Origin of the sequence: Bacillus sp. S10(2024), from assembly GCF_050473865.1 — a bacterium.
In the GTDB taxonomy this organism is placed as follows: domain Bacteria; phylum Bacillota; class Bacilli; order Bacillales; family Bacillaceae_G; genus Bacillus_A.
Genome location: NZ_JBFLUR010000002.1, coordinates 4,006,374 through 4,121,716 on the forward strand (window position 1 = coordinate 4,006,374; position 115,343 = coordinate 4,121,716).

Sequence of the window (115,343 nt, forward strand, 5' to 3'; positions counted from 1 at the left end):
CGTTGTTGTACCAGAGTCTGCAAATCAAAGTATAGGGATGGCAATTTTAGCAACATTATTTGCATATGATGGCTGGATTTTGCTCGCATCTATCGGCGGTGAAATGAAAAATCCAACAAAGCTATTACCAAAAGCATTAACAGTTGGGATTCTTGTTGTAACAGCGGCATATGTGTTAATTAATATGGCATTATTGAAAGTTTTACCAGCACCGCAAATTGTTACACTCAGTGAGAATGCGACAGCGACAGCAGCTGATATGTTATTAGGTCAATATGGCGGGAAATTGATTAGTATAGGTGTTATTGTTTCAATATTTGGATGTTTAAATGGGAAAATTTTAACATTCCCGCGTATCCCAGTATCAATGGCAGAGCGTGGTCAACTTCCGTTTTCAAACTTCATTTCAAAAATTAACGATAAGTTTCAAACGCCAGCAAACGCAATCTTTGTTGAGATTCTACTCGGTATTATTTTAATGCTGATTAGTGATCCAAATGAACTATCTGAGATTTCCGTATTTATTATTTATATTTTCTATGTTATGACATTTATCGGAGTGTTCATTTTAAGAAAGCGTAATGCAGGACAAAAACGTGAATATAGTGTACCTTTATATCCAATCGTACCAGCATTAGCAATTTTAGGATCACTATTTGTAATCGGAAGTGCAATTATTAATGATCCAATTAGTTGTTTCTTGTCAATTGGTATTGTGTTAACAGGATTACCAGTGTATTGGTATTTAAATAAAAAGTAAGTGGATAAATAGGGTTTTGAAAATAGGCATCTTTTGAAGGTGTCTATTTTTTTGTGCAAGGATATGGGAAGAGAGTGTGAAATGTGTGTATATAAGTAAAAATGGGGGAACGAGAGCATCTAGCCGTGTATGGAAGCGGGCAGTGCCTATTTCTACCACGTGTGATGTTTGAAACAAAGGGAGGTCGAAATTAGGATGGTGCCATCTATCATTGGTTTTCTATTTACGATACTCCCTACATTTATGCTTGTTTTTGTATTTCGCTGGATTCGGTTTATTTATATAAACTCAGAAGAACAAATAAAACAAAATAAGCATTTCATTATTATCGGATATTAAGAAGCAAAATGAAGAACGGACATGAGTAGGGATACATGTCCGTTTTTTAATAGCGCAGTTTCATTAAGAGGTTTCGGATTTCTTCGTCATTCATAAATAAATCATGATGTTTCTCGGTAATTTTTGCAAGGGCAACGTCATGATAGAAAAATTCTGTGAAAAATTTAACGAATGGCTGGGACATTGTTTTCATTGCTTGCCATGAGTTTTGCTCAGTGCCCGCAAATAAAATTTCACGATCATCAATAATGATGAGTAAAAAGCGTTCAAGTGCATGGTGCTCTTCTGTTGGGATGAGAAGATGGATGTTTTCTAATGATGTATCAAGGTTTCCTACAACAAGTGCTTCTATCTCAACACCGTGTTTTTTCTTTTCTTCTAGAATCGGCATATACTCTAGAAATGTATCATTCCACGCAGACATACGAATGGATTTCTTCGCGCTTTGCACAAGTTGTTTACTTTGCGCGTGAATAGAAGATTGTACTTTTAAGCTCCATACACGGTCATCTGTAAATCTTTTTTTCGATACGTTGTTTTGTAATTCTTCAACATTTGCTTGGAATTCTGCCGTTAATTTTTCAATGGCAAGCTGTAGCGGCAGAGCCGTATATAGCTTTTTCTTTTCCGAAACAGAATCCATCACCATGCCTTTGTCGACAAGGCGTACTAATATTTCATATATCTTTGCTTTCGGAACACCAGAATACTTGACGATGCTCGTTGCATCAAGCGGTTCTTCGCTTGAAACGAGAACTTCGTATGCTTGACTTTCATATTGTGAAAAACCGAATCTCTGTAACATAATTCCTCCCGAACGAAAAATTCTTGTGTCTTAAGAATAAAGAACTCTTCTTTGGAATACAAGTACTGTTATTGTAATGGGGCATAGAAATGGTTGTATGAAAATTTAAAATAAGAAGATTAACGTTTTACAAATATCATATATTCCTAATATAATAATATATAAGTTTGTGGAATTAATGAAGAAGGGGCTAGGGGGAGTAAGAGTTATGAGAAGTTTACGTTGGAAAGTAACAGTTGTATTTTCAGTACTTATTTCCATGATGTTTGCTATTTTTGGGACAACTGTATATCAGTTAGAAAAAGCGAAAGAGTCTCGTATACTTGATCAATATTCTCATAATACGATGGGTTTGTTAACAGAACAAATGAATGAGTTTATTAATGGTATTGGGGAGGATATGAAATACTATTCTAGTAGTGGAGCGATTGTTAAAATGCTACAAGACGGGGTTACACTAGAAGAAGAATCGGTGATAACGAAGGATTTTTTAGAGTTTAAAAATAATCACCCAGATATTTTAGACCTTTATATTGGCACGAAAGATAAGCAGACATTAAGTGCGAATCTTGCGGATGGTGGAAAAATACCAGAAGGATATGACCCAACAACAAGAGCATGGTATAAGACCGCTTTAAGTAATACGAAAAGCGTACATTGGGGACAGCCGCAATATGAAATTACAACAGGAAAATTAAGTGTTGGTGTTTCGAAAGCACTTTTATCTCCAGATGGTTCAGAAGTACTTGGTGTTGTAGCAATGGATGTGTCATTAAGCACAATTCAAAAGCTACTTCATAACATCCAGTACAACTATGGCGGAGAAATGTTTGTTGTAAATGATAAAAACATGGGAATAGTGTATCCAGATAAAGTTGGAAAAGATGTGTCAAAAGAACCACTGATTCAAAGTTTAAAACAAGATAGAAATGATTTTGTTGTAACTAAGTTAAAAGGGAAAGATGTCATTGCATACAGCCAGCTAATGAGATCTATGCCATGGAAAATTGGAATTGTCTATCCGAAAGAAGAAGTGGATAGTTTATTAGCAACAGTAAGAAATATGGTTATAGGGTTAGGGTGTGTAGGTGTACTTGCTGCAATTGTTGTATCCTATTTCTTTGCAAGAAGGTTAATAAGACCACTTCAATCATTAACGAATCAAGTGCAAGAAGTAGCGGAAGGAGACTTAACGCTACAAATGAAAGTGCAAACGAACGATGAGGTGGGTGTACTCACAAAGCACTTTAACGATATGGTTGGACAAATGAATGAAATGGTTAGCCGTATTAAACATAACGTATCATCAGTGCAACAGTCAGCTGATAGCTTGCATTATTTAACAAATGAGACTGTTGCTTCAAGTAAGGAAGTTTCTAGTGCGATGGATGATGTGACGGGCGGTGCGTCAACATTAGCGAATAGTGTGGAGGAAATTTCAGGGCAGCTAGAAAATATGGAACAGTCTGTAGGACAAGTAAATGGCTCAGTAACTTCTATAAAAGAGGTAACAAGTCAGGCGGAACAAGCGTCGCAAAGCGGTTTACAGACGATGCAACGTTTAGTGGATACAAGAAAGGAATCCTCTTCGATTGTGTCGGAAACAGAAACAGCAGCTGAGAAACTTGACCATAGTGTACAGTCTATTCAAAATGTCGTTGAGCTCATTAAAGGAATTTCTGATCAAACAAATTTATTAGCATTAAATGCTTCTATTGAAGCAGCGCGTGCAGGGGAACAAGGAAAAGGTTTTGCTGTTGTTGCGGAAGAAGTACGAAAATTAGCAGAACAGTCCAAAGAAGCGACTGGCGACATTGCTTCTATTATTGCAGAGGTGCAACAAGAAGTAGCTCGCGTCGTAGAAGTGATTAGGAATTTAAAAGATATCGCTAACGTGCAAGATCATGTAACGAGAGATGCGGAACAATCATTCCGAATTGTTATTTCTGTTGTAAATACAATCATTACTTCTGTTGAAAGAATTTCCACAGAAGTACAGAAGATTGGACATGAACAGAAAGATATTACACAAGTTATGCAAACTATCGCCGAAACGAGTCAGGAGAGTGCAGCTGTATCAGAAGAAGTGAATGCAGCAACAGAAACGCAAGTAGCTCATCTAGAAAAAGTATCTGGAACGATGAAGCAATTAACAGTGGAAATGAACGGTTTAGAAAAGGTAGTAGAACAATTTAAAATAGACAAATAGAGATTCAAGCTGTCGGGATTTTCCCGGCAGCTATTTTCTATGTCGAATCGCCGATATATTTTTAAAGAGGAAAAAAATCTTGTACAATAGTAAAGAATCTATAGAAGAGGTGAACAAATATGGCAATTGTTGATGTTACCATTATTCCAGTTGGAACAGGTAATACAAGTGTAAGTGAATATGTAGCAGAAATACAAAAAGTACTTGAGAAAAATGCAGATCGCGTCAAGTATCAATTAACGCCAATGAATACAATTATTGAAGGAGAACTTCCGGTATTATTTGAAGTCATTCAACAAATGCATGAAGTTCCGTTTTCTAAAGGTGCAGGCCGCGTAGCAACAAATATTCGCGTTGATGATCGCCGTGATAAAGTCAGCTCAATGGAGAAGAAGTTACAATCTGTACAATCGAAGTTATAAAGTGTGAGGGAAGCAGTTATATTAGGCTGCTTCTTTTTTGACGAAGGATAAGATATTTGTTTATCATCAACTATAAAGAAACATGAAGGAGGGATGAGAGGGATGAGCGAAAAATTTCAAGAACAGTTTGATGGTTTGTTAGAGAAGTATACAGAGCTCTTATTAGGAGAGAGCAATGAAGAATATAAGCAAAAGGTTGAGAAGTGGGCGTTATATTCGTATGTCGCTAAAACGATGCCAGCTCTAGTAAAGCATTGGAATGAAACGTATCCGGATGCGAAAGAAGAGATGATACAGTTAATTGGAGAAATTAAAAGGTTGAATGACGAGCATAGACAAAAGAAGTGAAAAAGAAAAACGATATAAATACAAATTAAAAAATCGACATAAAAACTCTCTTTCTTTTTAGACGGGCGAGAGCATCGAAGCGGTCAGGGCCTGCAAGGTTTAAACCAAAAGGAGAAAGCAAGTAGCGGTCATACGGTATTCTGCATAGCCGCTGGAGTTAGATGAAGATGACGAAAAATTAGAATGGATTTATATAAAAAATCTTTCTTTTTAGATGAAGTACCTGGCCGTGCGGAGAAGTGGTCAGGGCTTTTTTTGTCACATGTGGGGAGAAATCGATAATGCCCATGAATTATTTTTATATAATGTTCATGTGTCATATGATATAGAAGTGATACTTTCGTCTTGGATATAGGATAAGAGACTCAAAACATTTGTCGAATTTACTGCTGAGAGATGTAACTGGCTTTTCATCTCTTAACATTTCGGGATGTCGAAAAATTTTTTATATGATTTTTCCTTTTAGAATTCGGATGTGCAAACATTCTCGTATTATTATGTTAATTATCTAAATAATTATTTGTATCAAATAATTTTAAACAGTGATATAATTTAGAAGAGGGGTAAAAAACAGACAAAGTACAGTCATAGGGGTGAAAGACATGGAACAATTAATGCGTAATTCTTTTTTGTTTTTATCAAAAAATAAAGCGCTAACAAAACTAGCGAAAAAGTACGGCTTACGTTTTGGAGCAGGGCGCTTTGTTGCGGGAGAAACAATTGACTTAGCGGTAGCTGCCATTAAAGATTTAAACAAACAAAACCTTTGTGTTACGATCGACTATTTGGGGGAATTTGTTGATAACGAAGCAGAGGCAAATGAGATGGCGGATGAATCGATTGAAGCAATTCGTGCAATTGGCCGTGAAAAGCTAAATTCTCAGCTTTCATTAAAAATGACATCTATGGGTCTAGACATTTCAGAAAATTTAGTTATGAATAATATGCGCCGTATTTTAGACGCAGCGAAAGAAAACGGTGTGTTTGTAACAATTGATATGGAAGACTATTCACGTTGTGGAAAAACAATTGATATCTTCAAGAAGTTAAAAGAAGAATATGACAATGTTGGTACAGTAATTCAAGCATATTTATATCGTACAGAGAAAGATATAGATGATTTGAATGCTTATACACCAAATTTACGTCTTGTAAAAGGGGCATATAAAGAGCCCGAGGAAGTTGCATTTCCAGAAAAGAAAGATGTAGATGAAAATTATAAAAAAATTATTAAAACGCACTTATTAAATGGCAATTATACAGCAGTCGCTTCACATGATGATGCAATTATTGAATATACAAAAAAACTTGCTGAAGAATACAACATTCCGCGTGATCAGTTTGAATTCCAAATGTTATACGGCATTCGCACAGAGCGTCAACTTGAGCTTGTGAAAGAAGGATATAAAATGCGTGTATATGTACCATATGGAAACGACTGGTACGGCTATTTCATGCGCCGCTTAGCAGAACGTCCAGCTAACGTAGCATTCGTATTAAAAGGAATGGTTAAAAAATAACCAAGGAAGTGTAAACTTCCTTGGTTATTTTAATTGCTCAAAAGCATATTCTGCCATCTTTTTGGCATCGGGATAAACTGTTTTGCGGCCAGTAGAGAGGACAACGGTGATCACTCTTTTCCCGTCTTTTTCATCTATTGTAACGACCGTATATTCTGCTAATGCTGAAAGACCACTCTTACTTCCAATCGCATGTGGATCAGCGTACAATTCCTCACGTCCATAGTTTGCGATCTTTTTCGTTTGCATAGATGTGTGCACTGTTGTATGAATGGTATTCATATCTTGCAACACTATTGGATATTTTAATGCTTCTTTTGTAATAAGTGCCAAATCATATGGTGAAATTTTATTACTAAGCGCATCAGCTCCGCTTGCATTTTTAAACGTTGTATGTGTTGCTCCCAGTTGTTTTGCTCGTTCATTCATCATTTTTGCAAACTTTTCTTTGGAACCGGCGATATGCTCTGCAATCGATTCGGCAATTGGATCGGCACTAATGACAAGCATGAGCTTTAATGCTTCATCACGCTTTAATTTTTCTCCGGCATGCAGTGTAATTTTTTTGCTTTGGCTTTCTGTTTTTATCGCATGTTCTGTCACAGTAATTTCTTCATCTTCTTTTACATTTTCCAGTAAAAGGAGAGTGGTCATCATTTTCGTTACACTCGCTGGATAGGAACGATCATGTTCACGTTTTCCGTATAAAATGTCTCCTGTTTTTGCATCAATCGTCACGCCGTACTTTCCAGATATATCAGGCTGATTGGCCTTAACTATTTGCCTATGCGCATATAAAGAAAAAATCATTGCAATAAATAATGTAGCTGAAATAACAAGTAGTGTAATGGTTCGTTTCATTATGTACCCTCTTTTATGTATGAAATAGACAGCGATATAGCTCATTTTTCATTATGCCATGTTCGCTGCCTATAGTTGTACTATTATTTTTCACCCATATTGTGTTTCTTATATTGCTGATTATTTCCTTGGCGGCCTTTTTCGATGCCGCGATCAACTGGGCCAGCATTTCCTGTTACGCTTGTTGAACTAATACCTGCTTTTGATGGATTTTTTTTAATTTTAGCCATAAGTTATGCCTCCGTTTGATCAAGTGTTTTAAGAAAGGAAGTTCACTACATATCATGTCCAAAATATGAAAAAAGAAATAAGTTCAGAAAATTTTATTTTTAAATATATTGCGAAAATTTAAACGTTAGCATATATTTATTAGTAGAGGCTCACTCATAGATTGCGACGTTTGTCGAAAAATTGAATGAGCATTCATTCAAGAATAAGGGGGAGAATTGGATGTTCCAAATTAAAAAGGCTGCAGTTCTTGGTTCTGGTGTAATGGGTTCTGGGATTGCTGCACATTTAGCTAACATCGGTATACCGACATTATTGCTTGATATTGTACCACCATCGCTGACGAAGGAAGAAGAAGCGAAGGGACTTACATTAGAACATAAAAGTGTACGAAATCGTTTCAGCAACGGAGCGTTGCAAAAGTTGTTAAAGCAAAAACCAGCTCCTCTTACAGTAAAAGGAAACTTAGCATTAATTGAGGCGGGCAATATGGAAGATGACATGGAACGCCTTGCTGATGTTGATTGGATTATTGAGGTTGTTGTTGAAAATTTAGATGTTAAAAAGAAAGTATTTGAAAAGGTAGAAGCTGTTCGTAAACCAGGTTCTATTGTGAGCTCAAATACATCGGGTATTTCCGTTGAAAAGATGATCGAAGGGCGTTCAGATGACTTCAAAAAACATTTCCTAGGAACGCACTTTTTTAACCCACCACGTTATTTAAAACTTCTTGAGATTATACCAACAAAAGATACAGATTCACATGTGTTAGAATTCATGAAACTATTTGGCGAAGATGTACTAGGCAAAGGTGTTGTGGTTGCAAAAGACACACCAAACTTTATTGGAAACCGCATTGGTACGTACGGACTGCTTGTAACGCTGCAAGAAATGGTAAAACGCGGTTATAGCGTTGGAGAGGTAGATTCTGTAACAGGTCCGTTAATTGGTCGTCCAAAAAGCGCAACGTTCCGTACATTAGATGTTGTCGGATTAGATACATTTGTTCACGTTGCAAATAACGTATATGAAAATGTAAAAGAAGAAGAGCGCGAAGTCTTTAAAGTACCAGCATTCATGCATGACATGTTAGAAAGAAAATGGCTTGGAAGTAAAACAGGTCAAGGCTTCTTCTTAAAACAAGGAAAAGAGATTTTAGAGTTAAATCCTGAAACGATGGAATACGAAGCACGTAAAAAATTAAAGGCAGCTTCTGTTGAGATAAGTAAACAAGAAAAAGGATTAGCGAATAAATTGAAAGCGCTTGTATATGCAAAAGACCGCGCTGGTGAATTGTTATGGAACATTATTACACCGACTCTTCTATATGCAGCAAAGCTTACGAAAGAAATTGCTGATGATATTGTTGCAATTGATAATGCGATGAAGTGGGGCTTCGGCTGGGAGCAAGGTCCGTTTGAAATTTGGGATGCAATTGGTGTTGTGAAGTCCGTTCAGAAGATGGAAGAGAACGGTCAAGTTGTTCCAAATTGGGTAAAAGAAATGATTGAGAACGGTGTTACATCATTCTATAAACAAGATAATGGCGAGAGTTATTACTATGATAACGGTGAGTACAAACAAATCGTTCGTAATAAAAAAGCAATTTCTCTAAAACAATTGAAAGAGAAAAATGGCGTACTAAAGAAAAATAGCGGTGCAAGCTTAATTGACTTAGGAGATGGCGTTCTTTGCTTAGAGTTCCATTCTAAGAGCAATGCGATTGGTATGGATATTACGCAAATGATTAACTACGCTGTTGATGAAGTAGAGAAGAATTATAAAGGGCTTGTTATCGGAAACCAATCGAAAAACTTCTGCGTAGGTGCAAACCTTGCGATGATCTTAATGGAAGCACAAGACGACAACTACTTTGAAATTGAGTGGGTTGTGAAAAGTTTCCAAGATGCAATGATGAAAATTAAGTACTGCTCAAAACCAGTTGTGGCAGCGCCTTACGGTATGACACTTGGCGGCGGTACAGAAGTTTGCTTACCAGCAGCTAGCATTCAAGCTTCTAGTGAAACGTATATGGGACTAGTAGAAGTTGGTGTTGGTTTAATCCCTGGCGGAGGCGGTAACAAAGAGCTATACATTAAGCATCTAAACAAAATGGCAAATGGTGTTGAGTTTGATCTGCAAAAAGTCGCAAACAAAGTGTTTGAATCAGTAGCGATGGCGAAAGTTTCAACATCTGCGCAAGAAGCAGTCTCTCATAACTTCTTAGGCGATAAAGATGGCATTAGCGTCAATGGTGATCACTTACTATACGATGCAAAACAAAAAGCACTTACTTTATATGAAGCAGGCTATAAAGCACCAATTCGTAAAAAGATTCCAGTTGTTGGGGAAACAGGGTATGCAACGCTTGCGCTTGGAGCAGAAGCAATGCATTTATCTGGCTACATTTCCGAGTATGATCTGCACATTGCGAAAAAACTCGCATATGTCATTGCTGGCGGAAAAGTCCCATATGGAACAGAAGTGGATGAGCAATATTTATTAGATATTGAACGCGAGGCGTTTATTAGTTTAGTGAGCGAAATGAAATCACAAGCAAGAATGCAGCACATGCTTGTAAAAGGAAAACCATTACGTAACTAAGGAGGAAGATTGTTCATGAGAGAAGCTGTTATTGTTGCAGGGGCAAGAACGCCTATCGGGAAAGCGAAGAGAGGATCATTAAATACAGTGCGTCCTGATGACTTAGGAGCATTAGTTGTAAAAGAAACGTTAAAACGTGCAAATAACTATGACGGTCCAATTGACGATTTAATTTTTGGCTGTGCGATGCCAGAAGCAGAGCAAGGTTTAAATATGGCACGTAATATCGGCGGGTTAGCAGGGCTTTCTTATGACGTTCCGGCTATTACCATTAACCGTTACTGTTCTTCAGGTCTGCAAAGTATCGCTTACGGTGCAGAGCGCATTATGCTTGGTCATTCAGAGGCAGTATTATCAGGCGGCGCTGAATCAATGAGTTTAGTGCCGATGATGGGGCACGTTGTTCGTCCGAATAGCCGCCTTGTTGAAGCGGCTCCGGAATATTATATGGGCATGGGACATACTGCAGAACAAGTTGCTGTAAAGTATGGTATTTCCCGTGAGGAGCAAGACGCATTTGCAGTAAGAAGCCATCAGCGTGCGGCAAAAGCATTAGCAGAAGGGAAATTTGCAGATGAAACAGTGTCTGTTGATGTAACGCTTCGCACTGTTGGAGTAAATAACAAGCTGCAAGAAGAGACTATTTTGTTCTCACAAGATGAAGGCGTAAGAGCAGATACGACGTTAGATGTACTTGGGAAACTGCGTCCAGCATTTAATGTGCGCGGAACTGTAACTGCTGGTAACTCCTCACAAATGAGTGACGGCGCAGCGGCAGTATTACTAATGGATCGTGAAAAAGCAGTAAGCGACGGATTACAGCCGCTGGCGAAATTCCGCTCCTTCGCAGTAGCTGGTGTACCGCCAGAAGTAATGGGAATTGGTCCAATTGCAGCAATTCCGAAAGCATTAAAATTAGCGGGCTTAGAGTTATCTGATATTGGCTTATTTGAACTAAATGAAGCATTTGCATCGCAATCCATTCAAGTTATTCGCGAACTTGGACTAGATGAAGAAAAAGTAAACGTAAACGGCGGAGCGATTGCCCTTGGACATCCACTTGGCTGTACAGGATCAAAATTAACATTATCTCTTATTCATGAGATGAAACGCCGCAACGAACAATTCGGTATCGTAACAATGTGTATCGGCGGCGGAATGGGTGCTGCTGGAGTGTTTGAATTACTGTAATAAAAGTGGAAGCGGCTCGCTCAGAACAGGAGGGGGGATGGAGCTTCTGACAAAGAGGAGCTTTTTGCCTCGGCGGAAGACGCGAAGCCACCGACTGTTTTAGCCGCTGGAACTAGATAATATAAAAACGGACTTAGATAAATAAAGAGGGTATGCAAAAAAAGAAGGCTAGCTTCTCTTATAACAAGAGAAGCAGCCTATGAAAATATGAAGGAGGAATTTTTCATGGAAAAAACAGTAGGAAGTGCAGTAAAAGGCGGTAGCTTTTTAATTGATGATATTACAATCGAGCAAGTATTTACGCCGGAAGATTATAGCGATGAGCATAAATTAATTGCGAAAACGACAGAAGATTTTATTGTAAATGAAGTATTACCAGAGCTTGAATATTTAGAGAAACATGAGTTTGATCGCTCTGTTCGCTTATTAAAAGAAGCTGGCGAGCTTGGTTTATTAGGTGCTGATGTACCGGAAGAGTACGGCGGTATTGGTCTTGATAAAATTAGTTCTGCATTAATCTCAGAGAAGTTTTCTCTTGCAGGCGGCTTTGCAATTACACACGGTGCTCACGTTGGGATTGGATCGTTACCAATCGTATTATTCGGTAACGAAGAGCAAAAGAAAAAATATTTACCTGCGTTAGCAACAGGTGAAAAGTTAGCTGCATACGCATTAACAGAGCCAGGTTCTGGATCTGATGCATTAGGCGCAAAAACAACGGCTCGCTTAAATGCGGAAGGTACACACTACGTATTAAACGGTGAGAAACAATGGATTACAAACTCTGCTTTCGCTGATGTATTCGTTGTATATGCGAAAGTAGATGGCGAACATTTCTCAGCGTTTATCGTAGAGAGAGAATACCCAGGTGTATCTACAGGCCCGGAAGAAAAGAAAATGGGTATTAAATGTTCTTCTACTCGTACATTAATTTTAGAAGATGCATTAGTACCGAAAGAAAATGTACTTGGTGAAATTGGTAAAGGTCATGTTATTGCCTTTAACATTTTAAATATTGGTCGCTATAAATTAGGTGTTGGTACAGTTGGTTCTTCAAAACGTGCGTTAGAAATTTCAGCGCAATATGCAAATCAGCGTCAACAATTTAAACAACCAATTGCTCGCTTCCCATTAATTCAAGAGAAACTTGCAAATATGGCAGCGAAAATTTATGCAGCTGAAAGCTCTGTATATCGTACAGTTGGTTTATTTGAAAGCCGTATGAGCACATTATCGGAAGAAGAAGTAAAAGACGGAAAAGCTGTTGCAGCTTCTATTGCTGAATATGCAATTGAGTGCTCTTTAAACAAAGTATTCGGTTCTGAAGTATTAGATTACGTAGTGGATGAAGGTGTCCAAATCCATGGTGGTTACGGATTTATGGCAGAGTACGAGATTGAAAGAATGTACCGCGACTCTCGTATTAACCGTATTTTCGAAGGTACGAACGAAATTAACCGCTTAATCGTACCAGGTACGTTCTTGCGTAAAGCAATGAAAGGTGAATTACCACTTTTACAAGAAGCACAAAAATTACAAGAACAGTTAATGATGATGATGCCAGAAGAAGTAGGCGATGAGCCATTAGCGCTTCAAAAACATTTAGTGAAAAATGCGAAGAAAATTGGCTTAATGGTTGCTGGTTTAGCTGCTCAAAAATACGGTAAAGGCTTAGACAAAGAACAAGAAGTTCTTGTGAACATTGCGGATATCGTAAATAACTTATACGCAATGGAATCAGCTGTTCTTCGTACAGAAAAAGCAATCAAAGTAACTGGCCTTGAGAAGAACAAACAAAAAGTTCTTTACACAGAAGTATTCTGCCAAGAAGCATTCAACCAAATCGAAGCAGATGCAAAAGAAACAATTATCGCTGTTGAAAATGGCGATATGCTGCGCATGATGTTATCTGCACTTCGTAAGCTAACACGTCACACACCAATTAACGTTATTCCGAAGAAACGTGAAATTGCAGCGAAAGTGTTAGAGGATGAGCGTTATACAGTTTAATAAATAAGAAGGAGCTGCCTTTGAGGCAGCTCTTTCTTTCGCGTTTGACAATATATTGACGCACTCGATAGTTGTATAAAGAGAAATTAAAGAATAAAAAATATAAATGCTATGTATCCAACTGAAATAAAACCTACTAATGTCTGACCAATAACATTAATCTTTATATGAATATCATTTTTCCAATCTTTAGCCATCATATAACTAAGTGAAAAAGCAGAAACAAATGGACAAAAGAAACCTATTATTCCACATACACTATTCCAATCATTAAACACATCAACAAAAAACGTTATCAACAATGTAATATTAGTTGCTAGTAATAGGTAATATTTCAAAAACAACAGCCCTCTCATAAATCAATTACTAATTTAGTTTTTACCATAAACCTGCCCTTTAATTAAATTAAGCAACATCATAATCTCTATAATTATTTTAACATAAATTACCTTATTTTTCAGATTTTCACCCCCTTAAAACCTCAAATAACAACAAAAATTACACCTGAAATTTTTGTGTGACAATAGCCAATATCAGCATGTTAAAACTCAATAAAATCTTATATAAAAATAAAAAACGAGAATAAAACCTGTACGACTTTTCTCCTTGATTTACAATGCTATTCTAATGTTTCTTCACGTTATCGGAACTACTTAATATAAAACGGCTACTTCTTTTTTTGCCCAAAAATGGAATTTCTAGTGACGAAAACTAATGGCATTAGTATAATGAAACTAATACCATTAGTTTTCGGAAGGGGAGCTGGAAATATGAGAATGGTGCACGAAAAAACAGTATATCAATTGTCATTTTTACCAAGAGTGTTTCCTATAAATTGTTATTTTGTAGAGGAAGAAGATGGTTTAACTTTAATTGATGCGGCTTTGCCATATAGCGCAAAAGGCATCTTACAAACGGCTGAGAAAATAGGAAAGCCGATTACTAATATTGTATTAACACATGCGCATGATGATCACATCGGTGCACTAGACGCATTAAAAGAAGTACTTCCTGATGTTCCAGTTTATATTTCTAAGCGGGACGCAAGGCTGTTAGAAGGAGATACGACATTACAAAGAGATGAACCGAATACGCCGATAAAGGGCGGTGTACCTAAAAAGGTGAAGACGAGACCAGATTTTTTATTAGAGGATGGAGACCGAATTGGATCGCTTCTTGCGATTATGACACCTGGACATACACCAGGCTCCATGTCGTTTCTTGATACACGAAATAACGCTCTTATTGTAGGAGATGCATTTCAAACAAGAGGGGGCACAGCTGTTTCGGGACAAATGAAATTTTGGTTTCCGTTTCCTGCAATGGCAACGTGGAGTAAAGAAGTAGCATTACAGAGTGCAGAAAGGCTAAGAGAATATGAGCCTTCCTTACTCGCGGCAGGGCATGGAAAAATGATAAATAATCCAGGCGCTGCAATAGACTGTGCCATTGAGGAAGCAAAGCGAAATATAGAAAGTATGAAAGAGGGTTAATTTATGTCACCGAGAATCGGACTTACATTACAGAAAATTGTAGTCACAGCGGCAGAAATCGCAGATACAAATGGCATACAAGAAGTAACATTAGCGTCATTATCGCAAAGGCTGGGAATACGTTCTCCTTCTCTATACAATCATGTGGAAGGGTTACAAGATGTCCGAAAGCATCTTGGTATTTACGGAATAAAGCAGCTACACGGGGCACTGAAAGAGGCGGTTGAGGATAAAAGTATGGACGAAGCAATTCATGCATTAGGAGAAGCGTACGTATCATTTGTCCGAAAACATCCTGGATTGTATGAAGCAACTTTTTTACGGGATGAAGAAGTGCAACAAGCAGGAGACGGAATTGTAGAGCTTTGTCTTCGGGTTTTACAGCAATACGGCTTAGAAGGAGAGAATGTACTTCATGCGACGCGCGGACTAAGAAGTATTTGTCACGGATTTGCGTCAATTGAACAACAAGGCGGATTTGGGTTGCCGCTGGAGTTAGATGTGAGTTTACATTTATTATTGGAAACATTTATTAAAGGACTGTATGTGATGAAAGGATAAAACCTTAGAAGCGATTCTAAGGTTTTTTCGTGCATACAATTTCAAAAGAAATAAATACTAAATCGTGAATGAACAAAGAAAGGAAGGTCGTCACAATGCAAAATTTAACTGAACTTGAAGTAGAAAATTTGCGTCATCTGATTGGCGGGCATGCAACAGTTATTAACAAATTACAAGAGTATGCACAGACATGTACGGACCCGCAGCTGAAGCAAATGTTACAAAAAGATGTGCAAGATGCACAAAATACGAAACAGCGATTAATGTCGTTTCTAGGATAGGAGTGCAGAGAATATGAATGAAAAAGATATGGTGAACGATTACTTAGCCGGGTTAAATGCAAGTTTAACGGGTTATGCAAATTACATTGCGCAAGCGAATAATGAACAATTACATCAAACGTTAATTCAAATTCGTAATCAAGATGAAGTAAGGCAACGTAATTTATATGAATATGCGATGCAAAAAGGCTATTATCAACCAGCAGCTGCAGCAAATCCAATGGTTGTACAGCAGTTAAAAAGTCAATTGAATGCACAATAAAGTGAAACTTTAATCAGTGGGGGTTACCTTCATCGCCCGCTAATTATCAGCTCTCATCAATTGGGCTTTTACGGGCAGTAATACTGCCCGCAAATAGCGGGATAAAAACAGAAATATTTCAAAGCGGATAACGTAATCGAGACGTTACCCGCTTTTTTGTGAAAATAAAACATTCGGAACTTTGTCGGAATTATGTGCAAAGGGACATAAAATGTCTATATTATTTGTGATACTTTTCACAAGTTGTACATGGTTTCTATGGTAAAAGCTTCTATAATAAAACGTGTGAGTTATATAAAACAAAGAAGGCTATATTAGGAAGCAGGGGAGATCATCATGAATAGAAGTACAAGAAAAGTTGCAATTATAGGTACTGGGTTAGTTGGATCTAGCTGTGCGTATTCTATTGTGAATCAAGGAATCTGTGAAGAATTAGTGTTAATTGATATTAATCATGAACGAGCAGTTGGCGAAGCGATGGATTTGTCACACTGCATGAATTTTACAAATACAAGAACAAAAGTATATGCAGGAACTTATGAAGACTGTAAGGATATGGATATTGTTATTGTTACAGCAGGACCTACTCCAAAATCAGGACAAAGTCGTCTGGATACTTTAAGAGCAGGTGCGAAAATTATGGAAAGTGTCGTGTCAGAGGTTATGAACAGCGGATTTCAAGGTATTTTCTTAATTGCCTCTAATCCAGTTGATATTATGACTTACCAAGTTTGGAAGCTATCCGGTCTTCCGAGAAACCGTGTGATTGGTACTGGAACATCTTTAGATTCTTCTCGCTTACGAACAATTTTGTCTGAAATATTTGAGGTGGATCCGCGTAGCATTCACGGTTACTCATTAGGACAACATGGCGATTCACAAATGGTTGCTTGGTCTCACGTAACAGTTGGCGGAAAACCAATTCTCCAAATTTTAGAAGAGCAAAAAGAACGATTTGCAGATATTGATTTAGATTCGATTGTTGAACAAACTGCAAAAGCGGGTTTAGAAATTTCTAAACGAAAAGGAACAACTTATTACGGCACCGGGAACTCCTTAGCTTATATTGCACGTTCTATTTTTAATGATGATTATCGTGTTATGGCTGTATCAACAATTCTAGATGGTGAATATGGTGAGTATGAAATTTGTACAGGTGTCCCAGCTATCATAACAAGAGATGGTGTAAAAGAGATTGTTGAGCTGAGCTTAACAGAAGCTGAAGAAAGTCAATTTGCACAATCAAATGATATTTTACGTGACTATATGAAAATAATTGGTTGCTAGATTAGATGAAGGTAAAACAGATGAAGGAATATATCATGCCTCGTATATTTAAAGGGTCTGCAGGAATTGCACAAGGTATTTTCGTATCTCTTGGAATTGGCCTACTGATTGAGAATATAGGAAGAATTGTCGATATTCCAACGTTAATTACAATCGGAATTGTTGCGAAATCACTTATGGCGCCGGCAATTGGAGCAGGGATTGCTTTTATGCTCGGAGCAAATGGACTTGTCATTTTCTCAGCGATGGTTGCAGGAACGATTGGAGCTGGAGCGATTTCGATTACTACAGCCGGTTTAATGATTAAAACTGGCGAACCAATCGGTGCGTTATTAACAGCGACGCTAGCGATTTATATCGGTAAACGGTTAAGCGGAAAAACAGCTTTAGATATGATGCTCGTTCCGTTTGCGTCAATATTAGGTTCAGGTTTAGTCGGTATTTGGTTATCTCAAAATATTACGCCGGTCTTAAATACAGTTGGGGAATTTATTAAAGATAGCTCAGCTGGTAACCCGTTTATCGCGTCTATTGTACTTGCAGTTGTTTGGGGGTTGTTATTAATGTCTCCAGCGTCATCAGCAGCTCTAGCAATTGCACTTAGCTTAGATGGTGTGGCAGGCGGTGCTGCACTTGCAGGATGCGTCGCTCAATTTATTGGATTCGCTGTTATTTCTGCGAAAGAAAATAATTTAGGCGGTATTTTAGCGCAAGCTCTTTGTACACCGAAAGTGCAACTTCCGAATATCACTAGAAATCCAATGATTCTTGTACCAACTGTTGTTGCGAGTGCGATTGTAGGTCCTGTATCAGCGCTTGTCTTCCAAATCACAGCAGGGAAAGAAATTGCAGGTCTTGGACTTAGTTCTTTAATCGCACCAATTAATTTGATTTCAAGCAAAGGATTGAGCGTTGTTCCAGCGATGATGATTACTTATATCGTAATTCCAGTAGCTGTTTCTTATATACTGTATATGATTTTGAAAAAAACAGGTCGCATTAAACCTGGCGACATGACTGTACCACAATCTTAAAGACTAGTAAGAGTGTTTTAAAATATGCCAATTTGAAAATCTCCTCTTACATAGAGAAAAGCAGACTGAAGAAGCCACAGTCTGCTTTTGTTGTTATAGATTATACGCCGGCTTGCACAGTAATCTTTTGCTCACGTGATTCAAATACATAGTGCATGGCTGCATAGAGGAAGCTTCCTAGTACGACACCTGCTACCACATCTACAAAGGCGTGCTGTTTTGTAAATAAGGTAGACAAAATAATGAGCACACCAACAAATATTAGCAGGCAGTACATCCATTTACTTTGTTCCTTTCGCTTAAAGGCTGTAATCATAATGACAAATGTTGTGAGTACGTGAATACTAGGAAAACAATTCACTGGTTGATCGAGACTATAAATATAGCGTACTAAATTAGCAAATACATCATTGCCGATTACTTCAGGGCGTGTTACTGTTGTTTGCCACATATAATAGACGCTAAAGGAAGTGAGTTTCCCGAATAGGACACTACTTAATGTAACATAATAGAGTTTTCGATCTGCAAAGCAGTAATAAATAAGAGCGCCATATAAATAAGGGAACCAAAGTAAATATGGAACGATAAATTCTTTTGTGAATGGAATCCATTCATCTATTTTTGTTGTTACATTTACAGCGCCTACTGTGGAGTGATTGAGCACGTCATAAAGGGCACTTACAGGTATAAGTAGGAGTAGGTAAGATAATGGGATAAAGGCTGAAAACTTATTATTTTTCATAGTAATTCTCCTATTTGTAATGTAATAACTTAGAACTTGAAAAATTATAATATAAAACATATAAATGAACCATCGATTTTTCTAACATTTTTTACAAATAACCTTACAGTTTTGTCACTATATCATATTATGAGGTCTTGATGCAGGTGTGCTTAAGAGAAGTTACCATTAATTAAACGTTTGTTTAAGTAGTATGTTCGTTTTTTATGCCTTAATCAAACGTTTGTTTAAGTAGTATGTTCGATTTTATGGCACTAATCAAACGTTTGTTTAAAACGCTAGCTAGAGAATTGGCACAGTCAAAACGTTCTATAATCTTTTTTTTATTAACCACCTTATTTATTCAAAGAAAAGACAAATAACGATACATATTACATATCGCTATTTCTCTTTTTTTATTATAAACTATTTAACGTAATATAAAGATAAACAAGGAGGTCGTGACTTAATGTCATTTCTAAAAAATAGTAAAATTGGTACAAAATTAAACATGTTAATGATTACAGCCACTATTGCATGTATTCTTTTATCGATCATAGGAGTTATGGGATTAAAGAAAACAGGTGAATCTTCTGCAAGTATGTATAAAGAAAGGTTACTTCCGATTTACTGGATAGAATCTGTAGAATCTAATTTTCATTATACACTTAAGAACCTGACAGAACTTATGATTACAACAGACGAACAAAGAAATGAACAATTAGTAAGTAACATGGAGCAAGCACGAAACAAAAATAATGAGTTATTAAAAAAGTATGAGTCTGGAATAAGCTCGCAAGAAGAAAAACAATTATATGAAAATTTTCAGAACAATCTTCATGAATTAAGAACGCATATAGATAAATCAAAAGGTTTAGCAATTCAAAATAAAAATGAAGAGGCGTATGCTTACTATTTAAAAGAAGTCGATCCTAGCATGCAAAAAACAGCTAAATCTATTCAAGAGCTCATCAGCTATAATAGTAATCAAGCAGAAAAATTACAGGAAAATAATATCAATAGTGCGCGGGATGCAGTGCTTATGTTTATTGTTATTTCAGTTATAGCTGCTATTAGTATTATATTCATTGGATATATTATTAAAAGATCCGTTAGGAATCCAATTGCTTTACTGCGGCATGATATGGAACAAGTGGCAAATGGTAATTTAATGATACGTACTTCCTATGAATCAAATGATGAATTAGGAAATATCGTTACTTCTTTTAATCATATGTTAGATAACTTGCAACAACTAATGGAGAAAATCAAAATAACGACAGAAGAAATTATTTCCTCTACAGATAGCATGTTACAGAATACAAAACAGGCATCTCAAATCTCTACCGAAGCTGTTCAAACAATTCACGAAGTGAACAAACAAATAGTAGGACAAGTTACGAGTATTCAAGAGAGTTCGATAGCAATGAATGACGTAGCAGATGGCGTTCAAATAGTAGCTGAATCCGCATCAACTGTTGCTGAAGTTGCTGTTGTCACAACAGATCGTGTGAATAGTGGAAGTGAAGTTATCAAGCAATCTATTACGCAAATGAATAATGTTCATAAAGTTGTTGAGGAAACATCTACGGTGATAGAACGTCTTGTTATGCGTACGCAAGACATCGATAAAGCTTTAAATGCGATTACGAATATTGCGGAGCAAACAAACCTTCTTGCTTTAAATGCTGCAATTGAGGCAGCCCGTGCAGGAGAAAATGGTAAAGGTTTTGCAGTTGTTGCAGCTGAAGTGAGAGATTTAGCTGAACAGTCAAAGCAATCGGCAAGTGAAATTAATGATTTAATTAAGTCTATCCAACAAGATACAAAAGATACTGTTCAAATCATGAAAAAAGGGCAAGAAGAAGCAACACAAGGAAGAAATGCTGCTAATGAAGCAGACCAAGCATTTTCAATTATTATGAAAGACATTCATAAAATATCACATCAAATTCAAGAAGTCTCAGCGACAACAGAAGAAATGTCCGCTGGAACAGAAGAAATTAACGCTTCATTATTGGTAGTATCAGAAACTTCTACAAAAGTAGCGAAAGATACGAATCAGACTGTAAAAGCAATTCAAACACAAGCATCGTCAATTACAGAAATAACAAATCAATCTATGCAAATAAAAGGAAAAATCGAAGAATTAGAAGGATTGATTTCACAATTTAAAATTGAAGGATAAACATTATCTATAAATATAAGAGAAGGCTAATTAAAAAGCCCCCAATTTCAAAATGTGTTAGCGTTTAAGTAGTGGGGATTTGACAGTCGTCTCTTTTTCTTCTTTTTTGCAGCATTATTACTTCAATAAAATATCATGCAAGGACTTAAATAGATTGGTTATATATATTGATATATTTGGTAATCCTTTCATTTAATGGTGCTAAAAATTCTGTAAATCCCGAACTCGTTGCACAAACGCCATTTATATGATGTAAAGAAAGTTTCTCGTGTAAGAGAAATTCACCTTGATGTCCAAATACTTGTATATGCGCATTCATTTGCTCTGAATCTTCTTGTGTCGATACAAGGATGTAGTGAAATGCCTTTACAGGAATGGCGTGCGTTTTACAATACATATTTTCATTTTTTATGCCGCTTTGTGTTGTTATTTGAAACTGGAGAATTTCTTTGTTTATAGTAATGGAAAATGTTGTTGTTTTTAACTTTGTATCGGTGAACTTATCGAGCTCTTCAAGTTGCAACTGGATTGTAGTTTGATCTGGAAATTCGTAAATTTGTTGCTGGATTACTGTGCGAATTGGTAGCTCCATATAATAAATAATCTCCTTTTCTTTATGTGCTATAACATATAGAACAAAAGAACTAATATAAAAATTTCAAGTAATACATAAGGGTAATTTTTTATTGTTCATTAAAGAGAATACATGATGATTTATTAAAAAACAATATAAATTAATATAACATTTTGTATTTTAAAAACTATATATAAATGTCTATGGATATTCTATTGAGATAATTTTTTTCGATAGTGAAATGTTTTTAAGAACCTGTAAAAAAAATAAAAATTTTGCAGGATAAAAGAAATTTCTAGCGAAATAAGTAAAAGTTTGAAATGAAAAAATATTTCTTATATGATAAGGATAAAGGTTAGTGAAAAGTAGGTGAATGTATGTCAGTAACATTTTATTCATACCCAAAATGTGGAACATGCCAAAAGGCAAAAAAATGGTTAGATGCAAATGATGTAGCGTATGAAATGGTTCATATTGTTGAAAATCCACCTTCTAAGGAGGAACTTCGTAGTATATATGAAAATAGTGAATTACCACTAAAGAAATTCTTTAATACAAGTGGAATGCGTTACCGCGAGCTTGGGTTAAAGGAAAAGCTAAAAGATGCAAGTGAAGAAGAAATGTTGGACATGCTCGCTTCTGATGGCATGTTAATCAAACGACCAATTGTAACAGGCAGTAATGATGTAACGGTTGGCTTTAACGAAGAGCAATTTGAAAGCGTGTGGAAAAAGTACCAATAAGGTGCTTTTACATAATTAATAACATTCATTGGAGGTACAGACATGAGCATTCCAAAACAATTACGTTACTCTGAAGAACACGAATGGGTACAAGTTGAAGGCAACCAAGTTATTATCGGTATTACAGATTTCGCACAACACGAATTAGGAGATATCGTATTCGTTGAACTTCCTGAAGTTGGTGCAACAATTGCAGTTGACGAGCCATTCGGAAGTGTAGAGTCTGTTAAAACAGTTTCTGAATTATACGCGCCTGTAGCAGGTAAAGTTGTAGCAGTAAACGAAGATTTAAATGACAAGCCAGAGCTTGTTAACGAGTCTCCATACGAAGGTGCATGGATGATTAAAGTTGAGCTTGAAGATGCAGGTCAAGTAGAGAAATTATTAACTGCAGAACAATACGAAGAAATGATTAATCAAGACTAATCTAAAAAAGACAGCTGAGAGCTGTCTTTTTTAGTTGTGCGGTTTTTAAAGGTATTTGTATTATATGAAATGCCGATTGAAAAACCAACAAAAAGACCTTTCTTTTTAGGTGCGCAAGAACATCTGGCCATGCATAGAAGCGGTCAGGGCCCATTTCCTGCACCTCTACGTCAGAAGCTCCATCCCCCGCACATTCTAGACGAGCCGCTTCCGCTTTTAATCACAAAAATAAACAGGAAACAACATTAAAATATCGAATATACTATATACTAAAGACAAGGTTGTATCATAGTATATGCTGATCGGGTGATGCTAAGTGGTCTATGTGGAAAAAGTAATTATTGTTGAAGGTAAGTCAGATAAGAGAAAGATCGAAACGATTATTAGAGAACCGGTGGAAATTGTTTGTACAAATGGTACAATTAGTTTGTCGAAAATGGATGAACTCATTGACCAGCTGTATGATAAAGAAGTATATGTTCTTGTGGATGCAGATGATGCAGGAGAGAAATTACGCAAACAGTTTCGCCGAGAATTTCCACATGCTGAACATATTTACATCGACCGTTCGTATCGAGAGGTTGCGACTGCACCGTCATCTCATTTAGCGAACGTTTTATGGGGAGCTGACATTGACGTCTATACAGAATTTTTACGGTAAGGAATGGTACAATGATTGATTGGACAGGACATGAAGCAGAAGCTGCAGTTAGAGACCAAGAAAAAACGGTGTTATACGTATATACGCCAATGTGTGGTACGTGTCAGCTTGCGAAAAAAATGTTAACGGTTGTTGAGGCAGCGTTGTCTCATTTAGAAATTGGAATGCTGAATGTAAATTATGCACCGCATTTTGCGCGGGAGTATCAAATTGAAAGTGTTCCGTGTTTACTTATATTTGAGAAGAATCAGCTTGTAAAGAAAATATATGCATTTCAATCTGTGGAATATTTATATATGGAATTACAATAGGCGGCAAAAATTTTGCCGCCTCGACATATTTCTTGGGAAATAGTAAGGAATAAATGTTTTTTGGTACAGCTTTTGTCGAGAGAATGATACAGGAGAGCGCGTTATAAAAATGGAATGGTTATATGTAAAACGTGATATGAGGAGTGTGATAAAGATGAAATTGTATTCACTGCTTCAATCATTTGTAACATATGCCGATACGCAATGTCACTTAGAACCATTATTACCACAATTCGAGAAGATTGTTTGTTTTACTTTCCAAGATGAATGTTATTCATTAAATATTTCAAGAGAGAAAATTGAACTTATAAATGGTGCGGTGGGAACAGAACAGCTTGTTTGTTTTCAAGAAACAGATTTGCGATTGTTGATTACAGGGCAAGTCCGCTTGCAGTCGCTATTGCGCCGAAATGCGATTACATATAAAGGGACTTATCGAACGATGTTATTATTAGAATCGGTATTTCATATTTGCAAACCGTTAAGAGTTGGCGCTTAACTTTCAGAAAGTTTATTTTTTGCTAAAAATTTCTGTTGACATCTATTTCATGCGTTGATACAATTCAAAACATAAAATAACGAAAACTTCATAACGATAAAATCAGACGAAATTTATATCTGATTTTCTCTTATCAAGAGAGGTGGAGGGACTGTGCCCTATGAAACCCGGCAACCGTCAACTTATGTTGAAATGGTGCCAATTCCTGCAAAGCGAATGCTTTGAGAGATGAGAGGAAAGGATAATAGTAATTTATGTATATAAACCTTTCTGCTCATTTTAAAGCAGAAAGGTTTTTTTGTTGTCTCGGTGTAAGGAGGATGCTTGAACAACAAAACGTTTTTATAGTGATGGCGGAGAGCCGCTTACGCTTTTATAATCTAGCTTCAACGGCTAGCTCCTCGCGTCTAAGAACCTCCCGCACGAAAAGATAAAAAGCATCTTTTGTGCGCGAGAACCTTAGCCGATCAGAGCTGAACGAGCCGCTTACGCTTTTTAATTAAAAAAGAGGTGACATCTATGATCATATTGGAGAATGTAAAGAAAATATATCGTTCTAAACACGGTGATGTTACTGCTGTGGATGATGCGAATTTACAAATAGAAAAAGGCGAGATTTTCGGCGTTATCGGTTATAGTGGTGCCGGAAAGAGTTCGTTAATTCGCTTGTTTAATCAGTTGGAGAAACCAACGTCTGGAAAGATTACGATTGGAGCGCGTGTAATTTCGGCAATTACAGGTAAGGAACTTCGCGAAGCACGTCAAGAAATCGGGATGATTTTTCAGCACTTCAACTTGCTTTGGTCACGAACTGTTCGTGAAAATATTGCTTTCCCGCTTGAAATTGCTGGGGTGACAAAAGAGAAACGAGATCAGCGTGTAGATGAATTAATTCGTCTTGTTGGTTTAGAAGGGCGAGGAAATGCGTATCCATCTCAGCTAAGTGGTGGACAAAAGCAGCGCGTTGGTATTGCGAGAGCGCTAGCGAATAATCCGAAAGTATTATTGTGCGATGAAGCAACGTCAGCGTTAGATCCAGAAACAACAGATCAAATTTTAGATTTGCTTCTCGATATTAATAGGCGTCTTGGGTTAACAATTGTACTTATTACACATGAAATGCATGTCATTCAAAAAATTTGTAACCGCGTTGCAGTTATGGAAAAAGGGAAGATTGTTGAAAGTGGCAGCGTGTTAGATGTATTTCGTAATCCGCAGCAAGACATTACAAAGCGCTTCGTTAAGCAAATAACAGATTCTGAAGATGCGGATGAAGCAATCGAGCATTTAGAAGAGAAATATCCGGAAGGAAAGGTCGTGAAACTGCAATTTATTGGTGAAGCAGTAGAAAGACCAGTTTTACAAGATTTAATGAAGCAAGATGGAGTGGAAGTGAGCATTTTGCAAGGGAATATTGCACAAACGGCAAACGGGGCGTATGGAAGCTTAATTGTCCACTTAAATGGCGACGAAGATGTGATTGCAAAAGCAATTGCAACGATTCAACAAGAGCAAGTCGAGCTGGAGGTGATTGCACATGGATAATCTGCTTCAAAATGTCGATTGGGATACAATGCTAGAAGCTACCGGGGAAACGCTATATATGACAGCAATTGCCACACTGGCAACATTTGTATTTGGTCTTATTCTAGGGTTATTACTGTTCCTTACAGGAAAAGATAATTTATGGGAGAACAAACCAGTCAATGTTATAATCGGTACGTTTGTAAATATTTTCCGTTCTATCCCGTTCATTATTTTAATTATTTTACTGATTCCGTTTACGAAGTTTCTTCTAAACACAATTCTTGGAGCAAGTGCTGCACTGCCAGCATTAATTGTTGGAGCGGCGCCGTTTTATGCGAGAATGGTTGAAATTGCCCTTCGTGAAATTGATAAAGGTGTCATCGAAGCATCGAAAGCGATGGGGGCAAAGACGAGTACAATTATTTTAAAAGTACTGATACCAGAATCTTTGCCAGCACTCATTTCGGGTATTACAGTAACGGCGATTGCACTTGTGGGCTACACAGCGATGGCTGGAGTAGTTGGTGCAGGCGGTCTTGGGACACTTGCTTATTTAGAAGGATTCCAGCGCAACAATAGCGATGTAACTCTCATGGCAACAATTCTTGTGCTTGTAATCGTATTTATTATTCAAGTGCTTGGTGACTTCTTTACGAAGCGACTTGATAAAAGATAAAGAAGAGTTTTCGTCTCAGACGAAGACTTTTTATAAAAAAACTATTTAGAATATTTAGAAAAGAAAGGGTGTCAGAATATGAAAAAGGTATTATTTTCAGCACTTATTGCTGTATTTGTATTTGCATTAGCTGCTTGTGGTAGCGGCGAAAAAGATAAGAAAACACTTGTAGTGGGTGCTTCTAACGTACCGCATGCGGTTATTTTAGAAAAAGCGAAACCATTGTTAGAAAAAAAGGGTATTACATTAAAAGTGAAAAAATTCCAAGACTATATACTACCAAACCAAACGTTAGCTAGTAAAGAACTTGATGCTAACTATTTCCAACACATTCCGTATTTAGAGAAGGAAATCCAAGAAAAAGGATATAACTTTGTAAATGCCGGAAAAATTCATTTAGAACCTATGGGAATTTACTCTAAGAAATACAAAAGTTTAAAAGACCTTCCAAGTGGTGGAACAGTAATTATGAGTAATAACGTATCAGAGCGCGGACGTATGTTAGCACTTCTGCAAAAAGGCGGCGTTATTAAACTGAAAGATGGCGTAGATGTTGTAAAAGCGACAGAAAAAGATATTGTAGAAAATCCGAAAAACTTGAAATTTAAAACGGATGTTGAACCAGGTCTTACACCAAAGTTATATGAGAACAATGAAGGTGATGCAATTTTCATTAACTCAAACTATGCAATTGATGCAAAATTAAATCCAACAAAAGATGCAATTGCAATTGAAGGATCGGATTCTCCTTACGCAAATATTATCGCTGTTCGTAAAGGGGATGAAAACAGAAAAGAAATTAAAGAACTTATAGAAGTATTACATTCAAAAGAAATTCAAGATTTTATTAAGAAAGAATATAAAGGAGCAGTGCTTCCTGTAAGTGAATAAGGTGAAAAAAGGGCTGGAATTTCTCGGCCCTTTTTTCTTTATATAATTAGGAAGAAAGGTGTATCATAATATAATGTGCAGAATATTCCTGTTCGTATTTGTAGAAAAATTGTTACATTTTTTAACGTTTGCGATATCATTTTATTTGATATAAAATTAGAATGAGAATAAAATGAGAATGTGAACGTTTTAGGAATTTTTAAAATGTATATAGAGAATTATTGGAGGTATAGAGATGGCTGGTTCTACATTAACGATTAAAGATTTACATGTATCAATTGATGGTAAAGAAATTTTAAAAGGTGTAAACCTTGAAGTAAAAGGTGGAGAAATCCATGCAATCATGGGACCTAACGGAACGGGTAAATCAACTTTATCTTCTGCAATTATGGGTCACCCAAAATATGAAGTAACACAAGGTAGCATCATCATCGACGGTGAAGATGTATTAGAAATGGAAGTAGATGAGCGTGCACAAGCTGGTCTATTTTTAGCAATGCAATATCCAAGTGAAATTAGCGGAGTAACAAATGCCGACTTCTTACGTTCTGCAATTAATGCACGACGCGCGGAAGGCGATGAAATTTCTCTTATGAAATTTATCCGTACATTAGATAAAAATATGGAATTCCTAGAAATGGATCCATCAATGGCACAACGTTACTTAAACGAAGGTTTCTCTGGCGGTGAGAAAAAACGTAACGAAATTCTTCAATTAATGATGATTCAGCCAAAAATCGCAATCTTAGACGAAATTGACTCTGGTCTTGATATCGATGCATTAAAAGTTGTATCTAAAGGTATTAACGAAATGCGCGGCGAAGATTTCGGTTGCTTAATGATCACGCACTACCAACGTTTATTAAATTACATCACTCCAGATCATGTACACGTTATGATGAATGGTCGTGTTGTGAAATCTGGAGGCCCTGAGCTTGCACAACGTTTAGAAGCTGAAGGTTACGACTGGATTAAAAAAGAACTAGGTATTGAAGACGAAACAGAAGAGCAAGAAGCGTAAGAGAGGAGCATAAACATGACAATTGGTACATTACCTTTCGATCAAGATTCTATCCGTCAATTTGCAAGCGAAGCGAATGAAGCTGCTTGGTTGACTGAGTTTCGCTTACAAGCTCTTGCTAAAGCAACTGAACTTCCAATGCCAACGCCAGATAAAACGAAAATTGATAAATGGGATTTTATCGGCAAAGGTAAAACTACAAAGCAAGAGCCTGTAGGTTCTTTAGAAGAACTTCCAGAAGCAGTGAAAAATATAATTGATGAAAATAATAACGTACTTGTACAACGCACTGGTACAACTGCATTTGTTTCTTTAGCAGAAGAAGCAAAAACAAAAGGCGTTATTTTAACAGATATCGTAACAGCTGCAACTGAGCATGCTGAACTAGTACAAAAGTACTTAATGAAGGACGGCGTGAAAGTTGACGAGCATCGCTTAACAGCACTTCATGCTGCACTAATCAATGGCGGTGCGTTTGTATACGTTCCGAAAAATGTTGTTCTTGAAACACCGCTTCAAGCTGTATTCTTAGTAGACGGCGAAGAAGCAAATGTTTATAACCACGTATTATTTGTTGCAGATGCAAATAGTTCTGCAACATATGTAGAAAACTACGTGGCAAATGAAACTGTTACAGGTATTGCAAATATCGTGGCGGAAGTCATTGTAGAGCAAGGCGCACAAGTGAAATTTGGTGCAGTTGACTTATTAGCGAAAGACGTGACATCTTACGTAAACCGCCGCGGCGTAGTTGGACGAGACGGCCGTCTTGAGTGGGCATTAGGTCTTATGAACGATGGAAACACAATTTCTGAGAACGTAACGAACTTAATGGGCGACGGTTCATTTGCTGATACAAAAACAGTAACAATCGGCCGTGGCAATCAAACGCAAAACTTTACAACAAAAGTTGTTCACTTCGGTAAACACTCTGAAGGTTTCATCTTAAAACACGGTGTTCAAAAAGATAGTGCAACATCTATCTTTAACGGGATTGGTAAAATTGAGCACGGTGCATCTAAATCAAATGCACAGCAATCTTCTCGCGTTCTTATGTTAAATGAAAAAGCACGCGGTGATGCAAATCCAATCCTTTTAATTGATGAAGACGATGTAATGGCAGGTCACGCAGCTTCTGTAGGACGCGTAGATCCTACACAACTATACTACTTAATGAGCCGTGGTATTCCGAAGAAAGAAGCAGAGCGTCTAGTCATCCATGGATTCTTAGCACCTGTAGTAAATGAGCTTCCAATTGAAGGAGTAAAAGCACAGCTTGTTGAGGTAATCGAAAGGAAAGTTCGCTAATGGATATTCATGAAATACGCAAACAGTTTCCAATTCTTGATCAAAAGGTGAACGGCAAACAACTTGTTTATTTCGACAGCGGGGCAACTTCTCAAAAACCAATTCAAGTCATTGAAACGTTAGAACGTTACTATAAAGAGTACAACTCGAATGTGCATCGCGGTGTTCATACGCTCGGTACGAAAGCAACCGATGCGTATGAAGGTGCACGCGAGAAAGTTCGTAAGTTTATTCATGCGAAATCGATGGAAGAAATTATTTTTACACGCGGTACAACAACGGCGTTAAATACAGTTGCGGCAAGTTACGGTATGGAACATGTAAAAGAAGGCGATGAAATTGTCATCTCTTACATGGAGCACCATAGTAATATCATTCCTTGGCAACAAGTTGCGAAGAAAACAGGCGCAATACTAAAATATCTTCCTCTTCAAGAAGACGGAACCATTTCTATTGAAGATGTTCGTCAAACAATTACACCAAATACGAAAATCGTTTCTATCATGTACGTATCAAACGTGCTTGGAACGATTAATCCTGTAAAAGAAATCGCAGAAATCGCCCATCAAAATGGTGCAATCATGGTCGTTGATGGTGCACAAAGTACGCCTCATATGAAAGTGGATGTACAAGATTTAAATTGTGATTTCTATGCATTCTCCGCTCATAAAATGTGCGGGCCTACAGGTATCGGCGTATTATATGGTAAGAAGGAATTGCTAGAGAATATGGAGCCAATTGAATTTGGCGGTGAAATGATCGATTTCGTAGACTTACAAGATTCTACGTGGAAAGAGCTTCCGTGGAAGTTTGAAGCAGGTACACCGATTATCGGTAATGCAATCGGACTCGGAGCGGCAATTGATTTCCTAGAAGAAATCGGTCTTGATCATATTGAAAAGCATGAGCATGAATTAGCGCAGTACGCTTTAGAAAGACTATCAGAAGTAGATGGCGTTACAATTTATGGACCAAAGCATCGCGCTGGTCTTGTTACATTTAATATCGAGGAAGTGCATCCGCATGATGTGGCGACAGTATTAGATGTAGAAGGCATTGCGGTTCGTGCAGGACATCACTGTGCACAGCCGCTGATGAAGTGGTTAAAAGCTTCCTCTACAGCACGTGCAAGCTTCTATTTATATAATACAAAAGAAGAAATTGATACATTTGTTGAAGCGCTAACGAAAACAAAGGAGTATTTCACAAATGTCTTTTAATAATTTAGATACGTTATATCGCCAAGTTATTATGGATCATTATAAAAATCCTCGTAACCATGGCGTGTTAGAAGATAGTGTTACAGTTAACTTAAACAATCCAACTTGCGGCGATCGTATTCAACTTACGATGAAAGTAGAAGATGGGATTGTACAAGAGGCGAAGTTTGAAGGAGAAGGTTGTTCTATCTCCATGTCTTCCGCTTCTATGATGACGCAAGCAGTAAAAGGAAAGAAAATTGAAGAAGCGCTTAAGCTTTCGAAAATTTTCTCTGATATGATGCTAGGAAAAGAGTATGATGACAGCATTGATTTAGGAGATATTGAAGCATTACAAGGTGTATGCAAATTTCCAGCGCGTATTAAGTGTGCAACATTAGCTTGGAAAGCGTTAGAAAAAGGCTTGGACGAAGAGAAGTAATGCAGATCACTTCCTAAAAAAGAGGTTATCCAAGGAGGGACATACGAACATGGCGAAACAGCTGCCAGATATCGGCGATTATAAATATGGTTTCAAAGATAAAGACGTTTCGATTTTCCGTGCTGAGCGCGGTTTAACAAAAGAAATCGTAGAAGAAATTTCACGTATGAAAGAAGAACCACAGTGGATGTTAGACTTCCGTTTAAAATCCCTTGATCACTTCTATGAAATGCCAATGCCACAATGGGGCGGAGACTTAAATGATTTAAACTTTGATGAAATTACGTACTACGTAAAACCATCTGAGAAATCTGAGAAGTCTTGGGATGAAGTACCTGATGAAATTAAAGCAACATTTGATAAATTAGGTATTCCAGAAGCAGAGCAAAAATATTTAGCGGGTGTATCTGCACAGTACGAATCTGAAGTTGTATACCACAACATGAAAGAAGACCTAGAAGCACTAGGGATCGTATTCAAAGATACAGATAGCGCATTAAAAGAGAATGAAGATATTTTCCGTGAGCATTTCGGAAAAGTAATCCCACCAACTGATAACAAATTCTCTGCATTAAACTCTGCAGTTTGGTCTGGTGGTTCATTTATCTACGTTCCAAAAGGTATAAAAGTTGATACGCCACTTCAAGCGTATTTCCGTATTAACTCTGAAAATATGGGACAATTCGAACGTACGCTTATTATCGTAGACGAAGGCGCACACGTACACTACGTAGAAGGTTGTACGGCACCTGTTTACACAACAAACTCACTTCACAGTGCGGTGGTAGAAATCATCATTAAGAAAGATGCATATTGCCGTTATACAACAATCCAAAACTGGGCAAACAACGTATATAACCTAGTTACAAAACGTGCAGTTTGTGAAGCAAACGCAACGATGGAATGGATTGACGGTAACATCGGATCAAAATTAACGATGAAATACCCAGCTGTTATCTTAAAAGGTGAAGGCGCACGCGGTTTAACATTATCAATCGCGATTGCTGGTAAAGGCCAACACCAAGATGCTGGTGCGAAAATGATTCACTTAGCACCAAATACATCTTCAACAATTGTTTCTAAATCGATTGCAAAACATGGTGGTAAAGTAACTTACCGTGGTATTGTACACTTCGGACCAAAAGCGACAAACTCTCGCTCAAACATCGAGTGTGACACATTAATTATGGATAACCAATCTACATCTGATACAATTCCTTACAACGAGATCAAAAACGATCACGTTTCACTTGAGCACGAAGCGAAAGTATCAAAAGTATCAGAAGAACAATTATTCTACCTAATGAGCCGCGGTATTTCTGAACAAGAAGCAACAGAAATGATTGTAATGGGCTTCATCGAGCCATTTACTCGCGAACTTCCAATGGAATACGCAGTAGAAATGAACCGCCTAATCAAATTTGAGATGGAAGGTAGTATTGGATAGGGGGTCCCAACTCCTTAAATGATACCCTTCAATCTTTTGAGGGAAATACGTGTCTGTAGTGACTTTCACCTTTACGTGCTTAAGTCGCTCGGACACGTATTTTATTTTTGGCGAAGTTTTCTTACTTCCGTTCTTAGTTTTTTTATTTATTTTTTATTATATTAAAATAATTAAACGAAAAGGAGGTAATATATGATATAATTTTCCTAAAAAAGGAGGCGAGTTTTTTGAAGTTTTTAAATCAGGTTAAAGGAATAAAATTACTAGCATGTTTATCAATTGGTTTATGCACTTTTAATTATTCATCTATTTCTTTCGCTGAAACACCTAAAAGTACTTCAGTTGATCAGGAAAAAAATGCTAGTGGCATTGATGCTGGCATAGGAAATTTAAAGTATGATAGTAGAGATATTTTAGCAGTAAATGGTGATAAAGTAGAGAGTTTTGTTCCGAAAGAAGGTACAAATTCAAATGGTAAATTTGTAGTAGTTGAACGTGAGAAAAAATCACTTACAACTTCACCAGTCGATATTTCAATTATTGATTCTGTGGCTAATCGTACTTATCCAGGGGCAGTACAACTTGCAAATAAAGCTTTTGCAGATAATCAACCTAGTTTATTAGTGGCTAAGAGAAAACCTTTGAATATTAGTATCGACTTACCGGGCATGAGAAAAGAAAATACAGTTACTGTCCAAAATCCTACATATGGTAATGTGTCTGGAGCAGTAGATGAGTTAGTATCTACTTGGAATGAAAAGTATTCAAAAACAAATACGTTACCTGCAAGAATGCAGTATACAGAATCTATGGTGTATAGTAAATCTCAAATCGCAAGTGCTCTTAATGTTAACGCTAAATATCTTGACAATGCACTGAACATTGATTTTAATGCTGTTGCAAATGGAGAGAAAAAAGTGATGGTTGCGGCATATAAGCAAATCTTTTATACAGTAAGTGCAGAACTACCAAACAATCCATCAGACCTTTTTGATAATAGTGTTACGTTTGATGAGTTAACTCGTAAAGGGGTAAGTAATGAGGCTCCGCCTGTTATGGTGTCAAATGTAGCTTATGGTAGAACAGTTTATGTGAAGTTAGAAACATCATCTAAAAGCAAAGATGTACAAGCTGCTTTTAAAGCCTTAATTAAGGGTCAAGGCGTTGAAGCGAGTGGACAGTACAAAGATATTTTTGAAGACAGTACCTTTACTGCTGTAGTATTAGGCGGAGATGCAAAAGAGCATAACAAGGTTGTTACAAAAGATTTTAATGAAATCCGAAATATCATTAAAGATAATGCAGAATTAAGTTCTAAAAATCCAGCATACCCAATTTCATACACAAGCACTTTCTTAAAAGATAACGCAACTGCTGCTGTTCATAACAATACAGATTATATCGAGACTACAACTACAGAATATTCTAGCGCTAAAATGAGGCTTGATCATTATGGTGCATATGTTGCTCAATTTGATGTATCCTGGGATGAATTTTCGTATGATGGGAATGGAAAAGAAGTATTAACTCATAAAACTTGGGAAGGAAATAACCAAGACAAAACGGCTCATTTCTCTACAGTTATACCACTTCCGCCGAATGCAAAAAATGTAAAAGTCTTAGCAAGAGAGTGTACAGGCCTTGCATGGGAATGGTGGAGAACTGTTATTAATGAACAAAATGTTCCGTTAACAAATGAAATCAAAATTTGGATTAGCGGAACAACATTATACCCAACTTATAATATTAGTCATAATTAAAGGTGATGTATACGTCCGAAGCGCCCTGTTTACAGGGCGTTTTTTTTCATGACTAGAAATTTATCGGCGGTTCGACACGAAATAAAGTGAAACTTCCATCAGTGACGCTTTTCTCACTGATGGAAAGCCCGCTCAATCGGGCTTTTACGGGCAGTTTTCTTCCCTGCTCTTCTCCAGCCTTTACTGCCCACGAATAGCGGGATAAAGACCATTCGACCGCATTTGACACATGAAAATCTTTTAATCAGTCCTTACCTTTTAAAGAAGAAATTTTTGCTTTTTCCTTCAATGAGAGTACAATGTAAAATAGCAAGAAAAGGCGAAAAGTATTTACAGGATTCAAGCTTATATAGAGCGTAAACAAGAAGTATGGAATTGAGAGGAGGTTTTTTCTCTGCAAGAAGTTACAATTCATCTTTATCATACGAATGATATACATAGTCATTTTGAAAATTGGCCGCAAATTTCTCGTTTTGTGTTAGAAGAGAAAAAGCGTCGTCTTGCTGCTGATGAGGCGGTGTTTACATTAGATATTGGCGATCACGTTGATCGTTTTCATATGATTTCTGAGGCAACGAGTGGAAGGGGAAATGTGCAGCTTCTAAATGAGGCATTGTACGATTATGTAACAATTGGGAACAATGAAGGGATTACTCTTGCTAAAGAGCAGTTGGCTCATCTCTATGACGATGCGAATTTTGAAGTGCTTGTTGCTAATTTATTTGAAAGTGACCGAACTCGTCCGAAGTGGGTGAAACCATATGTACTGCAAACGCTTGATAACGGAATTACCGTCCTATTCATTGGTTTAACAGTCGCATATCCTGATTTTTATGCGAAGCTAGATTGGCATATTGAAGATCCGTATTTGCATTTAGAATCCATTTTAGAAGAGGTACGTTCGCAGGCGGATGTCATTGTTGTCTTGTCTCATTTAGGGAAAAATGCTGATGAATACATGGCAGAGCATTATGACATAGATGTTATTTTAGGCGCACATACTCACCATTTATTTGAACGCGGCGTATTGGTGAATGAAACACTTCTTTGCTGCGGTGAGAAGTGGGGACATTATGTCGGACATGTGCAAATAACGGTGGATGTAGAGACAAAGAAAGTGACGAAAAAAGATGGCAGAGCAATTAACACGAAGCGATTAGGTGCATACGGCGCATCTCATGCTTTATTAGAAGAATTGGAGCAAGAGAGTAAGCTCATCATGGCAGAGCCTGTTGTCACTTTAAAAGAACCACTAGAAATGGATTGGTTTCAAGAAACGAAATTTACTCATATGCTTGCTGATTCTCTGAAAGAATGGTGCAATGCCGAAATTGGTATTGTAAATGCAGGCGTACTACTCGAAGGACTACAAGAAGGTGTCGTGACACGAGGGGATATTCATCGGATTTGCCCACATCCAATTAACCCGTGCCGTTTGCAGATAACAGGAAAAACATTGCGAGATGTGATTTTGAAAGCGCGTCGTCCGAGTATGGAACAGCTTGAAGTGAAGGGCTTAGGATTCCGCGGAAAAGTTATGGGGAAAATGATATATGCGGGTGTTGAAGTGATCCCAGATACGATTCCGAATAATAAAATATTACTCGAAGATGTCATAATTAACGGAGAATCATTGGACCTAGAACGGATTTACACAGTAGGGACGATTGATATGTTCACGTTCGGCTATTTGTATCCAGAACTGGCAGTCGTATCTGAAAAAGAATATTATATGCCGGAACTACTCCGTGATGTTTTGACCAATACATTACTGACATATGCATCATCTGTAAAATTATAGTCTGCTGCGTTGCCCTATTCACATTCGTTTTTCTCTTTTCATACAGATAAAGAGAGAGGAGTGTGAACTATGGTTAATATGGAACCTATTATCATAAATGAACATACGTTTATAGCAGTGAGTGTACAGCTTCCGAAAACAAATCTGTTAGCTGTTATGAGCGATAAAGGATATATTATGTGCGGTGCGCTGGATGTGGCGTTATTAAATGAAAAGTTAAGCGATCGCGGCATTCTTGCGGGACGCGCCGTTGGAGTTAGAACAATTGAGCAGTTGTTAGAAGCTCCCCTTGAGTCGGTTACGGTTGAGGCAGAGAGATTAGGAATTACAGCTGGTACAATTGGAAAAAAAGCATTGTTAAAAATGATTTAATATATCGTCCCTCCTTTTTGCATATACATGTGTAAGAAGGAGGGATTTTGTTATGCGTGCGTTTCGCCCCCGAACTTCTCGATTTCGGAAAGGACCATTGCCATTTCGTTACGTATTGCTTATTTCATTCGCTATTTTTGTTTTTCTTACCTTACAAGGCTTGTGGCTTGTGAATAAAAGCATTCGCCCAACGGTAATGAGGTATGCGGAAATGCAAACGAAGCGGACGGCGACAGTTGTAATGACGAAGGCAGTGAAAGATAGGGTTGCACAAGGCATCAACGTTGATTCATTAATGAAAGTGCAAACTGATAAGAACGGAAAAGTGGCCACGATGGATGTGAACACAGAAGCAGTGAATGAGATTTTAACCTCGACTACAACGTACATAGAAAAATATTTACACCAAGCAGAGAAAGGGGATACGAAGGCGTTAGGGATACCAGAAGAAGGTGGGCCTTCACTATCTGTTCCACTCGGTAGAATTACAGACAATGCTTTGCTTGGTAATATAGGTCCAGATATTCCGATTACATTTACAACGATTGGCGATGTGTATACGAATATTAAGCAAGATTTTGAGCCGCATGGCATTAATAATACTGCGATTAAAATTGTGATGGAAATTGAAGTGACGCTTCAGGTGATTATTCCGTTTCATACGAAAGAAGTTACGGTAAAACAAGATATTCCGGTAGCAACTCGTATTATTCAAGGTGAGGTGCCCGGGTTTTACGGAAGCGGCGGAGTGGTTGCGCCGGAGAAGAAAGAGAAAAAAGCGGATAACTAATGTTTTCCGCTTTTTTTGTTATTTCTTCATATTCATGCGTTCTTTTCGTTCCCATAAGTTTAAATGCATATATGGATCAAATGCCCATTCTGTATAGCCATTATCTTTATATAACCCAAAATGCAAGTGAGGGGGGAATTTACCAGCTGTTCCAGGAGGACCGTAGCCAGTGCTGCCAACAAACCCAAGGACGGTCCCCGGTTCAATGATTTGTCCAAGCTTTATTTCTTTTGAAAATCCGCCTAAATGTGCGTAATAGTGGTAGTTGTTGTATAAGTCGCGAATACCGATGCGCCAGCCGCCAAGGCGATTCCACCCTTTCGTTTCAATAATGCCATAGCAAGTAGAACGAACAGGTACACCGTGCCCGGCGAAAATATCTGTTCCCTCATGCATACGCCGTCCGCCAAAGCTTCGTTTCGCACCAAATGTGCTGCGGTAGCTATGGTTGCTGTGAATGGGAAGGGGAAAGACATTTCTTTCTAAATCAATTCGATTGTAATGTTTATACATACGAGCATACCCTAATATTAACTCTACTGTTTTTGACCGCTGATAATATTCCCACAGCATAATTTTTAATTGTTCTCGCTTTTCCCCTTGTTTTCCTATTATGGTAGCCATTGTGTAGAGAACATCTTTTTCATTATTTGCATCCGCTAATCCATCCTCGTTTCCGTCTAAACCGATGCCTCCAAATAAGGAAATTGTATAAGGTTTTGTATCATGTAAGTTTGGATTAGCTGGGCCAGCCCACATTTCTGGTTTGAAATAAATTGAAATCGTAGCATCTGGCTTTTTCGGAATATCGCGGCGTACAGAACGAATATTTCGCTCGTATTGATCAATCGCAGCGAAGTAGTACCATGGAATAAGAGAGACGGTCTCCATTTCTTTGTATAATGTCATTCGCTTCTTATATATATCTTGCTTGTTTTCTTCCCCATGCACAATATTCGCCTGAAGAAAAAAAGAAATAAAAAGCAAAAGGAAAAGTTTTCGATGCACGGTAGTAAGCTCCTTTCCGAATCACTACCTTTAGTGTGAGATATACACGATATTTCATTATAAGTAATAATTGGAAAGAATTCTTGCAATCTTCATTTGAGCAAATCGCTTTCATACGATAGAATAGATATGTTACATTGAAAAGAGCGAACACGGTAAACTATTTCATATTGTGCGGAGTTGATGAACATGACAAAACAAACAGAATACAAGCGCAAGCCCGAATGGTTAAAAATTAAATTAAATACAAATGAAAACTATACAGGCTTAAAGAAAATGATGCGTTCTAAGAACCTTCATACCGTTTGTGAAGAGGCGAAATGCCCGAATATTCACGAATGCTGGGCTGTTCGTAAAACAGCAACATTTATGATTCTAGGTGCAGTTTGTACACGTGCATGTCGCTTCTGTGCTGTTAAAACAGGCTTACCAACAGAGCTTGATTTGCAAGAGCCAGAACGCGTAGCGGATTCCGTGGATCAAATGAACTTAAAACATGTTGTTATAACAGCGGTTGCACGTGATGATTTGAAAGACGGAGGAGCAGCTGTTTTTGCGGAAACAGTACGTGCTGTTCGTCGCAAAAGTCCGTTTACGTCTATTGAAGTTTTACCATCTGATATGGGTGGGGTAGAAGAGAATTTAAAAATGTTAATGGATGCACGTCCTGATATTTTAAATCATAACATTGAGACAGTACGTCGATTATCTGACCGAGTTCGCGCAAGAGCAAAATATGATCGTTCATTAGAGTTTTTACGTCGTGCAAAAGAAATGCAGCCAGACATTCCGACAAAATCAAGCATCATGCTTGGACTTGGTGAAACAACAGAAGATATTATCGAAGCAATGGATGACCTGCGTGCAAACAACGTTAACATTTTGACGCTTGGTCAATATTTACAGCCGTCTAAAAAGCACTTACCGGTTATTAAATATTACACACCAGCAGAATTTGCAGAGCTAAAAGAAATTGCACTTAGCAAAGGTTTTAGTCACTGTGAGGCTGGTCCACTTGTGCGTTCTTCTTACCATGCTGATGAGCAAGTACAATCTGCAAAAGAGAATACAGTACAAGCAAAATAATGAGGAGATCCTTCTTAGTAAATGAGCTAAGGGGGATTTTTTTTCGGGAAAGATTGATTAGATATAGAAAGGGAGAAGCTTATGAAAGGATTTATTTTTTTAGCATTTGCAATTGTGAGTGAAGTCTTTGGAACAACGATGCTAAAGCTATCAGAGGGTTTTACGAAGGTATGGCCAAGTATCGGAGTTGTTCTTGGGTTTGCATCTGCCTTTTATTTTTTGTCACAAACATTGCAGCATCTTCAAATTAGCACCGCTTATGCGATTTGGTCAGGAGTTGGTACAGCGTTAACGGCAGTAATCGGTGTTCTTATCTGGAAGGATGCTTTTACATGGCAGACACTCGTTGGCTTAGTACTTATTATTGGTGGAGTTGTTGTATTAAATATGTCGGGTTCCAGTGCACATGGATGAAACAAGAGCTGAAATGTTCAGCTCTTGTTTCATCCATATTCTAAGACAGTGTTTCCACATGTGGATAAAATTTTTCGTAATTCTTCTGTGGATAAAGAAATTGTAAATTCAGGGACGCCGGGCGAAATTAATATTTTTTCGCATTGATAAATAGAAGAATCCACAATAATCGTTACATCTTGTGTATAACCAAACGGAGCAACGCATCCTGAAATGCATCCTGTTTGCTCTCTTAGTTCATCAGGTGAACAAAGTGATACACGTGTACCAATGATGTCTTTCATTTGCTTTATATCAAAACGAGCCCCTTCTAACGTAAAAAAGACATAGTAATCCCCAGATTTTGTTTTCATAAACAGGCTTTTACTCGGTTCGCCATCTAAGCCGAGGCGCTCTCGAATGAGCCGATCTGTTTCGTAATCTAAAATAGGTTCGTGTTCAAATTTCTCATATAAAACATTCGTTTTATGTAATAACGAGATGACTTCTTCATACATCGGAATGCAAGCTCCTTTCGTTTCACTTTTGGGATGTTTTCCACAACTTTTCGAATTTCTTTTTGTTTATAATTTCATGGGTAAGAAATTGTCCATTATAAAAAGCGCTATATGTTGTGAAGGCACACGGCGCAGTTTGGGCAGCTTCCCGGTTTGAAATTTTATTACGCTGAATGGCAATATTGTATTCTTGTTCAATTTCATTCAATTCTTGCTGGACATAATAATCAGTAAAAGGGCATTGATCTGTGTAATACACAACCAATCCATCTTGCGTTTCAACATGCATTTCTTTTGCGCTCGTATGAAATTGTGGAGCAGGTGTCCCAGAATCAAACTTATACACGAGTAATTCAAAGTAAGGTGGTGCCGTATCACAAACTTCGAATCCTTTTTTCTTTAAATAGCTCCCATCAGATAAATACGGGCGTTTCTTCTTGCTTGAAATTACAACAACACCGTGTTTACCACTGCTTTTTGCATCTTGTATACATTCTTCTAACAATGCCGCGCCGTGCCCATGTCCTTTAAAGCGTCCGGATACCCAAAAGCAGTTTATACACAAATATCCTGGAGCTATAATAGGTACCCAGGCGTATTCAGCTGGAAGGTATTCAATAAATACTTTTCCATTTACATCTAACTTTTTAAAGACAAGTCCTTCTTCAATTCGCTTTTGTAACCATGCTTTCTTTTGCTGGACTCCGCGTGCCATTCTCTTGTCAGATATAGCACAGCAAATGTGTTCTGATTCTAAATTATCAGCAGTTACGTGAATCCATTTCACAATGTATCCCCCACAATCTATGGATAGTTGCTGCATCTTGTTCAATCGTAATTTCGTATACGTCTGGATTACTTAAGCTTTTCCATATGGAAAAACCGATGCTTTCGTCAAAAATCCTTAAGATGAGTGTGAATAAGTTACCGTGTGTAACGAGTAGTGTTACTTTTTGTGTATCATCTTGTAATATGCTGTGGATAAGTGATTGAACTCTCTCTGTCGCTTGGCGCGTAGATTCTCCGCCAGGAAAGGCGACATCTGTTTCTGTAAAAGTCTGCTCTAACATTTGTAGCCAGTTACTCATTGGAGCGCCGCTTAATATACGCTCAGTTAACCGCTCATCCTCCTGAATCAGGAGTTGTATATGTGATGCATAAGGTGTAATGGATTGGATAGCACGAGTAAAGGGACTAGAGATAATATTGTCGATTGGAAGCCGTGCTGTAATGAGAAAATTGGCAAGGTCCTTTGCTTGATGCTCACCTATTTTTGTAAGGGGAGCATCATGTTCTTGTCCAGTTGCCATGCAATGGCGGACAACAATTAATTTCTTCATAATTCATCCCTCTCTTCTAATAGTTAGTGAAAGTTATATAGGCGAACCTGTACGTACTTCGACAAATAGAGTGAAAAATCCTCTTCTTTCTAATTATTAGGAGATTGGACTTACAAAAGAAAAAGCTAAGCCGGCTCGGCTTAGCTTGCATGTTCTAATGTGAATTTTTTCTTTATGTTACGAATAATCATGTAAGCACCGATACCAAACAGTATCATAAGTCCTTCGATTACGAACAAATGGATTTGTCCGCGTTGGTAAAGTGCTGCAAAAAAGTCAGTAAACGCATGAAGAAATACTGCTAATCCTACAAACATGTACTTTTTATACTTTACACCGTATAAGACAAGCATTGTAAGAGCAATTTGCATAATAAAAGCTACGACTCGTTCTACGCCGCCAAATAAATAGAGGTAAGGTGGATTATGTACTAATGCGTCTTGGACGGCGCTGAGCTGTGGTACTTTTTCAATCATTTGGGCGAAGGTGCCGTTATTAATTGCGAAAGCAAATACAAGGGTTTGGGCTCCAGCAGTTGCTCCAATTAATAATGATTCAATCCCTCCGTGACCAATTCCGTAAGCGAGACCGTCTTTATATTCCTGATACTTTTTGAGTAAAAAGTAAAAGGCAATAAAACGTCCAAGTTCTTCAAAAATGCCAGCTGTTAATCCGCCATATAGGGCATAGATAAACGTATTTTTTAACAGTGAAGCTGTCGCTGGATTTCCCAATATAAATACATGTAACGTTTTCTCTAAAATTTGTGAGAATCCAATGAAAAATACAACTCCGACACCGACAATTTTGAAAGAAATTTTATACTTTTTCCGAAAATAAATGAGGGCAATAATCGGAATAAGAACAGAAATCGCGATTTGGATGATTATACTTCCAATTGCTGCATTTGAAACCATAAATTTCACCACTTTCTAATATATATATTCTATATTATGCCTGAAAAACGGTGAAATGTTTAGGGAATAACCTGAGATTATCTTCCCAGGTTATTTGATTCGGTAGTGCTTTACTTCAGTGTATTAGGCATTGTATCTGTTTGTGTATTATTTAAGTGCGGGTTTTTGCTCATTTCGCGTTTGAGCATATCAAGTGTTTGGGCATATTCTTTATCGTTTAATGTGCCTGATTTTAGTCCTTGAATTTGTGATATTAATTTTTGTTCTGTTGATACATATGCTTTGTAATAGCGGGGAACGATAGACAGTGCTGTTTTTTGTACTTGATCAGCAACTAAAGCTGGGTCTGTCGTGTTTGCTCGGTAGATAACAAAAACTTCGTCATCTGTTACAAGTGTTGCGGCATTCATCACATCTGGTAATTTCACAATTAAATCTGTAATCATTTCTGCTAATCGTTCTTTGTTAATGGTACCAACTTGGCGATTGGATACTTCATCTTTTTGTTTGTGAGAATAGCCAACTCTTGTTAACATGCGGTTTGGTACGTCCTTCCCGTATAGGTCTTTATGTTCTGATACGAGTACTCGGCTTCCTTCTTCACGTTTCATTTCTGCTTTCTTTGTTTGACATCCAGCAAAGATGGAAAGAGTGAGAAGGGATAAGAGCAGTTGTTTTTTCATGATGATGTTCTCCTTCTTGATGAAAGTTTCATTCTCCCCCGCTCTAGCGGGCAGTAATGGTTAGAGAAAGCAAGATAGTGTTAACTACCCGTAAGAGCCCGATTGGTGAGGGCTAACCTTTTGGAGAAAAGCATCCCAAAAGGAAGTTTCACCTTATAGCATTTCCCACTAAGAAGGTTTTTTGTATTTGAAATTGTTGGTTTTGTGGCTTTATGATACGATAAAAAGAAGAAAGAAGAGGAAAGGGATTGGAAAATGGAGCAGAAGCAGGAGATTCGCACTACAGTTTATGTGAATAATATCCAGTATGAAGTAATAGAAGAGAAACGAAATGGATTTAATGAAGAAGCATTTAAAGCTCGTTATGCAGAAATTTTAAATAAATATGATTATATTGTAGGCGATTGGGGCTATGATCAACTTCGTTTACGGGGCTTTTTTGATGATAGTAACCAGCGCGCAACGTATGACACAAAAATTAGTACGTTATCAGAGTATTTATATGAGTACTGTAATTTTGGGTGCTCATATTTTGTAGTGAGAAAAGTGAAGAAGTAAAAAGAAGGAGCTGGCTTTTAAAAAGTCAGCTCCTTCTACCTTTTAATGTAATTCAGTTTTTACGGATGTGTTGAAGTGGTTACTATATTTATGATTCTGTTTTAGCCGCTTGACTCGTCGTATGACAAGTAGACTGAATGCATATAGAAATACAATCACCAGCAGCAAGTTTGGTATTTGGTTTAATCTGTTGACCATTTAGTTGAATAACTCCATCTTTAATTTTTTCTGTAATGACTGTACGGCTCCATTCTGAAATATAGGTGGCAAGTGCTTTGTCGATGCGAAATACTCCGTGAACGGACTGTAATAGAATGGTTAGTTCGGTTATTCCTTCATTTGGATAGGACAAAATTGAAATGTTGCTTAGCGATTCTTGGTGCTCTTCCTGAAACGTGTCGACTGTTTCAGCATGCTCAGAGTAGGTTTTGTAAATGCGTAATTTTCTGTTCCAAGTATGCCCTTTGCTACATTTGTAAATCGCAAAACGATAAATGTTTTTACCGTTCGCGTTATGCCGGCGAATGTCTGTGTCAGTAAAAAGAATTGTGTGACCACAATTTTTACAATGTTTTTCTATAGTTGTTTCTAATTCTGATTTATATAAGTTCCAAAAAAGTTGTACGTTCTGCATTTTCCTTCACCTCGTATTTAGATAAAGGAACGTGAGACATCTATTTGGATGTCTTGCGGTATGAAATATAGAAAAAAGAGAAAAATAAAAGAAGGTTCCCTTGTGAGGAACCTTCGTAACAATCATACTGCAGATGTGCTACGTTCCTTTGTAATGGGAATTGGGCAGACTACTCCCTTGAAAAAAGCGTTGTGCTTTTTTGAGAGTAATGCTATCCAGTTGCTTATCCATTACAAAGTAAATGTTGGCATACGTAGTGTAACATCCTTTCTATCCAAACAGATTTGTCGTTAGTATATCATATTAAACTGAAAATTCAAAACAAGTAACAAGAAAAAATCACCAGCTCTATGACAAGCCGGTGATATGGATTACAACAGTTCAAATAAAAACGAACGTAATTCTTCTGCATTTTCTTCAGAAATCGAAAATGCATGTTCTAAGTAGCCAGGTTCTTCTAAATCGTCACGACCGATAATTGCAAATTTATTGCGCTGCATATCAAGGACAATTGTTTTGCCATAATGACGATCGGAGTACAAAAGCGCTAAATCATGACGCTCGTTTTCTCCCATAAAGCTTACGAAACGTGTTTTCGTTTCTACTGTGTCATCGTAAAGAAAAAAACGTTCTTCCATGAACATGACTCCTTTTTAAATATCTAAATTTAAGTGTGGTTTATGATCTAAATGGTGGTGCGTTTTAATAAAGCGCACTGTTCTTGTTTTATAGCGCATAACGATTGAATATGTTTCTGCTAAATCGCCGCCAAGGAATTTCACACCGTCTAATAACTCGCCAGCGGATACACCTGTTGCTGAGAAAATTGCATCATCACCGGATACTAAGTCATCTAGCATAAGCAGTTGACGTGGATTTTCTAAGCCCATTGTAAGGCAGCGTGCTTCTTCTTCCTCATTCATTGGAACGAGACGCGCTTGCATCTCTCCGCCAAGACATTTCAGTGCAGCAGCAGAGATAACGCCTTCTGGGGCACCGCCAGTACCGATAAATAAGTCGATTCCTGTGCCTGGAAGGGCTGTTGCGATAGAGGCCCCAACATCACCATCACCGAATAACTTTACGCGTGCACCTTTTGTGCGAACACGGTCAATAATTTCCTGATGACGTTCACGCTCTTGGATAATAACTGTTAAGTCACGAATTTTTTTATTGTTTGCTTTTGCTACAATTTCAATTGTTTTTTCAATTGGATCATCTAAGCTGATTTTACCAGCTGCATTTGGACCAACCGCGATTTTTTCCATATACATATCAGGAGCATGTAGAAGGTTTCCTTTATCGGCGACAGCGATAACAGCCATTGCGTTTGCAAGACCTTTCGCTACGATATTTGTTCCTTCTAACGGGTCAACAGCGATGTCTACTTCTGGACCGTTTCCTGTTCCGAGCTTTTCCCCAATGTAAAGCATCGGTGCTTCATCAAGTTCCCCTTCGCCAATCACAACAGTACCTGTCATGTTAACAGAGTCAAACATTGTGCGCATTGCAGTTGTTGCTGCGTCATCTGCCTCATTTTTCTTCCCACGGCCCATCCATTGTGCTGATGCCAGGGCTGCTGCTTCTGTTACACGGACAATTTCTAATGCGAGTTCACGTTCCATTGTGACATTCCTCCAATTCCAAAAATCGTACAAATATAACTATAGCAAAGAACGAGAAAAAGGTGAATTCGAAAAATTGTCGATTTTTTTTGAATAAAAGGGTACAATTGGTGATGAAAATGCTTTAATTACCAGGTAGGTGACATATATGTACTTTGTAGATCGGAAAAAAATTGAACAAATGTTACAGTGTTTAGAAAAAGTTGTTGCAGCATTTCAAACGAAGCAAGAATATGAGGGAGCACTTGATGAATATGCGTTAGAGCGTATGGCACATCTCATGATCGATTGTATTTTAGATGTAGGCAATGCCATGATTGATGGATTTATTATGCGCGACCCAGGTAGCTATGAAGACATTATTGATATTTTAATGGATGAAAAAGTTGTTACAAATGAAGAAGGAGAACGCTTAAAAGAAGTTGTTCGTCTTCGGAGAATGATTGTACAAGAGTATGTAAATATGAACCACACAGATGTGTATAATACAGTACAAAAGCATATTGATATGCTAAAACAATATCCTGCTAATATTCGTCGTTATTTGGAACAAGAACTTGGTCCGGTATCTGCGTTTGCAGGAGATTAGATTATTTTTGTTCTAATGGACCATGATGAACATGGTCCATTAGAACTGTAGGAAAGGAAAGTAGGTTGAGAAATGGGGGAAGCGACACGGTCCACAAAAGAGGAAATTCTTCAACTTTTAAAAGTAAGAGGAGAACAAACTGTTGCGACATTAGCAGAAGTGCTGCAAATTACGGAGATGGCTGTGCGCCGTCATTTAAATAATCTCGAAAAGGATGAGCTTATTGAGGTGAATATGGTGCGGCAGCATGTCGGAAGACCGATGTATGTGTATTGCTTAAGCGCAAAAGGAGAAGACATGTTTCCGAAGCAATATAAGAAATTTGCAGTTGAGATGTTAGAAGATTTGCAACATATTGGTGATGCGAAGCTCGTTGAGAAGATTTTGCGGGCAAGAACGAATCGTATGGAACAACAATTAGCCAAACGTGTGAATCGAAAGGAAACAACATTAGAGCGCTTACAAGAAATTGCGGTGATGCAAGAAAAAAACGGATATATGGTGCATGTAGAACAAGAAACTGAAAGTTCTTTCATCCTACAAAAGCAAAATTGCCCGTTAATGGAGGTAGCAGCAAAGTTTCCGCAAATTTGTCATGATGAAAAAAGCATGTATAATAAACTATTGCCAAATGCTGATGTGAAAGTGTTATCAAGTATGTGTGATGGAGACTGTTTCTGTTCATATCAAATAAAAGAGAAAAAATGAACATTACGAGACGCTTTTGGAAAAAGCGTTTTTTTCTTTTGGAAAAAAGGATACGATAAGAAAAGAGTAAGTATCAAAAAGGAGTGACACCTGTGTATAAAGGCTATTTAATTGATTTAGACGGAACAATGTACCGAGGCGAAGAACGCATTGAAGAGGCGAGTGATTTTATAAAAGCGTTACAAGAGCGGAACTTACCTTATTTATTTGTGACGAACAACTCGACACGTAAACCAGAGCAAGTTGCAGACAAGCTGTTGCAGTTTGATATTCCAGCTACACCAGAGCAAGTATTTACAACAAGCATGGCAACAGCGAATTTTATATATGAAAGAAAACAAAATGCTTCTGTCTATATGATTGGAGAAGAAGGTTTGCGTGATGCACTTGTGGAAAAAGGATTCACACTTGTAGATAGTAATCCGGATTTTGTCGTTGTGGGGTTAGATCGAGAAGTGACGTATGAAAAACTAGCAAAAGCGTGCTTAGCTGTTCGAAACGGGGCAACATTCATTTCAACAAACGGTGATATTGCCATTCCGACAGAATGCGGCTTATTACCAGGGAACGGTTCCTTAACATCCGTTGTAGCAGTATCCACAACAGTAAATCCAACTTTCATTGGTAAACCAGAATCCGTTATTATGGAGCAAGCATTAAAAGTACTCGGAACAACGAAAGAAGAAACATTAATGGTTGGGGATAACTACGACACTGATATTTTAGCAGGCATGAATGCGGGCATGGATACACTACTTGTCCACACAGGAGTCACATCTGTGGAGAAGTTAACAGAATATGACGTGCAACCGACGCATGTTGTCCACAGTTTGACGGAGTGGATTGAGAAGATGTAAGAAGAGATAGGCAATCATTTACGATTGCCTATTTTTTATTTCGCTATTCGCGGGCAGTAGGTCCCGACCCCAAAATTGAGAGAGAATCGAGGAAGAAAGGTGGGGAATGAAAACTGTCCCACTGATGGAAGTTTCACTTTATTATAAAAAATTCGTTCTGGTGATAGATGTGGTCGAATTGTGTGAGATTTTATTTCTTTCTTGCTGAACAGACAAATAGTATAATATGGAAAATGTGATGAGGAGGCGTATTTATGAAGTGCAGAAAAACGATGAGGGTACAAATTCAAGGGGATAACGTATCATTTACCCTATAAACTGCGTGGTTCCCCTTTAATATGGGGGTATCATCCTGATGGAAAAAGATTTACCGAATTATATGTTTACTGATGTGAAGAAGGCTTTTCTATGGCTTGGCTTTCTTGCTTTCTTTAGTGTATTGACCGAAATGTTATTTAATGTAGTTTTACCTGATATCGCGAAGGACCTTGGTATATCACCGTCTTTGGCTAACTGGGTAAATACAAGTTTTATGATTTCATTTGCGATTGGGTCAATCGCGTATGGAACAATGAGTGATAAATATGGTGTGAAGAATTTACTTCTCTTTGGTCTGCTAGCTTATAGCGCTGGTTCACTTTTAGGCGTGTTGGCACATTCTCATTTTTTTACTGTAATTGCTGCACGTTTTATTCAAGGTGTTGGGGCATCAGCAGTGCCGGCGCTTATTATGGTAATCGTTGCACGCTATGTGAAATCAGAAGATCGCGGGAAAGCATTTGGTATAATCGGCTCGTTAGTAGCTGTGGGGGAAGGAATAGGCCCAGCTCTTGGTGGGACGGTTGCCCATTATGTACAGTGGCCCTTTCTTTTTCTGATTCCAATGCTGACACTTTTCACGATCCCCTTTTTTCTAAAAGAACTTCCGAATGAATCTACAAAGGGGCAAAGGATAGATATTTTTGGGATAGCGTTACTATTTTGTGGAATTGTCACATTTACTATATATACAACACAATATAATTGGTTGTACTTGGCGATTAGTTTTGTGATATTTGCAGGATTCGCTTTGCATATACACAAGGTTGAACAGCCTTTTATAGAACCAAGATTATTTATAAACCGAAAGTTTATATTAGGAGTTCTAACTGGTTGCATTCTCCTAGGTACTGTGGCAGGTTGTATATCAATGATTCCTTACATGATGAGAGGTGTACACCAACTGTCTGTAAGTATGATTGGATGGATTATATTCCCTGGGACGATGAGTGTAATGGTATTCGGCACTGTTGGTGGTAGTTTAGTTGATAAACGAGGAACTACATTTGTTCTATGGCTTGGCTCATCTTTCATTCTTGCAAGCTTTTTTATCATTTCATTATTTGCTGATCAAACACCATGGTTAGTTTCTGCTATGCTAATCGTAATGTTTGGAGGACTCTCCTTCGTTAAAACAGTAATTTCTACGAGTGTTGCGGCTGCTTTAGGGTCAAAGGAAGTCGGTGCAGGTATGGGATTTCTCAGCTTCGCATGCTTCTTAGCAGAAGGGATAGGGATAGCGATTGTTGGCGGGTTATTAACAAAACATATGCTAGAATATCCTTTACTTTCTACTATACAAAATGCGAAAGCGTACTTGTATAGTAATTTACTACTCGTTTTTATTGTTGCCGTATTAATTGGTGCAACCATCTATACGGTAGCTTATAGTAGAAGAAATGAATTGTAATTGATGTTGAGAAGCCAAGCGAAACTGTTTGGCTTCTTTTCATTCACCAGAATGTTTCAAGAGTTTGTATGAGATGACTACAAGACGATTATGCAAAATTGCATTTTTCATACAAAAATAATTAGATAAGATAGAAGTATGGGGGGATAGAAATGAATCCAGTATTAATGGTCATTCTTATTTTCATGACATGTGGTTTCGCATGTCTATTATGGAAAATATATAAGATAAAGCATATAAAAAAGCAAGTTGGAAAACGGATTGCGATGTATCGACGGACAAAACGGTGCTTGTTTATGCTATTTTGTCCCGTTTACTTCATTGCACAACTCATTTTAACGTATGTTAAATATATAAATGGCGAGATTGATAGTTTTGAAAGATTTTTATTACAAGCGGGAGTTTATGCAGTAACAATTTGTTTCATGAGCCTTTTAACGATTCAATTGTTAAAGGACATCGAGGTTTATGAAGCAGGAGTTGTGGATGGAATAAATTATTATCCTTATGAAGAAGTAAAAGGTTATAAAACATTTGTACAGGGACAGTTTCCACAAGAGAATGTCTTTTTGGATCGCGGTATAGAAAAGTGGAATAATCATGTAAACTTATTAATTCGAAATGAAGATATAAAAGAGTTAGAAGAAGTTCTGCAAAGATATATTCCTAAAATTATGGGGAGCTGAAAAATCCACCTTCACAAGGTGGATTTTTCACTAGAACAAACGATTCACAAGCTCTCTCACTTCTTTAAGGTATTGTTCTCTCGTCTCGTTATCCACAGAAGGAACGCTCGTATAAAAAGCATGCTCTACTGTCTCAATACCAGTAAAATCAAAGATACCTGCGCCTGTTGTTTTCTTGATTGCCTCAAACATGCCACTTGCAGCATAATTTTCTTTCGAGTTTCCCATTGTGGATAATAATAAACCTTTTTTACCTGTTAATAATTTCTCAATGTCATTTGCGCCGTATGCGTAAGCAAATCCGTGGCTGAATACACGATCTACATACCCTTTTAAAATGGCAGGAAGACCTGTCCACCAGACTGGATAAATGAAGGTAATCACATCTGCCCATGTAATATGCTCTTGCTCAGCTTGAATATCAGCCGGTGTATTTCCTTGTGAAAATGAAATGAAATCATCGGTAGCTAATACAGGATTGAAGTTGATTGCATATAGATCGCGAACGCGTACTTCGTGTCCTTTTTCTTGTAGTTGTCCTTGCATTGTTTCTAGAATTGCGTGGTTAAAGCTTTGTGGATTCGGATGTGCATAAACGATTAAATGTTTCATTACCAATCCTCCTATATGTGGATATGTGAGTAGTATGTTCAAAATCAGGCAAAAACACCCACCTGTAACTATTATAGTTACTTGTTGAAGGGGAAGCAAAGAAGATGCTTTGCATAACAGGAATTCTTTTCGTGTGAGCGAATAGGTATAAGGAAAGCGAGGAGAACATACAGATGAACATTCATAACCTTACAATCGAAGAAGCAGAAGAAATCAATACATGGCAATATGAGGCCCCGTATGAACTGTATAGTTTTACTGGGGAAGGTGAAACATTAAAAGAATTGCTTGATGGTACATATTACGGTGTTTGTGATGAACAGGATGAACTCATCGGTTATTTTTGTTTTGGGGATAATGCACAGGTGCCGGGCGGAAGAGAAGCGAAGTTATACACAGGTGAGCACGTCATAGATATCGGACTTGGGATGAAACCAGTGTTAACAGGAAATGGGCTGGGGATATCTTTTTTACAAGCGGGATTGCAGTTTGCGAAGGATAAGTTTAGACCAGAGAAAATTCGATTAAGTGTGGCTGCTTTTAATGAACGGGCCATTCATCTATACATGAAAGCAGGTTTCCAAAAGAAAGTTTCTTTTATGAGTAGAGGTAGAGAATTTCAGCTTATGGAGTATGGGGGATAAAGTGAAACTTTAATCAGTGGGAGGTTTTTCCCCCTAACTTTTTTGCTTTTGCTAGATTTCGAGGTGGGGGTATTACTGCCCACGAATAGCGGGATAAACAAGAAAACCAGCTCTTTTTATATGGAAGCTGGTTTTCTTGTTTTGCCTTATTCAGTATGTGCAGCTCTATGCGCCAAGCGACTTGATGCAGCAGCAGCAATCGCTCCAACGATATCATCGAGGAATGTATGAACTTTACCTGTAGATTTATCGTTTAAATATTTTAAAATACCTGGTTTCAATTTATCGATATAGCCAAAGTTTGTGAAACCGATTGAGCCGTATACGTTGACGATAGATAAGGCGACAACTTCGTCTACTCCGTATAATCCTTCATCGCGGTGGATGATGTCCTGAAGAGGTGCACTTAGCAAACCTTTTTCGGCAAGAACATCTAATTCAATTCCTGTAATGAGGGCATTTTGTACTTCACGTTTGGATAAGACGCGTTCTACATTATAACGGCATTCTTCCATTGCTAAATTTGGATGATAATTTTTTTGAAGAAAATGAACGAGTTCTGCAATATCGTCAATTTTTACACCGCGTTCTTGTAGTAATTGTAATGCTCTTTCTTGTAGTTCATTTCGTTGTGTCATGTTTATCACCTTTTTTTCTTTTTAATATTGTATACGTATAGAATTATGATGTGCATAGGCATGAAAGTTAATTAGCAGCTCATATATATATAGAAAAAAATATAGGTGGCGAGTATGATGATTCAACATATTTATGAGAACTATCATATACACGTCAAAGAATTTACAACTCTTGGTCCTTATAACAGCTTTTGGGTTCGTAATAAAATTTATGTGCTTCTTCCTACGGATCATTTGCAAGAAGAAGAGCTTGTTGAAATGAAGAAATTAAGTGATTATATGAATCAGCAAGGTGATATTACCGTTGCGACGTTTGTGCCAAACGTACAAGGTTATTACGTTAGCGAGATAGAAGAAAAAAATTATTGTTTGTTAAAGGGAATACGTACGTTAGAGCGTAATGTCACTTCATTAGGAAGTGAGCTATCATTATTTCATAAGCGCGGTGCATTCTTTTCTGAAGAAATTGAACATCTCAGCCGAATTGGTGAATGGAAGTCGCTTTGGGAAAAACGATTAGATCAGCTCGAACGTTTTTGGCAATCCAAAATGGTGAGTCACCCTACTGATATGTTTGAACAATTATTTATTGAATCATTTCCATACTACTTAGGTCTTGCCGAAAATGCGATTCAATATGTAGTAGATACAGAAATTGATGATACTCCTCAAGTTGCTGATGCTGCAACCATTTGTCAGGAACGATTTACACCCTTGCTTTGGCGTCAGACAAAGCGATTAAAGCTGCCAGTTGATTGGGTATATGACCATCCAAGTCGTGACTTAGCCGAATGGGTACGTCATACTTCTTTTGAAAAAAGAGAGAACTGGGAAGAAACGATTGCGCAGTTTATAAGCGACTACGAACGGAACTATCCATTATCTTCGTTTGGATGGCGGTTACTATTTGCCCGTCTTCTTTTTCCGCTTCATTATTTTGAAACAGTTGAAGGATATTATTTAGCGGGAAGTGAGGCGCAAAAATCTGTATACCAAGATAAGTTAGACACCATTTTGCAGCGCGTAGATCATTCGGAACAGTTTCTTCAGCAGTTTTATGATCTTATTCGTTTACCCATTGATAAGTTAGGAATTCGTAAGCTTGATTGGCTTACGTAGTATGTAATTTAGAAAAAAGAGACCGTGGTGGGTCTCTTCTTCTAGATTATCTAGCTTCAGCGGCTAGAACAGTCGGTGGCTTCGCGTCTTCCGCCGAGGCAAAAAGCGCCTCTATGTCAGAAGCTCCATCCCCCTCTTGTTCTGAGCGAGCCGCTTCCGCTTTTACATTATCTAGCTTCAGCGGCTAGAACAGTCGGTGGCTTCGCGTCTTCCGCCGAGGCAAAAAGCGCCTCTATGTCAGAAGCTCCATCCCCCTCTTGTTCTGAGCGAGCCGCTTCCGCTTTTACATTATCTAGCTTCAGCGGCTAGAACAGTCGGTGGCTTCGCGTCTTCCGCCGAGGCAAAAAGCGCCTCTATGTCAGAAGCTCCATCCCCCTCCTGTTCTGAGCGAGCCGCTTCCGCTTTTACATTATCTAGCTTCAGCGGCTAGAACAGTCGGTGGCTTCGCGTCTTCCGCCGAGGCAAAAAGCGCCTCTATGTCAGAAGCTCCATCCCCCTCCTGTTCTGAGCGAGCCGCTTCCGCTTTTACATTATCTAGCTTCAGCGGCTAGAACAGTCGGTGGCTTCGCGTCTTCCGCCGAGGCAAAAAGCACCTCTATGTCAGAAGCTCCATCCCCCTCCTGTTCTGAGCGAGCCGCTTCCGCTTTTACATTATCCAGCTCCGCCTTCCAGCCCTTCGCGTCTAAGGTTCTTCCGCACGAGAAAGTAAAAAACACTTTCTGTGCGAAAGAACCTTAGCCGTCAGGGCTAAACGGTCGGCTTCACTTTTAAATTTAAAATACTTGTTCTACTTCAATTACTCCAGGTACTTCTTCTAAAAGCGCACGCTCGATACCAGCTTTTAATGTGATTGTAGAACTTGGGCAGCTGCCGCAAGCGCCTAGAAGGCGTAATTTAACGATACCGTCTTCGATATCTACTAATTCTACGTCACCGCCATCGCGAAGTAAGAATGGACGTAATTTATCTAATACTTCTACTACTTGTTCGTGTAAGTTTTCGTTTTCCATTTTTATCGACTCCTTTCATCAGTTTTATTATAATCAAGATACAGGGGAAAATCTATTTTTTATGTCTTTCTTACGTTGTCAAAATAGTTTATGGAAGTTTTCTTCTTATATGTGACAAATGAGGTACAGAAAAAAATATACGTGCAAATGGGGGAGAGAATATGATAAAAGTTAGTGTGTATGGGGCGAAAGTTGTATGTGCAAGCTGCGTTGGAATGCCATCTTCAACAGAAACGTATGAATGGCTGCAAGCAGCAATCGGACGAAAATATGAAGGGCAAGAAGAGAAGTTTCATTTTGAATATGTGGATATTTATGAGGAGCAGGAAGCGGAAGAAAAACGAGCTTTTGTAGAGCGTGTCATTGAAGAAGACTTATTTTATCCTGTTGTTCTCGTGAATAATGAAATTGTCGGAGAGGGCAATCCGCGCTTAAAGGATGTATACGAAGAAATTGAGAAATATTTATAATATAACATATCACTTACAGAGCTCTTGCAACGTAGATTACTAATCGCAGGGGCTTTTTCTATACTTAGGAGGATGAACGAGATGAAGAAGGGGTTTGTAATGGGGATTATCGGACTTTTGGTACTCAGCGGTATTGCTTATATGAAAGGGGATACAGCTGCGATTCAATCGTTAGCAGGCTGGCTAAGCGTCTTTTTCTTAGCTAGTGCGGCATTTCTTTGTATAGATGGATTTATTTTAGGAGCAAGGGGGACATTTGCTTCGGAAAAGCCAACGCGAAAAGAATCCCGTTTTCAATCTGCTAAAACGAATGCATTTGCAGCGATTCCTAATGTGGCAGCAGCGTTAGGAGTATATTTATGGGTATCGTAATGGAGTATTCTATACCAAAAGAAGTGGAGTTCTTCTTAGATCAATATGTGAATGAACTTCAGGGAATGATTTCGAATGAAAAGCTAGTTGGTGTGTATGTATATGGTTCACTAGCACTAGCTGCGTTTCATCTCGAAACGAGTGATATTGACTTTGTAACGGTTATGAAAGAACAATTCAGTGAAGCAGAGAAAGTGAAAATACGTGAATTACATAAGAGGCTCAGTACACATGAACTCGGTAAACGAATGGACGGAATGTATATTCCGCTTGCTCATGTAGGAAAGCAAAATCATGAGATGTCACCGTACTTATATTGTTCAGAGGGAAAAATAAAGGAAGGCCATTGGGACATTAACTCTGTGACGTGGTGGACGATAAAAAATTGCGGTATTACGGTTTTGGGCCAAAAGTCAAATGAGCTTCCGTATGTAGTAACGTGGGATGATGTTATAAGCACAATGAAATACAATGTGGAACAATATTGGAGTGAGAAAGTAAAGCGTCCATATTTATTTTTAGCTACAGAATGGGTAGAGTCTGCAGTTGTGACAATGGGCCGTATTATATGCACATTAGAAATGGAACGGATTGTTTCTAAAGATGAAGGGCTACAATATATGATGAAGTATTGTAAAGAATGGGAGCCGCTTTTGCAAGAGGTGTACTGGATTCGTCAAAAAGAAGGGTTAAAACCGTCTTTATCAAGATGGAGACGTGCTGAGATGACGAAGCAGTATTTGTTATTTTGGATAGAGGAATGTAAGAAGAGGTGGGAAAGATAAAGTGGAACTTCCCCTTTAAAGCAACAGAAAAAAACAAGAGCTGCTGTGCAGCTCTTGTTTTTTTAACCATTATGATGCTTATACATCCAAAGAATTCCTGATTTTAAAAGGCGAGGTACGCGGCCCATTAACGGCTGATTTGCGAGTAAACCGAAGCCGTGTTTTTTACCGAGAGAACCGAGAACGCCTTTTAGTTTAATGACAGGTAGTTCTTCTGGTAAGGCTTCATTGTTCCAACGTTTTAATAATATTTGGACAATTTGTTCGCCTTGCCCTTCTGCAAGCTGCGCAGATGGTGCATGTGGCAGTGCAGCGCAGTCACCTAGCACATATACATTCTCGTAATCTGGAATATTATGATATTTTGTTAATGCAACCCGGCCACTATTATCATGCTCGACAGGCAGATTACGAACAATCTCACTTGCTTGAATGCCAGCTGTCCATACGATTGCGTCACATTCAAGTGGTTCATCGTGGTTATACACAATATTTGGTTCTACTTTTGTAATGTTCGAGTTGCGAACAATTGTAACATTATGTTTCAAAAACCACTCTTCTACGTATCTACTTAATTTCTCTGGGAACGGGAAAAGAATGCGATCTTTTCGGTCAAATAAATAAATATTTAAGTCTGGACGGCTTTCGCGAAGCTCACTTGCTACTTCAACACCGCTTAATCCAGCTCCTACAACAGCAACTGTTGCATGTGGTTCTAAACCATTTAGTTGTTGATATGTTTGACGAACTTGCTCAATGGATTGAAGGCTATATGTGTTTTCCTTCGCTCCTGGAACGTTGTGATAGTTATCTTCACAACCAAGTCCGATAATTAAGTCATCATAATTGATAACTTCACCGTCCTCAAGATGAACAGCTTTGTTTTCTAGATCAACGTTGGTTATCGTGCCGTATTGAATATTTAGTCGTGGATGCTCTGGAAATGGAATGCGAATATGCGTTTCAGAAATCGTTCCTGCTACTAATGCGTAGTATTCTGTTTTAAAACAGTGATACGGTACTTTGTCGATTAATGTCACTTGAACATCATCTGGAAGTTGGTTGCTCGGAAGAAGACGTTGTAAAACTCTCATTCCACCGTAGCCGCCACCAAGTATTACGAGGTGCTTCATGATGGATTACCCCTTTTCTGTTGAAATATCCCCTAATCATAGAAATTTTTATATTACAAAAATATTTTGACTTTACTCATTCAAATTATATCGAATTTAGAAGCAAATAACAATGCGTGAATGCATACTCTGTTGTACAATAATAAGAAAGTGAAAGCGATTTTAGACAAACATCTTAGGCTTACTGTTATAAGACAAGCTTTGAAATAGATACAGGAGGGATTAAGGTTGATTAAACCGTTGATTGAATTTTGTGTTGGCAACCTTGCAAATGGTGCACAAAAGGCACGTGAACAATTAGAGAAAGATCCAAATTTAGATGTGATTGAGTATGGGTGTCTTGGGTATTGTGGCGTTTGTTTTGAAGGACCTTATGCACTTGTAAACGGTGAAGTTGTAAAAGGTGAAACACCGGATGAACTTGTGAAAAATGTATATGATTATTTAGATGAAAATCCGATGTTTTAGGGCGTTGCAATGAGGCAGCGTCTTTTTCAGTTGAACGCATAAAATTATTTCGAAAGAACAGGCTAACAAGTTAGGAGATACAAAAAAAGAAAGCCCTTTGGTGAAGGGCTTTTTTCTTACACCATATGTGTAAGTACGACAGTGTTACGCCAAAATTGTCGTTGAATATGAGAAACGGGGGACATTCTTATTGTTTTCAAAAAGCGCTCATTTTATACTTATAACAATCAAAAATTTTGGAGTGAAATAACGATGACACAATTTTCTTTCACAAAAATGCATGGACTTGGGAATAACTACATTTATGTAAATATGTTTGAGGAACAAATTGCAGAAGAGCATCTTGCACAAGTTGCTGAAAAAGTGTCGGATGTGAATACTGGAATTGGTTCCGATGGAATGATTTTAATTTGTCCCTCTGACATTGCTCCTGTGAAAATGCGTATTTTTAATAAAGACGGTTCAGAAGGAAAAAGCTGCGGGAATGGACTGCGCTGCGTTGCAAAGTACGCATATGAACATAAACTAGTAGAAGAGAATGTTTTCACAATTGAAACGTTAGCGGGAATCGTTACAGCAGAAGTAAAAGTTGAAGGTAGAATTGTAACTTCGGCTACAATAGATATGGGGGCACCTAGGTTGAAACGCGTTGATTTACCGATGCTAGGCGAAGGGGAAACGCCATTTATTCGTGAAGATTTCCTTTATAATAACCACCGTTATACATTTACGGCTGTCTCAATGGGGAATCCGCATGCTGTTATTTTTGTAGAGGATATTGAAGAAGCTCCGCTTACAACATTAGGACCTGTATTAGAAACACATGAGATGTTTCCAGAAAGCGTAAATGTCGAATTTATTGAAGTACTGAATGATCGTGAAATGCATTTTCGTGTATGGGAACGCGGTTCTGGCATTACACAAGCATGCGGCACAGGAGCATGCGCTGCAGTTGTAACTGCAATCTTAAATGGAAAGATGAAGCAAGGCCAAGAAATCACGGTTCATTTAGCCGGCGGGGATTTAATGATTACATGGACAGAAGAAGGAACAGTTCTCATGAATGGCCCAGCAGAAGTCACTTGCAATGGTGTATATTATTATAAGATTGAAGAGTAAAGATGTATAATAGGACGAGAGAAGAAAGGGAGGTGGATTCTATGATTACTGTAACTGAACAAGCGGCATATCAAATTAAAGATATGTTAAAAGATGCCGAGGAAGGAGAAAGATACGTTCGCCTTGCTGTACACGGCGGTGGATGTAGTGGTCTTTCTTATGGCTTAGGATTTGAAAGAGAACCAAATGAAGACGACACAGTTCTTGAATTTTTCGGTGTTGAATTTGTTATTGATAAAGAAAGTGCTCCAATTGTAAAAGGAGTAAAAATCGATTATAAGCAATCGATGCTTGGCGGCGGATTTACAATTGACAACCCAAATGCAATCGCATCATGTGGCTGCGGATCATCTTTCCGTACGGCAACGAATGCTGGTAAGCCTGAGGAATGTTAACGTTAGATAACATTTGCGAAGTGTGCATCTATAACGATTAATCATACTAACCTTCTTGACGGTGAATTACAAATTTCATTCGTTAAGAGGTTTTTTATTTTGTAATACAATAGAAAAATGTCGGAAAAGATAGAAAATTGACGTTTTTTATTGCTGTTTGCTCATTTGCATGCTAATATAATATTAATTATCTATAATAGAAGATGGTTCTTCTTTTTAAATTAACAGAATTTTCAGAAATGATGTTTTGTATGGCTTTTTCCTGTTTCCTCTTTCTTGTACGTCGTTACACCGAATGAATATAAACAATAAAAAGCACTTATACCTATCTATTATTTCTAAAACCGGAAAACATAACGAATTAGTAAATTTAAAAAGCGTAATATAAAATTAAAAGATTTTTCGAGGAAGCGTGTATTATCCCCCTTATAAAAAATTAGGGAGGCATAGAATATGGGAATTTCTACACTACTATTAAATGCATTCATTATTATAATTTGTATCCTTAGTTATCAAGTATTTTGGTTAGATAAGACAGAAAAAAGAGCATGTAACAATATACTCATTTCTTTTCTTTCATCGATTGCAATTGTTCTTTGCATGACATTTCCAATTCATTTACATGATGGATATATTTATGATTTGCGTTTTATTCCTATTCTTTTAGTGCTTCTGTACGGAAACACAAGAAGCATGATTTGTATAAGTATTGTATATATTGCGTATCGATTTTACTTAGGTGGAAACGGCTTTTTTTCATCAGTTATTATATATACTATCATTACAACGGTTACGACAATATTACGTTATTTTATCCCCATTTATTTTAGGAGAAAAAAAATATTGTTCAACACATTATTTCTTTTGATTTGTACGGTTTTTTTTTCTATCTTTGGGATAATGAATGAAATTGAAATATACGGTAAAATCGAAACGGTTTTTATTGGATTTTTGATTAATTATGTAGTGGTCAACGTCTTCACAGGGTTATTATCTGTTTACTTAGTAGAGGGAATGATCGAGAAATATAAAATGAAAGAAAAAATTCAAAGAGCTGAAAAATTTTATACAGCTAGTGAATTAGCGGCATCAATCGCACATGAAGTTCATAACCCGCTGACGACTGTCTATGGATTCGCTCAATTATTCCGTGAAAATGAACTTTCAAAAACATCTCAAGATAAATACTTGAAAATCATGTTAATGGAATTAGAAAACGTACAATTAATTATCAATAATTATTTATCTCTAACAAAACCACAAAATACAATAAAAAAACCACAAAATATAAGGTGTATTTTTCGAGAAATAACAAATATGATTTCTCCGCTAGCAATTTCATATCACGTTGAAATACAGAGAGATATTCCAGAGCATTTGTATATAAATGCGAATCCTGAAAAATTAAAACAGTGCTTCACTAACATTTTACAAAATGGAATTGAAGCTATGAAAGATGGCGGAGTATTACAAATTCATGCGCAAAAAATCAAGGGTAATCTTGTAATTGATATTATTGATTCAGGAGTTGGAATGTCCAAACAAGAAATAAAGCGGATTGCCACGCCATTTTATTCAACAAAAGAAAAAGGAACCGGGCTTGGCACTATGATTGCGTATAGCATTATTAAAGAGCTAAATGGAGATATAGAAATAGAGAGTACACGAGGAAAAGGAACGTGCTTTTCTATCATTATACCTTGCTGATTAAAGATGAAATCAAGCGCTTTTTTTATTAAAGACTTTTAATAAAATCATGACAAAAATTCAATAATAAAAAAGAGGTGATTTTGATGGGAAAATGGAATGAACAGGCAGCGCCGAATAATAATCTGCCATCCAGCACAATTCGGTCATCTGAACTCCTATTAGGAAAGAAAGCAGACCATGAATTTTCAGAGGAACTTTCCGATGGTGGGGAAAGAGATAAAAACATTCAAATACTCAAAAACATTTCTAAATAGAAAAAATAGTGGCGATGAAAAAAGCGCCACTATTTTTTTGTTTTGTACAAAAAATTCTATTTTAAGCAAAAATCAAGGGCTGAAAGTTAAAAACATCACGATACCTATAAAATCATTAAGTTAATAAAAAGGGTCTTTTTATTAACTTAGGATGTTTCAAAAGATGTTCACCGCCATATTCTCACAGCATACGTTTCAAAAATATATGCCAAGATCAAAAAGATTATTGTATAGTTTAAATATTAAGTCAACTTGAGGGCTATGCATCAGTTAGTGATGTTACGTAATCACTTTCGAGAAAATGGTATTAACCGTGTTTCTATTTTATTACTAAAGGGGGAGTAAACATGGCACAACAAAGCTTGAAACGCGAACTGCAACCGCGCCATATTAGGCTTATGGCAATCGGTGGGATGATTGGGACAGGGATTTTCAAAGGAAGTGCAGATACAATTTCAGCTGCAGGACCCGGCATTGTTTTTTCTTATTTATTTGCAGGATTTCTTCTTCTCATTGTTATGAGTGCAATAGCGGAAATGGCTATTGCTTATCCTGGTTTAAACATTCAAGGGATGATTCAAAAAGCTTTTGGTTCACGTTTCGCCTTTGTCATTGGTTGGCTCTACTGGATCGACTGGATTTTAGTTATTATTGTTGAGGTTTTAGCAGGGGGGAGCTTTTTACAATATTGGATTCCATCTGCTCCTTTATGGTTACTTAGTTTAGCCTGTACTGCGCTTCTTCTTTTTATCAATTTGGTTAGCGTCAAACTTTACGGTGAAATAGAGTTTTGGCTTGCGAGTTTCAAAATTATTACCCTTGTTTTATTTATTTTGCTTGGTTTTGCCTTGTTATTTGGCTTCGTTCCAAATCATGAAGCAACATACTTTACAAATTATACAAGTCACGGGGGATTCTTTCCAAAAGGATGGGGAAGTATTTTTACAGCACTCCTAATAGTCGTCTTTTCTTTCGGAGGCTCAGAATTAATCGGGTTAACTGTAACAGAAACGAAAAACGTGGAACAGACACTTCCGAAAGTAATAAAAGGGGTCATGTTCCGAGTGGTTTTATTTTATACATTACCTATTCTAATCATTACTGGACTTATCCCTTGGGACGAAGTAGGAAAGCAAGGTAGTCCTTTTGTACAGGTTTTCTCTGCAACTGGATTACAAGGTGTAGCACATATTATGAACTTCATTTTATTGACCGCTGTGCTGTCAGCTGCCAACTCAGGAATGTATGCTACTTCTCGCATTTTGTACTCTCTGGCACAAAATAACGAAGCGCCTTCTCTGTTCTCTCGTCTCACTAAGCGCGGTGTTCCTATATGGGGAGTTCTTGTCAGTTGCATTGGTTTATTAATTGGGTCTTTTATCGCGTTCCTTACACCAGAGCACGTCTTTGGTTATATGATGTCTATCCCAGGATTTACTGTTTTGCTTATTTGGACTAGCATCTGCCTTGCGCAATTCAAGTTGCGTAAACAGTATTCTAAAATGCCGTATTTTCGTGTGTGGTTATTCCCGTACAGCACCTTGTTTGCGGCAGCGGCCTTGGCAATTATTTTTATTTTCTTCTTGTTCAACGCAGGTAATATAATTAACTCTATTGTATGCATAAGTATTCTTATCCTTTTATCTGGTTTATCTATTTTTGTTGGAAGAAAGGAATCGAAATAATGATTCTCAGTTTAAAAGGAATATTCATTTTATAGGAGTAAAAAGGCCGTGTGAAGCCATTGCCATCAACTTTAGAAAAGCGCGCCTGATGCCAATTGGCATCAGGCGCGCTTTTCTTACTGTATTTGAGTAAAATCAATACTCAAATACAGCTTCCCTTGGTTCACTTTTGCTCATATTTTACGTCGTTACTAGTGGCGTGGTCTGCCTCCATTTCTAGAAATTCGCCAGAGAGTAGCTCGAATCTTCACATCTGCTTCAGAAGCGATTTATAGCTTTCGGCATAGGAAATTGGCAATGGTCTAAAGATGGACGCTCTTTTTTTGCTGCATCTGCATAGTATCGACTTATATGTTGGGGATTTAAATGGGTTAATTTGTCAAAATTTATTAATTTCACAAAATGTTCAAAAAATTATCTTTTGAAAAAGTGAAAGTTATAGTATCATCTAATTAAGTAGAACTTTTCGACAAATAAAGACATGTTTTTACAAAAAATACGAAAAGTTTTACGGAGTATTTTTCATTCTAAATCTTGGTTTCATAGAAAATAAGGAGGAATGATGAAGGTGAAAAAGCATTGTAAATTTCTCAATAAATCATTTAAAGAATTGGTACAGGAAAATAAACAAAAGATACTAAATGATAAACAAGAGATGGAAAAAATTGAACAACGCATTGAACAGCGTTATGAAATGAAAAAGTCAGCCTCGTAATAAAGCTATATATAAGTTGAAAAAATGACAGAAAAATCTCTTTCTTGTTAGGTGGGATAAAAGCGTCTGGTTTCAAATGGAAACGGTTTCTTGTTGCGTACTAGGCTTCAAACAAAAGAAGAAGGAAAGTGCGGGGCATGTTGTACTTACTGTACAGAGGCAACTTATTTGTTGGAAAGTTAATATAAATTCATATCTGAAAATGAAAAGAAGATAACTATCTATATAAATGGAAACAAAATGGATTTATATAGTATGGAGTTATCTTCTTTTACTTTTTTTACGGACGTTTCTAGTTCTGCATTGCTAACGGTTATATTACTAGTAATATATATTTGTATTACTGGCAGCATCTATTGGGATACAAGCGACAATTAATAATGTTGGCAGGGCAGCTGATAATAGGGATGCGAGTTTGTTCATTAATGTTAGCAAAGATATCTTGACTCCCACTTAAAGTGTCAGTCCATACTGAAATCAATTTTTCTGGTGCGGCTTCTTGTTGTACCATAATCTCTCATTTGTTGAGTGTGATATTACATAATATGCATAGAATAATAGAATGGAACATGCCGATATAAGCAAGCATTATGTATCTTCTAGTTTCTATATAGAAAATTTTTTGGCGGATAGAAGTGTGGCGCTGAAGTATCTCATATTAACAATCTTTCGTAAATTTAGTCATCAATTCCGAGATTATAGATTCTAAAAGTTCGAATTATGAATAGGTACTACGTTAATAAGTGAGGAATTATGGAGAAGTCAAGTAAGGAGAGGAATACAAGACCCTCTCCTTATTTTTTGATAAATGCTTCCTCTGAAATCACTATAAAACCATGTCGTCTAAATAATGCAGTAGTAACGCCGTAACCATCTTGTTTTTGCCCATTAAATTCCCCTGTATAAATAACAGAACTTCCACATGACGGACTGCGTTCTTTTAAAATAATATACTCAGGGTTTAAATCTTTGATTTGCTCTAACGCTTTGTAGGCACCTGCAATAAAGATGTCCGTCACGTCATTTCCGCTGCGATCTATAACTTTCGCATTTCCATCTAACACATCATCTCCGTTGCCTCCAATGATTTCAGCAGGCATACGAGGCGTTGGTAATCCGCCTAACACTTCCGGACAAATAAGAATTGTTTCTTCTTTTTCTAGTAGTTCTTCAATCTTTGCAACGAGATTATCGTTTCCGTCATAACGACAAGCAATTCCAGCTAAACAAGCACTAATGACAATCACGTCTTCACCTCATTTGGAAGAATTTATTTCCATCATACAACAAAATCTTCCGCCACTTTTATGTTTTTTCTCTTATTTATAAAAGGGGGCGATGAACATGAGTAAATTGTATTCATTAATGAAACAACATAGTGAGTTTCAAAATAAAGAAGAATTTAACACCTATCAGCAGCGAATTTTAACGCAGTATCAAAAGGAGATTAACAAAACGGATTTTCTAGTCATTCGTTTGTTAGGGAGATATGCGGTGAATGAAAAACAAAAAACAGTTGGCGTTGCATGTCCGCTAATGGAAACGATCGCTGTGAAAATAGAGAAAAATATACGAACTGTGCGCCGTTCTGTCGCAAAGCTTGAACGACTTGGGATTATTAAGCGTGTGTTCACAAAAGAAAGACATAAGCGAGGCGGATATAGTGCTAATTTGTATGTATTTCGGAAACAGGCAGTTGACCGCATGATTGACCGCATGCAAATGACCGTATGTGAAAATGGGGAAAGTACAGGAGACTGTAAGGAGGAACGCTTGAATGAGGAGATGGAAACTAGTGTTTATGAAAACAATTTAAAGATAAAACAGAAAACAAAAACGTATAACATGGATGCAACGTATTGTCGTCATGACATACCACAGCAATTTGTAAATGCAATTGCACCAATGTCGCAAAATCCACAAACAATTAATTTTGCTTGGAGTAAAGTGGAACTTGCTTACAAAAAGAGTGGTTTGTACGAGGTAGGGCTGTTATGGGAGCAACTGATGACTCAAGATGATATACAAGTACAAATCATGCGGCGGACAAAAAGTGCGGTCAGGGCGTATAAGTGCGGTGAAATTCGCAAAGATTTTGGAGCGCTTTTGTATAGTACGATACAGGCGTTATTTCTAGATGTTGCATTAGAGTGGGGGGCGGCGGCGAGGCGGAACAGCGGGATTGTTTTATATAATCCATTTGAATGTAAAAAAAGAAAAGAGTTATGCGTTTGAAGCATAACCCTTACTGTTAATCAAATTTCCGTACAGTTGGAACGCGGATTGCGATAAAGAGTACAAAGACAATGACCGCAATTGCACCGCTTTTCATAACTATAACAATCGGTATTCCAGCAGCTAAAGCAAGCGATGTAACTGCATAAGAAATCGGGATAAATCCCATTGATGATAACATGAGTAAGCTCATTACGCGGCCCATCATTTCTTCTTTTACAGTCGATTGAATCATTGCCATTAACGGCACAATAGCCATAGCGATTGTAATGCCGTAAAAGCAGCCAGAAAGAAGCGCCTGCCAAAGTGTTGTACTGAAATTAATGGACAGGAAGAAAACACCTGACAATAGCATCATAATAATGCAAAATAACCCGCGGCGGCGACTAATGTTTCGTAGTCCAACGATAACGGCGCCAATAGCCATCCCGCCGCCAACCGCTGCTTCTAAATAACTAAATTGTAAAGAGTCACCGTGCAGTACATTTTTAACAAACAGTGGAAATCCGACTTGCATTGGCCCGATTAAAAATAAGTTCAAAAAGGCACTGCAAATAAGGAATGTTGATAAAAACGAAGATTCTTTCACATAAAGAATACCTTCTTTAATAGAAGTGAACATGCCTTTATTTTTGTGCTTTTCTTCTTGTTCTACATTTGAATGAACCTTTTGAATCAGTATGGCAGCGACAATTAATAATAGAATGGTTATAGTAAAGATTGTCTCATAATTACTGAATTTAATCAGTATCCCGCCAAGAACAGGGCCGAGGATAACTGATGCCTGGTTCGTCATTTGTGTAAGCGAATTTGCTTGTGTAAGACGATGCTTCGCTACGAGCTCAGGTAAGATAGAACCGTCAGCAGACCAGAAAAAGGCATCGGCTAATCCGAAGAAAAGTGCAAATAAAGCAAATGTGTATAGTGTGACGTGACCGACAATAAACCAAATGAGAATGATCGTGACAAGAAATGCCCGAACAATATTAGAATAAAACATGATATTCTTTTTCGGGAATTTGTCTGCAACAGCTCCACCGATAATCATGAAGATAAGGCGCGGAACACTAAGAGCCACAAAGACAACGCCGAGTGACGCTTCTAAATTTAATGTTTTTGCTATGTACCACGTTTGGGAAAACGTAAAAAATGCTAAGGCAAAGCTTGAAAATAGAGTGGCGGCCCAAAGAAATAGGAAGTTTGTATTTTTTAATAAAGGCATTTCCATTTCTTGTAGGACGGGTTTACTTTTTTGTAATTCCTCCATATGAATCCCTTTCTGTCATATGTCTTTTTATCTTTGTTAACAGTTTCTTCTCTTTCTATACAGATACTTTTTTATTGTATTCAAAAAAGCGAAATTTGCCCAGCGTATTTTTTATGTTGAAAAAGGAAAAACCACCAAACGTCTCTTAGGAGAGATATTGGGTGGCTGTGTTTTTATCCTTTAAGGACTTTAATTCCTTTTACTATATTCCAAATAAAGTAGTATAGGCTAATTAGGCCGCAAATGCATACGGTAATCAATGCGCCAATACCAAGTGTTGCACCTGGCTGATTAAAACCAAAACTCATAATGCCTAATACTGCAAGTCCTATAATGGTAGAAATGCCCGGAATAAGATGTGTCCATAGAGCACGTTTAGCATGACTTCTTGTTTCATAATCGCCTACAATCCAAACAATTACCGGGAACAGGATAGGTGCAAAGAGAACACTAAAGTATGAAAGAGCAGCTAATATTTTATTTCCATTCATATATATCACCTCATAAAGTTGTTTTCGCTTGTTGTTTATACGTTTATTATGCAGGAGAACTTGTAGGCTTGCTATCGCCGAATCTTACAGAAACATAACAGTTTTGTAAGATTCGGCGATATGGAATGTAAGGCTTTTATAACGATATAACAAGGAACGAATAAACATGAAAAAAGACACAGCGGCAGCTGTGTCTTTTTGGTGTATTAAGCAAGTGCAATGTAAATATCAACTTGAGCATCATTTGGATCGAAAGCTCGTTCATCATACAGTTCGAAGTCCGTTGTGAACGCACGTTTATTTTCTTTTGACCAGGTCCAAATCTCTTGCCATGCTTCAGCGATGATTTCAGATAGTGGCCCTCTACGGGTTGTAAATACAGCGTATGTAGCAGCTGGAATCGTGAATGATGTCATGTTTTCTGGTGTATCAATGATAGTGGAAACAGGAACACCAATTGTAAACGTATAGCGACCTGTTTCATCGGATTCATAGTTGGAATATAGTGCAAGCGTTTCTGTTTGTGTAGCCTTGTTTGGAATTTTGTTGGTGATTTGTTTTTGGAAGTATTGATTCCATAGGTGAGGGATTTTTCCGTCGCTGGACATTTCCAGTTCGTTGTTTGTAGTAATAGAAATCCCGATGGCTTGAAAAGCTTCTTTTTTTATAATCGTAGGTTGCATTATTGTATCATCCTCTCTCTTTTTTTGCGAGAACAAGTGTTCTTATTGATTGTACCATAATTATACAGTCGGAGGATAGGGGATTGTCTATCGAACATCGTCGAAGAGTCTTTAAATTGTGTCGAATCGCCGATATATTGCTGGAGACGTAAAAAAGAGGATGATTCGCAAGAACACATAAGTGCCTTTGGAATCATCCTCTTTCTATTAAAACATGCTAGAACTATGCATTGGTTGCAGCTTCGCATTTGGATCGAAGTACGCTTTTGCGTTGTTTACTGCTGTTGGTGCTTCGCCAAATCCGCATGCAATTAGTTTTACTTTACCTTCATATGTGCAAATATCACCAGCTGCGTAAATGCCAGGGATATTTGTTTCCATTTTGGAGTTTACAACGATACTGTTCTTTTGGATATCTAATCCCCAGTCTTTAATTGGACCAAGAGAAGAGACGAATCCATAGTTGACGATGACATCATCAACATCAATGACAACTTTCTCTTCTGTTTTGACATGTTGAAGGACAACTTGTTTAATTTTTTCATCACCGATCAGTTCAACGGGAACGTATGGTGTTTTCACTTGTGCGCGCGAGTTCAGTAGCGTTTCAACGCTATGCTCATGTGCGCGGAATTTATCACGGCGGTGAACGATTGTAACTTCTTCTGCGATTGGCTCTAACATCATTGTCCAGTCTACTGCAGAATCTCCGCCGCCAAAGACAACAACGCGTTTGCCCGCAAATTTATTCATATCATCAACGAAATAGTGTAAGTTTGTTTTTTCGAATTTTTCTGTGCCTTCTAATTCTAAACGACGTGGCTGGAATGCGCCGTTTCCTGCTGTAATGATAACGGATTTAGAATAGTGTGTTTCTTTATTTGTTACAAGTTTGAACACGTCATCTTCTTGTTTTTCTATCGCTTGTACAGCTTCTTCTAAGCAAATGGTTGGTTCGAACTTGCTCATTTGTTCTTTTAGATTGTTAATGAGTTCTTGTGCACGAATTTTCGGAAAACCTGCGATATCATATATGTACTTTTCAGGATATAATGCGGATAATTGACCTCCGAGTTGTGGCAAGCTTTCGATAATTTTTACGCTTGCTTGTCTCATACCGCCATAAAAAGCTGTGAATAATCCAGTTGGACCTCCACCAATAATAGTGATGTCGTATACCTTTTGATTTTCTGTCACTGTTTACTCCCCCTATAATTAGGAAATTTTTCGTGCTTCTTCTATATACACTCGTATGTATGTTATACGAAACTTCCATGAGCGGAGTGCAAGCGCACTCAAGACAAATGATATCATATTTTATAAAAAAATACCGTAGAAACGACTGAATTGTGTATGCACTTCATATAGATTTATTATATAGAAGAAACTAGCCGATAAGTAAAGGATGTAATGTTTGGTAATTATGTGTATTTTTTCGTAATTTAAATATATATAAGGCATAACAGAAAGTGAAAAAAATCGCTAAAAAGCTATATACGCTTAGCGATTCAGGAAATGTCGAAAAGCTTAAAACGACTACGTTATTTTAAAATATTGATAATTTTACAAGTGCTTGAAAAGTAAAGAGAAAACGACTAATATAGGAAAGTAAAAATATTAATTTTTTGTGACAAATTTCGTAACATTTTTCAAACTTGTTATTGGTTTTGTTAAGAATGTGAAAAACTGTACATTCTTAACGTTTAATTTGTTTTAGCACTATTTTTATTATTTTTAACTATCTATATAAAGAAGAGGAGTGTGATTAGCTTGAAGAAGCCAAAAATCGTAGTTTTAGGCGCAGGTTATGGTGGAATGATTACTACTGTTCGTCTGCAAAAAACATTATCTGTAAGTGAAGCTGAAATCACATTGGTAAATAATAACAGCTACCATTATCAAGCAACTTGGTTACATGAAAGTGCAGCTGGTACGTTGCATCACGATAAAGTTCGTTTAGACATTAAAGATGTAATCGACACAAACAAAGTAAACTTCGTACAAGACACAGTTGTAGAAATTAAAGCAGCTGAAAAGCGCGTTATCTTAAAAAATAGTGAGTTAGAGTATGATTACTTAGTAATCGGTCTTGGTTTCGAGTCTGAAACGTTTGGAATTAAAGGATTAAAAGAGCATGCATTCTCTATCGCTAACATTAATGCAACTCGTCAAATTCGTGATCATATGGAGTACATGTTCTCTCTATATGCTTCAGAAAAACGCGATGAGTTAGTTACAATCGTTGTCGGCGGTGCTGGATTTACAGGTATCGAGTATGTAGGTGAGCTTGCAAACCGTATTCCTGAGCTTTGCAAAGAGTATGATGTTCCTCGCGAAAAAGCACGTATCATTTGTGTTGAAGCTGCTCCAACAGCACTTCCTGGTTTCGACCCAGAGCTAGTTGAGTATGCTGTAAAACAATTAGAGAAAAAAGGTGTAGAATTCCGCATTGGTACGGCGATTAAAGAAGCAAATGAAGAAGGTATTATTGTTGCAAACGGCGACGATGTAGAATTATTGAAATCTGCAACTGTAGTTTGGGCTGCAGGTGTACGCGGTAATGGTATTGTAGAAGAGTCTGGTTTTGAAGCAATGCGCGGCCGTGTAAAAGTGGACGAGTACATGCACGCTCCAGGTCATGACGAAGTATTCATGGTTGGTGATGCAGCGTTAATTATTAACGAAGAAATTAACCGTCCATACCCACCAACAGCACAAATCGCAATTCAACAAGGTTACAACATTGCACATAACTTAGCTGTTCTTGTTCGTGGTAAAGGCGAAATGCAGAAGTTTGTATTCGATAATAAAGGTTCTGTATGTTCATTAGGCCATGACGATGCAATGGGCGTTGTAATGGGCAAAAAATTAACTGGTTGGAAAGCTTCATTCATGAAGAAAGTAATCGACAATCGTTACTTATTCATGCTTGGCGGACCTTTACTAGTTCTTAAAAAAGGTAAATTAAAACTATTTTAATTTGTAATTTAAAACAGAAATGGCTGTCATAGCTATTTCTGTTTTTTTATTTTACTGAATATTCAGGTGTTTGTAAGAGGGGCACGTTCACCTTTTGAAACCTTTGTAGTATAATGAGGGAAAAGAATGAATATTCTGTTCTTTAGATCGGAAGGGGTTTCTAGTAATGAGTAAACGTGGAAAGGTGTGGTTAGCGGTAAGTGGTCTTGTCGTAACGTTAGATGGAAGGTGGCTTGTCGTTAAGAAAAAATATGGCGGATTAAAAGGAAAATGGTCATTGCCTGCTGGTTTTGTCAATGAAGGCGAAACGATTGATCAAGCCGTGCAACGTGAAGTGTTAGAAGAGACAGGAATTGTTACGAGTGTGAAAGGAATCGTAAGTGTGCGGTCAGGTGTAATACAGGATGAAATTAGTGATAATATGATTATTTTTCTTTTACATCCAAAAGGAGAAGACATTGTCGTTCAAGAGCGAGAATTATCTGAAGGAGCATTTTTATTTCCGGAGGATATCGTACATGATGAAGATGCTTCGGTGTTAATAAAGTATTTATTAGAAGCGATGCCAACTCCGCTTTTACAAATGGATGGGACGTTGAATCCAGGAGAGCAGTTTGGTTATACAGTATATAACGTTTTTGTTGGAGATACAGAAAATAAATAAGAAGGGATGGAAATAATGAGCATACCTATTTTGTTAATTTCTATGATGTTATTCTTAGTTTTATTTTTTGGAATTGGTTTTTTATTAAATATGATTTTACGGGCAACATGGGTGATGCTTGTTGTATATCCACTTATTTGTGTATTTATTATTGATAAAGTTGATTTCTTAGATTATTTTGTAAAGCCGAAAGAAGCATTTTCTTCATTAGGAACAAGTTTTCTTCATCTTGGACAGGCTGACATTATCATTTTATCAACGGGTTTAGTTGGTGCTGCTTTATCTGGTATTGTAATCAAATCATTACGGCAACGTGGATATCAAATGTTTTGAAGCTCCTTTCTGAGGAGCTTTTTTTCATGAATAATTTCTTCATCGATTGGGGCACAATAACGATGAAGGAGTGTGGAAAACGAAAATGATAAAACGATATAGCATTCGCATGATAATGGTTTGCTTATTTGTAGCTGCATTGTGTGTAACTTGGCAAGCTATGTCAGGAATCTCTCTTTCTGAAATGCTTCATATGTATAAGAAGAATGGAGCGAAAGTAGTACACGCAGCTGAACAAAATGAGCAGGCGATTCCAAGTGCCGAAGTTATTCGTGCTTTAGAGAATGCAAAAGATTGGTCAAAGTATCGCCAAATGGAAGTTACTGCAACAGGATATACAGCTGGTATGGAGTCAACAGGGAAAACAAAAGGACATCCTGAATACGGGATTACATATTCCGGGGTGAAAGTAAAGCGGGATATATATTCAACAATCGCAGCTGACCTTCGCATATTTCCGATTGGAACAATTCTATTCGTTCCTGGATATGGCTACGGTGTTGTGGCAGATAAAGGCGGTGCAATTCAAGGAAATCGCCTTGATTTATATTATGAAACTGTGCGAGATGTATATAATCAATGGGGAAAGAAAAAAGTGAATGTTTACGTTGTGAAAGTAGGAAATGGCAAACTTACAGAACAAGATTTAGCGCTTTTAAATGAAGACGAAACAATGCAAGTGTTTCGCACACAATATTTAAAACAACAATAGTCTAGACGCATGTAGCGCTAGACTTTTTTCATTTGTTATCATAAAGTGAAACTTTAATCAGTGAGGGTATCTCCCACTGATTATTAACCCTCACCAATCGGGCTTTTATGGGCAGTTTATGTCCTACCTAACTTCTTTGATTTTGCCAAAATTTGAGGTGGGAGTATTACTGCCTACGAATAGCAGGATAAAGTGAAATGGAGAAGAAAAAACGCAGTAAAGGGAGAGAAGTGATGCAAGATTATCCTTTAGCGTATTATGAGTTTTTTATAAAGTATAATGAAGGAGATTATTATACGTGCCATGACTTATTAGAAGAGATGTGGCTTGAGGACCGAGGGAATTTGTTTTTAAAAGGTTTATTACAAATGACAGTCGCACAGTATCATTACAGCTACGGGAATATAAAGGGAGCGCGAATGATGATGGAAGTAGCTGAAACGTATTTAACTCCCTATTGTAAGGTTTATTGGAACTTGAATGTTGAAAAAGTCGTACAATTTATTCAAACGTGTCGGAAAATGTTACCGGAAGAGGTCAATCAAATTCCATATGAGCAAATTCAGGATTTGCCGAATTTCCCACCATTTATTTTATACATGGAAGAAGTTTGAATTATCGCATTTTCCTGAAAACAAGAGTATAATAGGGATAGAAAAATCAGGGGGTGCTGTCATGTTTCAAGTACAAAAAGAATTAGCAAGTCATGAAGCAGTAGTTGTTGCTTTATTTGAAGATGAAGTAATGAGTAGTTTTGTAAAAGAATTAAACGAATCATTTGATGGACACTTACAAGTGCTACTAGATGAAAAAGAAATTTCTTCAAAGAAAAAAGCCATTTCAAAAGTACATAGTTTAGGAAAAACAAATGTAAAACGTTATTACTTTGTCGGCCTTGGCAAAAGAGAAAGATATACGACGGAAACATTGCGCGGTGCACTTGGAAAGCTAGCGAAAACATTGCAAAGTGCAAAAGTGAAAGATGTTGCATTTATGTTGGATTCATTTGTTACAGAAAAACTGGATGTTATTGATGTAGCGCACATTGCTGCAGAAACATATTCCCTTGGTACATATGAGCTAGTAACATATAAAACGGATAAAAAAGAAGCGCATCAATTAGAAAGCTTTGTTGTTATTACGAAGGAAGATTCGCAAGAAATTGAAGCGGCATTAACAGTTGGTTATGTGCATGGACGTGCTACAAACTCTGCGCGGACGCTTGTGAATATGCCGCCAAACATGCTAACGGCAACGGCTTTAGCAGATTATGCTGTTGAACTAGCCGAAAAGTATGATATGGATTATAAAGTTCTTGAGAAAGAAGAAATGGAAGAGCTTGGAATGGGCGCCCTACTTGCGGTAAACCAAGGTTCTACAGAGCCGCCAAAAATGATTGCTCTTTTATATAAAGGGAAAGAAGAGTGGACAGATGTCATCGGCTTAGTTGGGAAAGGGATTACATATGATACAGGTGGTTATTCTCTAAAACCGCGCGAAAGCATGGTTGGTATGAAAGGTGATATGGGCGGTGCGGCAGCTGTCCTTGGTGCTATGGAAATTATCGGTGAACTTCGCCCAGAGCAAAATGTAGTGGCTGTTATCCCATCGACAGATAATATGGTGAGCGGAACTGCATTTAAACCAGATGATGTGATTACATCGATGAGTGGCAAAACGATTGAAGTATTAAATACAGACGCAGAAGGCCGCTTAGCGTTAGCTGACGGTATTACGTATGCGAAGAAGCTAGGGGCAAATTACCTTGTTGATGTTGCGACGTTAACAGGTGGTGTTATTGTTGCTCTTGGAAATCATACAACAGGTGCTATGACAAATAACGAAGCATTTTATGAGCAAGTGTTAGAAGCAGCGATGGAAACAGATGAGACAATTTGGCAATTGCCAATTTTCGAACGTGATAAAGAGCGTGTTCGAAATAGTAAGTTAGCAGATTTAAATAACTCACCAGGACGTGAGGGCCATGCGATTATGGCAGGTGTATTCATTGGAGAATTTGCAGAAGAAACACCTTGGGTGCATTTAGACATCGCGGGAACATCTGATACAAGTAGCGCACATGACTTAGGGCCAAGCGGTGGAACAGGAGCAATGGTGCGTACATTAGCAACACTTGTTGAAATGTTTGGAAATGAAGAGTAAGTTAGGAAAGGATTGGCGTTTGCCAATCCTTTTTTTCGTGATAAATAGAGAATTAAATGTTGTAAAAAAATAAAAAATATTGAGGGAAGCATAATTTTTTTCATATAATGGGACTATGCTGATTGAGAGGAGAAAACAACATGGAATGGAAAAAAGAGTATGAACGCTGGATTTCCTTTGCAGATTTAGATGCAGAGCTAAAGCAGCAATTAGAAGAAATGCAAAATAATGAAAAGAAAATTGAAGATAGCTTTTATAAAAATTTAGAATTTGGTACAGGTGGTATGCGCGGAGAACTAGGCGCTGGTACAAATCGTTTAAATGTGTATACTGTTCGTAAAGCAACAGAAGGTTTAGCTCGTTTCATTGAAAAGCAAGGCGAAGAAGCAAAAGCACGCGGTGTTGTTGTTGCGTATGATTCTCGTCATAAATCTCCAGAGTTTGCGATGGAAGTAGCGGCAACATTAGGTGCTCACGGCATTAAAACATATGTATTTGAAAGTCTGCGCCCAACGCCAGAATTGTCATTTGCAGTGCGCTATTTACATACGTACAGTGGTATCGTTCTTACAGCGAGCCATAACCCGCCTGAATATAATGGCTATAAAGTGTATGGAGATGATGGGGGACAATTGCCTCCAAAAGAAGCGGATGAGTTGATTCATTATGTAAATGATGTAAGCGATGAATTGACAGTAGAGGTTGCTGATGTAGAGCAACTAAAACAAAACGGTCTCCTGCAGATTATCGGTCAAGAAGTTGACGATGCATATTTAGAACAATTAAAAACAGTAATTCTTGATAAAGAGCTTGTGAAGGAAATTGGACAAGATTTAAAAATTGTCTTCTCACCTTTGCATGGAACATCTAATATTCCAGCGCGCCGCGGATTAGAAGCAGTTGGATTTAAAAATGTAACCGTTGTAAAAGAGCAAGAACAGCCAGATCCAGACTTTTCAACAGTAAAATCACCAAATCCAGAAGAGCATGCTGCGTTTGAATTGGCAATTCAGTACGGTGAAGAAATTGATGCAGATGTATTAATTGCAACAGATCCAGATGCCGATCGTCTTGGTGTGGCAGTTCGTAATCATGATGGTGAGTATCAAGTGTTAACAGGAAACCAAACAGGTGCTTTAATGCTAGAATACTTATTATCACAAAAGAAAGAACAAGGTATTTTACCAGCAAACGGTGTTGTATTAAAAACAATCGTTACATCCGAGTTAGGACGTACAATTGCAAAATCTTATGGACTTGATACAATCGATACGTTAACTGGCTTTAAATTTATCGGTGAAAAAATTAAGCAATATGAAGCGAGCGGAGAATATGAGTTCCAGTTCGGCTATGAAGAAAGCTACGGCTATTTAATTCGTCCGTTCTGCCGTGATAAAGATGCGGTACAATCTGTATTATTTGCATGTGAAGTTGCCGCATATTATAAAGCACAAGGTAAAACATTATATGATGGTTTACTTGAAGTGTTTGAAAAGTACGGATACTTCCGTGAAGGACTTGTTTCCTTAACGTTAAAAGGAAAAGATGGAGCAGAACAAATTCAAAATATGATGACATCGTTCCGTGAAAATAGACCGACAGAAGTTGCGAGCTTAGAGGTAACGATTGCTGAAGATTATAAAGCGAGCGTTAGAACAAAAGTAGAAGAAAATGCGACAGAAGAAATCAAATTACCAAAATCAAATGTATTAAAGTATTATTTGGCAGATGGATCTTGGTTCTGCTTACGCCCATCCGGAACAGAGCCGAAAATCAAGTTTTACTTCGGTGTACAAGGAGATTCCTTACAACATAGTGAAGAGAAGCTTGAGGAGATTAAAAAAGCTATTATGAATCGAGTACAATAAAGTGAAACTTCCATTAGTGGGGGTCTTACTGCCCGTTAATGCGGGATAAAAAAAGGGAGGAATCCCTTTTTTTTATTGCATAAAGAATTAATAAATAAGTAAAAGGTACATGTATTGGGAATTCTTCGTCGTAGGGAAATAATGGTAAAATAACTACGCGTAACAAACTGTTTCATGGGGAGTGGCTTCTCAAAATAAAGGATTTCTTTCGCAGAACCAGTTGAAATATCGTTCGTTTATTATGTTATCAATCTATGACAAGTTAGAGGAAACCTTGACTAATGAAGAGACAATCATGTAAAATTTGTAGGGAATGTCACTTTGTCATAAAAAACAAGGGAAGATTATAAAGCAAAAAGGGTGTAAGATTCCTAGAGAGATACTATACAAGAGTTAATATGACGACGTACTTCATATTTATGTTCTCTATATTAAGTGTGCTTTGTACAATAAATTTATCCTGTGTAGGATAAATTAACTGATAGGAAATAAAAAAATGTTCGCCATGTAAAACCATAAAGAAAGAGGTTGTAAACATGAAAAAAGTAAGAAAAGCTATTATTCCTGCTGCTGGTCTTGGAACACGTTTTTTACCAGCAACGAAAGCAATGCCAAAGGAAATGTTACCGATTGTTGATAAACCAACAATTCAATATATCGTTGAAGAAGCAGTTGCTGCAGGTATTGAAGATATTATTATCGTTACAGGCAAAACAAAACGTGCAATTGAAGATCATTTTGATAATGCTTTTGAATTAGAGCAAAATTTATTAGAAAAGAAAAAGTATGAGCTACTTGAAAAGGTACAAGCTTCTTCTAAAATGGTTGATATTCACTATATCCGTCAAAAAGAACCAAAAGGTTTAGGCCATGCAGTATGGTGTGCGCGTAAATTCATTGGTGATGAGCCGTTTGCTGTATTACTTGGAGACGATATTGTGCAAGCAGAAACACCTTGCTTAAAACAATTGATCGATGAGTATGAAAAAACATTATCATCTGTAATTGGTGTGCAAACAGTTCCAGAAGATGAAACACATCGCTACGGTATTATTGATCCATTAGAAAAAGATGGCCGTCGTTATCAAGTAAAACAATTTGTTGAAAAACCAGCACAAGGTACAGCACCTTCAAATTTAGCGATTATGGGTCGTTATGTCTTAACACCTGAAATCTTCCGTTTCTTAGAAGAGCAACATATCGGTGCTGGCGGTGAGATTCAATTAACGGATGCAATTCAAAATCTAAACGAAATTCAACGCGTATTCGCTTACGATTTTGAAGGAACACGTTATGATGTTGGTGAGAAGCTTGGCTTTATTCAAACAACAATTGAAATGGCACTGCAACATGACGAATTAAAAGAAGATTTACTACAAATTATGCAAAAACTAGTGCAAGAACGAGCAGTTAAAAATTAATTATTGATAGATGTGTAAGATTAGACATAGTGAATTGGAGAATGAGGTATTCTAAGGGAAACATCCAATTTACTATGTCTAATCTGTGCTTATAAATTGTTCTTTACTGAGAAAATTTGAAAAAGAAAGGGGTACCTTCTTTGAAGACCATTACAATTTTAGTACCGGCATACAATGAAGAAGAAGTGTTAGATCAACTGTATAGTCGGTTAACGGGCGTAATTGAGTCGGTGCCAAACTACAACTTCGAGATTTTATTTGTGAATGATGGAAGTAAAGATAATACATTAAATATGATCAAAGAATTTCGAGTGCGCGATAAACGCATTTCCTATGTAGACTTATCTCGTAACTTTGGAAAAGAGACGGCGATGATCGCAGGACTTGATCATGCGACGGGAGATGCAGTTATCATTATTGATGCTGATTTACAAGATCCGCCAGAATTAATCCCAGAAATGATTCAATATTGGGAGCAGGGTTATGATGATATTTATGCAAAAAGACGTTCTCGTGCAGGAGAATCTTGGGCGAAAAAATGGACAGCTGGAAAATTCTATAGCCTATTAAAGAAAACAACAAGAATCCCAATTCAAGAAAATACAGGAGATTTCCGTTTACTGGATAGACGTTGCGTGGAAGCATTAAAGAAAATTCGTGAAACACAGCGTTATACAAAAGGAATGTTCAGTTGGATTGGATACAATAAGAAAGAAATTTTATTCGACCGTGATCCACGCGCAGCTGGTGAAACGAAATGGAACTACTTTAAGCTAATCGATTTAGCAATTGAAGGAATTACATCCTTTACAACGGCTCCATTACGTCTTGCATCTTTCTTCGGATTTACTGTATCATTTGGTGCGTTTTGTTATATGCTTTGGATTATTATTAAAACGATGATGTATGGTGAATCTGTAACTGGATATCCATCGATGATGACAGCGATTTTATTCCTTGGTGGAGTACAGTTGATTTCCATTGGAATTATCGGTGAATATTTAGGCCGTATCTTTAACGAAACGAAAAATCGTCCACTATACTTTGTAGATGAGTATAACGATGATAAAGTAACAAATTTGGATGAAAAGCCAACAGCAAAGTTATATCGCGTAGAAGATCATAAAGTAAAATCAAATCGTTAGGAGATTAAGAACGTGAATAACAGAACGAAGGAAATCTTTAACTATTTGCTTTTTGGCGGTTTAACGACGCTGGTTAATATTGTTATGTATTATGTTTGTGCAACTTTGGCTGGCATGGATTACAAAGTTGCTACGACAATCGCATGGATTGTATCTGTGTTGTTTGCATATTTTACAAATAAAAAGTACGTATTTAAAAGTCAACCAACAAGCTTTGCCCATGCAATGAAAGAATTTTTCTATTTTATGGGATTTCGCGTTTTATCGTACTTCATCGATCTCTTCTCCATGATTGCATTAATCGAATGGTTAGGTATCAATGATTTAGTATCTAAAATTATCGCGAATGTTATTGTTGTAGTTGTTAATTATTTTGCAAGCAAATATATAATTTTTAAAAAGAAGGTCGAAGTGAAACAAGGCCAAAATGCATAAAAAACAAATAGCTTGGCTTGTGCCGGCTATTGTTTTTTTATACATATATTTTCGAACTAGAAATGATATGGAGGAGTATAATGCAACAACTGTTAGATTTATTTAAGAAGAAGAAATTTTTATATGCATTAGCTTTCTTCCTTCCGTTTTCTATTTATGGTGTAATGTTTATACTGATTGGTATTGCTCCATTTGGAGAAAAATCAATTCTTGTTACTGATTTGCACACACAGTATGTACAGTTTTACACATATTTATATGATGTTATAAAAAATGGGAAAAGCATTTTTTATAGTTGGGAAGGCGGAATGGGACTAAATTTTCTTGGTGTATTTGCCTACTATTTAGCAAGCCCGTTTTCTATTTTAATTCTCTTTTTTGACCGTGCTCATATTCCAGAAGCAATTATGGTTATAACATTATTGAAAGTTGGATTAGCTGGTGTGACAATGACGCATTATTTAAGTCATATGATGAAGCGTCGTGAGATTACAATCGCATTATTCTCAACTTTTTATGCATTAATGTCATTTGTAACAGTGTATTCTTTCTGTGTTATGTGGTTGGATGCAATTTATTTATTGCCACTCATTATGTTTGGAATTGAGAAATTGTTGACGACTAAAAAATTCGGATTGTTTATTTTTAGTTTATCTCTTACGTTTATTACAAATTTCTATATTTCTTATATGGTAGGAATCTTTACATTTATTTACTTTGTGGCGCGTTTCTGTGTCCTGTATGACGTCCGTAATGTAAAGCAATTTATGCAAAAGTTTGTATGGTTCTGTATTGGAACAGGTTTAGCAGCTGGAATGGCAGCATTTATCATACTGCCGACGTATATGGACTTAAAGAGCAACTTTGCAGAGCGTACGAAACTGCCATTTTCTACAGCGTTTAATTTTGACCCATTTGATTTTTATAGTCGTTTCTTTAATGGAATTACCGATACAACGGTTAATGGAATGCCAAACGTGTATGCTGGTGTATTAACACTCTTACTTGTTCCATTATTCTTTGTAACAAAGAAAATCTCATTAAAAGAAAAAATTATATACGGGGCTGTAATGCTCTTTATCGTTCTTTCGTTTGAAATACCATTTTTAAATATTGCTTGGCATGGCTTTGAACCGCCAACAAATTTCCCATATCGTTATTCGTTTGTATTGTCATTTTTACTGATTTATGTGGCTGTTCGAACGTTTATGATCTTTGGAGAAGAATTATTACCAGCATTGAAAAAGGTTGTTTTCTTTAACCTATTTATGATTGTTTTACTTGGAAAAGTAGCACCTTCTTATATGCAATCCAACAAAATGATGGCAAACATCTTTTTCATTGTTGTCTATGCGCTGTTACTATACGCAAAAGTTCGAGTGAAAAAGAACAAAGCATTGGTATCTTTCGCATTAGTAGTTGTAGTTGGATTAGATGTTGCACTTAACACAGTATATATGATTAAGTTAATGGGCTATGAGTATGGCTACATTAATCGCCAAGAATATGCATCTCCATATCCGAGATATGAAGAAACAATTCAAAAAGTGGCTGAAAAAGATAAAGGGCTCTATCGCATGGAAACGACAATGGGAAGAACTTGGAATGACGCAATGCGCTTTGGGTATAAAGGACTTACTCATTTCAATTCTGTTGCGAATGGACACTTGAATTTGTATATGCAAGATTTAGGTTACGGTTATTTGGACGCGTTAATTTTGCAAAATGGCAAAGGAATTGTTTCAACTGATGCCTTATTTGGTATGAAGTATATGATTTCGGATCGTCCATTAAATAAATATGGTTTTGACAAAGTTGACAGTGTCGGAGATATTTCCGTATACGAGAATAAAAATGCTCTTCCGTTTGGATATATGGTCAATAAAGATGAGTTTGATACAAAAGGCAAAGAGAAATTAAAGGTTCAAAAAACGAATTATACAAACTCATTTGAAGAGCAAAATAAACTGATTGGCAAGTTAAATGGACAAACTGTTAGTTATTATAAGCCGCTTGAACCAATTTCTGTTCAATATAATAACTTGGCAGTAGCAGATGATGCAGAAAAAAGTAAAAAGCAACTTGCTGCAGAGAAGAAAAAAGCAGCTCTTACAAACCAAAAAACAATTCAGTTAGTTAGACAACAAGAGGATAAGACAGCGAGCATTAAATATGTGTTTGACGTTAAAGGAAAACAACAGTTATATACAAAATTACGTGTGGAACCAACTGGTGTAACAAAGGTTTACGTAAATGGAAAAACATTAGGTAAAACAATCGGTGAGGGACCAGACAGCGACGTGTCTGATTATCCATCTTATTATTGGAACAATGGTATACTTGATCTAGGCTCCTTTGAAAATGAAAAAGTAGAAGTAGAAGTGAAGGTAAAACGCCAATCTGTTGAATTAGATCAACAGTTGTTCTATGGACTCGACATAGATACATTTGAACAACGTGTAGATGAATTAAAACAACAACCATTGAACATCACAAACTACACTGGTCGCAGCATTCAAGGAAAGATTGATGTAAAACAAGATAATCTTCTTTTCTTATCTATCCCATATGATAAAGGATGGAAAGTAACAGTTGACGGAAAAGATGGGAAAGTACTGAAATTAAATGATGCATTTCTTGGTGTAGAACTACCAAAAGGAACACATACAATTGAATTGAAGTATACATCCCCTGGATTTGTAGTAGGGGTCATCGTTTCTGTTATTAGCTTACTGGCAGCGGTTGTTCTTTGTTTGATCGTGCCAAAGAAGAGGAAGTAATGTGAAAGAGAATCCTTTCTAAGCAGGGGTAGCAGAACCTGTTTAGGGAGGATTTTTATATGTTCATTTATGTGAAAAAAGGCAAGTATACAAAAAAATGAAACGGGAGCATAAAATAATGAAACAATTAAGAGGGTTGTATGGGGTTTTGTTCTTTTTCATTCCATTCGGGATACTGCTTTTAAGTTATGCTATATTTGGTATGTATCCGTTTGGAAAATATTCAGTATTAATTAGTGATTTAAGCACGCAATATGTTCAATTTTATTCTTATTTACATAGTGTATTTACAGAAGGAAAGAGTTTACAATATACAATGGAGTTAGGCGGGGGAATTAACTTTATTGGAACATTTGCTTATTATTTATCAAGTCCGTTTTCTATTCTTCTTTACTTCTTTAATAAAGCAAACCTTCCGGAATTTATTTTTCTGATTACTCTTTTAAAAGTAGGGTTTGCAGGAGTAACATGCGGCTTGTTTTTACGTTATGTGATAGGTAAAGAGCATAAAGGGTTGTTATTGTTTTCAACAGCTTATGCATTATCAGGCTTTGTTATGGCCTATTCGTTTCATGTCATGTGGCTAGATGGGATTGTATTTCTACCTGTCGTTTTAATGGGAGTTGAAAAACTTTTACGAGATAAAAAGATTATTTTCTTTACGTTTTCGTTAGCAATTATGTTTATCGCAAATTTCTACATTTCCTTTATGTTTGGGATTTTTACATTCCTTTATTTTATAATTCGACTCTTTACACAATATGAGTTCCGGGCCATAAAAACGTGGGGGAAATATTTTCTTCTTTTCTGTCTCGGAACGGGATTAGCTGCTGGCATAGGAGCGGTGATTATTCTTCCAACTCTTGAAGCGTTAAAGAGTAACCCATATAGTATCGGTTCAACGGAGTTCAAATTAGAATGGAAGCTGGATTTACTTCTTTTCTATTGGAAGTTATTATCTGGTGGGTATGATTCGAGTTTATTTGGTATTCCGAATGTATATGCATCTATATTAGTACTCGTATTATTACCTTTATACTTTGTAAATAAAGGAATTAATAAACGAGAAAAGTGCTTATCCATAGCTGTATTTTTGTTCTTAATTTGTAGTTTTGCAATTCCATTTTTAAATTTAGCTTGGCATGGAAATAAGTGGCCAAATGCATACCCATATCGTTTTGCGTTTGTCTTTGTAATGTTAGTTGTTTTTATGGCAGCGAGAGTATTTCAACATATCAGTCGAAAAGATGTATTGCCATTATGGATTAGTTATATTATTCATTTGATTTTATTGTATGCATTGTCAGTGAAACATTATGAAGTAGTTCATAGTAAGACACTGATCATAAATGCTATCCTTATTACGTTTATCGTGGTCGTATTGCATATTCGCATGATGAAACCATCATTAACAAAAATAACGACAGGATTATTACTTCTATGTTTAATATGCGATATAGGTTTTAATACAAGAAAATATATTCATGGACTACATAGAGAAATGGCTTATACAAAGCGTGATGAGTACGAATTGAACCAAACTGCGAAACAAGCTATTCAATATGTAAATGAAATGAATACAGAGCGTTATCACGTAAGTACTAAATATTCCCGAACACTAAATGATTCCTTACAATATGATTATCCATCTTTCCAAACATTTAACTCGATGGCAAATGGATCATTTCATCGCTTTTTAAAGCTAACGGGCTATTCAACGTCTCCAGACCTTTTAGTAGCCAATAACCATGGGGACACGTTGCTCATGGATGCGATTTTAAAAATTGGGTATAAAATTGAAGACGGTAGCGTACCGAAATATGGGCATGAAAAAATAAATCAATTTGGCTTTGCTAATGTGTTTAAGGTTAACAATATGATTCCATTTGGTTATCCGATCGAACATATACCTTCTAAAGATGAAGAAAATCCATTTGTTTTCCAAGAAAAATTGATTAATATAAAAGAAGGAACGCTATTTAAAAAGCTAGAAGATCCAAAGATTTCATTGGAAAATATGGCGGCTGTTTCAGGACAAGAAGGAAAATATGAACGAGTTAATAAGGAAAAACCGGGATATATTACGGTTCAAGTAAATATACCGAAAGAAGTTCAATTATACGGATTAGCTACTGGGATTGAAAACTGGAAAGAAATTATGGTGAATGAAAAGTATCCATGTTATTTACCACCAGATATCGAAAAAACGTTAATTGATTTTGGATATTTTCCGACAAATGGGATTACAACGATGAAGATCAAAGTTGAACAGGAAGATATCTTTTCATTAAAAGGTTTACAGTTCTATGGATTAGATATAGACAAATTTAATGAGACAATAAAAGCATTACAAAAAAGTAGTATGAAGGTTACGGAAAACTCGGGAAAAATGGTTAAGGGAAATGTTGCATTGAAGAAGGACGCTACATTTGTCTTCCCAATTCCTTATGATGCTGGCTGGTCAGTTACAATCGACGGGAAAGAGCAGCCTACAACAGCAGTTGTGGATGGGTTGTTAGGAGTGAAAGCAACAGCTGGTAATCATGACGTTGTGCTTTCTTATCATTCTCCGGGATTAAAACTTGGTATGATTATTTCTGGCGTCAGCATCATCCTTACTATATTGTTTACGATTGTACAGGTAAGAAAGTTACGAAAGAAATAGTATAAGAAAAAAGCTACTGAATTCTCAGTAGCTTTTTTTCGTAGCATGCTGTATATACCCGGCTGTTAAAAAGAAATACATCATAAATGAAGCATTTTCTAATATGTTATAAAAAGCGCTTCCAATAATCGCTCCAACTATTAAATATAAAGTAAGAGGAGCAAACGGTGCTTTTCTCCTATATTTCCAAAGAATAGAAAGGAATCCAAATGTAAATCCTGCACATAAGAGAACGCCAATGATACCTGTTTCAGCGAGTATTTGAATGTATTGATTGTCAGAATAAAAATTCCATGTAATCTCGTATTTTTCGTAAATAGGTGATGAAAAAGTTTGCGTAGCAGCATCCCCAAATGTACCTAGTCCATAGCCAGTAATCGGCTTATCTTGAAAGATTTCAACTGCTTTTTTTACGTAGTAAATGCGTCCGTCTTGTTTACTAAGTTCAACTGTGTCTTCTGATAATGCTTCTGTAAATCGTTTTACACCTACTTGCTCTCCCTCTAAATAGTTTGTCATTTTTGAGATGCATGTTGCACATAGGAAGGACAAAAGGGAGATGACTAGCAATGATCTCCAAATTGGAATCTTTCGGTGGATACATAGATAGATAAGCATAAAGACGATAACTGTCAGAAATGCACCGCGTGAATACGTGAGCCATAATGTTGTGGCAATAAGCGTAAGCCCTGTATATGTGACATATTTCATTTTCCCTGATACGTGTTGAAGAACGTATAAAGAAATGAGAAAAGCTAACGTCAAATATAAAGCTAATTCATTTGGACCGCCGGCCATGCCGTATATCCGAATTTTATTTGTCGGAGCGAGGACAAGAGCTTTCCAAGCCTCTGGCAAAACAAGAGTGCGCAGTGATAGTTTTTCAATTAAACCTTGTACAGACATAATGCTAGACGCGATAAAGGTAATCTTCGCAAAAAATACGATATCATCATGCTGAACAGTGATACGAGAAACAATATAGTATAAAAAATAAAATAGAAGCAGTGTGTGTAATTGCATAGCGATTGCAATGAATGAAACGCCGTTTAATAGACCGATTCCAGCACCAAACAAGCAGAAAAGAAAATATAATACTTCAAAGTACCGGAATGAAAAAAGCTTTGAAATATTATTGCGATATTGTAATAATAGACGAAATAAGAGCGCAATGATGATAAATAGACCGATAAACTTTAGCCCAGGGTTAAAAGCAACGAGAAAAGGGCGCATCGGAATAAATAGTAATAAATAAGCAATACCGAGCTTTTCATCTCGAAAAGCAGCACATGCTAGTACGAAAGAAATGAAGAGCCCGGTATAAGTTGATGAAAACAGTAATCCCAATAGAATGAAGAAGATACTTGCCCATATATAGTAGAAGCGAGTTGAATGTGTCATATATATTCTCCTTTAACATGATGATGGTATGCGATAAATTGTTGTAACTTCTTTCACCATTTTTGAGAAAGTGAAGTTTTGTAAATAATGTTCGCGTCCGCACTCTGCTAAGGAATGATATAATTTTTCATCTTGTAATAATTGAGCTAAGGAAGCAGCTAATGTTTCTTCCGATCCAAACGGTATTAATAGTCCTGACTGATTATGAACAATTACTTCTGGCAAGCCACCGACATTTGTTGCAATCACAGGTTTTTTCATAGCAATTGCTTCGATAGCGACATAGGATAATCCTTCATTTTCTGATGGAATCACAATAATATCATGTTCTGTATACTCTTTTATAATATCGTCTTGAAATCCTTTTAATGATACATGCTCGCCTAGTGATAACTCTTGAATCATAGTTGATAATTCTTTTTTTAATGGCCCTTCACCGATAATATCGCAGTGCCACCTTAAAGATGGGTGCAGAGCTTTTAGTTTTTGCAAGCTTGTTAATAAGAACGGCTGTCCTTTTTCTCTGCTTAGCCTCCCGATCACAGCAATTTTTTTCGGCCCAGGCTGAGAAAGAGGAACATCTGTATATGGATCTGCAACGCCGTTATAAATAACATGTATCTTATTTTCTGGTACGCCCTTTTGGCATAGTTGCTGCTTCATAAATTGAGAGATGCAAATGATGGCATCATTATAGCGAGTAAAAAAGGAATTGCTACACTTTAGGTGAAATGGCATCGGCACATTTACGTGATACGTCCAAATGACCCGCACAGGGGCACCTAATAGTTTAGCTAAAATCGCAATATAGTTTTCGCGTAAAAATTGCGCATGAACAATATCGATGTTTTCTTTTTTTATAATCTTCTTTAATTGCATAGCAGCTTGTATATCAAAAGGATGACGCATGTTAATGCGGTACATCGGTACGTTTAATTGTTCAAACTTTTTTAAGAAAGGACCAGGGATAGAATATACAAGGATACAGTGCTCTGGACCGATAGATTCGATTAAATCTAGAACGTATTTTTCTGATCCTCCATCCCCGATATAATTTAAAAGGTACATAATTTTATTCATTTATATCCTTCCTTCTACCTAAAAATAGCGATAGCAATTGTTGTAGCTCCTTTATCTTTAATGTGTAAGTGACGAGTAAGTAAACGATGGCACCAATTGCTATTGCTAATAAGATAAGCAACTTTGTATCATGTAAGAAATGAAGCAGCAGTTTGGAAGTATACAAACTTACAAAAGATGCAACAGTACATTTGAGTAAAAAGCCACCGTAGCGCAAGTTCACCTGTTCTTTCTCTTTCATGAATTTTTGGAGCATCCATAATAGCATAAGTACAGTGCTCGCCGATGCTATTGAAGTGGAAAGAGCTGCACCAGCTAAACCAATCTGGTTAACAAGTATAATACATAATATAACATTTATAATCATGGAAATAATTGATGCATACATAATGTATCGATTCAGCTTCAAAGAAAAAAGCAAGCGATCAAGTAAGTCCTTTAATGGCTGCATGAGGGCAGCCAACGCGTAAAATTGTAACGCGGTTGCTGTCATTATTATAGAATCTTTCCCAAATGCCCCATAGTTATAAATCACTTTGACAATTTCCTCTGTAAAAAAGGTGAAATAAATAAAGACAGGAATAAATAAATATAACAGCACCTTTATATTTGTTTCCATTAATTTTGCGAAGTCTTTCCAATTTGATTGAGTTGCGTACCCAACAAATTTAGGATACATAACAGTTAAGACTGGAGCAGCAATTAACCCAAGCGGAATAAAGTATAGCTTTTGGGAATAATTAAGCGCCGCAATAGATCCTTCATTTAATCCAGAGACTAGTGTACGATCAACAAGTAGATTAATTTGAACAGACGTACTTGTAATAAAAGCAGGGATGCTCAAATTAATCATCGTCTTTAAAGAAGGGTCTTTAAAGTCGATTATAAATTGATAACGATATCCTTCCCTCTTGGAAGCGACATAAACGAGTATATTTTGTACGATGTTTCCGACAATAACACCTAGTGCAAGTGCATAAATTCCAATCCATTGTACAAGAGCCACAAAAATAATAAGTGTAATTCCGTTTAATACAACCCATTGCATACTTGTAATGCGAAATTTATGTAAGCTGTTTAAATAAGCATTAAAAATATCGATCATGAATGTACAAAACACGGTCGGGAAAATAATTTGTATTAAGTAAGCTGATAACAAAGCTGTTTGCTCTGGGAGCCCGTGCGCAAATAGTGAAATGAAGAAGCGGGGCTGCAATTCAATGAGCAAAAGCGGAATCAAAAAAATAAGTAGAACAATGTTTAAAAAGTTATTCATGAATCGATATGCTTTAACCGGATCTTTTCCCTTTAACTCCATAAAGATAGGAATGAAAGAAAAGGCGAAAGCCCCTGTGATACCGGTAAAAACAATCGTAGGTATATTTAAAGCGACAACATATGCATCAACCGCATAGTTTGTACCGAAATAAGCTCCAAGTGTTACTTCTTTTGCGAATCCAAGTAGTTTTCCTAAAGCTGTCCCAAGTGTAAAAAATAGTGTTACAATGAGAAATTTTTTTGTCTTGTCTTGAGAGGCTTCCCTACTCATTTTTAATCAAATCCTTACTTTAATTTAATTCTTTTTCAAGCATAATTTATTTGTATGTAAAAATCAAATATATATCTTAGTAATAGCCATGAAAAAGAGGATATCATCCAATAGGAGAATATCCTCTTTAGCTCGTAATAAAAGACAATAATGATTTCCACAAACAATGGAAGTTTCACTTTATCCCGCTATTCGTGGGCAGTAAGGGCTGAAAAAGAGCAGGGAAGAAAACTAACTACCCGTAAAAGCCCGATTGGTTCAACTAACCATCAGTGAGAAAAGCGTCACTGATGGAAGTTTCACTTTATGAAGCGAAGCGACTATTTTGATAGGCAGAACGGCGAACCGCATAGTATATACGGGGGGCAATAACTGCACCAATGACTGTAAAGATAATATCTTTTACCGCAAACCACATCATAATTTTCCAAGCAGCTACATAGCTAATGTGACCACCCATCCAGGTATTGATAGCTAAGTACATATAAGTTGTTCCAATGACATAGGTAAGGATGATTCCAACAGTTGAAGCTGTAGCGAACGTCCCGAATTTTGGGTTTTTCACTTGCTCAACAATCTTTCCTGTTACATAAGCAACGATAATGAAAGCAATAATAAATCCACCAGTTGGGCTTAATAGTTGACTAAATCCAGCTTTAAATCCAGCAAATATAGGTGCTCCGGCAATTCCAACTAATGTATAAACGATCATAGATAAGGCCCCAAGGCGGCTTCCAAGAAGAAGGCCAGCTAAAATAGCAAAAAATGGCTGCATAGAAAGTGGAACACCTGCAACTTGTAGAAATGGTGCCCAAGATGTAATATTGGCGCCAATCGCCATAAGTGCGACAAACATCGCGGCGAAAGCTAAGTCTAATGCACGAAGCTTATTCATATTGTCAACCTCCTGTTGTTATTTGGTTAACAATATGGTACTGAATCTGCCTAGGCATTGTCAATTAAAATATTTTGGTATTTCGGTTTTAACACTTCTCGAAGTAGCGTATAAGGAATACGGAATTGTGGGATGCCACTGACGTAAGGTGCAATTTCATACAATGGGAAATAAATCATTAAATTGTCTTGTTCTAAAACATATTTGAGTTTTTTTTCATTTATTATTTTCTCGGCAGCGTCTGGAAAGAAATTCTCCTTATTGTGTTCAATTTGTCTAATGATTTCGGTCTTAATGATGTTTTCATATTGACTATCTTTTTGAAATAAATCTGCTAAGTGAAGCGGTTTGTTCTGCTGAACATCGAACGTATTTGCTTTCCATTCATACATACCATGAGCACCGCCTGTGTATTGATAATAGTTTACATACAGACTGAGTAATGGGAATGTATTGAATCCAATTTTGTAGTCAACATTTGCAACATATGGATGAAACGGAGCATCGGTTTCTTTGAATTGTTCATAATATGTTTTTGCCTCTTTTTCTAATTTCCGTTTAAACTGATTTATGCTTTTTTCATAATACGTATTCACTTTCTTTTGAAATTGCTTGTCTAGAATGTTACGAAATTGTGGGTAATTGAGTTGATATTCAAAATAAGGTTTCTTACCTTTTTTTGTTTCAGTATGCACTTCAATTGTAATGTTAGATGTTTGGGCACTTATTGTTTCTTTTGGTACAATAGCAATTGAGAAGAAAGAAAGTAACATGATATATAATAGTTTCTTCATATAATATACCTCCATGTATTATAGACTTACTAATAGTTTGAAAAGAAATAGATTTTATTATGCATTTTATGGGAATTCGAAAGGGGACAGCCATATGCCTAAAACATTAATGGAAGCGTTAGGTATTGAATTATTAGAAATGACAGAGGAAAAAGTTGTGGCGACGATGCCGGTACATGGAAGCACGCATCAACCATTTGGTTTTTTACACGGAGGGGCTTCTGTCGCTTTAGCAGAAACAGTTGCTAGTGTCGGTACATATAATTTAATTGATCAAGAGAAATATATTTGTTTTGGTCTTGAAATTAATGCAAATCATTTGTTGTCTAAACGAGACGGCATAGTTACAGCGATTGGAACACCGCTTCACAAAGGAAAGACGACGATGGTATGGGACATTCGAATTATTGATGAAGAAAATAATTTAATTTGTATTTCAAGATGTACAATTGCTGTGAAAGCGAAAAGATAAATAAGAAGAGAGATGGACTATTCGCGTGTCCAATCGCCGATAAATGCTCGACTTCCGCCGATATATCGGTGAGCACGGAAAAAGGACTGCTTCAAGCAGTCCTTTTTCCATTAGAATTGAATTTTCTTTTCTAAGAAGCCTTTTAATTCGCTAATTGGCATACGTACTTGTTCCATTGTGTCACGGTCACGTACTGTTACTGCTTTGTCTTCAACAGAATCAAAGTCATATGTGATACAGAATGGTGTACCGATTTCGTCTTGGCGGCGGTAACGTTTACCGATAGAGCCTGTTTCGTCGAAGTCTACCATAAAGTCTTTTGCAAGTTCTGTGAACACTTCCGCAGCACCTTCAGATAGCTTTTTAGAAAGCGGCAGGATAGCTGCTTTAAATGGTGCTAATGCTGGGTGGAAACGAAGAACTGTACGAGAATCGTTTTCTAATTGTTCCTCTTCGTATGCATCACATAAGAATGCTAACGTTACGCGATCTGCTCCAAGAGATGGCTCGATACAGTATGGTACATAACGCTCATTCGTTTGTGGATCTACATAGTTAAAGTCTTCAGTAGAATGTTCCATATGACGGTTTAAGTCAAAGTCAGTACGAGATGCAATACCCCAAAGCTCGCCCCAGCCAAATGGGAATTTAAATTCGATATCAGTTGTTGCGTTACTGTAGTGAGATAATTCTTCTTCACCATGGTCACGAAGGCGCATGCTTTCTTCGTTCATACCAAGCGAAAGAAGCCAGTTTTTACAAGTGTTGCGCCAGAATGTGAACCATTCTAAATCGTCGCCAGGCTTGCAGAAGAATTCAAGTTCCATTTGTTCGAACTCACGCGTACGGAATGTAAAGTTACCAGGCGTAATTTCGTTACGGAAGCTTTTACCGATTTGGCCGATACCAAATGGAAGCTTTTTACGCATAGAGCGCTGTACGTTTTTGAAGTTTACGAAAATACCTTGTGCAGTTTCAGGACGAAGGAAAATTTCGTTTGTGCTAGATTCTGTAACGCCTTGGAATGTTTTGAACATTAAGTTGAACTGACGAATTTCAGTGAAGTCTTCACTGCCGCAATCTGGGCATTTTACTTCGTGTTCTTTCATTAATCCAGCCATTTGATCGAAAGTAAGACCATCAACGATCATTTCGATACCTTTTGCTTCTAATGCATCTTCAATTAATTTATCAGCACGATGGCGTGCTTTACATTTTTTACAGTCGATCATTGGATCGTTGAAGTTTCCAACGTGTCCAGATGCTATCCAAGTTTTTGGGTTCATTAAAATTGCTGCATCTAAACCCACGTTATACGGAGATTCTTGAATGAATTTTTTCCACCAAGCTTTTTTGACGTTGTTTTTTAATTCGATACCGAGTGGACCGTAGTCCCAAGTATTTGCAAGACCGCCGTAAATTTCAGAACCAGGGAAAACAAAACCACGATGCTTTGCTAAGTTTACGATTTGCTCCATTGAAGCCATTTTCAATTCCTCCTTAAAAGATAACGTATTGGCGATGAAAGATAGTGGAGTACTTGGAGAAGCGATTAGGTGAACGAGCCGCTTCCACTTTTCGTGTATCCAGCTCCGGCTCCTAGCCCCTTGCGTCTAAGAACCTTGCCCGCGAGAAGATAAAAAGCATCTTCTGTGGGCAAGAACCTTATCCGACGGGGCTAAACAGTCGCCTCCGCTTTTCAATAGATCCAGCTCCAGCGGCTAGAATATTCGGTGGCTTCGCTTCTTCCGCCGAGGCAAAGAGCGCCTCTATGTCAGAAGCTCCATCCTCCTCATATTCTGAGCAAGCCGCTTTCGCTTTTCAATAGATCCAGCTCCAGCGGCTAGAATATTCGGTGGCTTCGCTTCTTCCGCCGAGGCAAAGAGCGCCTCTATGTCAGAAGCTCCATCCTCCTCATATTCTGAGCAAGCCGCTTTCGCTTTTCAATAGATCCAGCTCCAGCGGCTAGAATATTCGGTGGCTTCGCTTCTTCCGCCGAGGCAAAGAGCGCCTCTATGTCAGAAGCTCCATCCCCCTCATATTCTGAGCAAGCCGCTTTCGCTTTTCAATAGATCCAGCTCCAGCGGCTAGAATATTCGGTGGCTTCGCTTCTTCCGCCGAGGCAAAGAGCGCCTCTATGTCAGAAGCTCCATCCCCCTCGTATTCTGAGCAAGCCGCTTTCGCTTTTCAATAGATCCAGCTCCAGCGGCTAGAATATTCGGTGGCTTCGCTTCTTCCGCCGAGGCAAAGAGCGCCTCTATGTCAGAAGCTCCATCCCCCTCGTATTCTGAGCAAGCCGCTTTCGCTTTTCAATAGATCCAGCTCCAGCGGCTAGAATATTCGGTGGCTTCGCTTCTTCCGCCGAGGCAAAGAGCGCCTCTATGTCAGAAGCTCCATCCCCCTCGTATTCTGAGCAAGCCGCTTTCGCTTTTCAATAAAAAAAACGCTCATCCCAAGGCTTATTTGCCTAGGGACGAGCGTTTGCCCGCGGTTCCACCCTAGTTGACACACAAAGGTGTATGTCCACTTTATATTGTATTGCTCGGGACTGCCGTTTCCTTGCAGTTTCAGGCTTACACCATCCCTGAATCGCTTCTTCTTTGCAAGTACTTATTTGTCCTTCATCGCTACCATATTTAAAAAATAGATGACCATATTCTATCATGTTCTTTTCTAATTCACAATAGAGAGCGTGTGTTTAGGTTAGTATATGCAGTGTCTGTTATGTAGTATAGCCCAAAACTTACTCTGCAAATACATTTTTAATATGTTTAGTAGCTTCACGTTTACTAAGTGGTGCGAGCTCATGCGTTTGGACGAATTCCCATACAGCTTGAGGATTTGTTTTTGCGTATTCACGAAGTGCCCAGCCGATAGCTTTTTGAATGAAAAATTCTTTAGAGTGACTTAGCTGTTTGATTAATGAGAAGAGAAGCTTCGTATTTGTTTTTTCTTTATACTTGAGCTGAAATAACAGGCATGTTCTTTGGAGCCACATATTGTTAGAGGCCATCCACTTTTGCATATACGGTTCGATTAAATGTAGATGTGCTTCTAAAATAAGGCCGACAAAATGACTTGCGAGCATATCCACGGAATCCCACCATGATTTTGTTGTGATGAGCTCTTCTAAAAGTGGGATATGTGTTTCAGCTAAATGTTTTCGATATTTATCCAATAGCGTTAAAGCAACCATTTGAAATTCTCGTTCTGGCAGTGCCCAAAGTTCGCGAATAATTACGGGAAGATCTGCTGCTTTCGGTGCTTCATTGTTTTTCAGTACTTCACGAACCAATTGCTTACGCTCTGGTGTTTGAATGCCAAGAAAGGGAAAGTGGTTTTTCATATAACGTTCCATTGGTTCTGCTTTTTCACGGTTTCGATGTGCTTCAAAGTGTTCTTGTATGCTTACGGTAAAAGGATGCATAAGGCTCACTCCACATTCATATTTTTCAATTTAAGTGTAGCATAGATAAAGTGAAACTTTAATCAGTGGGGGGATTTTCATCCCCCACTGATTATCAGCCCTCACCAATCGGGCGCATGCCAGCAGTTTATCTCCCACCTAACTTCTTAAGAAAAGCGGAAGTGGCTCGTTCAGAATCGCAGGACGTTGGAGCACCCGACAAAGAGGTGCTCTTGGCCTCGTCCGAGGGGACGAAACGACCGGAGATTCTAGCCGCTAGAGCTGGACAATGCTTTTGCTGAATTTTGAGGTGGGAGTATTACTGCCCACGAATAGCGGGATAAAAAATTTTATATTCACTTCTTAATACTTTTCGTAATGAATATATAGAAAAAGAATGGAACTAAGATAGAAGGGGGTATTAAAATGGATGACCAAATTGTAATAGACGGTGTATCAAGTGATGGGATTATTGCTGGATTTTTAGCGTTAGGACTTATTTTTATTATCATTGCTTTAATTTGGGCAGTGGCTGCTTATTTGTTAACAGCATTTGCTCTATATAACATGGCAAAAGCGGATGAGCGCGAAGATTCTTTCTTTGCATTTATCCCATTTTTAAACTCTAAAATATGGGGAGATTTAATTGGGAAGAAATTACCACAGTTTATGCAACCGCAATCAGGCTGGAAACTATTCGGTGTATATGTAGCTTGTTTTATTATGAGATGGATTCCGTTTTTAGGATTCATATCTTCACTTTTCTTATTGGTGGTAGGGGTTTATATCGTATATTTGTTATTGGAAAGATATACAACAAATGCAGTACTATATACGGTTTTACACGTGATTACATTTTTTATTTTTCTTCCGATTCATTTATTTGTAATTCGAAACAATGAACCGAGATATTGAAAGAACGAAAAAACGGAAGGGGGCTCCCCCTTCCGTTTTTTCGTTACATTAAGTAACGTAAATAAATATAAATGTTTGAAATGATTAATGAAACAATTGTGATTGGGAAGCCGACTTTTAAGAATTCCATATAGCTGAAGCCATGTCCTTCGCGGTTTGCGATACCTGCAACAATTACGTTTGCAGATGCCCCGATTAATGTTCCGTTTCCGCCTAAACAAGCACCGAGTGCTAATGCCCACCAAAGTACATCAACTTGTGCATCGGATGGTGTTAAGCCAAGTCCAACTGCCATATCGTTAATAAGTGGAATCATTGTTGCAACGAATGGGATGTTATCAATCGTTGCAGAAGCGATACCGGATACCCATAAAATAAGTACAGAAGCAAAGGAAATGTCACCGCCAGTTATGTTTAACACTTGTTGTGCTAACGACTTAATTAAACCGATATCAATAAGACCGCCAACGAGAACGAATAAACCAGCAAAGAAGAAAATCGTAACCCATTCTACATGCGCAAACACATCTTCAATTTCATGTTCTTTTACGCCGATTAACATTAATACAGTTGCTCCTGTTAAGGCGATAACTGCTGCATCAATGTGGAAAATAGAGTGCGTCATAAAGCCGAAAATTGTCAGACCAAGTACTGTTAACGATTTTTTCATCAGCACTGGATCTTTAATATATTGCTTTTCATTTAAACTCATTAATTTTTTAATTTGAATCGGGTCAGCTACCAATTGCTTTCTGTATATGAAGTACAACATAACCGCTGTTACAGCGATAATGATAATTACAATTGGAGCTAAGTTCACTAAAAAGGCATTAAAGTCTAAATGTTTATTTGATGAGCCAATCATAATGTTTGGTGGGTCACCAATAAGTGTAGCTGTTCCGCCGATATTCGAGAAAATAATTTCTGATAGTAAATATGGAACAGGATTAACTTGTAAAATACGTGTGATAGATAGTGTAACTGGTACAACGAGAAGAACAGTTGTTACGTTGTCTAAAAAGGCAGAACCAACTGCAGTTAGTAAGGAAAGAACAATTAAAATGCGAATTGGATTTCCTTTTGCTTTCTTAGCGGATTTAATCGCAACGTACTGAAAGACTCCCGATTTACTTGTAATGTTAACTAAAATCATCATACCGATAAGTAAGGTAATCGTTCCCCATTCAATATGCTTTGTAAAAGCGTTATGTAAATCAACAACGCCAACAATGACCATTAAGGCTGCACCGAGCAGCGCGATGACAGCGCGATTAATTTTTTCAGAAATGATAATGGCATATGTAATTAAAAAGACCACAATTGCAAAGTAGTATTGCCAGTTTGCAATTTCTTGTGTTGTTTCGTGCAAAAATCTCATCTCCTCTCAGTAGTTTTTCTTATTATTTGATACAACTGTGAAATAAACACAATTAAAGTCATTATAAAGTAGAAAAATATATGGTGTAAATGAAAGCCTCTGTTTTGTCATATTTTCTGCAAAAATGAATTAAGCTATTTTCTTGTTTTTGAAAATATTTGCTGCTATTTGACATATATATAAGATACATCTTATGGAATGTATGAAGTGAAATTTTCATTTGGATTTGGTCTCTACATTAAAGCTTGTAAATTCAAAAGTATTCGTCGTTATTTGTTATGGTATACTGGATGAATATGGAAAAGTTTATCGCGTATTAACCATCAGTGGGGGATGAAAAATGCCCCACTGATGGAAGTTTCACTTTATAAGGAAGGGATCGTATGGATGAACAACAACTTTTATTTTTAGATTTTGAGTTCACGATGCCTCAAAATCGCAAAAAACCAAAAGGATTTTTTCCAGAAATTATTGAAGTAGGAATTGTCTCGGTTGTGAATCATGTTGTAGTTGATACGTATTCTTCTTATGTAAAACCAGAAACTTTTTCGGTATTAACAGAGCGGTGCAAAACCTTTTTAGGAATTCAGCAAGAAGCGGTGGAAAATGGGATTTCATTTGCAATGCTTGTTGAACGACTAGCAAACTATGAAAAACGCTGCAATACAACAGTTGTGACCTGGGGGAATATGGATATGAAAGTGCTGAAGCAGAATTGCGAAGCAGCTAATATTCCATATCCATTTGCAGGACAATGTCGAGATTTATCATTAGAGTATAAACGTTTTTTTGGAGAGCGAAACCAAACCGGATTATGGAAAGCGATTGAAGCGTACGGAAAGGTTGGGACAGGTAAGCATCATTGTGCGTTAGATGATGCGATGACGACATATAATATTTTTAAACTTGTTGAGAAAGATAAGCAATATTTAGTGAAACCAGCTCCTCCGACACTTGGTGAGCTTGTAGACTTTTCAAAAGTATTAAAAAGAGTGAGTGCACAATAACGACCAAATTACAATTTTAATTGTAGTTTGGTCGTTTTGTTGTTTTTACAAATGATAATCATGTTGTAATTGTTCTAGCATTTGTAAGCTGCGCTGTGCGAATGGGCTACCGTCTTCTTGTAATTGCGCTATTTGTTCTGTTAATGCTTTTTGCAGTGATTCTTTATAATCGGGTACATCGCCTTCATAATGTTTCACCATTGCCTGCGGGATATTCGTTTGTTCGCTAAATGCTAAGGCACGGCGTTCATGGAAAAAAGGTACGTCAGCTTGTTTTACATTATGTAGGTCGCCTTGCATAGGATGTTTCACAACAGCGAGCACTTTTACAAGATAATGCTGCGGACGAACGTTTGTAATTTCTCCAATGTACTTACCTGTTTTATAAATACCTGTTACAATATCGCCGATTTGGAATGTTTCATTCATATTTTTCACCTCTTTTTCATAGTAAGCAATGGAAGAGAAGGAGTCAAAGAAGAAGGGAAGTTTTATTTGGACTGAATTTTCTGTATAATTGATTATGGTAAGGAAATGAACAAAGGAGTGGATAATTATGATGCCTTTATACTTTCCGGAAGACAAGACAGAATATATTATACCTGCCATAGTATGTGTACTATTTATAATCGGGGCAATTGCAACGTGGCGTATGTTTATTAAATCATCAGAACGAGAAGCAGAAAATTTGAAAGAGATGGAAAAACGGATTATGGAAAAGCGGTAAAGATTAGCTGAATGAATCGGGTGATTAGGTACGTCTTTTTTTCGAGACAGGATAAGCTGTTTTTGTATGTTTCCTTCTAGGCTCGGACAATATAAGAGCAGAATGAGTTTGGAGGGAATACCGATGAAAAAGCAACTCGTATTGGGGTGTTTTGCAGCGATCCTCTTTGCTGGATGTGCGAAAGAGAACCCGAAAGAAATAGATGTGAAGCTGTATAATGCTTCTGGAGATAAAGTAGGAATGGCGAAGGTTATTGAGCAATCAAGTGGAGTAAAGATTTCGATTAAAGTAGAAGGGCTTACACCGGGTGTACATGGATTACATATTCATGAAGTAGGGCAATGCCAAGCACCAGACTTTACTTCTGCCGGGAATCATTTTAATCCAAATAAAAAGAAGCATGGGTTATTACATCCAAAGGGATTTGAAAATGGAGATTTACCGAATGTGATTGCGGATGGCGAAGGGAAGATTAAGGTGGATATTACGGCACCGCAAGTGGCTTTAAAAGAAGGGAAAACAACGATGAATAGAAAAGACGGTGCATCGCTTATTATTACAGAAAATGCAGACGATGGGATGACACAACCAGCTGGAAATTCGGGGAAACGAATTGTATGCGGTGTAATTGTGAAAAAGGCTTCGGATCAAAAAAAGGAAAAAGAAAAGTAAAGAAAACCGAACGTTAGAAAGGCCGCCTAGAAAAAATTATGGCGGCCTTTCTATATTTTGATGACATAAGTAGAAAAGGAAATATATGATAAGTGTGCACAGTCTTTAAGTTTGTTTTTTCAGTTGATATATGATTGGGATTATCTTTAGGAAAATTATCCAGAAAAACCTTTATAATAGAATATGTATATAAACAAAAGGGGGAAATTCTATGAAATTGTTACGTTCACTGCTTATTCTTACGCTTGTTGTATTGTTAAGCGCATGTAATGGCAATGTAGCAACAAAAGTTACAAAGGTTCAAAATAACGGAGAAACTACTTTGGAAATTGGCTCTCTGCAAGGTTCTCACGAGGTGCAAACGATTAAAGTTGAAAATGGAAATGTGGAAATTCCTTATGAAGCGTCCGTTGAAGAAGGTACAATTTTATTCCAAGTCATAAAAGGTGATAAGGTTATTCAGGAAGAAGAAATCACTTCCCAAAAAGAAGGTCTGCTTTCTTTTGAAGCACCGAAACCTGGATCATATGAATTGAGTGTATGTGTGAAGGGTGAAAAAGAGAAAGCAAAAGGAATTCGGATACATACAAAGCTATGAAAAAACGGCAAGCGAATGCTACTCGCTTGCCATTTTTTACAGATGATTACATCTTCTATACGTAAACTTTTGTCATATGCCAATGTTGGTTTTAAATAAAGCTTAACTGTTTATAAAAAAGATTGATTAAAATACAGTAGAGCTTCGGAAAAAGGAAAGACGCAAGTTATATAGATAGTTGTCCATTGGAAGGACACGCAAATGTACATTGTAAGCGGCGGAGCGCGTCTTCTAATACGGAGCGTGGACAGCCGAGATTTAAACGAATGTGCTGCTCACCGCCGGCACCAAATTTTTCCCCAGGCTCTACAATGATTTTTCCTTTTGTCTCTAATAATTCCATTCGTTCACTTTGTGTTAGTCCAAGTTTGGAGCAGTCAATCCAAAGTAAGAACGTACCATCTGGCTGAATGACGGATAGTTTTGGAATATGCTGTTTAATAAAGTCACATGCAAATCGTGCATTCTCTTCTATATAAGCTAACAGATCTGCTAGCCATTCATTGCATTCTGTGTACGCACTTTGCATTGCTGCGTAAGCAAATGTGTTTAAGCCATGAAAGCCTTGGCGATGCTGTACAGCGGTAAAGGCATCTCGTAGTTTTTCATTTGGAATAATAATAACCGATGCTTGCAGCCCAGCAATATTAAATGTTTTACTTGGGGCGATGCATGTAACAGTTCGCTTCGCTAAGTTTGGTGATAAAGAGGCAAGTGGAATATGCTTACGTCCATTAAAGATAATGTCAGCATGAATTTCGTCTGCAATGACGGTTACATCATATAATTCGCAGAGCGCACCGAGTTGTGTTAACTCTTCCGCTGTCCATACACGTCCAATTGGATTGTGAGGACTGCACAAAAACATCAGTTTTATACCTTGCTGAAATTGTTTCTCTAACTGTTCAAAATCCATTTTGTAAACACCGTTTTCTAAGCGCAGCGGATTGGTCAACACTTGGCGCCCATTTGTTGTTACCATTTCGAAAAATGGTGGGTATACAGGTGGTTGTACAAGCACTGAATCTTGCTTTTCAGTAAAAGCTTGTACAGAAACACTAAGTGCAGGAACGATGCCGGCGCTAAAGACAAGCCATTCTTTTTCAATAACCCAATTGTATTGTGTTTTTACCCAATGACAAATTGCTTCTTTTACTTGTTCACTTGAAGTGTTATAACCGAAAATAGGATGTTGTAAACGTTTTGTTAAAGCATCTTGAATGGGTGAGGGAACAGGGAAGTCCATGTCTGCAATCCAGGCATGAAGAAGTTCCTCGTTTTTATGTGTATCCCATTTAACGGAGTTTGTTCCGCGGCGATTTATCATTTCGTTAAAGTTCCCCATATTTGTTACTCCTTTCAATAATAGCTAAAAAAACTGAATGTTCTTCCATTTCTTCTAGCATAGCTGATATGATACGATAAAGAAAAGTGGAAAATAAGGAAAAGGTGGGAAGTGTATGGGGACATATGAGAAGATGGTAGACTTTGTGAAGAATTGGGACCCGTTTCAAATGGGGCCAGAATTTTATGAAACAGAAGCAAGCGACATCGTCTATATTGTAAGTACATTTGATGACGCAAAATATATCGCAAAGAAAATACAGCACATTTATTTAATATCATTTGATAGAACATTACCTATTGAAAAATGTCAATGGTTAGCGGAACAATTGTTATTATTAAAAGGCGGCGGAAGCTGTAGTTTATAGTTTTTTCTGTAAAGGCGGATATCGAAAAGTGTAGGAATGAGAACTTTTCAATATCCGCCTTTTGGTTCATTAATTTGCTAAAAAAGTCATAATTTCTTCGCATACGTGCTCTGGTTTTTCTTCAGGTAATAAATGTCCTGTATTTTCATAAGAGATAAAGTGCGAATGGGGCAGGTCGTTGTGTAGACGGTGTCCAACTTCAATAGGAACAACACGGTCTTTTTCTCCCCAGATGAGCAAAGTAGGTGTTGTGATTGTTTGCAAGTCTTTTGAAGTTAAGTCTCCTTCGCGATCTCTAATCATGCGCGTTAGTGCAGGAAAGATGCGGTTATCATAAAAAGGCGCTGCATAGCCTTGCATCATTTCGTCATCGATTAAAGAATGATCATGAACAACATTCATTAAATTATGGATGATGCCTCGCCTTACAATCCAATTCTTTACGTATAAATGAAAGAACGGTAAGTAAGAAGTGTAGATAAGTGGCAGCTTCGCCCGTGATAAATAACTTGAACTGCATAAAAGGACTGTCTTTTGAATGAAGTCAGGCCGCAATTTGTTTACATATAGCGCAATTTGTCCCCCCATCGAATGACCTACTAAAATAACGTTTTTTGTTTGTAAATGTTCCATTAGTTCAATGACAATTGTTGCGAGGTTCTGGTAGGAATATGTGAAATGATAGGATTTATCGCTTTTTCCAAATGGCGGTAGATCCAGAGCGATTACATTCCCTTGCTTTGTTAATAGGGGAATGAGGCGCCGATAGCTAAAGGTTGAAGAGAGAAACCCATGAATTAAAACAAATGTTGGTTTTTCTTCGGTATTGAAAGACTGGTAGAGCTCATAATGAATCGTCATCCCTCTTGTAGAAAAGGTGAAGTGAGGGAGTTGAACTTCGTTTTCCATCTTCATCACTCCGTTGTTTTTTGTTCATATCATCTCCTTCTTAGGTAGGAATTATCCTAGAGGATCGAGAAGGAAAAGCGGTAGTAAAAGAGAATTTTTTTAGAGGAATTGAAAGCTTACATTAACGAAGAATTAGGAGAGTTTACATGAACAATGATTATCAAATCCGAATTGAAACGGTTATAAAATATATTGAAGATCACTACGCTGAAAAAATTGATCTTGATTCATTAGCACAAGTATCGCACTTTTCTAAGTATCATTTCAGCCGGATTTTTAAAGCGATGATTGGTGAAACCCCGATGTCTTTTGTCAATAAAAAACGCCTTCAAAAATCGATATACTACTTAACGGAAACGAACAAATCAATATTAGAGATAGGTAATCTCTGTGGTTTTGAATCTGCTTCTACATTTCATGCGTTATTTAAAAAGCACTTTCATATCGTTCCTACTGATGTTAGGAAAAATAATTTTCATAATAGCAATATTTCGTTATATATGAGCAAGAATCGAGAAGAGATGTCTACCTCCGTTTGCTACGCTAATGATAGCAACAATAACTTGTTAAGGAGGATATGGACAATGAATATCACGATTAAGGAATTACCAGATTATGAAGTAGCGTATGTGAGGCACGTTGGGAGCTATTTAGAAACGTTTCGTGCATGGAGTAAATTAGGGGAATGGGCACATAAACATGGGATTGACCAAACAAAATATTCGATTGGAATTTCATTAGATGATCCTAATTTTGTTGATGAATATGCTTGTCGCTACGATGCGTGCGTAACAATCCCGAGAGACTTCTATAAAGAAAATGATGAAGACATACAATATAAAACTTTACAAGGAGGCACTTACGCTTTGTATCAGTTTTATGATACTCTCGATAAATTTGCCCTTGCTTATCAAAGTATCTTTGGGCAATGGCTCCCTAATAGTGAATACGATGCAGATGATAAACCGTGCCTTGAATTTTGCATGAATAATCCGGCAGCTGATCCAGAAGGAAAAGCAAAGGTAGACTTATACATTCCCGTTAAAAAAAGAGTATGAACAATGAAGCGCCTGTTTGTCAAAACAGGCGCTTCATTTGTTATTTTAGTTCATTTACAACGTTTGGTGGTGTATGGCTTTGTAATCCAGCTACTAAGTTTTTTGCTGCTGTCATTGCCATAGTTCGGCGTGTTTTTAACGTCGCCGAACCAATGTGAGGGAGCGTCACGACATTTTGTAGAGATAACAACGGGTTATCCTTTTCGATTGGTTCTTGTGTAAATGTATCAATGCCTGCCGCAAAAATTTTCTTTTGCTGCAGCGCTTCAATTAATGCAGTTTCATTTACTGTTTTCCCGCGGGATGCATTAATAAAAATGGCCGTTTTTTTCATCATATTGAATTCTTTTTCTCCAATTAGATGATACGTTTCTTCCGTTAATGGTGTCAGAAGAACGATAAAATCTGCGTTTTGCAGTAACGAGTTTAATTCGCAATATGTTGCGCCTATCTCCTGTTCTGCTTTTTCTTTCCGGCTCCGATTGTAGTATAAAACGTCCATATCGAAGCCGAATTTTGCGCGTTTTGCAACGACTTCTCCGATGCGTCCCATACCGATGATTCCAATCGTTTGATGGTGAACATCGAAGCCGAAATGCTCTTTGCCAATTTCTGCATTCCATTTTCCTGACTTTACGTAACAATCAAGTTCACAAACGCGGCGAGATGCAGATAACATTAATGCAAAGACAAGGTCAGCAACAGTATCATCTAACACGTATGGTGTATTTGTTCCAATTACGTCTCTTTGCTTCATAGCTGCGATATCGAAGTTATCATAGCCGACAGAAATGTTACTTACTACTTTCAACTGAGGAGCTGCTTCGAGTAATTCATCATCAATCATAGCCCCAAAATTTAATAGTCCATGTTTATCTTTTATTTTCTCTAATAAGACATGGCGCGGAATTTTTTCATTACCATCCCACTTTTCATATTCATAATGCTCACCAATATATTTTTCAACAAATGCAGGCACTTTTTCTGCAATGTAGACTCTTTGTTTCATAGCTCCAGCTCCTTTCTAAATGTATTGTCACATAATTCCTTAAAAAAATCTTCTTTTCAAATTGGAAAAGCTGTCTGTATAATTTAGAAAATATACAAAAAGGAAAGGGAGATTGCAATGACAGAAAAAGAGTTAGAATTGTTAGCTTGTCTTGAGAAAAATAGTCGATTATCGGAAGAAACATTAGCCAAAATGTTAAACATAGATGTAGAAGAAGTAATAGCAATCCTTGAAAAATTAGAAAGAGAAAAAGTGATTGTCGATTATGTAACACTGATTGATTGGACAAAGGTAAAAAAACATACAGGTTTAACGGCAATGATTGATGTGAAAGTGACACCGAAGCATGGCGTTGGATTTGATGCAGTAGCAGAACAAATTTACCGATATCCAGAAGTGAAGTCAGTGTATTTAATGTCAGGGACATATGACCTTTCCATTACAATAGAAGGAAGAGGAATGGCTGAAGTTGCAACGTTTGTAGCGGAGAAGTTAGCGACAATTGAATCTGTCGTATCAACGACAACGCATTTTATTTTGAAAAAGTATAAACATGAGGGAATTATATATGAAAACAAAGATGATGATAAACGAATTGTGGTGGCACCATGAGTAAATTTGAATTATCAAAAGTAGCACAATCCTTACAACCATCCGGTATTCGTAAGTTTTTTGATTTGGCTGCCGGTATGGAAGGGGTTATTTCATTAGGAGTTGGGGAGCCTGACTTTGTAACACCTTGGAATGTAAGACAAGCATGTATTCGTTCATTAGAAGAAGGATATACAGCCTATACTGCGAATGCTGGGTTATTAGAGCTGCGCGAAGAAATTTCAAAATATTTACACAAACAATTTTCAGTCGATTATGATCCGCAAGAAGAGATTATTGTAACAGTTGGGGCGAGTCAGGCGTTAGACGTGGCAATGCGTACCATTGTTAATCCTGGGGATGAGGTAATTATTATTGAACCAAGCTTTGTATCATACGCGCCGCTTGTTACATTAGCGGGCGGTGTACCGGTACCTGTGTCTGCATCTCCAGAGGATGAATTTAAAGTGCAGCCGCAGCAGATTGAATCGGTCATTACAACGAATACGAAAGCGATTTTACTATGTTCTCCAAACAACCCGACAGGAACGCTCTTAAATAAAGAAGAATTGGAGAAACTTGCTGCTATTGTTGAGAAATACAATTTAATTGTATTATCCGATGAGATTTATGCTGAGCTTGTTTATGATGAAACATACACAAGTTTTGCAAGTGTGGCACATATGCGGGATCATACGATTTTAATCTCTGGTTTTTCAAAAGGCTTTGCGATGACAGGCTGGCGCCTTGGTTTAATTGCAGCTCCTAAACATTTTACGGATATTATGTTAAAAATTCATCAATATTCGATGATGTGTGCACCGACGATGTCTCAATTTGCGGCATTAGAAGCGCTACGCTCAGGAGAACAAGAGGTTATTCGAATGCGTGAGAGTTATAAACAACGCCGGAACTTTATGGCAACTTCCTTTAATGAAATGGGATTAGATTGTCATATGCCTGGCGGAGCATTTTATGTATTTCCCTCGATTCGTTCGACGGGATTATCTTCGTCGGAATTTGCTGAACGTTTATTATTAGCAGAAAAAGTCGCGGTTGTACCCGGAAGTGTATTTGGCGAGAGTGGAGAAGGGTTTATTCGTTGCTCGTATGCAACGTCACTTGAACAGCTTATGGAAGCGATGAAACGTATGAAGCGGTTTGTAGAGAATGAAAAAAGGACAAAACGCAATACGTTTTGTCCATAAAAGGGGGGGAATACTAGAAAGCCATGTGTTAGTATTTTATCCCCATATTTGAAGATTTATACATGTAAAAGGAATTTTTTTCATGAATTTTGAATGAAAGTCAACTAGGTGGTATAATTTACTAATACAAAAGGTAAACATATGGGAGTGTTTCTTATGTTAAATAACTATACAACTGGAGTGGTTGTGAAGGGAAAAGTAACAGGGATTCAAGATTACGGAGCATTCGTTGCATTAGATGGAGAAACACAAGGGCTTGTGCACATATCTGAAATTACAAATGGATATGTAAAAGATATTCATGATTTTTTAAAAGTTGGAGACGAAGTGGAAGTAAAGGTACTTTCAGTTGATGAGAAGAACGGAAAAATGAGTTTGTCATTGAAGGCTGCCAAACGAAAACAAGGGAAAGTACGTATTCCAAATCCGTCTGCAAATGGATTTAACACATTGCGAGACAAGTTAACAGAGTGGATTGAAGAATCACAAATTACAAAATAAAAGCAGGGGGCCATGCTCCCTGCTTTTATTCGTGTTACATTATGATATAAAATAATCAAACGTTTCTTTTATCCCGCATCAACGGGCAGTAAGACCCCCACCTCAAGGTTTGGAGAGAAGTGAAAAATATAGGGGGGATAACTGTCTGTAAATGCCCGATTGGTGAAACTAAATACCGGTGAGAAAAGCGTTACTGATGGCTAGTTTCACTTTACTTCGCTTGTAATCAGAATAAAGAAACGTTCGTATGTCGGAAGGTAGTGAAGCATCATAATCTCCGCTTGTTTTTAAAACAAGCGGAGATATGTGTTTTATAATGGAGTTATCGAACTTGACGTGCTTCTGGGTGTGTCCCAAGCTCTTCAGAAGGTTTAAATAATAAACCAAGGTTAATTAAACCTGAAATACCTACGATACCGTAGATAATTCGAGCAAGTGCTGTATCTTGTCCGCCGAAGATAGCTGCTACTAAATCGAATTGAAAGAAGCCAATGAGTCCCCAGTTTACTGCGCCGATAATCGTAAATACTAAAGCGATGCGTTGTAATGTACTCATCTTAAGCAGTCCCTCCTTAAATGATGAAGCGCGAATGAGCGAAGTTTACTCGCTTAATCAAGCTTCTTTTATAGAATGGATACCTTTTGCCCTTCTTATACAAAAAAATTAAATTTCTTATCGGAAAAACAAGAGATATGACGATTTTGTAAAAAAAACAAATTGGGTACGCTTACAATTTGTAGTTCGCTTGATTTACAACGGTGGTTTCGCTAAAGTGAAGACAGAAATACATATACATACTGTATTGGAGGCAAAAAAATGAGCACACATGTAACGTTTGATTATTCAAAAGCATTATCGTTCATTAGTGAACACGAGCTAACATACTTACGTGATATGGTAAAAGTATCACACCATGCAATTCATGAAAAAACAGGAGCAGGGAACGATTTCTTAGGTTGGGTAGAACTTCCTCTTGCCTACGATAAAGAAGAATTTTCTCGCATTCAAAAGTCTGCGGAGAAGATTAAAAATGACTCCGACATTTTACTTGTTATTGGTATTGGTGGTTCTTACTTAGGAGCACGAGCAGCGATTGAAATGTTAAATCATTCTTTCTACAATACGCTATCTAAAGAACAGCGCAAAACGCCACAAGTGCTATTTGTTGGACAAAACATTAGCTCCACTTACATGAAAGATTTGATGGATGTATTAGAAGATAAAGACTTCTCAATTAATGTTATTTCTAAATCAGGTACAACAACAGAACCTGCAATTGCATTCCGTATTTTCCGTAAATTATTAGAAGAGAAATACGGAAAAGAAGAGGCGCGTAAACGTATTTATGCAACAACAGATAAAGCGCGCGGTGCTTTAAAAACATTAGCTAACGAAGAAGGCTACGAAACATTCGTGATTCCAGATGATGTTGGTGGCCGTTTCTCTGTATTAACACCAGTTGGTTTATTACCGATTGCTGTAAGTGGTTTAAATATCGAAGAAATGATGCAAGGGGCAGCTGCAGGTCATGATGATTTTGCAAAATCAGAGCTTGAAGAAAATCCAGCTTACCAATATGCAGTTGTACGTAATGCTTTATACAATAAAGGAAAAACAATTGAAATGCTTGTGAACTATGAACCAGCACTTCAATATTTTGCTGAATGGTGGAAACAATTATTTGGTGAGAGTGAAGGAAAAGATCAAAAAGGTATTTTCCCATCTTCCGCAAACTTCTCAACTGATCTTCATTCTTTAGGTCAATACATTCAAGAAGGACGCCGTGACCTATTTGAAACAGTTCTAAAAGTAGGAAAATCTACACATGAACTAAAAATTGAATTAGATGAGAACGATTTAGATGGATTAAACTACCTTGCTGGTGAAACAGTAGACTTCGTTAACACGAAAGCATACGAAGGAACATTACTTGCACATAGCGATGGCGGCGTACCAAACTTAATCGTAAACATTCCAGAACTAAATGAGTATACATTTGGTTATCTTGTATACTTCTTCGAAAAGGCATGTGCGATGAGCGGCTACCTACTAGGCGTAAATCCATTTGACCAACCAGGTGTAGAAGCATACAAGAAAAACATGTTTGCATTGCTTGGAAAACCAGGATTCGAAGAACTAAAAGCAGAATTAGAAGAACGTTTGAAATAAGAAAAGCGGAAGCGGCTCGTTTAGAATGGGAGGTGGATGGAGCTCCTGACGTAGAGGCGTTTTCTGCCTCGCAGGAAGGCGCGAAGCCACCGATCATTCTAGCCGCTGGAGCTAGACAATAAGAAAAGCGGAGCTGTTGGGATAATCCCAACAGCTTTTTTTGAGATGAATGTGCGTCGAATCGCTGATATATTGAAAAAAACGCCAATATATGGAGTGCGAATTGGGTATGCTAAAAAAAATCTAGAAAGGATGATCCATTTGATTCAGATTCATTCGAAGCTAGAAGGACAGATATTTGCCCTTTTCAAATTGGAAGAAACATTAAAGCCGCTGGGCTATACAATAGGTGGGAATTGGGATTATGAGAAGGGATGTTTCGATTATAAAATAGATGAAGAGGAAGGGTATCAATTTTTACGATTGCCGTTTACAGCCATTGAAGGAGAGTTGGATGTAAATGGAGTTATCGTTCGTCTTGATACACCGTACCTTCTGTCACATGTGTATCAAGACGAATTAGATGATGAAGTGAATACACTTACAGCTGGGATGACGTCTTTTGATCAGTTTGCAGAACCGAAAGATCCAGACGGAGATATTCAAGCAAAATATATTGATGTTGGGAAAGCATTAGTTCGAGAATTAGAAGCATATCTTCTTAATGTTTAATTACAATCAGTAAATCATTTTTTTTCAGAGTAAAGGAATGAGTCGGGTTTATATGATAGTGTCCGTCACGTTGGAGGCCAAGTAAGAGTATATTTTGTTTTAATAAAGCGCAGTTACAATATTCGAATGTTTCACCATCATATTGCTCAGGAATATGCAAGAGTTGTAATTTATCCGCAGTGATTTCATTGTAAATTGTAAATAGTACTTCTGAAATCGAAGGGAATAATAAGGAAGCAGCAAATACATAACTCGTTAATTTATTTCCTTCAATAATTTCTGTTGCACCTGCTCGTTTCGCATTATGAATTTGATCGGAAGTTAACATTTCAACGATACAATATATATTTGGGTTTAATCCTTTCGCTGTTAAGATGGTTAAAATAGAGTGTGTATCAGCAGAGCTCTCGCTTTTTTCTTTGTCAGCTGTAATTAAAATAGTATGCGCAGTATGAATATTTGCTTTAAGTAAAATCTGATCATGATGAGGACAACCTTTAATAAATTGTAGATGATGAAATGACTTCGGCAGTAGAGGGAGTGTTTCATCTATGAGAACAATATCAAGATTTGGTTGTAATACACGCATTTGACTTACTACATGTTTCACACGTTCGTTCCAGCCGACAACAATCATATGTTTATGGCAAGAGGCCGCCTCTTCACCTTTTATTTTCATATATTGTTTACTAATCATTTCGGTAGCGAAAGATACCATATAATAAGAACCGAATCCAGTTCCTAATAAAATGAGAATAATTGCGAGTATTCTTCCTTGTATACTATGAGGAACGTAATCACCGTATCCAACAGTGAATGTTGTGACTAGTGCCCACCATATACCATCGAACCATGTTCGAAAGTGAATGGGTTCTAATTTGTGAATAAGAAATCCAAAGAAGAGAATGAATAAGCCGATTAAGGTGACCAGCCGTAAAATAATAGAATTGCGAAATGTATCCAAAATACTACTTCTTGCATTCAACGTTTGTAGCTCCTCCCGCATCACTAATAGTTATCCCGCTATTAGTGGATAGTAAAACCTCCACTGATTAAAGTTTCACTTTATATTGTTGCCATTATGAAAAAAAGAAAAACCCCCTCATGAGTGAGGGAGTTGTCAGATGCTTTCCACTTCGGTTTGTTGAACGCTATTAAGCTGTTGAATTGCATAGTATACATTAGCTGTACGTATTTTTTGATCAACAGATAGTTTCATTTGCAGAAAATGAGCTCCATTTTCTAGTGTTTTAAGTTTCATATTTTTAACTTTTATATTCATTTTTTTTATGTCTTCGATGACGGTGGGGATATTTTCCATACCATTTACGACGAGGTTTACCGCAATTTCGCGCTGCCTGAGGGATTTTGGGCCTAAAATATTCATAACAAAAGGAATAAGTTCTACGCTAATCATAAGGAAACACATACCAGAAATAGCTTCTAAATAAAAACCGGCTCCCACTGCGATGCCAATTCCTGATGCTCCCCAAATCATGGCAGCAGTAGTTAAGCCTGCGATGCTATCGTTACCTCTACGTAAAATAACTCCCGCTCCTAAAAAACCAATTCCCGATACAACTTGAGCTGCTAAACGGAGGGGGTCCATAGTAATTCTGTTTGAGATAGAGTTCGGTAAATTATAGGCTGCTTCAATTGAAACAACGGTAAGTAAACAACTAATAATAGAAATAACTAAGCAAGTTTTTAAACCTAGTGGTTTTCGTTTTAGTTCACGTTCTAAACCAATTGCAAATCCTAAAATAGCAGAGAGGCCTATCTTAAGTAATAAATCGAAGTGTTCCAATTTGTCTTCCTCCCCCGTCATTTGGTGTAATAGATGAACTGATATTTTCAGTATATGGTACAAAAAAGGAAAGTTGGACACTTTTTATAAAAAATATTGAAAAAGGGTGTTGCGTTTTGAAAATCATCATGCTATATTAATAAACGTCGCTGATGCACGAAAGCAGAAAGCAGACAAAAAAGAAATAAAAAAACGTAGTTGACATCAAAAAACAAAGATGTTAACATGAGGAAGTCGCAATTGAGCGATGGATAAGTTCTTTGAAAACTGAACGAAACAAACAACGTGAAACGTCAATTTTTATTTATGATGCTAGACAAACTTTATTGGAGAGTTTGATCCTGGCTCAGGATGAACGCTGGCGGCGTGCCTAATACATGCAAGTCGAGCGAACCGATTAAGAGCTTGCTCTTAAGAAGTTAGCGGCGGACGGGTGAGTAACACGTAGGTAACCTGCCTATAAGACTGGGATAACTCCGGGAAACCGGGGCTAATACCGGATAACATTTTGCACCGCATGGTGCGAAATTGAAAGGCGGCTTCGGCTGTCACTTATAGATGGACCTGCGGCGCATTAGCTAGTTGGTGAGGTAACGGCTCACCAAGGCGACGATGCGTAGCCGACCTGAGAGGGTGATCGGCCACACTGGGACTGAGACACGGCCCAGACTCCTACGGGAGGCAGCAGTAGGGAATCTTCCGCAATGGACGAAAGTCTGACGGAGCAACGCCGCGTGAACGATGAAGGCTTTCGGGTCGTAAAGTTCTGTTGTTAGGGAAGAACAAGTGCTAGTTGAATAAGCTGGCACCTTGACGGTACCTAACCAGAAAGCCACGGCTAACTACGTGCCAGCAGCCGCGGTAATACGTAGGTGGCAAGCGTTATCCGGAATTATTGGGCGTAAAGCGCGCGCAGGTGGTTTCTTAAGTCTGATGTGAAAGCCCACGGCTCAACCGTGGAGGGTCATTGGAAACTGGGAGACTTGAGTGCAGAAGAGGAAAGTGGAATTCCATGTGTAGCGGTGAAATGCGTAGAGATATGGAGGAACACCAGTGGCGAAGGCGACTTTCTGGTCTGTAACTGACACTGAGGCGCGAAAGCGTGGGGAGCAAACAGGATTAGATACCCTGGTAGTCCACGCCGTAAACGATGAGTGCTAAGTGTTAGAGGGTTTCCGCCCTTTAGTGCTGAAGTTAACGCATTAAGCACTCCGCCTGGGGAGTACGGCCGCAAGGCTGAAACTCAAAGGAATTGACGGGGGCCCGCACAAGCGGTGGAGCATGTGGTTTAATTCGAAGCAACGCGAAGAACCTTACCAGGTCTTGACATCCTCTGACAACCCTAGAGATAGGGCTTCCCCTTCGGGGGCAGAGTGACAGGTGGTGCATGGTTGTCGTCAGCTCGTGTCGTGAGATGTTGGGTTAAGTCCCGCAACGAGCGCAACCCTTGATCTTAGTTGCCATCATTAAGTTGGGCACTCTAAGGTGACTGCCGGTGACAAACCGGAGGAAGGTGGGGATGACGTCAAATCATCATGCCCCTTATGACCTGGGCTACACACGTGCTACAATGGACGGTACAAAGAGTCGCAAGACCGCGAGGTGGAGCTAATCTCATAAAACCGTTCTCAGTTCGGATTGTAGGCTGCAACTCGCCTACATGAAGCTGGAATCGCTAGTAATCGCGGATCAGCATGCCGCGGTGAATACGTTCCCGGGCCTTGTACACACCGCCCGTCACACCACGAGAGTTTGTAACACCCGAAGTCGGTGGGGTAACCTTTTGGAGCCAGCCGCCTAAGGTGGGACAGATGATTGGGGTGAAGTCGTAACAAGGTAGCCGTATCGGAAGGTGCGGCTGGATCACCTCCTTTCTATGGAGAATTGATGAACGCTGTTCATCAATATAAGTTTCCGTGTTTCGTTTTGTTCAGTTTTGAGAGAACTATCTCTCGAAAATATATGTTCTTTGAAAACTAGATAACAGTGTAGCTCATATTTTTTTAATTTTGGTTAAGTTAGAAAGGGCGCACGGTGGATGCCTTGACACTAGGAGTCGATGAAGGACGGGACTAACACCGATATGCTTCGGGGAGCTGTAAGTAAGCTTTGATCCGGAGATTTCCGAATGGGGAAACCCACCATACGTAATAGTATGGTATCTTTATCTGAATACATAGGGTAAAGAAGACAGACCCAGGGAACTGAAACATCTAAGTACCTGGAGGAAGAGAAAGCAAATGCGATTTCCTGAGTAGCGGCGAGCGAAACGGAATCTAGCCCAAACCAAGAGGCTTGCCTCTTGGGGTTGTAGGACATTCTATACGGAGTTACAAAGGAACGAGGTAGACGAAGCAGCCTGGAAAGGCTCGTCATAGAAGGTAACAACCCTGTAGTTGAAACTTCGTTCCCTCTTGAATGTATCCTGAGTACGGCGGAACACGTGAAATTCCGTCGGAATCCGGGAGGACCATCTCCCAAGGCTAAATACTACCTAGTGATCGATAGTGAACCAGTACCGTGAGGGAAAGGTGAAAAGCACCCCGGAAGGGGAGTGAAAGAGATCCTGAAACCGTGTGCCTACAAATAGTCAGAGCCCGTTAACGGGTGATGGCGTGCCTTTTGTAGAATGAACCGGCGAGTTACGATCCCGTGCGAGGTTAAGCTGAAGAGGCGGAGCCGTAGCGAAAGCGAGTCTGAATAGGGCGTTTAGTACGTGGTCGTAGACCCGAAACCAGGTGATCTACCCATGTCCAGGGTGAAGTTCAGGTAACACTGAATGGAGGCCCGAACCCACGCACGTTGAAAAGTGCGGGGATGAGGTGTGGGTAGCGGAGAAATTCCAATCGAACCTGGAGATAGCTGGTTCTCCCCGAAATAGCTTTAGGGCTAGCCTTAAGTGTAAGAGTCTTGGAGGTAGAGCACTGATTGGACTAGGG

117 protein-coding genes, 2 rRNA genes, 1 pseudogene and 1 riboswitch (2 of these 121 cut by a window edge) are annotated in these 115,343 nt (G+C 37.7%); of the genes and pseudogenes, 82 read left to right on the forward strand and 38 right to left on the reverse strand.

What is annotated here, in order from left to right:
- Positions 1 to 760, forward strand: partial view of an APC family permease gene (locus AB1280_RS20280; RefSeq protein ID WP_429756801.1) — the 3' portion only. It extends 539 nt beyond the left edge of the window; 760 of the gene's 1,299 nt are visible here — the last part of the coding sequence; its start codon lies beyond the left edge, outside the window; it ends in the stop codon at positions 758 to 760.
- Positions 761 to 955: 195 nt separating this feature from the next.
- Positions 956 to 1,099: a hypothetical protein gene (locus AB1280_RS20285; protein ID WP_429756802.1), complete on the forward strand. Its 144-nt coding sequence runs from the start codon at positions 956 to 958 to the stop codon at positions 1,097 to 1,099.
- 46 nt (positions 1,100 to 1,145) lie between these two features.
- Here AB1280_RS20285 and AB1280_RS20290 read toward each other — a convergent pair whose 3' ends face one another.
- On the reverse strand, positions 1,146 to 1,904 hold the full coding sequence (locus tag AB1280_RS20290; RefSeq protein ID WP_429756803.1) for a TrmB family transcriptional regulator: 759 nt from the start codon (positions 1,902 to 1,904) through the stop codon (positions 1,146 to 1,148).
- 208 nt (positions 1,905 to 2,112) lie between these two features.
- Here AB1280_RS20290 and AB1280_RS20295 point away from each other — a divergent pair, with 208 nt between their 5' ends.
- The 4 genes from AB1280_RS20295 to AB1280_RS20310 all read left to right on the forward strand — a co-directional run bounded on the left by AB1280_RS20295 (position 2,113) and on the right by AB1280_RS20310 (position 6,403).
- Complete coding sequence (locus tag AB1280_RS20295) at positions 2,113 to 4,113, forward strand: methyl-accepting chemotaxis protein (RefSeq protein WP_429756804.1); 2,001 nt, start codon at positions 2,113 to 2,115, stop codon at positions 4,111 to 4,113.
- 119 nt (positions 4,114 to 4,232) lie between these two features.
- Positions 4,233 to 4,535: an MTH1187 family thiamine-binding protein gene (locus AB1280_RS20300; protein WP_251227684.1), complete on the forward strand. Its 303-nt coding sequence runs from the start codon at positions 4,233 to 4,235 to the stop codon at positions 4,533 to 4,535.
- Between the two features lie 102 nt (positions 4,536 to 4,637).
- Positions 4,638 to 4,883 (forward strand): YusU family protein, encoded by a 246-nt coding sequence (locus AB1280_RS20305; protein ID WP_272189147.1) that lies wholly within the window; start codon positions 4,638 to 4,640, stop codon positions 4,881 to 4,883.
- Positions 4,884 to 5,485: 602 nt separating this feature from the next.
- Positions 5,486 to 6,403 (forward strand): proline dehydrogenase, encoded by a 918-nt coding sequence (locus AB1280_RS20310; RefSeq protein WP_272189149.1) that lies wholly within the window; start codon positions 5,486 to 5,488, stop codon positions 6,401 to 6,403.
- Positions 6,404 to 6,427: 24 nt separating this feature from the next.
- Here the strand turns inward: AB1280_RS20310 and AB1280_RS20315 are convergent, their stop codons facing one another.
- Positions 6,428 to 7,264 carry a D-alanyl-D-alanine carboxypeptidase family protein gene (locus tag AB1280_RS20315; protein WP_429756805.1) on the reverse strand — a complete coding sequence of 279 codons (837 nt, stop codon included), beginning with the start codon at positions 7,262 to 7,264 and terminating at the stop codon, positions 6,428 to 6,430.
- Between the two features lie 83 nt (positions 7,265 to 7,347).
- Positions 7,348 to 7,494, reverse strand: coding sequence for a YuzL family protein (locus AB1280_RS20320; protein ID WP_272189152.1), 147 nt, complete (start codon positions 7,492 to 7,494; stop codon positions 7,348 to 7,350).
- Between the two features lie 220 nt (positions 7,495 to 7,714).
- On the opposite strand from AB1280_RS20320, the gene AB1280_RS20325 reads away from it, so the two are divergent.
- The 9 genes from AB1280_RS20325 (at position 7,715) to AB1280_RS20365 (ending at position 18,215) form a co-directional block, all read left to right on the forward strand.
- Entirely contained in the window at positions 7,715 to 10,096 is a 2,382-nt protein-coding gene (locus AB1280_RS20325) for a 3-hydroxyacyl-CoA dehydrogenase/enoyl-CoA hydratase family protein (protein WP_429756806.1), read from the forward strand.
- Between the two features lie 15 nt (positions 10,097 to 10,111).
- Complete coding sequence (locus tag AB1280_RS20330) at positions 10,112 to 11,287, forward strand: acetyl-CoA C-acetyltransferase (RefSeq protein ID WP_429756807.1); 1,176 nt, start codon at positions 10,112 to 10,114, stop codon at positions 11,285 to 11,287.
- A 225-nt stretch (positions 11,288 to 11,512) separates the two neighbouring features.
- Entirely contained in the window at positions 11,513 to 13,297 is a 1,785-nt protein-coding gene (locus AB1280_RS20335; protein ID WP_272189155.1) for an acyl-CoA dehydrogenase family protein, read from the forward strand.
- A 770-nt stretch (positions 13,298 to 14,067) separates the two neighbouring features.
- Entirely contained in the window at positions 14,068 to 14,790 is a 723-nt protein-coding gene (locus tag AB1280_RS20340) for an MBL fold metallo-hydrolase (RefSeq protein ID WP_429756808.1), read from the forward strand.
- Between the two features lie 3 nt (positions 14,791 to 14,793).
- Complete coding sequence (locus tag AB1280_RS20345) at positions 14,794 to 15,351, forward strand: TetR/AcrR family transcriptional regulator (RefSeq protein WP_429756809.1); 558 nt, start codon at positions 14,794 to 14,796, stop codon at positions 15,349 to 15,351.
- Between the two features lie 95 nt (positions 15,352 to 15,446).
- Positions 15,447 to 15,632: a hypothetical protein gene (locus AB1280_RS20350; RefSeq protein ID WP_272189159.1), complete on the forward strand. Its 186-nt coding sequence runs from the start codon at positions 15,447 to 15,449 to the stop codon at positions 15,630 to 15,632.
- Positions 15,633 to 15,645: 13 nt separating this feature from the next.
- A complete protein-coding gene (locus tag AB1280_RS20355) occupies positions 15,646 to 15,894 on the forward strand; it encodes a spore coat protein (protein WP_272189160.1) in 249 nt (82 codons plus the stop codon).
- A 336-nt stretch (positions 15,895 to 16,230) separates the two neighbouring features.
- On the forward strand, positions 16,231 to 17,181 hold the full coding sequence (locus AB1280_RS20360; RefSeq protein ID WP_429756810.1) for an L-lactate dehydrogenase: 951 nt from the start codon (positions 16,231 to 16,233) through the stop codon (positions 17,179 to 17,181).
- 20 nt (positions 17,182 to 17,201) lie between these two features.
- On the forward strand, positions 17,202 to 18,215 hold the full coding sequence (locus tag AB1280_RS20365) for a PTS transporter subunit IIC (RefSeq protein ID WP_429756811.1): 1,014 nt from the start codon (positions 17,202 to 17,204) through the stop codon (positions 18,213 to 18,215).
- 100 nt (positions 18,216 to 18,315) lie between these two features.
- Here the strand turns inward: AB1280_RS20365 and AB1280_RS20370 are convergent, their stop codons facing one another.
- Positions 18,316 to 18,957 (reverse strand): phosphatase PAP2 family protein, encoded by a 642-nt coding sequence (locus AB1280_RS20370; protein ID WP_272189163.1) that lies wholly within the window; start codon positions 18,955 to 18,957, stop codon positions 18,316 to 18,318.
- Positions 18,958 to 19,405: 448 nt separating this feature from the next.
- Here AB1280_RS20370 and AB1280_RS20375 point away from each other — a divergent pair, with 448 nt between their 5' ends.
- Entirely contained in the window at positions 19,406 to 21,124 is a 1,719-nt protein-coding gene (locus AB1280_RS20375) for a methyl-accepting chemotaxis protein (RefSeq protein WP_429756812.1), read from the forward strand.
- A gap of 145 nt (positions 21,125 to 21,269) precedes the next feature.
- Here the strand turns inward: AB1280_RS20375 and AB1280_RS20380 are convergent, their stop codons facing one another.
- A complete protein-coding gene (locus AB1280_RS20380) occupies positions 21,270 to 21,716 on the reverse strand; it encodes a DUF3978 family protein (RefSeq protein WP_429756813.1) in 447 nt (148 codons plus the stop codon).
- 359 nt (positions 21,717 to 22,075) lie between these two features.
- Here AB1280_RS20380 and AB1280_RS20385 point away from each other — a divergent pair, with 359 nt between their 5' ends.
- From AB1280_RS20385 to yunB, 17 genes are all read left to right on the forward strand, one after another.
- A complete protein-coding gene (locus tag AB1280_RS20385; RefSeq protein ID WP_272189166.1) occupies positions 22,076 to 22,441 on the forward strand; it encodes an arsenate reductase family protein in 366 nt (121 codons plus the stop codon).
- A gap of 42 nt (positions 22,442 to 22,483) precedes the next feature.
- Entirely contained in the window at positions 22,484 to 22,867 is a 384-nt protein-coding gene (gene gcvH / locus AB1280_RS20390; protein ID WP_272189167.1) for a glycine cleavage system protein GcvH, read from the forward strand.
- Positions 22,868 to 23,183: 316 nt separating this feature from the next.
- Positions 23,184 to 23,528 (forward strand): toprim domain-containing protein, encoded by a 345-nt coding sequence (locus AB1280_RS20395; RefSeq protein WP_272189168.1) that lies wholly within the window; start codon positions 23,184 to 23,186, stop codon positions 23,526 to 23,528.
- Positions 23,529 to 23,539: 11 nt separating this feature from the next.
- Positions 23,540 to 23,839 carry a thioredoxin family protein gene (locus tag AB1280_RS20400; RefSeq protein WP_272189169.1) on the forward strand — a complete coding sequence of 100 codons (300 nt, stop codon included), beginning with the start codon at positions 23,540 to 23,542 and terminating at the stop codon, positions 23,837 to 23,839.
- Positions 23,840 to 23,993: 154 nt separating this feature from the next.
- Positions 23,994 to 24,338, forward strand: a complete 345-nt coding sequence (locus AB1280_RS20405; RefSeq protein ID WP_429757377.1) for a hypothetical protein — start codon at positions 23,994 to 23,996, stop codon at positions 24,336 to 24,338.
- 127 nt (positions 24,339 to 24,465) lie between these two features.
- A riboswitch (SAM riboswitch) is annotated at positions 24,466 to 24,573 on the forward strand.
- A gap of 284 nt (positions 24,574 to 24,857) precedes the next feature.
- Entirely contained in the window at positions 24,858 to 25,883 is a 1,026-nt protein-coding gene (locus AB1280_RS20410; RefSeq protein ID WP_272189172.1) for a methionine ABC transporter ATP-binding protein, read from the forward strand.
- Positions 25,876 to 26,541: a methionine ABC transporter permease gene (locus AB1280_RS20415; RefSeq protein ID WP_272189173.1), complete on the forward strand. Its 666-nt coding sequence runs from the start codon at positions 25,876 to 25,878 to the stop codon at positions 26,539 to 26,541. Before AB1280_RS20410 ends, AB1280_RS20415 begins: the two co-directional genes overlap by 8 nt.
- A 78-nt stretch (positions 26,542 to 26,619) precedes the next feature.
- Entirely contained in the window at positions 26,620 to 27,432 is an 813-nt protein-coding gene (gene metQ / locus AB1280_RS20420; RefSeq protein WP_429756814.1) for a methionine ABC transporter substrate-binding lipoprotein MetQ, read from the forward strand.
- Positions 27,433 to 27,667: 235 nt separating this feature from the next.
- Positions 27,668 to 28,453, forward strand: coding sequence for a Fe-S cluster assembly ATPase SufC (sufC, locus tag AB1280_RS20425; protein WP_272189176.1), 786 nt, complete (start codon positions 27,668 to 27,670; stop codon positions 28,451 to 28,453).
- Positions 28,454 to 28,468: 15 nt separating this feature from the next.
- A complete protein-coding gene (gene sufD / locus AB1280_RS20430; RefSeq protein WP_272189177.1) occupies positions 28,469 to 29,761 on the forward strand; it encodes a Fe-S cluster assembly protein SufD in 1,293 nt (430 codons plus the stop codon).
- The gene (gene sufS, locus AB1280_RS20435; protein WP_272189178.1) at positions 29,761 to 30,981 is read left to right on the forward strand and encodes a cysteine desulfurase SufS; all 1,221 of its coding nucleotides are present in this window, start codon (positions 29,761 to 29,763) and stop codon (positions 30,979 to 30,981) included. Before sufD ends, sufS begins: the two co-directional genes overlap by 1 nt.
- Entirely contained in the window at positions 30,971 to 31,402 is a 432-nt protein-coding gene (sufU, locus tag AB1280_RS20440; protein WP_272189179.1) for a Fe-S cluster assembly sulfur transfer protein SufU, read from the forward strand. The genes sufS and sufU overlap by 11 nt, the downstream gene beginning before the upstream one ends.
- 49 nt (positions 31,403 to 31,451) lie before the next feature.
- Complete coding sequence (sufB, locus tag AB1280_RS20445; RefSeq protein WP_272189180.1) at positions 31,452 to 32,849, forward strand: Fe-S cluster assembly protein SufB; 1,398 nt, start codon at positions 31,452 to 31,454, stop codon at positions 32,847 to 32,849.
- A gap of 227 nt (positions 32,850 to 33,076) precedes the next feature.
- Positions 33,077 to 34,609 (forward strand): thiol-activated cytolysin family protein, encoded by a 1,533-nt coding sequence (locus AB1280_RS20450; protein ID WP_429756815.1) that lies wholly within the window; start codon positions 33,077 to 33,079, stop codon positions 34,607 to 34,609.
- A gap of 409 nt (positions 34,610 to 35,018) precedes the next feature.
- Positions 35,019 to 36,410, forward strand: a complete 1,392-nt coding sequence (locus tag AB1280_RS20455; RefSeq protein ID WP_272189231.1) for a bifunctional metallophosphatase/5'-nucleotidase — start codon at positions 35,019 to 35,021, stop codon at positions 36,408 to 36,410.
- A 69-nt stretch (positions 36,411 to 36,479) separates the two neighbouring features.
- Positions 36,480 to 36,782, forward strand: coding sequence for a YunC family protein (locus AB1280_RS20460; RefSeq protein ID WP_272189182.1), 303 nt, complete (start codon positions 36,480 to 36,482; stop codon positions 36,780 to 36,782).
- 52 nt (positions 36,783 to 36,834) lie between these two features.
- Positions 36,835 to 37,572: a sporulation protein YunB gene (gene yunB / locus AB1280_RS20465; protein ID WP_429756816.1), complete on the forward strand. Its 738-nt coding sequence runs from the start codon at positions 36,835 to 36,837 to the stop codon at positions 37,570 to 37,572.
- Positions 37,573 to 37,590: 18 nt separating this feature from the next.
- On the opposite strand, the gene AB1280_RS20470 is transcribed toward yunB, so the two are convergent.
- Positions 37,591 to 38,580, reverse strand: a complete 990-nt coding sequence (locus tag AB1280_RS20470; RefSeq protein WP_429756817.1) for a M23 family metallopeptidase — start codon at positions 38,578 to 38,580, stop codon at positions 37,591 to 37,593.
- 189 nt (positions 38,581 to 38,769) lie between these two features.
- On the opposite strand from AB1280_RS20470, the gene lipA reads away from it, so the two are divergent.
- Positions 38,770 to 39,666 carry a lipoyl synthase gene (gene lipA, locus AB1280_RS20475; RefSeq protein WP_272189184.1) on the forward strand — a complete coding sequence of 299 codons (897 nt, stop codon included), beginning with the start codon at positions 38,770 to 38,772 and terminating at the stop codon, positions 39,664 to 39,666.
- An 81-nt stretch (positions 39,667 to 39,747) separates the two neighbouring features.
- A complete protein-coding gene (locus tag AB1280_RS20480; protein ID WP_429756818.1) occupies positions 39,748 to 40,080 on the forward strand; it encodes a DMT family transporter in 333 nt (110 codons plus the stop codon).
- A gap of 29 nt (positions 40,081 to 40,109) precedes the next feature.
- Here the strand turns inward: AB1280_RS20480 and AB1280_RS20485 are convergent, their stop codons facing one another.
- The 5 genes from AB1280_RS20485 to AB1280_RS20505 all read right to left on the reverse strand — a co-directional run bounded on the left by AB1280_RS20485 (position 40,110) and on the right by AB1280_RS20505 (position 43,517).
- Positions 40,110 to 40,577 carry a YbaK/EbsC family protein gene (locus tag AB1280_RS20485; protein WP_429756819.1) on the reverse strand — a complete coding sequence of 156 codons (468 nt, stop codon included), beginning with the start codon at positions 40,575 to 40,577 and terminating at the stop codon, positions 40,110 to 40,112.
- 22 nt (positions 40,578 to 40,599) lie between these two features.
- Positions 40,600 to 41,292, reverse strand: coding sequence for a YoaP domain-containing protein (locus AB1280_RS20490; protein WP_429757378.1), 693 nt, complete (start codon positions 41,290 to 41,292; stop codon positions 40,600 to 40,602).
- Between the two features lie 46 nt (positions 41,293 to 41,338).
- Positions 41,339 to 41,917: a histidine phosphatase family protein gene (locus tag AB1280_RS20495; RefSeq protein ID WP_429756820.1), complete on the reverse strand. Its 579-nt coding sequence runs from the start codon at positions 41,915 to 41,917 to the stop codon at positions 41,339 to 41,341.
- A gap of 140 nt (positions 41,918 to 42,057) precedes the next feature.
- The gene (locus AB1280_RS20500; RefSeq protein WP_429756821.1) at positions 42,058 to 42,834 is read right to left on the reverse strand and encodes a YhfC family intramembrane metalloprotease; all 777 of its coding nucleotides are present in this window, start codon (positions 42,832 to 42,834) and stop codon (positions 42,058 to 42,060) included.
- Positions 42,835 to 42,944: 110 nt separating this feature from the next.
- Positions 42,945 to 43,517: a YhcN/YlaJ family sporulation lipoprotein gene (locus AB1280_RS20505; RefSeq protein WP_429756822.1), complete on the reverse strand. Its 573-nt coding sequence runs from the start codon at positions 43,515 to 43,517 to the stop codon at positions 42,945 to 42,947.
- Positions 43,518 to 43,772: 255 nt separating this feature from the next.
- Here AB1280_RS20505 and AB1280_RS20510 point away from each other — a divergent pair, with 255 nt between their 5' ends.
- Positions 43,773 to 44,075, forward strand: coding sequence for a YutD family protein (locus AB1280_RS20510; RefSeq protein WP_272189191.1), 303 nt, complete (start codon positions 43,773 to 43,775; stop codon positions 44,073 to 44,075).
- Positions 44,076 to 44,163: 88 nt separating this feature from the next.
- Here AB1280_RS20510 and AB1280_RS20515 read toward each other — a convergent pair whose 3' ends face one another.
- The 3 genes from AB1280_RS20515 to glpX all read right to left on the reverse strand — a co-directional run bounded on the left by AB1280_RS20515 (position 44,164) and on the right by glpX (position 46,334).
- The gene (locus AB1280_RS20515) at positions 44,164 to 44,709 is read right to left on the reverse strand and encodes a cytoplasmic protein (RefSeq protein ID WP_429756823.1); all 546 of its coding nucleotides are present in this window, start codon (positions 44,707 to 44,709) and stop codon (positions 44,164 to 44,166) included.
- Positions 44,710 to 45,080: 371 nt separating this feature from the next.
- Positions 45,081 to 45,347: a DUF3055 domain-containing protein gene (locus AB1280_RS20520; RefSeq protein ID WP_272189193.1), complete on the reverse strand. Its 267-nt coding sequence runs from the start codon at positions 45,345 to 45,347 to the stop codon at positions 45,081 to 45,083.
- 15 nt (positions 45,348 to 45,362) lie between these two features.
- Positions 45,363 to 46,334: a class II fructose-bisphosphatase gene (gene glpX / locus AB1280_RS20525; protein ID WP_429756824.1), complete on the reverse strand. Its 972-nt coding sequence runs from the start codon at positions 46,332 to 46,334 to the stop codon at positions 45,363 to 45,365.
- Between the two features lie 148 nt (positions 46,335 to 46,482).
- Between glpX and hepT the strand changes: the two genes are divergently transcribed.
- The 6 genes from hepT (at position 46,483) to AB1280_RS20555 (ending at position 50,903) form a co-directional block, all read left to right on the forward strand.
- Complete coding sequence (hepT, locus tag AB1280_RS20530) at positions 46,483 to 46,923, forward strand: type VII toxin-antitoxin system HepT family RNase toxin (protein WP_272189195.1); 441 nt, start codon at positions 46,483 to 46,485, stop codon at positions 46,921 to 46,923.
- Positions 46,924 to 46,995: 72 nt separating this feature from the next.
- Complete coding sequence (locus AB1280_RS20535; RefSeq protein ID WP_272189196.1) at positions 46,996 to 47,631, forward strand: helix-turn-helix transcriptional regulator; 636 nt, start codon at positions 46,996 to 46,998, stop codon at positions 47,629 to 47,631.
- A gap of 92 nt (positions 47,632 to 47,723) precedes the next feature.
- Positions 47,724 to 48,488 (forward strand): TIGR01457 family HAD-type hydrolase, encoded by a 765-nt coding sequence (locus AB1280_RS20540; protein ID WP_429756825.1) that lies wholly within the window; start codon positions 47,724 to 47,726, stop codon positions 48,486 to 48,488.
- 254 nt (positions 48,489 to 48,742) lie between these two features.
- The gene (locus AB1280_RS20545) at positions 48,743 to 48,805 is read left to right on the forward strand and encodes a tetracycline resistance efflux system leader peptide (protein WP_429757379.1); all 63 of its coding nucleotides are present in this window, start codon (positions 48,743 to 48,745) and stop codon (positions 48,803 to 48,805) included.
- 62 nt (positions 48,806 to 48,867) lie between these two features.
- Positions 48,868 to 50,217: an MFS transporter gene (locus AB1280_RS20550; protein ID WP_429757380.1), complete on the forward strand. Its 1,350-nt coding sequence runs from the start codon at positions 48,868 to 48,870 to the stop codon at positions 50,215 to 50,217.
- 152 nt (positions 50,218 to 50,369) lie between these two features.
- On the forward strand, positions 50,370 to 50,903 hold the full coding sequence (locus AB1280_RS20555) for an iron ABC transporter substrate-binding protein (RefSeq protein ID WP_429756826.1): 534 nt from the start codon (positions 50,370 to 50,372) through the stop codon (positions 50,901 to 50,903).
- A 30-nt stretch (positions 50,904 to 50,933) separates the two neighbouring features.
- On the opposite strand, the gene AB1280_RS20560 is transcribed toward AB1280_RS20555, so the two are convergent.
- Positions 50,934 to 51,515 (reverse strand): NAD(P)H-dependent oxidoreductase, encoded by a 582-nt coding sequence (locus AB1280_RS20560; RefSeq protein WP_429756827.1) that lies wholly within the window; start codon positions 51,513 to 51,515, stop codon positions 50,934 to 50,936.
- A gap of 173 nt (positions 51,516 to 51,688) precedes the next feature.
- Here AB1280_RS20560 and AB1280_RS20565 point away from each other — a divergent pair, with 173 nt between their 5' ends.
- The gene (locus AB1280_RS20565; RefSeq protein WP_429756828.1) at positions 51,689 to 52,159 is read left to right on the forward strand and encodes a GNAT family N-acetyltransferase; all 471 of its coding nucleotides are present in this window, start codon (positions 51,689 to 51,691) and stop codon (positions 52,157 to 52,159) included.
- A 146-nt stretch (positions 52,160 to 52,305) separates the two neighbouring features.
- Here AB1280_RS20565 and AB1280_RS20570 read toward each other — a convergent pair whose 3' ends face one another.
- Positions 52,306 to 52,797, reverse strand: a complete 492-nt coding sequence (locus tag AB1280_RS20570) for a phosphatidylglycerophosphatase A family protein (protein WP_272189204.1) — start codon at positions 52,795 to 52,797, stop codon at positions 52,306 to 52,308.
- A gap of 117 nt (positions 52,798 to 52,914) precedes the next feature.
- Between AB1280_RS20570 and yutH the strand changes: the two genes are divergently transcribed.
- Complete coding sequence (gene yutH, locus AB1280_RS20575; protein ID WP_429756829.1) at positions 52,915 to 53,916, forward strand: spore coat putative kinase YutH; 1,002 nt, start codon at positions 52,915 to 52,917, stop codon at positions 53,914 to 53,916.
- Between the two features lie 773 nt (positions 53,917 to 54,689).
- Here yutH and AB1280_RS20580 read toward each other — a convergent pair.
- Positions 54,690 to 54,908, reverse strand: a pseudogene (locus AB1280_RS20580) (NifU family protein); the annotation flags it as partial.
- Between the two features lie 179 nt (positions 54,909 to 55,087).
- On the opposite strand from AB1280_RS20580, the gene AB1280_RS20585 reads away from it, so the two are divergent.
- The 3 genes from AB1280_RS20585 to AB1280_RS20595 all read left to right on the forward strand — a co-directional run bounded on the left by AB1280_RS20585 (position 55,088) and on the right by AB1280_RS20595 (position 56,553).
- Positions 55,088 to 55,396: a YuzD family protein gene (locus tag AB1280_RS20585; protein WP_429756830.1), complete on the forward strand. Its 309-nt coding sequence runs from the start codon at positions 55,088 to 55,090 to the stop codon at positions 55,394 to 55,396.
- Between the two features lie 81 nt (positions 55,397 to 55,477).
- Positions 55,478 to 55,768 carry a hypothetical protein gene (locus tag AB1280_RS20590; RefSeq protein WP_429756831.1) on the forward strand — a complete coding sequence of 97 codons (291 nt, stop codon included), beginning with the start codon at positions 55,478 to 55,480 and terminating at the stop codon, positions 55,766 to 55,768.
- Positions 55,756 to 56,553 (forward strand): nucleotidyltransferase domain-containing protein, encoded by a 798-nt coding sequence (locus AB1280_RS20595; protein WP_429756832.1) that lies wholly within the window; start codon positions 55,756 to 55,758, stop codon positions 56,551 to 56,553. The genes AB1280_RS20590 and AB1280_RS20595 overlap by 13 nt, the downstream gene beginning before the upstream one ends.
- Positions 56,554 to 56,615: 62 nt before the next feature.
- Here AB1280_RS20595 and AB1280_RS20600 read toward each other — a convergent pair whose 3' ends face one another.
- Positions 56,616 to 57,686 (reverse strand): NAD(P)/FAD-dependent oxidoreductase, encoded by a 1,071-nt coding sequence (locus tag AB1280_RS20600; RefSeq protein ID WP_429756833.1) that lies wholly within the window; start codon positions 57,684 to 57,686, stop codon positions 56,616 to 56,618.
- A 228-nt stretch (positions 57,687 to 57,914) separates the two neighbouring features.
- Here AB1280_RS20600 and AB1280_RS20605 point away from each other — a divergent pair, with 228 nt between their 5' ends.
- The 7 genes from AB1280_RS20605 to AB1280_RS20635 all read left to right on the forward strand — a co-directional run bounded on the left by AB1280_RS20605 (position 57,915) and on the right by AB1280_RS20635 (position 64,032).
- The gene (locus tag AB1280_RS20605) at positions 57,915 to 58,154 is read left to right on the forward strand and encodes a YuzB family protein (RefSeq protein WP_098917996.1); all 240 of its coding nucleotides are present in this window, start codon (positions 57,915 to 57,917) and stop codon (positions 58,152 to 58,154) included.
- A gap of 252 nt (positions 58,155 to 58,406) precedes the next feature.
- Positions 58,407 to 59,273 (forward strand): diaminopimelate epimerase, encoded by an 867-nt coding sequence (gene dapF / locus AB1280_RS20610; protein WP_429756834.1) that lies wholly within the window; start codon positions 58,407 to 58,409, stop codon positions 59,271 to 59,273.
- Between the two features lie 41 nt (positions 59,274 to 59,314).
- The gene (locus tag AB1280_RS20615; RefSeq protein ID WP_306198709.1) at positions 59,315 to 59,668 is read left to right on the forward strand and encodes a HesB/IscA family protein; all 354 of its coding nucleotides are present in this window, start codon (positions 59,315 to 59,317) and stop codon (positions 59,666 to 59,668) included.
- Positions 59,669 to 60,121: 453 nt separating this feature from the next.
- Positions 60,122 to 61,375 carry an ATP-binding protein gene (locus AB1280_RS20620; RefSeq protein WP_429756835.1) on the forward strand — a complete coding sequence of 418 codons (1,254 nt, stop codon included), beginning with the start codon at positions 60,122 to 60,124 and terminating at the stop codon, positions 61,373 to 61,375.
- An 86-nt stretch (positions 61,376 to 61,461) separates the two neighbouring features.
- Positions 61,462 to 61,632: a hypothetical protein gene (locus AB1280_RS20625; protein WP_429756836.1), complete on the forward strand. Its 171-nt coding sequence runs from the start codon at positions 61,462 to 61,464 to the stop codon at positions 61,630 to 61,632.
- 347 nt (positions 61,633 to 61,979) lie between these two features.
- On the forward strand, positions 61,980 to 63,317 hold the full coding sequence (locus AB1280_RS20630; protein ID WP_429756837.1) for an amino acid permease: 1,338 nt from the start codon (positions 61,980 to 61,982) through the stop codon (positions 63,315 to 63,317).
- A gap of 562 nt (positions 63,318 to 63,879) precedes the next feature.
- Entirely contained in the window at positions 63,880 to 64,032 is a 153-nt protein-coding gene (locus AB1280_RS20635) for an FbpB family small basic protein (RefSeq protein ID WP_429756838.1), read from the forward strand.
- 794 nt (positions 64,033 to 64,826) lie between these two features.
- Here AB1280_RS20635 and AB1280_RS20640 read toward each other — a convergent pair.
- The gene (locus tag AB1280_RS20640; RefSeq protein WP_429756839.1) at positions 64,827 to 65,279 is read right to left on the reverse strand and encodes a DUF523 domain-containing protein; all 453 of its coding nucleotides are present in this window, start codon (positions 65,277 to 65,279) and stop codon (positions 64,827 to 64,829) included.
- A gap of 97 nt (positions 65,280 to 65,376) precedes the next feature.
- Between AB1280_RS20640 and AB1280_RS20645 the strand changes: the two genes are divergently transcribed.
- Positions 65,377 to 66,267, forward strand: coding sequence for a helix-turn-helix domain-containing protein (locus tag AB1280_RS20645; protein ID WP_429756840.1), 891 nt, complete (start codon positions 65,377 to 65,379; stop codon positions 66,265 to 66,267).
- Between the two features lie 16 nt (positions 66,268 to 66,283).
- Here the strand turns inward: AB1280_RS20645 and AB1280_RS20650 are convergent, their stop codons facing one another.
- The 4 genes from AB1280_RS20650 to AB1280_RS20665 all read right to left on the reverse strand — a co-directional run bounded on the left by AB1280_RS20650 (position 66,284) and on the right by AB1280_RS20665 (position 69,905).
- Positions 66,284 to 67,534, reverse strand: a complete 1,251-nt coding sequence (locus AB1280_RS20650; protein ID WP_272189220.1) for an MFS transporter — start codon at positions 67,532 to 67,534, stop codon at positions 66,284 to 66,286.
- Positions 67,535 to 67,707: 173 nt separating this feature from the next.
- Positions 67,708 to 68,025, reverse strand: coding sequence for a DUF4870 domain-containing protein (locus AB1280_RS20655; protein ID WP_272189233.1), 318 nt, complete (start codon positions 68,023 to 68,025; stop codon positions 67,708 to 67,710).
- Between the two features lie 206 nt (positions 68,026 to 68,231).
- Positions 68,232 to 68,708: a GyrI-like domain-containing protein gene (locus tag AB1280_RS20660; RefSeq protein ID WP_429756841.1), complete on the reverse strand. Its 477-nt coding sequence runs from the start codon at positions 68,706 to 68,708 to the stop codon at positions 68,232 to 68,234.
- A gap of 207 nt (positions 68,709 to 68,915) precedes the next feature.
- A complete protein-coding gene (locus tag AB1280_RS20665; protein ID WP_429756842.1) occupies positions 68,916 to 69,905 on the reverse strand; it encodes an NAD(P)/FAD-dependent oxidoreductase in 990 nt (329 codons plus the stop codon).
- 573 nt (positions 69,906 to 70,478) lie between these two features.
- Between AB1280_RS20665 and AB1280_RS20670 the strand changes: the two genes are divergently transcribed.
- From AB1280_RS20670 to AB1280_RS20725, 12 genes are all read left to right on the forward strand, one after another.
- A complete protein-coding gene (locus AB1280_RS20670; RefSeq protein ID WP_429756843.1) occupies positions 70,479 to 71,687 on the forward strand; it encodes an NAD(P)/FAD-dependent oxidoreductase in 1,209 nt (402 codons plus the stop codon).
- Positions 71,688 to 71,853: 166 nt separating this feature from the next.
- Positions 71,854 to 72,351, forward strand: coding sequence for an NUDIX domain-containing protein (locus tag AB1280_RS20675; protein ID WP_429756844.1), 498 nt, complete (start codon positions 71,854 to 71,856; stop codon positions 72,349 to 72,351).
- Positions 72,352 to 72,366: 15 nt separating this feature from the next.
- Positions 72,367 to 72,684 (forward strand): YuiB family protein, encoded by a 318-nt coding sequence (locus tag AB1280_RS20680; protein WP_272191431.1) that lies wholly within the window; start codon positions 72,367 to 72,369, stop codon positions 72,682 to 72,684.
- Between the two features lie 85 nt (positions 72,685 to 72,769).
- Positions 72,770 to 73,396, forward strand: coding sequence for a 3D domain-containing protein (locus tag AB1280_RS20685; protein ID WP_429756845.1), 627 nt, complete (start codon positions 72,770 to 72,772; stop codon positions 73,394 to 73,396).
- A gap of 233 nt (positions 73,397 to 73,629) precedes the next feature.
- Entirely contained in the window at positions 73,630 to 74,010 is a 381-nt protein-coding gene (locus AB1280_RS20690) for a DUF309 domain-containing protein (RefSeq protein ID WP_429757381.1), read from the forward strand.
- Positions 74,011 to 74,071: 61 nt separating this feature from the next.
- Positions 74,072 to 75,559 (forward strand): leucyl aminopeptidase, encoded by a 1,488-nt coding sequence (locus AB1280_RS20695; RefSeq protein ID WP_429756846.1) that lies wholly within the window; start codon positions 74,072 to 74,074, stop codon positions 75,557 to 75,559.
- 140 nt (positions 75,560 to 75,699) lie between these two features.
- Positions 75,700 to 77,427: a phospho-sugar mutase gene (locus AB1280_RS20700; protein ID WP_429756847.1), complete on the forward strand. Its 1,728-nt coding sequence runs from the start codon at positions 75,700 to 75,702 to the stop codon at positions 77,425 to 77,427.
- A gap of 536 nt (positions 77,428 to 77,963) precedes the next feature.
- Positions 77,964 to 78,848 (forward strand): UTP--glucose-1-phosphate uridylyltransferase GalU, encoded by an 885-nt coding sequence (gene galU, locus AB1280_RS20705; RefSeq protein WP_272191428.1) that lies wholly within the window; start codon positions 77,964 to 77,966, stop codon positions 78,846 to 78,848.
- Positions 78,849 to 78,988: 140 nt separating this feature from the next.
- Positions 78,989 to 79,993 carry a glycosyltransferase family 2 protein gene (locus tag AB1280_RS20710; RefSeq protein ID WP_272191427.1) on the forward strand — a complete coding sequence of 335 codons (1,005 nt, stop codon included), beginning with the start codon at positions 78,989 to 78,991 and terminating at the stop codon, positions 79,991 to 79,993.
- Between the two features lie 12 nt (positions 79,994 to 80,005).
- Positions 80,006 to 80,428 carry a GtrA family protein gene (locus tag AB1280_RS20715; protein ID WP_272191423.1) on the forward strand — a complete coding sequence of 141 codons (423 nt, stop codon included), beginning with the start codon at positions 80,006 to 80,008 and terminating at the stop codon, positions 80,426 to 80,428.
- Positions 80,429 to 80,508: 80 nt separating this feature from the next.
- Entirely contained in the window at positions 80,509 to 83,208 is a 2,700-nt protein-coding gene (locus AB1280_RS20720) for a YfhO family protein (protein ID WP_429756848.1), read from the forward strand.
- A gap of 118 nt (positions 83,209 to 83,326) precedes the next feature.
- Positions 83,327 to 85,873, forward strand: a complete 2,547-nt coding sequence (locus tag AB1280_RS20725) for a YfhO family protein (RefSeq protein ID WP_272191421.1) — start codon at positions 83,327 to 83,329, stop codon at positions 85,871 to 85,873.
- 24 nt (positions 85,874 to 85,897) lie between these two features.
- Here AB1280_RS20725 and AB1280_RS20730 read toward each other — a convergent pair whose 3' ends face one another.
- The 5 genes from AB1280_RS20730 to AB1280_RS20750 all read right to left on the reverse strand — a co-directional run bounded on the left by AB1280_RS20730 (position 85,898) and on the right by AB1280_RS20750 (position 91,592).
- Positions 85,898 to 87,274, reverse strand: a complete 1,377-nt coding sequence (locus tag AB1280_RS20730) for an O-antigen ligase family protein (protein ID WP_429756849.1) — start codon at positions 87,272 to 87,274, stop codon at positions 85,898 to 85,900.
- A gap of 12 nt (positions 87,275 to 87,286) precedes the next feature.
- Positions 87,287 to 88,354, reverse strand: coding sequence for a glycosyltransferase (locus AB1280_RS20735; protein ID WP_272191419.1), 1,068 nt, complete (start codon positions 88,352 to 88,354; stop codon positions 87,287 to 87,289).
- Entirely contained in the window at positions 88,347 to 89,903 is a 1,557-nt protein-coding gene (gene murJ, locus AB1280_RS20740) for a murein biosynthesis integral membrane protein MurJ (RefSeq protein ID WP_429756850.1), read from the reverse strand. Before murJ ends, AB1280_RS20735 begins: the two co-directional genes overlap by 8 nt.
- Before the next feature lie 304 nt (positions 89,904 to 90,207).
- Positions 90,208 to 90,798: a biotin transporter BioY gene (locus tag AB1280_RS20745; RefSeq protein WP_429756851.1), complete on the reverse strand. Its 591-nt coding sequence runs from the start codon at positions 90,796 to 90,798 to the stop codon at positions 90,208 to 90,210.
- Positions 90,799 to 90,848: 50 nt separating this feature from the next.
- Positions 90,849 to 91,592: a DUF3298 and DUF4163 domain-containing protein gene (locus tag AB1280_RS20750; RefSeq protein ID WP_429756852.1), complete on the reverse strand. Its 744-nt coding sequence runs from the start codon at positions 91,590 to 91,592 to the stop codon at positions 90,849 to 90,851.
- Positions 91,593 to 91,686: 94 nt separating this feature from the next.
- On the opposite strand from AB1280_RS20750, the gene AB1280_RS20755 reads away from it, so the two are divergent.
- A complete protein-coding gene (locus AB1280_RS20755) occupies positions 91,687 to 92,064 on the forward strand; it encodes a hotdog fold thioesterase (RefSeq protein WP_272191415.1) in 378 nt (125 codons plus the stop codon).
- Between the two features lie 110 nt (positions 92,065 to 92,174).
- Here the strand turns inward: AB1280_RS20755 and AB1280_RS20760 are convergent, their stop codons facing one another.
- Complete coding sequence (locus AB1280_RS20760) at positions 92,175 to 93,551, reverse strand: glycine--tRNA ligase (protein WP_272191414.1); 1,377 nt, start codon at positions 93,549 to 93,551, stop codon at positions 92,175 to 92,177.
- A gap of 1,256 nt (positions 93,552 to 94,807) precedes the next feature.
- Positions 94,808 to 95,491 (reverse strand): DNA alkylation repair protein, encoded by a 684-nt coding sequence (locus AB1280_RS20765; RefSeq protein ID WP_429756853.1) that lies wholly within the window; start codon positions 95,489 to 95,491, stop codon positions 94,808 to 94,810.
- Positions 95,492 to 95,896: 405 nt separating this feature from the next.
- Between AB1280_RS20765 and AB1280_RS20770 the strand changes: the two genes are divergently transcribed.
- Positions 95,897 to 96,385 carry a hypothetical protein gene (locus AB1280_RS20770; protein WP_272191411.1) on the forward strand — a complete coding sequence of 163 codons (489 nt, stop codon included), beginning with the start codon at positions 95,897 to 95,899 and terminating at the stop codon, positions 96,383 to 96,385.
- Positions 96,386 to 96,428: 43 nt separating this feature from the next.
- Here AB1280_RS20770 and AB1280_RS20775 read toward each other — a convergent pair whose 3' ends face one another.
- On the reverse strand, positions 96,429 to 97,754 hold the full coding sequence (locus tag AB1280_RS20775; RefSeq protein ID WP_429756854.1) for an ArsB/NhaD family transporter: 1,326 nt from the start codon (positions 97,752 to 97,754) through the stop codon (positions 96,429 to 96,431).
- 392 nt (positions 97,755 to 98,146) lie between these two features.
- On the opposite strand from AB1280_RS20775, the gene kapD reads away from it, so the two are divergent.
- Positions 98,147 to 98,770 carry a 3'-5' exonuclease KapD gene (kapD, locus tag AB1280_RS20780; RefSeq protein WP_429756855.1) on the forward strand — a complete coding sequence of 208 codons (624 nt, stop codon included), beginning with the start codon at positions 98,147 to 98,149 and terminating at the stop codon, positions 98,768 to 98,770.
- Positions 98,771 to 98,815: 45 nt separating this feature from the next.
- Here the strand turns inward: kapD and AB1280_RS20785 are convergent, their stop codons facing one another.
- Positions 98,816 to 99,199, reverse strand: a complete 384-nt coding sequence (locus tag AB1280_RS20785; protein ID WP_429756856.1) for a kinase-associated lipoprotein B — start codon at positions 99,197 to 99,199, stop codon at positions 98,816 to 98,818.
- Positions 99,200 to 99,326: 127 nt separating this feature from the next.
- On the opposite strand from AB1280_RS20785, the gene AB1280_RS20790 reads away from it, so the two are divergent.
- The 3 genes from AB1280_RS20790 (at position 99,327) to AB1280_RS20800 (ending at position 100,767) form a co-directional block, all read left to right on the forward strand.
- On the forward strand, positions 99,327 to 99,497 hold the full coding sequence (locus AB1280_RS20790; RefSeq protein WP_170857753.1) for a hypothetical protein: 171 nt from the start codon (positions 99,327 to 99,329) through the stop codon (positions 99,495 to 99,497).
- Positions 99,498 to 99,620: 123 nt separating this feature from the next.
- Positions 99,621 to 100,169, forward strand: a complete 549-nt coding sequence (locus AB1280_RS20795) for a superoxide dismutase family protein (protein WP_429756857.1) — start codon at positions 99,621 to 99,623, stop codon at positions 100,167 to 100,169.
- A 211-nt stretch (positions 100,170 to 100,380) separates the two neighbouring features.
- The gene (locus AB1280_RS20800) at positions 100,381 to 100,767 is read left to right on the forward strand and encodes a hypothetical protein (RefSeq protein WP_272191405.1); all 387 of its coding nucleotides are present in this window, start codon (positions 100,381 to 100,383) and stop codon (positions 100,765 to 100,767) included.
- Positions 100,768 to 100,933: 166 nt separating this feature from the next.
- Here AB1280_RS20800 and AB1280_RS20805 read toward each other — a convergent pair whose 3' ends face one another.
- The gene (locus tag AB1280_RS20805; protein ID WP_272191404.1) at positions 100,934 to 102,112 is read right to left on the reverse strand and encodes a MalY/PatB family protein; all 1,179 of its coding nucleotides are present in this window, start codon (positions 102,110 to 102,112) and stop codon (positions 100,934 to 100,936) included.
- Between the two features lie 115 nt (positions 102,113 to 102,227).
- On the opposite strand from AB1280_RS20805, the gene AB1280_RS20810 reads away from it, so the two are divergent.
- Positions 102,228 to 102,479 carry a DUF1871 family protein gene (locus AB1280_RS20810; protein ID WP_429756858.1) on the forward strand — a complete coding sequence of 84 codons (252 nt, stop codon included), beginning with the start codon at positions 102,228 to 102,230 and terminating at the stop codon, positions 102,477 to 102,479.
- Positions 102,480 to 102,548: 69 nt separating this feature from the next.
- Here the strand turns inward: AB1280_RS20810 and AB1280_RS20815 are convergent, their stop codons facing one another.
- Entirely contained in the window at positions 102,549 to 103,388 is an 840-nt protein-coding gene (locus AB1280_RS20815; protein ID WP_272191402.1) for an alpha/beta fold hydrolase, read from the reverse strand.
- Between the two features lie 146 nt (positions 103,389 to 103,534).
- Between AB1280_RS20815 and AB1280_RS20820 the strand changes: the two genes are divergently transcribed.
- Positions 103,535 to 104,446 (forward strand): AraC family transcriptional regulator, encoded by a 912-nt coding sequence (locus AB1280_RS20820; protein ID WP_429756859.1) that lies wholly within the window; start codon positions 103,535 to 103,537, stop codon positions 104,444 to 104,446.
- 40 nt (positions 104,447 to 104,486) lie between these two features.
- On the opposite strand, the gene AB1280_RS20825 is transcribed toward AB1280_RS20820, so the two are convergent.
- Positions 104,487 to 105,455 carry a 2-hydroxyacid dehydrogenase gene (locus AB1280_RS20825; protein WP_429756860.1) on the reverse strand — a complete coding sequence of 323 codons (969 nt, stop codon included), beginning with the start codon at positions 105,453 to 105,455 and terminating at the stop codon, positions 104,487 to 104,489.
- 117 nt (positions 105,456 to 105,572) lie between these two features.
- On the opposite strand from AB1280_RS20825, the gene AB1280_RS20830 reads away from it, so the two are divergent.
- The 3 genes from AB1280_RS20830 to yugI all read left to right on the forward strand — a co-directional run bounded on the left by AB1280_RS20830 (position 105,573) and on the right by yugI (position 107,755).
- A complete protein-coding gene (locus AB1280_RS20830) occupies positions 105,573 to 106,067 on the forward strand; it encodes an Lrp/AsnC family transcriptional regulator (RefSeq protein WP_429756861.1) in 495 nt (164 codons plus the stop codon).
- Entirely contained in the window at positions 106,064 to 107,254 is a 1,191-nt protein-coding gene (locus AB1280_RS20835; RefSeq protein ID WP_429756862.1) for an aminotransferase, read from the forward strand. The genes AB1280_RS20830 and AB1280_RS20835 overlap by 4 nt, the downstream gene beginning before the upstream one ends.
- Before the next feature lie 156 nt (positions 107,255 to 107,410).
- Positions 107,411 to 107,755, forward strand: coding sequence for a S1 domain-containing post-transcriptional regulator GSP13 (gene yugI / locus AB1280_RS20840; protein ID WP_272191397.1), 345 nt, complete (start codon positions 107,411 to 107,413; stop codon positions 107,753 to 107,755).
- 322 nt (positions 107,756 to 108,077) lie between these two features.
- On the opposite strand, the gene AB1280_RS20845 is transcribed toward yugI, so the two are convergent.
- Positions 108,078 to 108,311, reverse strand: coding sequence for a DUF378 domain-containing protein (locus tag AB1280_RS20845; RefSeq protein ID WP_035433268.1), 234 nt, complete (start codon positions 108,309 to 108,311; stop codon positions 108,078 to 108,080).
- 261 nt (positions 108,312 to 108,572) lie between these two features.
- On the opposite strand from AB1280_RS20845, the gene AB1280_RS20850 reads away from it, so the two are divergent.
- Complete coding sequence (locus tag AB1280_RS20850; RefSeq protein ID WP_429756863.1) at positions 108,573 to 109,925, forward strand: glucose-6-phosphate isomerase; 1,353 nt, start codon at positions 108,573 to 108,575, stop codon at positions 109,923 to 109,925.
- Positions 109,926 to 110,186: 261 nt separating this feature from the next.
- The gene (locus AB1280_RS20855; RefSeq protein WP_429756864.1) at positions 110,187 to 110,597 is read left to right on the forward strand and encodes a YugN-like family protein; all 411 of its coding nucleotides are present in this window, start codon (positions 110,187 to 110,189) and stop codon (positions 110,595 to 110,597) included.
- On the opposite strand, the gene AB1280_RS20860 is transcribed toward AB1280_RS20855, so the two are convergent.
- Both AB1280_RS20860 and AB1280_RS20865 read right to left on the reverse strand, forming a co-directional pair.
- Positions 110,587 to 111,582 carry a potassium channel family protein gene (locus AB1280_RS20860; protein ID WP_429756865.1) on the reverse strand — a complete coding sequence of 332 codons (996 nt, stop codon included), beginning with the start codon at positions 111,580 to 111,582 and terminating at the stop codon, positions 110,587 to 110,589. The genes AB1280_RS20855 and AB1280_RS20860 overlap by 11 nt on opposite strands.
- Before the next feature lie 135 nt (positions 111,583 to 111,717).
- A complete protein-coding gene (locus tag AB1280_RS20865; protein WP_429756866.1) occupies positions 111,718 to 112,404 on the reverse strand; it encodes an MgtC/SapB family protein in 687 nt (228 codons plus the stop codon).
- A gap of 323 nt (positions 112,405 to 112,727) precedes the next feature.
- Here AB1280_RS20865 and AB1280_RS20870 point away from each other — a divergent pair.
- Together AB1280_RS20870 and AB1280_RS20875 are read left to right on the forward strand one after the other, a co-directional pair.
- Positions 112,728 to 114,278, forward strand: a 16S ribosomal RNA gene (locus tag AB1280_RS20870).
- 137 nt (positions 114,279 to 114,415) lie between these two features.
- Positions 114,416 to 115,343: ribosomal RNA gene (locus AB1280_RS20875) — 23S ribosomal RNA — on the forward strand; it runs 1,995 nt beyond the window's last position.
- Together the 16S and 23S rRNA genes form the textbook arrangement of a ribosomal RNA operon.

Bases quoted from the DNA above. Each gene is read 5' to 3' on its own strand.
- AB1280_RS20285 (WP_429756802.1), top strand. From the start codon at position 956: ATGGTGCCATCTATCATTGGTTTTCTATTTACGATACTCCCTACATTT.
- AB1280_RS20290 (WP_429756803.1), bottom strand. From the start codon at position 1,904: ATGTTACAGAGATTCGGTTTTTCACAATATGAAAGTCAAGCATACGAA.
- AB1280_RS20295 (WP_429756804.1), top strand. From the start codon at position 2,113: ATGAGAAGTTTACGTTGGAAAGTAACAGTTGTATTTTCAGTACTTATT.
- AB1280_RS20300 (WP_251227684.1), top strand. From the start codon at position 4,233: ATGGCAATTGTTGATGTTACCATTATTCCAGTTGGAACAGGTAATACA.
- AB1280_RS20305 (WP_272189147.1), top strand. From the start codon at position 4,638: ATGAGCGAAAAATTTCAAGAACAGTTTGATGGTTTGTTAGAGAAGTAT.
- AB1280_RS20310 (WP_272189149.1), top strand. From the start codon at position 5,486: ATGGAACAATTAATGCGTAATTCTTTTTTGTTTTTATCAAAAAATAAA.
- AB1280_RS20315 (WP_429756805.1), bottom strand. From the start codon at position 7,264: ATGAAACGAACCATTACACTACTTGTTATTTCAGCTACATTATTTATT.
- AB1280_RS20320 (WP_272189152.1), bottom strand. From the start codon at position 7,494: ATGGCTAAAATTAAAAAAAATCCATCAAAAGCAGGTATTAGTTCAACA.
- AB1280_RS20325 (WP_429756806.1), top strand. From the start codon at position 7,715: ATGTTCCAAATTAAAAAGGCTGCAGTTCTTGGTTCTGGTGTAATGGGT.
- AB1280_RS20330 (WP_429756807.1), top strand. From the start codon at position 10,112: ATGAGAGAAGCTGTTATTGTTGCAGGGGCAAGAACGCCTATCGGGAAA.
- AB1280_RS20335 (WP_272189155.1), top strand. From the start codon at position 11,513: ATGGAAAAAACAGTAGGAAGTGCAGTAAAAGGCGGTAGCTTTTTAATT.
- AB1280_RS20340 (WP_429756808.1), top strand. From the start codon at position 14,068: ATGAGAATGGTGCACGAAAAAACAGTATATCAATTGTCATTTTTACCA.
- AB1280_RS20345 (WP_429756809.1), top strand. From the start codon at position 14,794: ATGTCACCGAGAATCGGACTTACATTACAGAAAATTGTAGTCACAGCG.
- AB1280_RS20350 (WP_272189159.1), top strand. From the start codon at position 15,447: ATGCAAAATTTAACTGAACTTGAAGTAGAAAATTTGCGTCATCTGATT.
- AB1280_RS20355 (WP_272189160.1), top strand. From the start codon at position 15,646: ATGAATGAAAAAGATATGGTGAACGATTACTTAGCCGGGTTAAATGCA.
- AB1280_RS20360 (WP_429756810.1), top strand. From the start codon at position 16,231: ATGAATAGAAGTACAAGAAAAGTTGCAATTATAGGTACTGGGTTAGTT.
- AB1280_RS20365 (WP_429756811.1), top strand. From the start codon at position 17,202: ATGAAGGAATATATCATGCCTCGTATATTTAAAGGGTCTGCAGGAATT.
- AB1280_RS20370 (WP_272189163.1), bottom strand. From the start codon at position 18,957: ATGAAAAATAATAAGTTTTCAGCCTTTATCCCATTATCTTACCTACTC.
- AB1280_RS20375 (WP_429756812.1), top strand. From the start codon at position 19,406: ATGTCATTTCTAAAAAATAGTAAAATTGGTACAAAATTAAACATGTTA.
- AB1280_RS20380 (WP_429756813.1), bottom strand. From the start codon at position 21,716: ATGGAGCTACCAATTCGCACAGTAATCCAGCAACAAATTTACGAATTT.
- AB1280_RS20385 (WP_272189166.1), top strand. From the start codon at position 22,076: ATGTCAGTAACATTTTATTCATACCCAAAATGTGGAACATGCCAAAAG.
- gcvH (WP_272189167.1), top strand. From the start codon at position 22,484: ATGAGCATTCCAAAACAATTACGTTACTCTGAAGAACACGAATGGGTA.
- AB1280_RS20400 (WP_272189169.1), top strand. From the start codon at position 23,540: ATGATTGATTGGACAGGACATGAAGCAGAAGCTGCAGTTAGAGACCAA.
- AB1280_RS20405 (WP_429757377.1), top strand. From the start codon at position 23,994: ATGAAATTGTATTCACTGCTTCAATCATTTGTAACATATGCCGATACG.
- AB1280_RS20410 (WP_272189172.1), top strand. From the start codon at position 24,858: ATGATCATATTGGAGAATGTAAAGAAAATATATCGTTCTAAACACGGT.
- AB1280_RS20415 (WP_272189173.1), top strand. From the start codon at position 25,876: ATGGATAATCTGCTTCAAAATGTCGATTGGGATACAATGCTAGAAGCT.
- metQ (WP_429756814.1), top strand. From the start codon at position 26,620: ATGAAAAAGGTATTATTTTCAGCACTTATTGCTGTATTTGTATTTGCA.
- sufC (WP_272189176.1), top strand. From the start codon at position 27,668: ATGGCTGGTTCTACATTAACGATTAAAGATTTACATGTATCAATTGAT.
- sufD (WP_272189177.1), top strand. From the start codon at position 28,469: ATGACAATTGGTACATTACCTTTCGATCAAGATTCTATCCGTCAATTT.
- sufS (WP_272189178.1), top strand. From the start codon at position 29,761: ATGGATATTCATGAAATACGCAAACAGTTTCCAATTCTTGATCAAAAG.
- sufU (WP_272189179.1), top strand. From the start codon at position 30,971: ATGTCTTTTAATAATTTAGATACGTTATATCGCCAAGTTATTATGGAT.
- sufB (WP_272189180.1), top strand. From the start codon at position 31,452: ATGGCGAAACAGCTGCCAGATATCGGCGATTATAAATATGGTTTCAAA.
- AB1280_RS20460 (WP_272189182.1), top strand. From the start codon at position 36,480: ATGGTTAATATGGAACCTATTATCATAAATGAACATACGTTTATAGCA.
- yunB (WP_429756816.1), top strand. From the start codon at position 36,835: ATGCGTGCGTTTCGCCCCCGAACTTCTCGATTTCGGAAAGGACCATTG.
- lipA (WP_272189184.1), top strand. From the start codon at position 38,770: ATGACAAAACAAACAGAATACAAGCGCAAGCCCGAATGGTTAAAAATT.
- AB1280_RS20480 (WP_429756818.1), top strand. From the start codon at position 39,748: ATGAAAGGATTTATTTTTTTAGCATTTGCAATTGTGAGTGAAGTCTTT.
- AB1280_RS20485 (WP_429756819.1), bottom strand. From the start codon at position 40,577: ATGTATGAAGAAGTCATCTCGTTATTACATAAAACGAATGTTTTATAT.
- AB1280_RS20490 (WP_429757378.1), bottom strand. From the start codon at position 41,292: ATGGCACGCGGAGTCCAGCAAAAGAAAGCATGGTTACAAAAGCGAATT.
- AB1280_RS20495 (WP_429756820.1), bottom strand. From the start codon at position 41,917: ATGAAGAAATTAATTGTTGTCCGCCATTGCATGGCAACTGGACAAGAA.
- AB1280_RS20500 (WP_429756821.1), bottom strand. From the start codon at position 42,834: ATGGTTTCAAATGCAGCAATTGGAAGTATAATCATCCAAATCGCGATT.
- AB1280_RS20505 (WP_429756822.1), bottom strand. From the start codon at position 43,517: ATGAAAAAACAACTGCTCTTATCCCTTCTCACTCTTTCCATCTTTGCT.
- AB1280_RS20510 (WP_272189191.1), top strand. From the start codon at position 43,773: ATGGAGCAGAAGCAGGAGATTCGCACTACAGTTTATGTGAATAATATC.
- AB1280_RS20515 (WP_429756823.1), bottom strand. From the start codon at position 44,709: ATGCAGAACGTACAACTTTTTTGGAACTTATATAAATCAGAATTAGAA.
- AB1280_RS20520 (WP_272189193.1), bottom strand. From the start codon at position 45,347: ATGGAAGAACGTTTTTTTCTTTACGATGACACAGTAGAAACGAAAACA.
- glpX (WP_429756824.1), bottom strand. From the start codon at position 46,334: ATGGAACGTGAACTCGCATTAGAAATTGTCCGTGTAACAGAAGCAGCA.
- hepT (WP_272189195.1), top strand. From the start codon at position 46,483: ATGTACTTTGTAGATCGGAAAAAAATTGAACAAATGTTACAGTGTTTA.
- AB1280_RS20535 (WP_272189196.1), top strand. From the start codon at position 46,996: ATGGGGGAAGCGACACGGTCCACAAAAGAGGAAATTCTTCAACTTTTA.
- AB1280_RS20550 (WP_429757380.1), top strand. From the start codon at position 48,868: ATGTTTACTGATGTGAAGAAGGCTTTTCTATGGCTTGGCTTTCTTGCT.
- AB1280_RS20555 (WP_429756826.1), top strand. From the start codon at position 50,370: ATGAATCCAGTATTAATGGTCATTCTTATTTTCATGACATGTGGTTTC.
- AB1280_RS20560 (WP_429756827.1), bottom strand. From the start codon at position 51,515: ATGAAACATTTAATCGTTTATGCACATCCGAATCCACAAAGCTTTAAC.
- AB1280_RS20565 (WP_429756828.1), top strand. From the start codon at position 51,689: ATGAACATTCATAACCTTACAATCGAAGAAGCAGAAGAAATCAATACA.
- AB1280_RS20570 (WP_272189204.1), bottom strand. From the start codon at position 52,797: ATGACACAACGAAATGAACTACAAGAAAGAGCATTACAATTACTACAA.
- yutH (WP_429756829.1), top strand. From the start codon at position 52,915: ATGATTCAACATATTTATGAGAACTATCATATACACGTCAAAGAATTT.
- AB1280_RS20585 (WP_429756830.1), top strand. From the start codon at position 55,088: ATGATAAAAGTTAGTGTGTATGGGGCGAAAGTTGTATGTGCAAGCTGC.
- AB1280_RS20590 (WP_429756831.1), top strand. From the start codon at position 55,478: ATGAAGAAGGGGTTTGTAATGGGGATTATCGGACTTTTGGTACTCAGC.
- AB1280_RS20595 (WP_429756832.1), top strand. From the start codon at position 55,756: ATGGGTATCGTAATGGAGTATTCTATACCAAAAGAAGTGGAGTTCTTC.
- AB1280_RS20600 (WP_429756833.1), bottom strand. From the start codon at position 57,686: ATGAAGCACCTCGTAATACTTGGTGGCGGCTACGGTGGAATGAGAGTT.
- dapF (WP_429756834.1), top strand. From the start codon at position 58,407: ATGACACAATTTTCTTTCACAAAAATGCATGGACTTGGGAATAACTAC.
- AB1280_RS20615 (WP_306198709.1), top strand. From the start codon at position 59,315: ATGATTACTGTAACTGAACAAGCGGCATATCAAATTAAAGATATGTTA.
- AB1280_RS20620 (WP_429756835.1), top strand. From the start codon at position 60,122: ATGGGAATTTCTACACTACTATTAAATGCATTCATTATTATAATTTGT.
- AB1280_RS20625 (WP_429756836.1), top strand. From the start codon at position 61,462: ATGGGAAAATGGAATGAACAGGCAGCGCCGAATAATAATCTGCCATCC.
- AB1280_RS20630 (WP_429756837.1), top strand. From the start codon at position 61,980: ATGGCACAACAAAGCTTGAAACGCGAACTGCAACCGCGCCATATTAGG.
- AB1280_RS20635 (WP_429756838.1), top strand. From the start codon at position 63,880: ATGAAGGTGAAAAAGCATTGTAAATTTCTCAATAAATCATTTAAAGAA.
- AB1280_RS20645 (WP_429756840.1), top strand. From the start codon at position 65,377: ATGAGTAAATTGTATTCATTAATGAAACAACATAGTGAGTTTCAAAAT.
- AB1280_RS20650 (WP_272189220.1), bottom strand. From the start codon at position 67,534: ATGGAGGAATTACAAAAAAGTAAACCCGTCCTACAAGAAATGGAAATG.
- AB1280_RS20655 (WP_272189233.1), bottom strand. From the start codon at position 68,025: ATGAATGGAAATAAAATATTAGCTGCTCTTTCATACTTTAGTGTTCTC.
- AB1280_RS20660 (WP_429756841.1), bottom strand. From the start codon at position 68,708: ATGCAACCTACGATTATAAAAAAAGAAGCTTTTCAAGCCATCGGGATT.
- AB1280_RS20675 (WP_429756844.1), top strand. From the start codon at position 71,854: ATGAGTAAACGTGGAAAGGTGTGGTTAGCGGTAAGTGGTCTTGTCGTA.
- AB1280_RS20680 (WP_272191431.1), top strand. From the start codon at position 72,367: ATGAGCATACCTATTTTGTTAATTTCTATGATGTTATTCTTAGTTTTA.
- AB1280_RS20685 (WP_429756845.1), top strand. From the start codon at position 72,770: ATGATAAAACGATATAGCATTCGCATGATAATGGTTTGCTTATTTGTA.
- AB1280_RS20690 (WP_429757381.1), top strand. From the start codon at position 73,630: ATGCAAGATTATCCTTTAGCGTATTATGAGTTTTTTATAAAGTATAAT.
- AB1280_RS20695 (WP_429756846.1), top strand. From the start codon at position 74,072: ATGTTTCAAGTACAAAAAGAATTAGCAAGTCATGAAGCAGTAGTTGTT.
- AB1280_RS20700 (WP_429756847.1), top strand. From the start codon at position 75,700: ATGGAATGGAAAAAAGAGTATGAACGCTGGATTTCCTTTGCAGATTTA.
- galU (WP_272191428.1), top strand. From the start codon at position 77,964: ATGAAAAAAGTAAGAAAAGCTATTATTCCTGCTGCTGGTCTTGGAACA.
- AB1280_RS20720 (WP_429756848.1), top strand. From the start codon at position 80,509: ATGCAACAACTGTTAGATTTATTTAAGAAGAAGAAATTTTTATATGCA.
- AB1280_RS20725 (WP_272191421.1), top strand. From the start codon at position 83,327: ATGAAACAATTAAGAGGGTTGTATGGGGTTTTGTTCTTTTTCATTCCA.
- AB1280_RS20730 (WP_429756849.1), bottom strand. From the start codon at position 87,274: ATGACACATTCAACTCGCTTCTACTATATATGGGCAAGTATCTTCTTC.
- AB1280_RS20735 (WP_272191419.1), bottom strand. From the start codon at position 88,354: ATGAATAAAATTATGTACCTTTTAAATTATATCGGGGATGGAGGATCA.
- murJ (WP_429756850.1), bottom strand. From the start codon at position 89,903: ATGAGTAGGGAAGCCTCTCAAGACAAGACAAAAAAATTTCTCATTGTA.
- AB1280_RS20745 (WP_429756851.1), bottom strand. From the start codon at position 90,798: ATGAATAAGCTTCGTGCATTAGACTTAGCTTTCGCCGCGATGTTTGTC.
- AB1280_RS20750 (WP_429756852.1), bottom strand. From the start codon at position 91,592: ATGAAGAAACTATTATATATCATGTTACTTTCTTTCTTCTCAATTGCT.
- AB1280_RS20755 (WP_272191415.1), top strand. From the start codon at position 91,687: ATGCCTAAAACATTAATGGAAGCGTTAGGTATTGAATTATTAGAAATG.
- AB1280_RS20760 (WP_272191414.1), bottom strand. From the start codon at position 93,551: ATGGCTTCAATGGAGCAAATCGTAAACTTAGCAAAGCATCGTGGTTTT.
- AB1280_RS20765 (WP_429756853.1), bottom strand. From the start codon at position 95,491: ATGCATCCTTTTACCGTAAGCATACAAGAACACTTTGAAGCACATCGA.
- AB1280_RS20770 (WP_272191411.1), top strand. From the start codon at position 95,897: ATGGATGACCAAATTGTAATAGACGGTGTATCAAGTGATGGGATTATT.
- kapD (WP_429756855.1), top strand. From the start codon at position 98,147: ATGGATGAACAACAACTTTTATTTTTAGATTTTGAGTTCACGATGCCT.
- AB1280_RS20785 (WP_429756856.1), bottom strand. From the start codon at position 99,199: ATGAATGAAACATTCCAAATCGGCGATATTGTAACAGGTATTTATAAA.
- AB1280_RS20790 (WP_170857753.1), top strand. From the start codon at position 99,327: ATGATGCCTTTATACTTTCCGGAAGACAAGACAGAATATATTATACCT.
- AB1280_RS20795 (WP_429756857.1), top strand. From the start codon at position 99,621: ATGAAAAAGCAACTCGTATTGGGGTGTTTTGCAGCGATCCTCTTTGCT.
- AB1280_RS20800 (WP_272191405.1), top strand. From the start codon at position 100,381: ATGAAATTGTTACGTTCACTGCTTATTCTTACGCTTGTTGTATTGTTA.
- AB1280_RS20805 (WP_272191404.1), bottom strand. From the start codon at position 102,112: ATGGGGAACTTTAACGAAATGATAAATCGCCGCGGAACAAACTCCGTT.
- AB1280_RS20810 (WP_429756858.1), top strand. From the start codon at position 102,228: ATGGGGACATATGAGAAGATGGTAGACTTTGTGAAGAATTGGGACCCG.
- AB1280_RS20815 (WP_272191402.1), bottom strand. From the start codon at position 103,388: ATGGAAAACGAAGTTCAACTCCCTCACTTCACCTTTTCTACAAGAGGG.
- AB1280_RS20820 (WP_429756859.1), top strand. From the start codon at position 103,535: ATGAACAATGATTATCAAATCCGAATTGAAACGGTTATAAAATATATT.
- AB1280_RS20825 (WP_429756860.1), bottom strand. From the start codon at position 105,455: ATGAAACAAAGAGTCTACATTGCAGAAAAAGTGCCTGCATTTGTTGAA.
- AB1280_RS20830 (WP_429756861.1), top strand. From the start codon at position 105,573: ATGACAGAAAAAGAGTTAGAATTGTTAGCTTGTCTTGAGAAAAATAGT.
- AB1280_RS20835 (WP_429756862.1), top strand. From the start codon at position 106,064: ATGAGTAAATTTGAATTATCAAAAGTAGCACAATCCTTACAACCATCC.
- yugI (WP_272191397.1), top strand. From the start codon at position 107,411: ATGTTAAATAACTATACAACTGGAGTGGTTGTGAAGGGAAAAGTAACA.
- AB1280_RS20845 (WP_035433268.1), bottom strand. From the start codon at position 108,311: ATGAGTACATTACAACGCATCGCTTTAGTATTTACGATTATCGGCGCA.
- AB1280_RS20850 (WP_429756863.1), top strand. From the start codon at position 108,573: ATGAGCACACATGTAACGTTTGATTATTCAAAAGCATTATCGTTCATT.